At 69.3% G+C, this 113,035-nt stretch carries 101 protein-coding genes, 2 tRNA genes and 1 pseudogene (2 of these 104 running past the window's edge); 72 read left to right on the top strand and 32 right to left on the bottom strand.

The features are described from left to right. The 5 genes from ASC98_RS26405 to ASC98_RS26390 all read right to left on the bottom strand — a co-directional run. Positions 1-525 carry the beginning of a porin gene (locus tag ASC98_RS26405; protein WP_162249355.1) on the bottom strand. Its footprint begins 840 nt before the window's first position, so the window shows 525 of its 1,365 coding nt (coding positions 1-525); it begins with the start codon at positions 523-525; its stop codon lies off the left edge, out of view. Next, on the bottom strand, positions 522-665 hold the full coding sequence (locus tag ASC98_RS31200) for a hypothetical protein (RefSeq protein ID WP_162249356.1): 144 nt from the start codon (positions 663-665) through the stop codon (positions 522-524). Before ASC98_RS31200 ends, ASC98_RS26405 begins: the two co-directional genes overlap by 4 nt. An 84-nt stretch (positions 666-749) precedes the next feature. Then, on the bottom strand, positions 750-1,310 hold the full coding sequence (locus tag ASC98_RS26400; RefSeq protein WP_056808762.1) for a TetR/AcrR family transcriptional regulator: 561 nt from the start codon (positions 1,308-1,310) through the stop codon (positions 750-752). 53 nt (positions 1,311-1,363) lie between these two features. Further along, the gene (locus ASC98_RS26395; RefSeq protein WP_056808763.1) at positions 1,364-4,822 is read right to left on the bottom strand and encodes a YDG domain-containing protein; all 3,459 of its coding nucleotides are present in this window, start codon (positions 4,820-4,822) and stop codon (positions 1,364-1,366) included. Positions 4,823-4,835: 13 nt separating this feature from the next. Beyond that, a complete protein-coding gene (locus ASC98_RS26390; protein ID WP_056808764.1) occupies positions 4,836-6,446 on the bottom strand; it encodes a ShlB/FhaC/HecB family hemolysin secretion/activation protein in 1,611 nt (536 codons plus the stop codon). A 235-nt stretch (positions 6,447-6,681) separates the two neighbouring features. On the opposite strand from ASC98_RS26390, the gene ASC98_RS26385 reads away from it, so the two are divergent. Together ASC98_RS26385 and mgrA are read left to right on the top strand one after the other, a co-directional pair. Continuing rightward, the gene (locus ASC98_RS26385; protein ID WP_082542316.1) at positions 6,682-7,095 is read left to right on the top strand and encodes a cupin domain-containing protein; all 414 of its coding nucleotides are present in this window, start codon (positions 6,682-6,684) and stop codon (positions 7,093-7,095) included. 13 nt (positions 7,096-7,108) lie between these two features. Further along, complete coding sequence (gene mgrA, locus ASC98_RS26380; RefSeq protein WP_056808765.1) at positions 7,109-8,152, top strand: L-glyceraldehyde 3-phosphate reductase; 1,044 nt, start codon at positions 7,109-7,111, stop codon at positions 8,150-8,152. A 14-nt stretch (positions 8,153-8,166) separates the two neighbouring features. Here the strand turns inward: mgrA and ASC98_RS26375 are convergent, their stop codons facing one another. After that, positions 8,167-8,478: a hypothetical protein gene (locus tag ASC98_RS26375; RefSeq protein WP_056808766.1), complete on the bottom strand. Its 312-nt coding sequence runs from the start codon at positions 8,476-8,478 to the stop codon at positions 8,167-8,169. Positions 8,479-8,720: 242 nt separating this feature from the next. Between ASC98_RS26375 and ASC98_RS26370 the strand changes: the two genes are divergently transcribed. The 5 genes from ASC98_RS26370 to ASC98_RS26350 all read left to right on the top strand — a co-directional run bounded on the left by ASC98_RS26370 (position 8,721) and on the right by ASC98_RS26350 (position 16,138). After that, positions 8,721-11,579: a 2-oxoglutarate dehydrogenase E1 component gene (locus ASC98_RS26370; protein ID WP_056808767.1), complete on the top strand. Its 2,859-nt coding sequence runs from the start codon at positions 8,721-8,723 to the stop codon at positions 11,577-11,579. Positions 11,580-11,653: 74 nt separating this feature from the next. Further along, positions 11,654-12,919, top strand: a complete 1,266-nt coding sequence (odhB, locus tag ASC98_RS26365) for a 2-oxoglutarate dehydrogenase complex dihydrolipoyllysine-residue succinyltransferase (protein WP_056808768.1) — start codon at positions 11,654-11,656, stop codon at positions 12,917-12,919. Positions 12,920-12,931: 12 nt separating this feature from the next. Beyond that, a complete protein-coding gene (gene lpdA, locus ASC98_RS26360; RefSeq protein ID WP_056808769.1) occupies positions 12,932-14,359 on the top strand; it encodes a dihydrolipoyl dehydrogenase in 1,428 nt (475 codons plus the stop codon). Positions 14,360-14,378: 19 nt separating this feature from the next. Then, a complete protein-coding gene (zapE, locus tag ASC98_RS26355) occupies positions 14,379-15,479 on the top strand; it encodes a cell division protein ZapE (RefSeq protein WP_056808770.1) in 1,101 nt (366 codons plus the stop codon). Between the two features lie 104 nt (positions 15,480-15,583). Then, positions 15,584-16,138, top strand: coding sequence for a hypothetical protein (locus tag ASC98_RS26350; protein ID WP_056808771.1), 555 nt, complete (start codon positions 15,584-15,586; stop codon positions 16,136-16,138). Between the two features lie 36 nt (positions 16,139-16,174). Here the strand turns inward: ASC98_RS26350 and ASC98_RS26345 are convergent, their stop codons facing one another. Next, complete coding sequence (locus tag ASC98_RS26345; protein WP_056808772.1) at positions 16,175-16,939, bottom strand: PP2C family serine/threonine-protein phosphatase; 765 nt, start codon at positions 16,937-16,939, stop codon at positions 16,175-16,177. 63 nt (positions 16,940-17,002) lie between these two features. Here ASC98_RS26345 and ASC98_RS26340 point away from each other — a divergent pair, with 63 nt between their 5' ends. After that, on the top strand, positions 17,003-17,206 hold the full coding sequence (locus ASC98_RS26340; RefSeq protein ID WP_056808773.1) for a YdcH family protein: 204 nt from the start codon (positions 17,003-17,005) through the stop codon (positions 17,204-17,206). A 100-nt stretch (positions 17,207-17,306) separates the two neighbouring features. Further along, positions 17,307-19,184, top strand: coding sequence for an ATP-dependent DNA helicase (locus tag ASC98_RS26335; RefSeq protein ID WP_082542317.1), 1,878 nt, complete (start codon positions 17,307-17,309; stop codon positions 19,182-19,184). 4 nt (positions 19,185-19,188) lie between these two features. Here ASC98_RS26335 and ASC98_RS26330 read toward each other — a convergent pair whose 3' ends face one another. Further along, on the bottom strand, positions 19,189-19,986 hold the full coding sequence (locus ASC98_RS26330; protein ID WP_056808774.1) for an outer membrane protein assembly factor BamD: 798 nt from the start codon (positions 19,984-19,986) through the stop codon (positions 19,189-19,191). Between the two features lie 107 nt (positions 19,987-20,093). Between ASC98_RS26330 and ASC98_RS26325 the strand changes: the two genes are divergently transcribed. The 20 genes from ASC98_RS26325 (at position 20,094) to ASC98_RS26230 (ending at position 41,472) form a co-directional block, all read left to right on the top strand. Beyond that, positions 20,094-21,080 (top strand): RluA family pseudouridine synthase, encoded by a 987-nt coding sequence (locus tag ASC98_RS26325; RefSeq protein ID WP_369821166.1) that lies wholly within the window; start codon positions 20,094-20,096, stop codon positions 21,078-21,080. 321 nt (positions 21,081-21,401) lie between these two features. Next, complete coding sequence (scpB, locus tag ASC98_RS26320; RefSeq protein ID WP_056820571.1) at positions 21,402-22,319, top strand: SMC-Scp complex subunit ScpB; 918 nt, start codon at positions 21,402-21,404, stop codon at positions 22,317-22,319. Continuing rightward, positions 22,306-24,573, top strand: coding sequence for a pseudouridine synthase (locus ASC98_RS32195; protein ID WP_082542288.1), 2,268 nt, complete (start codon positions 22,306-22,308; stop codon positions 24,571-24,573). The genes scpB and ASC98_RS32195 overlap by 14 nt, the downstream gene beginning before the upstream one ends. A gap of 108 nt (positions 24,574-24,681) precedes the next feature. Then, positions 24,682-25,107 carry a nucleoside-diphosphate kinase gene (ndk, locus tag ASC98_RS26310; RefSeq protein WP_056808777.1) on the top strand — a complete coding sequence of 142 codons (426 nt, stop codon included), beginning with the start codon at positions 24,682-24,684 and terminating at the stop codon, positions 25,105-25,107. A gap of 55 nt (positions 25,108-25,162) precedes the next feature. After that, on the top strand, positions 25,163-26,320 hold the full coding sequence (gene rlmN / locus ASC98_RS26305; RefSeq protein ID WP_056808778.1) for a 23S rRNA (adenine(2503)-C(2))-methyltransferase RlmN: 1,158 nt from the start codon (positions 25,163-25,165) through the stop codon (positions 26,318-26,320). Next, positions 26,317-27,135 (top strand): type IV pilus biogenesis/stability protein PilW, encoded by an 819-nt coding sequence (gene pilW / locus ASC98_RS26300; protein WP_056808779.1) that lies wholly within the window; start codon positions 26,317-26,319, stop codon positions 27,133-27,135. Before rlmN ends, pilW begins: the two co-directional genes overlap by 4 nt. Positions 27,136-27,139: 4 nt before the next feature. Further along, complete coding sequence (locus ASC98_RS32190) at positions 27,140-28,135, top strand: helix-turn-helix domain-containing protein (protein WP_162249357.1); 996 nt, start codon at positions 27,140-27,142, stop codon at positions 28,133-28,135. A 3-nt stretch (positions 28,136-28,138) separates the two neighbouring features. After that, positions 28,139-29,464, top strand: coding sequence for a flavodoxin-dependent (E)-4-hydroxy-3-methylbut-2-enyl-diphosphate synthase (ispG, locus tag ASC98_RS26290; RefSeq protein ID WP_056808781.1), 1,326 nt, complete (start codon positions 28,139-28,141; stop codon positions 29,462-29,464). An 89-nt stretch (positions 29,465-29,553) separates the two neighbouring features. Further along, positions 29,554-30,876 carry a histidine--tRNA ligase gene (gene hisS / locus ASC98_RS26285; RefSeq protein WP_056808782.1) on the top strand — a complete coding sequence of 441 codons (1,323 nt, stop codon included), beginning with the start codon at positions 29,554-29,556 and terminating at the stop codon, positions 30,874-30,876. 33 nt (positions 30,877-30,909) lie between these two features. After that, positions 30,910-31,599, top strand: a complete 690-nt coding sequence (locus ASC98_RS26280) for a tetratricopeptide repeat protein (RefSeq protein ID WP_056808783.1) — start codon at positions 30,910-30,912, stop codon at positions 31,597-31,599. After that, positions 31,596-32,714 (top strand): outer membrane protein assembly factor BamB, encoded by a 1,119-nt coding sequence (gene bamB, locus ASC98_RS26275; RefSeq protein WP_056808784.1) that lies wholly within the window; start codon positions 31,596-31,598, stop codon positions 32,712-32,714. Before ASC98_RS26280 ends, bamB begins: the two co-directional genes overlap by 4 nt. A gap of 16 nt (positions 32,715-32,730) precedes the next feature. Further along, complete coding sequence (gene der / locus ASC98_RS26270; RefSeq protein WP_056808785.1) at positions 32,731-34,062, top strand: ribosome biogenesis GTPase Der; 1,332 nt, start codon at positions 32,731-32,733, stop codon at positions 34,060-34,062. Between the two features lie 83 nt (positions 34,063-34,145). Further along, positions 34,146-34,388: an RNA chaperone Hfq gene (gene hfq / locus ASC98_RS26265; protein WP_047502530.1), complete on the top strand. Its 243-nt coding sequence runs from the start codon at positions 34,146-34,148 to the stop codon at positions 34,386-34,388. 55 nt (positions 34,389-34,443) lie between these two features. Continuing rightward, positions 34,444-35,787 (top strand): GTPase HflX, encoded by a 1,344-nt coding sequence (hflX, locus tag ASC98_RS26260; protein WP_082542289.1) that lies wholly within the window; start codon positions 34,444-34,446, stop codon positions 35,785-35,787. 28 nt (positions 35,788-35,815) lie between these two features. Further along, positions 35,816-37,156 (top strand): FtsH protease activity modulator HflK, encoded by a 1,341-nt coding sequence (hflK, locus tag ASC98_RS26255; protein WP_082542318.1) that lies wholly within the window; start codon positions 35,816-35,818, stop codon positions 37,154-37,156. A 33-nt stretch (positions 37,157-37,189) separates the two neighbouring features. Further along, positions 37,190-38,116, top strand: coding sequence for a protease modulator HflC (gene hflC / locus ASC98_RS26250; RefSeq protein ID WP_056808786.1), 927 nt, complete (start codon positions 37,190-37,192; stop codon positions 38,114-38,116). Between the two features lie 12 nt (positions 38,117-38,128). Further along, positions 38,129-38,317 carry a DUF2065 domain-containing protein gene (locus tag ASC98_RS26245; protein WP_056808787.1) on the top strand — a complete coding sequence of 63 codons (189 nt, stop codon included), beginning with the start codon at positions 38,129-38,131 and terminating at the stop codon, positions 38,315-38,317. A 72-nt stretch (positions 38,318-38,389) separates the two neighbouring features. After that, positions 38,390-39,556, top strand: a complete 1,167-nt coding sequence (locus tag ASC98_RS26240; protein ID WP_056808788.1) for an ATP phosphoribosyltransferase regulatory subunit — start codon at positions 38,390-38,392, stop codon at positions 39,554-39,556. A 45-nt stretch (positions 39,557-39,601) separates the two neighbouring features. Continuing rightward, a complete protein-coding gene (locus ASC98_RS26235; protein WP_056808789.1) occupies positions 39,602-40,933 on the top strand; it encodes an adenylosuccinate synthase in 1,332 nt (443 codons plus the stop codon). Positions 40,934-40,950: 17 nt separating this feature from the next. Next, positions 40,951-41,472, top strand: a complete 522-nt coding sequence (locus tag ASC98_RS26230; protein ID WP_047502856.1) for a phosphoribosyltransferase — start codon at positions 40,951-40,953, stop codon at positions 41,470-41,472. A gap of 177 nt (positions 41,473-41,649) precedes the next feature. Here ASC98_RS26230 and ASC98_RS26225 read toward each other — a convergent pair. Next, positions 41,650-41,734, bottom strand: a tRNA-Leu gene (locus tag ASC98_RS26225). A 135-nt stretch (positions 41,735-41,869) separates the two neighbouring features. Further along, positions 41,870-41,954 (bottom strand) — tRNA-Leu (locus ASC98_RS26220). 25 nt (positions 41,955-41,979) lie between these two features. On the opposite strand from ASC98_RS26220, the gene rnr reads away from it, so the two are divergent. After that, on the top strand, positions 41,980-44,223 hold the full coding sequence (gene rnr, locus ASC98_RS26215) for a ribonuclease R (protein WP_235581411.1): 2,244 nt from the start codon (positions 41,980-41,982) through the stop codon (positions 44,221-44,223). A gap of 8 nt (positions 44,224-44,231) precedes the next feature. Here rnr and ASC98_RS26210 read toward each other — a convergent pair whose 3' ends face one another. Genes ASC98_RS26210 through ASC98_RS26200 form a run of 3 tightly spaced genes read right to left on the bottom strand, consistent with a single transcriptional unit; the run spans position 44,232 to position 48,427 of the window. Further along, positions 44,232-45,728, bottom strand: coding sequence for a bifunctional ADP-dependent NAD(P)H-hydrate dehydratase/NAD(P)H-hydrate epimerase (locus ASC98_RS26210; protein WP_056809227.1), 1,497 nt, complete (start codon positions 45,726-45,728; stop codon positions 44,232-44,234). Between the two features lie 9 nt (positions 45,729-45,737). Next, the gene (locus tag ASC98_RS26205; RefSeq protein WP_056808790.1) at positions 45,738-47,075 is read right to left on the bottom strand and encodes an FAD-dependent oxidoreductase; all 1,338 of its coding nucleotides are present in this window, start codon (positions 47,073-47,075) and stop codon (positions 45,738-45,740) included. After that, positions 47,075-48,427 (bottom strand): amidase, encoded by a 1,353-nt coding sequence (locus ASC98_RS26200; RefSeq protein ID WP_056808791.1) that lies wholly within the window; start codon positions 48,425-48,427, stop codon positions 47,075-47,077. The genes ASC98_RS26205 and ASC98_RS26200 overlap by 1 nt, the downstream gene beginning before the upstream one ends. Positions 48,428-48,621: 194 nt before the next feature. Between ASC98_RS26200 and rpsB the strand changes: the two genes are divergently transcribed. The 16 genes from rpsB to ASC98_RS30865 all read left to right on the top strand — a co-directional run bounded on the left by rpsB (position 48,622) and on the right by ASC98_RS30865 (position 63,808). After that, on the top strand, positions 48,622-49,368 hold the full coding sequence (gene rpsB, locus ASC98_RS26195) for a 30S ribosomal protein S2 (protein WP_056808792.1): 747 nt from the start codon (positions 48,622-48,624) through the stop codon (positions 49,366-49,368). A gap of 123 nt (positions 49,369-49,491) precedes the next feature. Continuing rightward, positions 49,492-50,409 carry a translation elongation factor Ts gene (gene tsf / locus ASC98_RS26190; protein ID WP_056808793.1) on the top strand — a complete coding sequence of 306 codons (918 nt, stop codon included), beginning with the start codon at positions 49,492-49,494 and terminating at the stop codon, positions 50,407-50,409. 99 nt (positions 50,410-50,508) lie between these two features. Continuing rightward, positions 50,509-51,219: a UMP kinase gene (gene pyrH / locus ASC98_RS26185; RefSeq protein WP_047502555.1), complete on the top strand. Its 711-nt coding sequence runs from the start codon at positions 50,509-50,511 to the stop codon at positions 51,217-51,219. An 18-nt stretch (positions 51,220-51,237) separates the two neighbouring features. Continuing rightward, complete coding sequence (gene frr / locus ASC98_RS26180) at positions 51,238-51,798, top strand: ribosome recycling factor (RefSeq protein WP_047502558.1); 561 nt, start codon at positions 51,238-51,240, stop codon at positions 51,796-51,798. A gap of 10 nt (positions 51,799-51,808) precedes the next feature. Beyond that, positions 51,809-52,585 carry a polyprenyl diphosphate synthase gene (uppS, locus tag ASC98_RS26175; RefSeq protein WP_082542291.1) on the top strand — a complete coding sequence of 259 codons (777 nt, stop codon included), beginning with the start codon at positions 51,809-51,811 and terminating at the stop codon, positions 52,583-52,585. Positions 52,586-52,587: 2 nt separating this feature from the next. Then, positions 52,588-53,424 (top strand): phosphatidate cytidylyltransferase, encoded by an 837-nt coding sequence (locus tag ASC98_RS26170; protein WP_056808795.1) that lies wholly within the window; start codon positions 52,588-52,590, stop codon positions 53,422-53,424. Between the two features lie 69 nt (positions 53,425-53,493). Then, positions 53,494-54,696, top strand: a complete 1,203-nt coding sequence (gene ispC, locus ASC98_RS26165) for a 1-deoxy-D-xylulose-5-phosphate reductoisomerase (RefSeq protein WP_056808796.1) — start codon at positions 53,494-53,496, stop codon at positions 54,694-54,696. Beyond that, complete coding sequence (gene rseP, locus ASC98_RS26160) at positions 54,693-56,069, top strand: RIP metalloprotease RseP (protein ID WP_056808797.1); 1,377 nt, start codon at positions 54,693-54,695, stop codon at positions 56,067-56,069. The genes ispC and rseP overlap by 4 nt, the downstream gene beginning before the upstream one ends. Positions 56,070-56,076: 7 nt before the next feature. Continuing rightward, positions 56,077-58,401, top strand: coding sequence for an outer membrane protein assembly factor BamA (gene bamA / locus ASC98_RS26155; RefSeq protein ID WP_082542292.1), 2,325 nt, complete (start codon positions 56,077-56,079; stop codon positions 58,399-58,401). Between the two features lie 14 nt (positions 58,402-58,415). Then, complete coding sequence (locus tag ASC98_RS26150) at positions 58,416-58,928, top strand: OmpH family outer membrane protein (RefSeq protein WP_056808798.1); 513 nt, start codon at positions 58,416-58,418, stop codon at positions 58,926-58,928. A 3-nt stretch (positions 58,929-58,931) separates the two neighbouring features. After that, positions 58,932-59,960: a UDP-3-O-(3-hydroxymyristoyl)glucosamine N-acyltransferase gene (gene lpxD, locus ASC98_RS26145; RefSeq protein WP_056808799.1), complete on the top strand. Its 1,029-nt coding sequence runs from the start codon at positions 58,932-58,934 to the stop codon at positions 59,958-59,960. A 2-nt stretch (positions 59,961-59,962) separates the two neighbouring features. Beyond that, on the top strand, positions 59,963-60,409 hold the full coding sequence (gene fabZ, locus ASC98_RS26140; RefSeq protein WP_369820484.1) for a 3-hydroxyacyl-ACP dehydratase FabZ: 447 nt from the start codon (positions 59,963-59,965) through the stop codon (positions 60,407-60,409). 17 nt (positions 60,410-60,426) lie between these two features. After that, a complete protein-coding gene (gene lpxA / locus ASC98_RS26135; RefSeq protein WP_056809233.1) occupies positions 60,427-61,215 on the top strand; it encodes an acyl-ACP--UDP-N-acetylglucosamine O-acyltransferase in 789 nt (262 codons plus the stop codon). A gap of 7 nt (positions 61,216-61,222) precedes the next feature. Further along, positions 61,223-62,371 (top strand): lipid-A-disaccharide synthase, encoded by a 1,149-nt coding sequence (gene lpxB, locus ASC98_RS26130; protein WP_200953111.1) that lies wholly within the window; start codon positions 61,223-61,225, stop codon positions 62,369-62,371. Then, entirely contained in the window at positions 62,343-63,032 is a 690-nt protein-coding gene (rnhB, locus tag ASC98_RS30870) for a ribonuclease HII (protein ID WP_157598270.1), read from the top strand. Before lpxB ends, rnhB begins: the two co-directional genes overlap by 29 nt. Further along, positions 63,029-63,808 carry a TrmH family RNA methyltransferase gene (locus tag ASC98_RS30865; protein ID WP_369820483.1) on the top strand — a complete coding sequence of 260 codons (780 nt, stop codon included), beginning with the start codon at positions 63,029-63,031 and terminating at the stop codon, positions 63,806-63,808. The genes rnhB and ASC98_RS30865 overlap by 4 nt, the downstream gene beginning before the upstream one ends. Positions 63,809-64,218: 410 nt before the next feature. On the opposite strand, the gene ASC98_RS26115 is transcribed toward ASC98_RS30865, so the two are convergent. Beyond that, entirely contained in the window at positions 64,219-65,040 is an 822-nt protein-coding gene (locus ASC98_RS26115; protein WP_056808800.1) for a pyruvate, water dikinase regulatory protein, read from the bottom strand. 218 nt (positions 65,041-65,258) lie between these two features. On the opposite strand from ASC98_RS26115, the gene ppsA reads away from it, so the two are divergent. From ppsA to dnaB, 8 genes are all read left to right on the top strand, one after another. After that, the gene (gene ppsA / locus ASC98_RS26110; RefSeq protein WP_056808801.1) at positions 65,259-67,667 is read left to right on the top strand and encodes a phosphoenolpyruvate synthase; all 2,409 of its coding nucleotides are present in this window, start codon (positions 65,259-65,261) and stop codon (positions 67,665-67,667) included. Positions 67,668-67,674: 7 nt separating this feature from the next. Beyond that, on the top strand, positions 67,675-67,941 hold the full coding sequence (locus ASC98_RS26105; protein ID WP_056808802.1) for a DUF4212 domain-containing protein: 267 nt from the start codon (positions 67,675-67,677) through the stop codon (positions 67,939-67,941). Beyond that, the gene (locus ASC98_RS26100) at positions 67,934-70,006 is read left to right on the top strand and encodes a cation acetate symporter (protein WP_056808803.1); all 2,073 of its coding nucleotides are present in this window, start codon (positions 67,934-67,936) and stop codon (positions 70,004-70,006) included. The genes ASC98_RS26105 and ASC98_RS26100 overlap by 8 nt, the downstream gene beginning before the upstream one ends. Before the next feature lie 141 nt (positions 70,007-70,147). Further along, entirely contained in the window at positions 70,148-70,510 is a 363-nt protein-coding gene (gene rpsF / locus ASC98_RS26095) for a 30S ribosomal protein S6 (RefSeq protein ID WP_047502595.1), read from the top strand. 37 nt (positions 70,511-70,547) lie between these two features. Next, complete coding sequence (priB, locus tag ASC98_RS26090) at positions 70,548-70,829, top strand: primosomal replication protein N (protein ID WP_056808804.1); 282 nt, start codon at positions 70,548-70,550, stop codon at positions 70,827-70,829. A 48-nt stretch (positions 70,830-70,877) separates the two neighbouring features. Further along, positions 70,878-71,168: a 30S ribosomal protein S18 gene (gene rpsR / locus ASC98_RS26085; protein ID WP_047502601.1), complete on the top strand. Its 291-nt coding sequence runs from the start codon at positions 70,878-70,880 to the stop codon at positions 71,166-71,168. A gap of 11 nt (positions 71,169-71,179) precedes the next feature. Continuing rightward, entirely contained in the window at positions 71,180-71,632 is a 453-nt protein-coding gene (gene rplI, locus ASC98_RS26080) for a 50S ribosomal protein L9 (RefSeq protein ID WP_056808805.1), read from the top strand. A 156-nt stretch (positions 71,633-71,788) separates the two neighbouring features. Next, positions 71,789-74,284 carry a replicative DNA helicase gene (gene dnaB, locus ASC98_RS26075; RefSeq protein ID WP_056808806.1) on the top strand — a complete coding sequence of 832 codons (2,496 nt, stop codon included), beginning with the start codon at positions 71,789-71,791 and terminating at the stop codon, positions 74,282-74,284. Between the two features lie 6 nt (positions 74,285-74,290). Here the strand turns inward: dnaB and metE are convergent, their stop codons facing one another. Beyond that, complete coding sequence (gene metE, locus ASC98_RS26070) at positions 74,291-76,615, bottom strand: 5-methyltetrahydropteroyltriglutamate--homocysteine S-methyltransferase (RefSeq protein ID WP_056808807.1); 2,325 nt, start codon at positions 76,613-76,615, stop codon at positions 74,291-74,293. A 109-nt stretch (positions 76,616-76,724) separates the two neighbouring features. Between metE and ASC98_RS26065 the strand changes: the two genes are divergently transcribed. Next, entirely contained in the window at positions 76,725-77,663 is a 939-nt protein-coding gene (locus tag ASC98_RS26065) for a LysR family transcriptional regulator (protein ID WP_056809240.1), read from the top strand. A 3-nt stretch (positions 77,664-77,666) separates the two neighbouring features. On the opposite strand, the gene ASC98_RS26060 is transcribed toward ASC98_RS26065, so the two are convergent. The 4 genes from ASC98_RS26060 to tehA are packed head-to-tail and all read right to left on the bottom strand — an operon-like array spanning position 77,667 to position 81,620. After that, positions 77,667-78,233: a hypothetical protein gene (locus ASC98_RS26060; protein WP_056808808.1), complete on the bottom strand. Its 567-nt coding sequence runs from the start codon at positions 78,231-78,233 to the stop codon at positions 77,667-77,669. Between the two features lie 5 nt (positions 78,234-78,238). After that, complete coding sequence (locus ASC98_RS26055; protein ID WP_056808809.1) at positions 78,239-79,552, bottom strand: lipase family protein; 1,314 nt, start codon at positions 79,550-79,552, stop codon at positions 78,239-78,241. 42 nt (positions 79,553-79,594) lie between these two features. Continuing rightward, positions 79,595-80,551, bottom strand: a complete 957-nt coding sequence (locus ASC98_RS26050; RefSeq protein WP_157598271.1) for a hypothetical protein — start codon at positions 80,549-80,551, stop codon at positions 79,595-79,597. Between the two features lie 58 nt (positions 80,552-80,609). Continuing rightward, positions 80,610-81,620: a dicarboxylate transporter/tellurite-resistance protein TehA gene (tehA, locus tag ASC98_RS26045; protein ID WP_056809242.1), complete on the bottom strand. Its 1,011-nt coding sequence runs from the start codon at positions 81,618-81,620 to the stop codon at positions 80,610-80,612. A gap of 118 nt (positions 81,621-81,738) precedes the next feature. On the opposite strand from tehA, the gene ASC98_RS26040 reads away from it, so the two are divergent. Continuing rightward, positions 81,739-82,677 carry an AraC family transcriptional regulator gene (locus tag ASC98_RS26040; protein ID WP_056808811.1) on the top strand — a complete coding sequence of 313 codons (939 nt, stop codon included), beginning with the start codon at positions 81,739-81,741 and terminating at the stop codon, positions 82,675-82,677. 96 nt (positions 82,678-82,773) lie between these two features. Beyond that, on the top strand, positions 82,774-83,760 hold the full coding sequence (locus tag ASC98_RS26035; protein ID WP_056808812.1) for a M28 family peptidase: 987 nt from the start codon (positions 82,774-82,776) through the stop codon (positions 83,758-83,760). Between the two features lie 3 nt (positions 83,761-83,763). Here ASC98_RS26035 and ASC98_RS26030 read toward each other — a convergent pair whose 3' ends face one another. Further along, a complete protein-coding gene (locus ASC98_RS26030) occupies positions 83,764-84,741 on the bottom strand; it encodes a DUF3616 domain-containing protein (protein ID WP_082542319.1) in 978 nt (325 codons plus the stop codon). 180 nt (positions 84,742-84,921) lie between these two features. Here ASC98_RS26030 and ASC98_RS31950 point away from each other — a divergent pair. Continuing rightward, a pseudogene (locus tag ASC98_RS31950) lies at positions 84,922-85,029 on the top strand (hypothetical protein); the annotation flags it as partial. Here the strand turns inward: ASC98_RS31950 and ASC98_RS26025 are convergent. Next, positions 85,026-86,066, bottom strand: coding sequence for a DMT family transporter (locus ASC98_RS26025; RefSeq protein WP_082542294.1), 1,041 nt, complete (start codon positions 86,064-86,066; stop codon positions 85,026-85,028). The pseudogene ASC98_RS31950 and the gene ASC98_RS26025 sit on opposite strands and share 4 nt — an antisense overlap. A 135-nt stretch (positions 86,067-86,201) precedes the next feature. On the opposite strand from ASC98_RS26025, the gene ASC98_RS26020 reads away from it, so the two are divergent. After that, positions 86,202-87,083 carry a LysR family transcriptional regulator gene (locus tag ASC98_RS26020; RefSeq protein ID WP_056808815.1) on the top strand — a complete coding sequence of 294 codons (882 nt, stop codon included), beginning with the start codon at positions 86,202-86,204 and terminating at the stop codon, positions 87,081-87,083. Position 87,084: 1 nt separating this feature from the next. Here ASC98_RS26020 and ASC98_RS26015 read toward each other — a convergent pair whose 3' ends face one another. Continuing rightward, a complete protein-coding gene (locus ASC98_RS26015; RefSeq protein ID WP_082542295.1) occupies positions 87,085-87,885 on the bottom strand; it encodes a ChaN family lipoprotein in 801 nt (266 codons plus the stop codon). A gap of 68 nt (positions 87,886-87,953) precedes the next feature. On the opposite strand from ASC98_RS26015, the gene ASC98_RS26010 reads away from it, so the two are divergent. Beyond that, on the top strand, positions 87,954-89,081 hold the full coding sequence (locus tag ASC98_RS26010) for an aminotransferase class V-fold PLP-dependent enzyme (RefSeq protein WP_056808817.1): 1,128 nt from the start codon (positions 87,954-87,956) through the stop codon (positions 89,079-89,081). Between the two features lie 36 nt (positions 89,082-89,117). On the opposite strand, the gene ASC98_RS26005 is transcribed toward ASC98_RS26010, so the two are convergent. The 3 genes from ASC98_RS26005 to ASC98_RS25995 all read right to left on the bottom strand — a co-directional run bounded on the left by ASC98_RS26005 (position 89,118) and on the right by ASC98_RS25995 (position 91,596). After that, positions 89,118-89,705 carry a hypothetical protein gene (locus ASC98_RS26005; RefSeq protein WP_056820567.1) on the bottom strand — a complete coding sequence of 196 codons (588 nt, stop codon included), beginning with the start codon at positions 89,703-89,705 and terminating at the stop codon, positions 89,118-89,120. A gap of 141 nt (positions 89,706-89,846) precedes the next feature. Continuing rightward, complete coding sequence (locus ASC98_RS26000; protein WP_056808819.1) at positions 89,847-90,746, bottom strand: SDR family NAD(P)-dependent oxidoreductase; 900 nt, start codon at positions 90,744-90,746, stop codon at positions 89,847-89,849. Between the two features lie 112 nt (positions 90,747-90,858). Beyond that, positions 90,859-91,596 carry a glucose 1-dehydrogenase gene (locus tag ASC98_RS25995; protein ID WP_082542296.1) on the bottom strand — a complete coding sequence of 246 codons (738 nt, stop codon included), beginning with the start codon at positions 91,594-91,596 and terminating at the stop codon, positions 90,859-90,861. Between the two features lie 117 nt (positions 91,597-91,713). Between ASC98_RS25995 and ASC98_RS25990 the strand changes: the two genes are divergently transcribed. Next, a complete protein-coding gene (locus tag ASC98_RS25990; RefSeq protein ID WP_056808820.1) occupies positions 91,714-92,634 on the top strand; it encodes a LysR family transcriptional regulator in 921 nt (306 codons plus the stop codon). Here the strand turns inward: ASC98_RS25990 and ASC98_RS25985 are convergent. The 3 genes from ASC98_RS25985 to ASC98_RS25975 form a co-directional block, all read right to left on the bottom strand. Then, entirely contained in the window at positions 92,582-92,866 is a 285-nt protein-coding gene (locus ASC98_RS25985; RefSeq protein ID WP_056808821.1) for a hypothetical protein, read from the bottom strand. The two genes, ASC98_RS25990 and ASC98_RS25985, sit on opposite strands and share 53 nt — an antisense overlap. Positions 92,867-92,930: 64 nt before the next feature. Beyond that, on the bottom strand, positions 92,931-93,878 hold the full coding sequence (locus ASC98_RS25980) for a YihY/virulence factor BrkB family protein (RefSeq protein WP_056808822.1): 948 nt from the start codon (positions 93,876-93,878) through the stop codon (positions 92,931-92,933). 86 nt (positions 93,879-93,964) lie between these two features. Next, positions 93,965-96,598 (bottom strand): di-heme oxidoredictase family protein, encoded by a 2,634-nt coding sequence (locus ASC98_RS25975; RefSeq protein ID WP_162249358.1) that lies wholly within the window; start codon positions 96,596-96,598, stop codon positions 93,965-93,967. A 235-nt stretch (positions 96,599-96,833) separates the two neighbouring features. Between ASC98_RS25975 and ASC98_RS25970 the strand changes: the two genes are divergently transcribed. Together ASC98_RS25970 and ligD are read left to right on the top strand one after the other, a co-directional pair. Then, positions 96,834-97,682: a Ku protein gene (locus tag ASC98_RS25970; protein ID WP_056808823.1), complete on the top strand. Its 849-nt coding sequence runs from the start codon at positions 96,834-96,836 to the stop codon at positions 97,680-97,682. 10 nt (positions 97,683-97,692) lie between these two features. Further along, positions 97,693-100,227 carry a DNA ligase D gene (ligD, locus tag ASC98_RS25965; protein ID WP_056808824.1) on the top strand — a complete coding sequence of 845 codons (2,535 nt, stop codon included), beginning with the start codon at positions 97,693-97,695 and terminating at the stop codon, positions 100,225-100,227. A 58-nt stretch (positions 100,228-100,285) separates the two neighbouring features. Here ligD and ASC98_RS25960 read toward each other — a convergent pair whose 3' ends face one another. Beyond that, entirely contained in the window at positions 100,286-102,253 is a 1,968-nt protein-coding gene (locus tag ASC98_RS25960; protein ID WP_056808825.1) for a phosphatase PAP2 family protein, read from the bottom strand. A 204-nt stretch (positions 102,254-102,457) separates the two neighbouring features. On the opposite strand from ASC98_RS25960, the gene ASC98_RS25955 reads away from it, so the two are divergent. Then, positions 102,458-102,865, top strand: coding sequence for a hypothetical protein (locus ASC98_RS25955; RefSeq protein ID WP_056808826.1), 408 nt, complete (start codon positions 102,458-102,460; stop codon positions 102,863-102,865). A 12-nt stretch (positions 102,866-102,877) separates the two neighbouring features. Here the strand turns inward: ASC98_RS25955 and ASC98_RS25950 are convergent, their stop codons facing one another. Beyond that, positions 102,878-103,801: a PEP-CTERM sorting domain-containing protein gene (locus ASC98_RS25950; RefSeq protein WP_056808827.1), complete on the bottom strand. Its 924-nt coding sequence runs from the start codon at positions 103,799-103,801 to the stop codon at positions 102,878-102,880. 120 nt (positions 103,802-103,921) lie between these two features. Next, entirely contained in the window at positions 103,922-104,734 is an 813-nt protein-coding gene (locus ASC98_RS25945; RefSeq protein ID WP_056808828.1) for an IclR family transcriptional regulator, read from the bottom strand. Positions 104,735-104,900: 166 nt separating this feature from the next. Here ASC98_RS25945 and ASC98_RS25940 point away from each other — a divergent pair, with 166 nt between their 5' ends. From ASC98_RS25940 to ASC98_RS25910, 7 genes are read left to right on the top strand one after another with little or no spacing between them, the layout of a single operon-like run. Continuing rightward, on the top strand, positions 104,901-105,992 hold the full coding sequence (locus tag ASC98_RS25940; protein ID WP_056808829.1) for an ABC transporter ATP-binding protein: 1,092 nt from the start codon (positions 104,901-104,903) through the stop codon (positions 105,990-105,992). After that, positions 105,989-106,834: an ABC transporter permease gene (locus ASC98_RS25935; protein WP_056808830.1), complete on the top strand. Its 846-nt coding sequence runs from the start codon at positions 105,989-105,991 to the stop codon at positions 106,832-106,834. Before ASC98_RS25940 ends, ASC98_RS25935 begins: the two co-directional genes overlap by 4 nt. 13 nt (positions 106,835-106,847) lie before the next feature. Then, entirely contained in the window at positions 106,848-107,642 is a 795-nt protein-coding gene (locus ASC98_RS25930) for an ABC transporter permease (protein ID WP_056808831.1), read from the top strand. After that, the gene (locus ASC98_RS25925) at positions 107,642-107,953 is read left to right on the top strand and encodes a (2Fe-2S)-binding protein (protein ID WP_056808832.1); all 312 of its coding nucleotides are present in this window, start codon (positions 107,642-107,644) and stop codon (positions 107,951-107,953) included. Before ASC98_RS25930 ends, ASC98_RS25925 begins: the two co-directional genes overlap by 1 nt. After that, complete coding sequence (locus ASC98_RS25920; protein WP_056808833.1) at positions 107,950-109,368, top strand: FAD/NAD(P)-binding oxidoreductase; 1,419 nt, start codon at positions 107,950-107,952, stop codon at positions 109,366-109,368. Before ASC98_RS25925 ends, ASC98_RS25920 begins: the two co-directional genes overlap by 4 nt. Continuing rightward, entirely contained in the window at positions 109,365-110,606 is a 1,242-nt protein-coding gene (locus ASC98_RS25915) for an FAD-binding oxidoreductase (protein ID WP_056808834.1), read from the top strand. Before ASC98_RS25920 ends, ASC98_RS25915 begins: the two co-directional genes overlap by 4 nt. Positions 110,607-110,617: 11 nt before the next feature. Further along, complete coding sequence (locus ASC98_RS25910; protein ID WP_056808835.1) at positions 110,618-111,685, top strand: ABC transporter substrate-binding protein; 1,068 nt, start codon at positions 110,618-110,620, stop codon at positions 111,683-111,685. An 18-nt stretch (positions 111,686-111,703) separates the two neighbouring features. Here the strand turns inward: ASC98_RS25910 and ASC98_RS25905 are convergent, their stop codons facing one another. Further along, a complete protein-coding gene (locus ASC98_RS25905; protein ID WP_056808836.1) occupies positions 111,704-112,396 on the bottom strand; it encodes a glutathione binding-like protein in 693 nt (230 codons plus the stop codon). 76 nt (positions 112,397-112,472) lie between these two features. On the opposite strand from ASC98_RS25905, the gene ASC98_RS25900 reads away from it, so the two are divergent. Then, positions 112,473-113,035: the 5' portion of a hypothetical protein gene (locus ASC98_RS25900; protein WP_056808837.1), read on the top strand. The gene runs 199 nt beyond the window's last position; only the first 563 of its 762 coding nucleotides appear in the window; it begins with the start codon at positions 112,473-112,475; its stop codon lies beyond the right edge, outside the window.

Below are 113,035 nucleotides of genomic sequence, written 5' to 3'. Positions count from 1 at the left end.
GTCCTGGCGAATCTGCAAGGTGTTGGTGACGAGGCCTGCCGTGAACAAGTCGGTGCCCCCCATGCCGTCCGGCGTATTGGTGGCGAAGGTGAAGAAGATCGGGGCATATTGCCGGCCGAGGCGAAGCTCGCCCATCGGTGTCGTCAGGTCGACGTGGGCCTGTTTCCCGAAGAACCGACCGTCCTGCGACAAGCTGCCGTCATCGCTGCCTGGCTGAGATTCGAGAACGAAGCCGGCGGCGTAACCGCCGCCCAGGTCCTCGCGCCCCTTGAAGCCCAAGGTATTGGTGCGCGACAGGCTTTGCGTCACGCGGATCTTTCTGCCGGCACTCCCGGGCGGGAATATCAGCGCAGCAGACGGGCCCCCTGCAGACCCGGCGCTGCCGGCGCCCTTGTACGAGGCGTCGACGGCCGTGTCGATGTTGCCGTAGATGACGAGTTGCGATGATTGCGCGGTGGCATCGCTGGTACCGCCAGCCAACGCGGCTGCCAGTCCTGCGCAACGGAGAAGCACCTGATTTCTCATGTTGGCTTGCAATTCAATGCCGAATTGCCCAGCTCCGCGCGGATATTCGGTGGATCGCATACCGGCGTGCTCTGGGACAGGTTGGCGCAACCGGTCAGCCCGGACAGCATGGCTGCGAGCAGGTAAATCAAGGTCTTCATGCTCATACTCGTTGTTGGTGGATGGTTTGATGAAGCTACCAACCGTTTGGTAGTCTCGTTGGGCAAAAAAAAGCCCGTGGAAAATCACAGGCTGGCGATCAGGTGATCCATGACGTTCTTGTAAACCTTCGCATCGCTTTTCGTTCGTGCAAGCATCAACGCGCCTTGCACTGCCGATACCAGCATCTGCGCCCGCAGTTCCGAATCGGCGCTGGAAAGCAGGGACCCATCGGCGATGCCTCTCTCGAAAATACGTCGAATACCTTGCAAATGAACCTCAGCCAGGCGTTCGAGACCGGACCTCACGCGGGTTGGCAGCGCCCCCCAGTTCGCTGTCATCGCCAGCCCCGGGCACAGCCGCTCGCCGGCCCCTATCACCGCCCCCATGGATTCGACGTAGGCCACGAGCCGGCCCCGTGCCGTGGGCTCGGCTTGCGAATCGAAGAAATTTCCGATTTCTTCGCAAGTCGCATTGAGGATCTCGACTCCGAATGTTTCCTTGTCCGCGAAGTGGTGATAAATGCTGGCTTTGCGGATACCCACGCGCTCAGCCAGTTCATCGAATGCGAGACCCGCGTACGACTTGCTCTGGACGATTCTCAGCCCTTCGTTCAACAGCTTTTCGCGGGTCGTTCCTGTCTTCATGGCTACCTACTGTATGGTAGGTATTGCGGCGCGGCATCAGGGTTTCCACGGCTTCACTGCCAGGGGGCGAGATCGCCCTCTGCCTGCACCCCCGGCGGAAGGCGCAGGCCGTTGTCGAGGACACGCAGGCGGAGGTCCTGGAACGTTCTCTTGCGGGGGCTGTCGCCAAGGTCCGTCGAGTGGACGGCCTGCAGCGCCGCCTGGAAGGCGGGTGAGTCCATCGGTGCGGGCACCACCGACAAGCGCCCGTCGCGATAGGCGATGTCGTAGTTGCCCAGGCCCGACCCCAGGGCCGCACCGGGTGTGATCGCATAGGTACCCGCCGCGGCTCTCGCCGGGCTGCCGGCGCTGCTCAGCGTGAGGCCGCTGAGACCATCGCCTTCGAGCAGGCCGCTGACGGAGTAGCGGGTCGGCCACAGCGTGGCGTATTGGATCTTCAGCGCGTCGGCCGCCGTGATGGTCAGTTGGGCTGGCGTGATGTCGGCGGTGGTGGTGCCGGTGCTGGAAGCGAGCTGGTAGTTCGCTGCGTCGGTGCCCGACAGCGTGCTGGTGTAGCTCACCGTCTTGCCGGTGCCGACGTTCTTGTCGGCGAAGCTGCCGTGCTGCAAGAGGCTGACGCTCTCGCCGCCGATCACGCCGGAGAGGCTACCGCTCAACGAGACCGCGGTGGTGGCGTCGTAGACCTTGCCGGCTGCGGTGGCGGTGGCGTTCAGCGTGGCCGGCGTGATGTCGGCCGTGGTGCTGCCGGTGCTGGAGACCAGCACGTAGTTGGCCGCGTCGGTGCCGGCGAGCGTGCTGGTGTAGTTGACGGTCTTGCCGGTGCCGACGCTCTTGTCGGTGAAGCTGCCGCCTTGCAGCAGACTCACCTGGGCGCCGGTGATGACACCGCTGAGCGCGCCGTTGAGCACGACGGCGGCAGTGCCATCGTAGGTCTTGCTTGCCGCCGTGGTGGCGACCGTCACGGGGGCCGGATCGATGCGGATGCCGGCATCGGCATAGCTGATGTCGTAGCCGCCCCCGGAGGAGTACAGCGTCGACGAGATCTGCAAGCTGCCATCCGTCGTGCTGTAGCTGCCGGCGTTGGCGCTGGTGCTCGCAAAGCTGAGGCTGCCCTGCAGCGTGGCCGCGGCATTTGACGACGCATAGGCCGTGCCGGTGGCCACGGAGCCATCGTAGGTCTTGACGCTCGGCTGGATCGTGACGGTCAGCGGGACCAGGCCGGTGCGCAGAAGCGGCCCGCTGCCTTCGTAGAAGCGCCACGTGGTGCCGCCGCCGGTGGCGCTGATGCTCCAGCCGGCGTTGGTGAAGGTGGACAGCGTGGCGAATTCTCCGTCGGTCAGCGCTCGGGTCACGCTGTCCCGTGAGCTGCCGGAACCCGTGGCCGCTGCAGGTCCCTGGCTTGCCTTCCAGAAGCTTTTCTTGATGTTGCCGCCTATCTGAAAGCCGACGAGAGCGCCCACCTTGCTCGTGCTCGCACCGCTGACGCTGCCGGCGGCAAAGGATCCCTGGATGGCCCCGCCGTCGGACGCACCCACCAAGCCACCGACGTTCGAACTGGAAGAGCCTGTGATGTTTCCGGTGGCATAGCTGTCGACGACGCTTCCGGACAGGGTGCCCACCAGCCCACCGGCGTTGCCGTTGCCGATCGAGACATTGGCGGTGGCGAAACTGCTGGCGATCTGCAATCCGGTACCCGCTCCGACCAGGCCTCCGGCGTCCTTGCCATTCACGGACACGGAGACGCTGGTCGATGATCGGGAAATCGCCGTGTTGTCGGCCAGGCCTGCCAGGCCACCTGCGGCAGAAACCGATCCGGACATGCTCCCGCTCACGTGCGCGTTGATGATCTTGCTGTCGTACATGTTGCCGGCCAGTCCGCCAAGGACAACGTCGGTCCCCGAACTGGTGATGGTCAGCCGTGACAGCCAGATGTCGCGCAACGTCGCGCCTGAGAATGTGTGGCCGAACAGGCCCACATTCGCGAACCGACCGGAACGATTGATCGTCAGGCCGCTGACGTCATGTCCCAGGCCGGTGAAGGTGCCGGTGAACGCATACACATCGGCGACCGGTGCGGCGGTGTACGGGACCGCACTCGCATCCAGGTCGACCGCCAGCGCGTAGCGGCCACCGAGGCCGGTGGTGTCGATGGCCTCCAGCGCGGCGAGGCTGCGCAGCAGCGTGTAGCCGTTGCCATTGATGCTCAGCGTCGCAGCGTTGCCGCCGAGCGTGATCGGCGCGCGCACGTTGTAGTCGGTGCCGGTGGCGACGGCACCCGTGGTTGCGTAGTTGCCGTGGTTCAGCACCAGCCCGGCGGCGTTGCCCGTTGCGGTGATCGCCGCGTTCACCTGGATGTCGTGGTACGCATTGAGCGTCAGCGTCGTGTCGGCGCTCCAGCTGACGGGCGCATTGACCAGGATGTCGCCCTGGCCCGAGCCGCTGCTGTTGTCGGTGACAAGCGTCACGCTGGAGTTCGCGAGCGCGGCGCCGAGCGTGTCGGCGCCGATGCCGCTGCTTGACTGCGCCGCGCTGCCGGCGCTCACGGTGAAATCGGTCGGGTCGACCCGCCAGGTGCCGGTGCGCCCCTGCGCAGCCCGCGTGGTGATGGCCACGGCATCGGCCACCTGCACCTGCCGGCCGCTGGTCTCGATGGAACCGCCGTCGCCACCGTCGGGCGCCGATGCGTCCAGCGTGCCGGCAACCTGCGCGGTGCCGTTTCCGGCATCGGCCAGCAGGCGGATCGAGCCCGTGCTGTCGTCCAGCGTGCGAGCCTCGATCACGCCGGTGTTGTTGACCACCGCCTGCACCAGCGCATCCGCGGCGCGTGCGGTCAACAGCACCTGGCCGCCGTCGGCCTGGATCAGTTCGCGGTTCTCGGCCAGCGCCCGGATCGCGCCGGCGTTCACGGTGATCCCCAGCAACCTGTCGCCGGCCAGGTCCAACGTGATGTCCGAACCCGCGCCCAGGGCGACCTGGCCCAGTGTGGCGCGGATGCTGCCCTGGTTGCTGACCTGGCCTCCGAGCAGCGCGGCATAGCCGCCGTCGGCGGTGGTGATGCTGCCGCGGTTGACGACGCTGCCGGCCGTGCCGCTGAAGCGGTAGCGCCCCGCGATGAAATCGTGGTTGGCCAGGTCGAGCGTGGACGCCACCAGCCCGCCGACGTTGACCTGCGACCCGGCACCGAACAGCACGCCGTTCGGGTTGACCAGGAACACCTGGCCGTTGGCACGCAGGCTTCCGAAGATGGCCGACGCTTCGCCGCCGGTCACGCGGTTCAACGCGATGGACGACGAAGACGGCTGCACGAAGCTGACGCTTTCGCCGCCGGCGATGCTGAAGCTGCGCCAGTCGATCACCAGCCGGTCGCTCGCCTGCGACACGGTGGTGGCCGTGCCACCGCCGGTGATGCTGCCGCTGCCGCTGACCACCTGCCCGCCGCTCGGTGCAGCCGTGGCCGGCATCGCGCCGAAGGCCGACACCGCGGCGACCGTGAATTTGTAGAGCTTGTTCATGGCAACTCCGGTTTCAGAAGGCTTGGGTGGCTTGCAACCACCAACGCGGGCCGCGCTCGCTGTCGGACTGGTTGGTGTCGCCGGCTCGCACCGCGATGCAGGCGTTCAGGTTCAGGCCCGCCGTGGTCCGATGGCTCAGCAGCGCGCCGACGCCGGACGGGTGCCGCACGTTGCGTGCATCGTTCGGCAGCGCCTGGTGATGCGCGCGGCCGAAGGCGGCATCGAAGAAGCCGCCGAGCTGCCAGGTGGCCGACAGCGGGTGGCGCAGTTCGATCGTCAGCAGCGCCGCCTCGTCGGACGAAGCCTCGCCGGGCCCGTACGCTCGCACGCCGCCGTAGCCGCCGAGGCCCATCTGTTCGGAACTGTCGAGGTTCTCGGTGGCGGCCTGCCCGCTGGCGCGCAACGCCAGCAGCAGGTCCGGATTGAGCGGGCGTTGATGACTCCACTGGCCGGAGAGCTTGTGGTACCGGCCTTGGGTGCGATAGCCCGCCGCATCGATCTCGGCGCTGGCGGCATCGAGCGCGACACGGCCTTCGGTCCAGCTGACGCTCCATTGCGTGATCGATCCGGTGCCCGCGTCGCCGCGGTCGCCCGACAGGCCCAGCGTGGTGGCTGCGACCCGCTTGTCGGCCGACGTGGCCATGCTGCCGACGCTGTCATGCAGCTGCTTGCGGTCGTGCAGCAATTGCAGGTTCAGGTTGGTGTCCCGGCTGCGCTGCAACGGGTGCAGCAGGTAGGCGCTGGCGATGCGGGCCGTGCCGCTGGCTTGCAATGCCAGGAAGTCTCCGCCGAGCCGGTAGCGCATGTCCGACCAGGCGGCCCCCAGCTGCGTGCCGGCGGCACCGACCGGCAGCTGGTACGCGATGCGGCCGTAGCCGAGCCCGCCGTCCGACGTCAGCGCGCGCAGCGACAAGGTATCGCCCAGCCACAGGGGGTTGTTCAATTGCGCGCCCGCGCCGTAGCGCGCTCTGCCGGTCGACGGGTTGCCGAAGTTGTCGGCGCCGAGGTCTGCACCGGCGCGCGCGCCCCGCGTGAGGCGGACATCCAGGTCGGTGGTGCCGACGGAGGCACCGGGCCGCAAGGTCGATTGAACGTCGATGCCCGGCAGGTCGCCCAACAGCAGCAAGGCCCGCTCCAGCGGTGCGCCGCGCAGCGAGTCGCCTTCGGATCCGATGCCCAGCAGCAGGCCGAGCCGTGCTTCGGCGAGTGGCGTGTCGTTCGCCACCTGGCGCCGGCCCAGCCGGCCTTCGAGCACGGCAATCTCGATCCGGCCCTCGTCGATGCGCTGCGCCGGCAGGTAGGCGCGGGCCAGCAGCAGGCCGGCTTCGCGATGGCGGCGCGTCACGCGGGCGGCAAGCTCCTGCAGTTCGGGCAGCGACATCGTCTTGCCGACGGCATCGGCGAGCAAGGCATCGAGCTCGACCGTGGGCACCGCCTGGCTGCCGGTCACGACGATGCGCCTGACGAGCACCCGCGGGCCCGCGTCGAGTGTCAGGGCCGGCCGGTCTTCCGGCGGCTCGGGCAGCGCGGTCGGCTGGGTCCGCTGGGTGGCGGGCGGGTGGATCTCGTTGGACAGCTGCCCGGCATCGGGCGCCGCGAGGGCCCACGACGCTGCGAACCCCATGAAGCATGCCGCGCCGGCATGCTGGAAAGCGGAGCGTCGAACATCTCTTGTCGTCACGTTGCGGCCTGCCGATGGCTTGGGAGGCTGACAATCTGGACGCCGAATTTGCAGTCAATGTGGATTCTTCGCGAGCGGCCCCAAATAAGCCTTGGATGCGCGGCGTCAACCCCGATTGACGCTCCCGGCACCCGCGCGCACAGTGCCGCGGCGCATGTCGCGCGAGGAGACCGACACCATGAAGACTTCCCGGCTGACGCTCACGCTGTCCGGTGCGCTGTTGTTCGCACTCGGCCTCACCACCGGCCTGACGGCGCAGACGCTGACCGATTCACCGCAGCGCGCGGAGCAGAAGCGCGCCGACCTGAGCGGCACGCCCAACATGGAGGTGATCGCGTCGATCGTCGAACTGAAGCCGGGCCAGAGCAGCAACCTGCACGTGCACCATGGCGTCGAAGCCTTCCACGTGCTGCAGGGCGCGATGGTGCAGGCGCCGGGCAAGGACGCGGCGATGATGCCGACCGGCCTGACCGGGCTGAACCTGCGCGACGTGCAGCACGGCAGCTTCAAGGTGGTCGGCGACGTGCCGTTGAAGCTGTTCACCGTGCACGTCGTCGACAAGAATGCCCCGCTGTACGACTTCGTCAAATGACGACCCGGGAACCATGACCTACACCGCCGCGGCCAACCGCTACGAGACCATGACCTACCGCCGCTGCGGCCGCAGCGGCCTGCAGCTGCCGCTGCTGTCGCTCGGCCTGTGGCACAACTTCGGCGATGCCACGCCGCTCACCGAGCAGCGCGCGCTGCTGCGCACCGCCTTCGACCTGGGCATCACCCATTTCGATCTCGCCAACAACTACGGCCCGCCGTATGGCAGCGCCGAGAGCAACTTCGGCCGCGTGCTGCGCGAGGACTTCAAGCCCTATCGAGACGAGCTGGTGATCTCCACCAAGGCCGGCTACGACATGTGGCCGGGCCCGTACGGGCAGGGCGGCGGCTCGCGCAAATACGTGCTCGCGAGCCTCGACCAGAGCCTGCGCCGCATGGGGCTCGATTACGTCGACATCTTCTATTCGCACCGTTTCGATGCCGCGACGCCGCTCGAGGAAACCGCATCGGCGCTCGCCACCGCGGTGCAGTCGGGGCGCGCGCTGTATGTGGGCATCTCGTCGTACTCGGCGGGCAAGACTGCCGAGATGGCCAGGCTGCTGCGCGAGCGCGGCGTGCCGCTGCTGATCCACCAGCCGTCGTACAGCCTGCTGAACCGCTGGATCGAAGGCGAGCTGCTCGCCACGCTCGACAGCGAAGGGGCAGGCTGCATCGCCTTCAGCGCGCTGGCCCAGGGGCTGCTGACCGACAAGTACCTGAACGGCATCCCGGCCGATGCGCGCATCAACAAGCCGGGCGGCGGCTCGATGAAGGCGGAGCACCTGTCGGACGCCAACCTGGAGCGGGTGCGCGGGCTGCGGGCGATCGCGCAGAAGCGCGGGCAGTCGCTCGCGCAGATGGCGCTGGCCTGGGTGCTGCGCGACCCGCGCGTGACGACGGCGCTGATCGGCGCGAGCCGGCCCGAGCAGCTGCGCGAGAACGTCGCGGCGCTGGCGCGGCTCGATTTCAGCGCGCAGGAACTGGCCGAGATCGACCGCCATGCGCAGGACGGCGGGCTGGACCTGTGGGCCCACTCCAGCCGCGACGAGGCGTTCTGACGTCGCGACGCCGATCAGCGGTGCGGTTCGACTTCGTAGTCGCAATCGCAACCCTGGTCGGCGGCGATCAACCGCGCCACCAGCCGGGCGGCCACGCGGCGCAGCCAGGCCGGCCCGCGCAACGCGCGCGCCCGCAGCAGCACGCCGCAGCGGTAACCGCCCTGTTCCTCCCACACCAGCGCCGCACAGGCCCCGTGCCGGCGCCGGCTCATCAGCACGCCGACCGGGCAGGGCTCGCTCGCACAGCACACGCCGCAGCCGTTGCAGGGCTGGCCGAGCGGCGGCTTGGGTGGCGCGGCGGGGTGGATTTCGATGGTGCGGCGCATGTCGGGCGGATGAATCCACCAAAGGAGTCACGCGATTGTCGTCCGCACGAAACACGCCGATCCCACGACGTGGACCGCAGAATTCCAACGGTGTTACAGTCCCGGCCGTGACTTCAGGTCCTTCCCGTCCCCTTGCTGGTTGAGCAGTCAAGGCGGGTCGCAATCCGCCAGTCGGTCTAGCCGTGTCGCGGAAGGTTTGTAACCCACTACAGCGCTGGAAACCAGTGCGAAAGGTGAGCGAAATGATGCAGGAATACAGGTCGAACTCGTACCTGTTCGGGGGCAATGCGCCCTACGTCGAAGAGATGTACGAGGCCTACCTCGACAACCCGGGCTCCGTGCCCGACAACTGGCGCGCCTACTTCGACGCGCTCCAGCACGTTCCTGCCGCCGACGGTTCGTCGGCTGCCGACGTACCGCATGCACCGGTCGTCGAATCATTCGCTCAACGCGCCAAGGCCAACGCCTTCGGCAACAAGGCCAGCAGCGCCGACCTCGCGGTCGCCCGCAAGCAGGTCCATGTCCAGTCGCTGATCGCCGCCTACCGCGTGCTCGGCGCCCGCTGGGCCGACCTCGACCCGCTGAAGCGCGTCGAGCGCCCGAAGATCCCCGAGCTGGAACCGGCGTTCTACGACCTGAGCGAGTCCGACATGGACATCACGTTCAGCGCGACGAACACCTACTTCAGCACGTCCGAGCAGATGACGCTGCGCCAGATCGTGCAGGCGCTGCGCGAAACCTACTGCGGCTCGATCGGCGCCGAGTACATGCACATCACCGACCAGCCTGAAAAGCGCTGGTGGCAGCAACGCCTCGAAGCCATCCGCTCGAAGCCGAACTTCACGGCCGAGCAGAAGAAGCAGATCCTGAACCGCCTGACGGCCTCCGAAGGCCTGGAGCGCTACCTGCACACGAAGTACGTCGGCCAGAAGCGCTTCTCGCTCGAAGGCGGCGAAAGCTTCATCGCGTCGATGGACGAGCTGGTGCAGCGTGCCGGCGAGAAGGGCGTGCAGGAAATCGTGATCGGCATGGCCCACCGCGGCCGCCTGAACGTGCTGGTCAACACGCTGGGCAAGATGCCCAAGGACCTGTTCGCCGAGTTCGACCACACCGCGCCCGAGAACCTGCCTTCGGGCGACGTGAAGTACCACCAGGGCTTCTCGAGCGACGTCACCACCGACGGCGGCCCGGTCCACCTGAGCCTGTCGTTCAACCCGTCGCACCTGGAGATCGTCAACCCGGTCGTCGAAGGCTCGGTCAAGGCCCGCCTCGACCGCCGCGGCGACAAGGAAGGCGACACCGTGCTGCCGGTGCTGGTGCACGGCGACGCGGCCTTCGCCGGCCAGGGCGTCGTGATGGAAACGCTGGCGCTCGCGCAGACGCGCGGCTACTACACCGGCGGCACCGTCCACGTCGTCATCAACAACCAGATCGGCTTCACGACCAGCGACCCGCGTGACACCCGCTCGACGCTGTACTGCACCGACGTGGTCAAGATGATCGAGGCGCCGGTGCTGCACGTGAACGGCGACGACCCCGAAGCGGTCGTGCTGTGCACGCAGCTCGCGCTCGACTACCGCCAGGAGTTCAACAAGGACGTGGTGGTCGACATCGTCTGCTTCCGCAAGCTCGGCCACAACGAGCAGGACACGCCGGCGCTGACGCAGCCGCTGATGTACAAGAAGATCGCGCAGCACCCGGGCACCCGCAAGCTGTACGGCGACAAGCTGGTGGCCCAGGGCGTGCTGCCGGCCGACGGCCCGGACGCGATGGTCAAGGAATTCCGCGCCGCGATGGACGCCGGCAAGCACACCATCGACCCGGTGCTGACCAACTACAAGAGCAAGTATGCGGTCGACTGGTCGCCGTACCTGAACAAGAAGTGGACCGATTCGGCCGACACCGCGCTGCCGCTGGCCGAGGTCAAGCGCCTGGCTGAGCGCATCACGACGGTGCCGGCGAACTTCAAGCCGCACCCGCTGGTCGAGAAGGTGCTGGCCGACCGCGCCGCGATGGGCCGCGGCGACATCAACATGGACTGGGGCATGGGCGAGCACCTCGCCTTCGCATCGCTGGTCGCGAGCGGCTACCCGATCCGCCTGTCCGGCGAAGACAGCGGCCGCGGTACCTTCACGCACCGCCATGCGGTGCTGCACGACCAGAACCGCGAGAAGTGGGACGAAGGCACCTGGACGCCGCTGCAGCACGTGGCCGACAACCAGGCCCCGTTCGTCGTGATCGACTCGCTGCTGTCCGAAGAAGCGGTGCTCGGCTTCGAATACGGCTACGCCAGCGCCGACCCGAACACGCTGACCATCTGGGAAGCGCAGTTCGGCGACTTCGTCAACGGCGCGCAGGTGGTGATCGACCAGTTCATCGCGTCCGGCGAGGTCAAGTGGGGCCGCGCCAACGGCCTGACGCTGATGCTGCCGCACGGCTACGAAGGGCAGGGCCCGGAGCATTCGTCGGCACGCCTGGAGCGCTTCATGCAACTGGCCGCCGACAACAACATGCAGATCGTGCAGCCGACCTCGGCCAGCCAGATCTTCCATGTGCTGCGCCGCCAGATGGTGCGCATGTTCCGCAAGCCGCTGGTGATCATGACGCCGAAGTCGCTGCTGCGGAACAAGGACGCCACGTCGCCGCTCGTCGAGTTCACGAAGGGCGAGTTCAAGACGGTGATCCCCGAGGCGAATGCCGAGATCGCGGCCGACAAGGTCAAGCGCATCGTCGCGTGCTCCGGCAAGGTCTACTACGACCTGGTGAAGGCCCGGGCCGAGAAGAAGGCCACCGACGTGGCGATCATCCGCGTCGAGCAGCTCTACCCGTTCCCGCACAAGGCCTTCGCGGCCGAGGTGAAGAAGTACGCCAACGCGACCGAGATCGTCTGGTGCCAGGACGAGCCGCAGAACCAGGGTGCGTGGTTCTTCGTGCAGCACTACATCCACGAGAACATGGTCGACGGCCAGCGGCTGGGCTATGCGGGTCGCCCGGCATCGGCTTCGCCGGCGGTGGGTTATGCGCACCTGCACCAGGAGCAGCAGAAGGCGCTGCTCGACCAGGCCTTCGCCAAGCTCAAGGGCTTCGTCCTCACCAAATAAGCAAGTCGTGGTGCAGCCTGCCGGCCCGGTGGCCGGCGCGGCTGCAACCGTGCTGAACACCCAGAAAGAACCTCATGGCAATCGTAGAAGTCAAAGTTCCGCAGCTGTCCGAATCGGTGGCCGAAGCCACCCTGCTGCAATGGAAGAAGAAGCCCGGCGAAGCCGTGGCCATCGACGAGATCCTGATCGAGATCGAGACCGACAAGGTCGTGCTCGAAGTGCCGGCGCCGGCCGCCGGCGTGATCGCGCAGATCGTCAAGAACGACGGCGAGAGCTGCACCAGCGATGAAGTCATCGCCCGGATCGACACCGAGGCCGCTGCCCAGGTGAGCCCGCTCGAGATCAAGGCGGTGCCGGCACCTGCGGCCGCGCCTGCTGCCGCCGCGGCGCCCGCGGCTGGTGGCAGCAAGGGCGATGTCGCGATGCCCGCGGCCGCCAAGCTGCTGGCCGACAACAACCTGTCGACCAGCTCGGTGGCCGGCACCGGCAAGGACGGCCGCGTGACCAAGGGCGACGTGCTGGGCGCGATCGCCGCCGGCGCGAAGCCGGCCGTCGCCGCACCGGTGGCAGCGCCCGTCGCCGCATCGGTGGCCAAGCCGCTGCCGTCGGTTGCCGCACCGGTTTCGCAAAACCTGGGCGATCGTCCTGAGCAGCGCGTGCCGATGAGCCGCCTGCGCGCCCGTGTCGCCGAGCGCCTGCTGCAGTCGCAGGCCACCAACGCCATCCTGACCACGTTCAACGAAGTGAACATGGCCCCGGTCATGGAGATGCGCAAGAAGTTCCAGGAGAAGTTCGAGAAGGAGCATGGCGTGAAGCTGGGCTTCATGAGCTTCTTCGTGAAGGCCGCGGTCGCCGCGCTGAAGAAGTACCCGGTGATCAACGCCAGCGTCGACGGCAACGACATCGTCTACCACGGCTACTTCGACATCGGCATCGCGGTCGGTTCGCCGCGCGGCCTGGTGGTGCCGATCATCCGCAATGCCGACCAGCTGAGCTTTGCCGACATCGAGAAGACCATCGCCGGCTTCGGCCAGAAGGCCAAGGACGGCAAGCTGTCGCTCGACGAGCTGACCGGCGGCACCTTCTCGATCTCGAACGGCGGCACCTTCGGCTCGATGCTGTCGACGCCGATCATCAACCCGCCGCAGTCGGCCATCCTCGGCGTTCACGCCACGAAGGACCGCGCGGTGGTCGAGAACGGCCAGATCGTGATCCGCCCGATGAACTACCTCGCGATGTCGTACGACCACCGCATCATCGACGGCCGCGAAGCCGTGCTGGGCCTGGTCGCGATGAAGGACGCGCTGGAAGATCCGGCTCGCCTCCTGTTCGACATCTAAACAGGAACCACGATGAGCAAATCATTTGACGTCGTCGTCATCGGCGGCGGCCCCGGCGGCTACATCGCGGCGATCCGCGCGGCGCAGCTGGGCTTCAACACCGCCTGCATCGACGAGTGGAAGAACGAGAAGGGCGGCCCCGCCCCCGGCGGCACCTGCACCAATGTCGGCTGCATTCCGTCGAAGGCGCTGCTGCAGTCGAGCGAGCACTTCGAGCATGCCGGCCATGCCTTTGCCGACCACGGCATCGGCCTGAAGGACCTCAGCATCGACATCGGCAAGATGCTGGGCCGCAAGAACGCGGTCGTGAAGCAGAACAACGACGGCATCCTGTACCTCTTCAAGAAGAACAAGGTGTCGTTCTTCCACGGTCGCGGCTCGTTCGTGAAGGCGACCGAGGGCGGCTATGAGATCAAGGTCGCCGGCGCCGCTGAAGAATCGATCGTCGCGAAGCACGTGATCGTCGCCACCGGCTCCAACCCGCGTGCGCTGCCCGGTGCGCCGTTCGACGAGGAGCTGATCCTCAGCAACGACGGCGCGCTGCGCATCCCCGCGGTGCCGAAGAAGCTGGGCCTGATCGGCGCCGGCGTGATCGGCCTGGAGATGGGCTCGGTGTGGCGCCGCCTCGGGGCCGAGGTGGTGGTGCTCGAAGCGCTGCCGGCCTTCCTCGGCGCGGTCGACGAGCAGATCGCCAAGGAGGCCCAGAAGGCCTTCAACAAGCAGGGCCTGAAGGTCGAGCTGGGCGTCAAGATCAGCGAAGTCAAGACCGGCAAGAAGGGTGTCACCGTCGCGTACGCCAACGCGAAGGGCGAAGCGCAGACGCTCGAGGTCGAGAAGCTGATCGTCTCGATCGGCCGTGTCGCGAACACCATCGGCCTGAACCCGGAAGCCGTCGGCCTGAAGCTCGACGAGCGCGGCGCGGTGGTGGTCGACGACGACTGCAAGACCAACCTGCCGAACGTCTGGGCGATCGGCGACGTGGTGCGCGGCCCGATGCTGGCGCACAAGGCCGAGGAAGAGGGCGTCGCGGTGGCCGAGCGCATTGCCGGCCAGCACGGGCACGTCAACTTCAACACGATCCCGTGGGTGATCTACACCTCGCCGGAGATCGCGTGGGTCGGCCAGACCGAGCAGCAGCTGAAGGCCGCGGGCCGGGCCTACAAGGCCGGCACCTTCCCGTTCCTCGCGAACGGCCGGGCGCGTGCGCTGGGCGACACGACCGGCATGGTCAAGTTCCTCGCCGACGCGAAGACCGACGAGATCCTCGGCGTGCACATCGTCGGGCCGATGGCGTCGGAGCTGATCTCCGAAGCGGTGGTCGCGATGGAGTTCAAGGCCTCGGCCGAGGACATCGCGCGCATCTGCCATGCGCACCCGTCGCTGAGCGAAGCCACGAAGGAAGCCGCCCTGGCCATCGACAAGCGCACCCTCAACTTCTGATCGGGCGCTGCCGCTGTCGATGGTCTCCGTCACCGAGTTGTACCGGCAGACGCTCGCGGAGCGCGGCTACCAGAGCGACCCGGCGCAACTCGCCGCGGTCGCCGCGTTGCAGCGCTGCCAGGACGAGTGGGAAGCCTACAAGGCGCGGCGCAGCAACGCGATCACGAAGCTGCTGGTGCGCCCGCCGCTGCCGCGCGGTGTCTACATGCACGGCGGGGTGGGGCGCGGCAAGAGCTTCCTGATGGACTGCTTCTTCAACGCCGTGCCGCTGCAGCGCAAGACGCGGCTGCACTTCCACGAGTTCATGCGCGAGGTGCACCGCGAGCTCGCCGAGCTGAAGGGCGTCGTCAACCCGCTCGACGAGCTGGGCGCGCGCATCTCGCGGCGCCACCGGCTGATCTGCTTCGACGAGTTCCACGTCGCCGACGTGACCGACGCGATGATCCTGCACCGGCTGCTCGACAGCCTGTTCGCGAACCGCGTCAGCATCGTCACCACCTCGAACTTCAAGCCCGACGACCTGTACCCGAACGGGCTGCACCGCGACCGCATCCTGCCGGCCATCGAGCTGCTGAAGCAGAAGCTCGAGGTCATCAGCGTCGACAACGGCACCGATTACCGACGCCGCACGCTGGAGCAGGTGACGCTGTACCACACGCCGCTCGGCCCCGAGGCCGATGCCGCGATGGCCGACGCCTTCACGCAATTGGCCGAAGCCAGGGACGAGCCGCCGGTGCTGCACATCGAGCACCGCGAGCTGCATGCGCGGCGCAAGGCCGGCGGCGTGGTGTGGTTCGACTTCAAGACCTTGTGCGGCGGACCGCGTTCGCAGAACGACTACCTGGAACTCGCGACGCAGTTCCACACCGTGCTGCTGTCGGATGTGCCGCAGATGCCGCCACGGCTGGCGTCGGAGGCGCGGCGTTTCACCTGGCTGGTCGACGTGCTGTACGACCGCCGTGTGAAGCTGATCCTGTCGGCCGCGGTGCCGCCGGAAGAGCTGTACAAGGACGGCCCGCTGGCGCACGAGTTCCCGCGCACGGTGTCGCGGCTCAACGAGATGCAGTCGAAGGAATTCCTGTCGCTCGAACGCCGGGACGTGGATACTCGGCTGACATGATGGACCCACCCCCGAAGGCGCTTCGCGCCTCCCCCTCAAGGGGGCGCCGCCAGCGGCCCGGCAGAGCCGGCTCCGCGGCGTCCGCTGGATCGTTCTGGTCTGGCGTGCTGGCTTCTTGTCTGGCTGCATTCGCGGCAGTGGGCGCCTGTGCCGCGGAGCCGTCCAGCCAGGCCGAGCGCGAGCGCATCGCGAAGCAGCGCCAAGCGGCCGAGGTGCAGTACGCGCAGCGCGAGGCCGAGTGCAAGCGCCGCTTCGTCGTGACCTCGTGCATCGACCAGGCGCGTGCCGACCGGCGCCAGTCGCTCGACAACCTGCACCAGCAGGAGATCGCGCTCGACGAGGTGGAGCGCCAGCAGCGCAGTGCCGAGCACCGCCGCCGGCGCGAGGCGAAGGCCTGGGACGAGATCAACAAGCCGCCGCCGGAGCCGCGTGCGCCGCGCGTGCCGAAGCAGCGCGAGGCGAAGCCGCTGCTGCCGCCATCGGCCGCGTCGCGGCCGGCACCGGTCGACCGCAGCGCCGACGAGCAGCAGGCGCGCGAGCGCTTCGAGGCTCGCCAGCGCGAGGCGCAGGCCCACAAGGAAGAGATCGAGAAGCGCAACCGCGACAGGGCGGCGAAGCGCAAGCCGGCACTGCCGATGCCCGCCGCGTCGTCCCCGTGAATGCCATGTCGCCCGGATGCCGATCCGGGGAGCGCGTCAGCCCAGCGCGTCGATCCGGATGAGAGCCAGCGACAGGTTGTCCCCCGTCCCCCGAGCCCGCTGGCGTGCCTTCGTCACCAGCATCTCGCTCGCCTCGCGCGGCGGCAGCGTGTGCACGATCGCGCCGAGCTCCTTCGGGGTGAAGTAATGCCACAGCCCGTCGCTGCACGACAGCACCGAATCGCCGACCTGCAACTGGTCGATGTGGTGCAGCGTCAGTGGCGGGTCCTGGTAGGTGCCGAGGCAGCCGGTCAGCAGGTTCGACTGCGGGTGGGTGTTGGCCTCGTCCTCGCTGATCTGGCCTTCGTCGACCAGGCGCTGCACGAATGAATGGTCGATGGTGCGGCGGACCATGTCGGGCCCACGGAAGTGGTAGCAGCGCGAATCGCCGGCGTGGATCATGTCGCACTCGCGCGACGGGCTGATCAGGAAGGCCACCGCGGTGCTGTGCGGTTCTTCCTCGGCGGTGATCGCGGTCAGCTTGATCATCAGGTGGGCTTCGAGCACCAGCTGCTTCAGCAGCTCCGACGGATCGTCCTGGTTCGGGCTGTAGCGCTCGAACAGCTGGCGCGCGGTGAGCACCACCTGGTCGGCGGCCTTGCGCCCGCCGCTCTTGCCGCCCATGCCGTCGGCCAGCACTGCGAGGGCACACCCGGGAACCCGGTGGTGGGGCAGGATCTCGACCTGGTCCTGCTGGTAGGCTCGGTCGCCACGGTGCATGCCGGTGGCGGCATTCAGCCGATATCCTGGGGGTGTGCTCATGGGCGAAAACTATAATCGCTTTGCCCTCACATTCACTTGCAATACTCCGCGACGTTCTCCTCGATGGACGACAACCTGCACTCGCCGCAGCGCCGCCTCATCGAGCTCCGGATGGAACACGCCGACCTCGACAGCCTGATCGACCTGGCCGGCGACGACGCTCCGCGCGACGAACTGATGATGCGCCGCCTGAAGAAGCGGCGCCTGGCCCTGCGGGACCAGATCTCGAAACTGGAAGCCCAGCTTGACCCTCCCGAACCCGCCTGATCTGACACCGCTCGAAGAGGCCGTGGCCGAAGCCTTTGCGCAGGGCGGCGCGCTGTCGCAGGCCGACGAGCGCTATGTCGAGCGCGAGGTGCAACAGCGCATGGCGCAGCAGGTGGCGCAGGCGATCGACGGGCGGCATGCGCTGGTCGCCGAGGCCGGTACCGGCGTCGGCAAGACCTTCGCGTACCTGGTGCCGACGCTGCTGTCGGGCGCGCGGGCGTTGATCAGCACCGCGACCAAGAGCCTGCAGGACCAGCTCTTCCTGCGCGACCTGCCGCGGCTGCGCGATGCGCTCGGGCTGCCGGTGACGATCGCGCTGCTGAAGGGCCGCGCCAGCTACCTGTGCACGCACCGCATGAACCAGGCGCGCCAGTCGGCCCAGCTGCCCGACCGCTGGGCGGTGCGCACGCTGGCCAAGATCGAGACCTGGTCGCGCTCGACCGCCAGCGGCGACCTGGCCGAGCTCGACGGGCTGGACGAACGCTCCAGCGTGATCCCGCTGGTCACCTCCACCCGCGACAACTGCCTCGGCAGCGAGTGCCCCGACTACCGCCAGTGCCATGTGATGAAGGCCCGGCGCGACGCGATGGCGGCCGACCTGGTCGTCGTCAACCACCACCTGTTCTTCGCCGACATGGCGCTGCGCGATTCGGGCGTGGCCGAGCTGCTGCCGAGCGTCGAGGTGGCGGTCTTCGACGAGGCGCACCAGCTGGCCGAGGCCGGCGTCGCCTTCCTCGGCACGATGCTCGGCACCGGGCAGGTGATCGATTTCGCGCGCGACATGCTCGGCGCCGGCCTGCAGCTGGCGCGCGGCCTCGCGCCGTGGCAGGACCTGGCCGCCGCCTGCGACAAGGCCGCGCGCGAGCTGCGCATGGCCGCGGCCGGGCCGATGCGCGAGGTGCGCGGCAGCCTGAAGCTGCGCTGGGACGAACGCGCCGGGCGTGCCGATTTCGGCGCCGCGCTGCAGGGCGTCGCGCAGGCGTGCGAAGCGGCCCAGCTGGGGCTGGACACCGTCAGCGAGATCGCCCCGGACTTTTCGAAGTTGATGGAGCGGGCGCAGAACTTCCGCCGCATGGCCGCGCAGTTCGAGCAGGAGGCGGCACCGGGCAAGGTGCGCTGGATCGACCTGTCGCCGCACCAGGCGCGGCTGGTCGAGTCGCCGCTCGACATCCGCGACGCGTTGCGCGAGCAGATGGACGCGGCGCCGCGCGCGTGGATCTTCACGTCGGCGACGCTCGGCGACGACGAGCGGCTGTCGTGGTTCACCGAATCGGCGGGGCTCGACGACGCGCTGACGCTGCGCGTCGGCAGCCCGTTCGACTACCAGGCGCATGCGCGGCTGTACATCCCGGCCGCGTTCCCGAAACCGAACGAGCCGGCGCATCCGCCGGCGGTGGCTGCGCTGGCCGCGCGCTGCGCGCGGGCGCTGGGCGGGCGCACCTTCGTGCTGACCACCACGCTGCGGGCGCTGCAGACGGTCGGCGACCGCCTGCGCGACACCTTCGAGACCGAGGGCGACAACATCCAGGTGCTGATGCAGGGCTCGATGCCGAAGCGGCAGCTGCTGCAGCAGTTCCTCGCGCAGCCGCGCTCGGTGCTGGTCGGCTCGCAGAGCTTCTGGGAAGGCATCGACGTCCCCGGCGATGCGCTGCAGTGCGTGATGATCGACAAGCTGCCGTTCCCGCCGCCCACCGATCCGCTGGTCGAGGCGCGGGTCAAGCGGCTGGAGAGCGAGGGTCGCAATCCGTTCGCCGAGTATTTCATCGCCGAGGCGGCGGTGTCGCTGAAGCAGGGCGCGGGGCGGCTGATCCGCAGCGAGACCGACCGCGGGCTGCTGGTGATCTGCGACCCGCGCATGGCCGGCATGAACTACGGCAAGCGGCTGCGCGATGCCTTGCCGCCGATGACGCGGGTGATGGCCGAGTCGGACGCCCTCGAATGGCTCGAAGGCCTGCAGGCGCAGGCGCTGCCGTTCTAGCGTTCTACTGCGCCGTCGCCGGCACGGGTTCGGACGCGATGAACTCGCTGTTCGGGTAGTTCTGGCGCAGCACCCGGCCCGCGTCGTCGCGCAGCTGGACCAAGCCGAGCTTGTCGTAGCTCATCACCATCAGGTGCAGCGCTTCTTCGGTCGCCGGGCTCTGCTGGAATTCCTGCACCGTCTGCTGCGCCCGGTTCGCGGCGGCCACGTAGGCCCCGCGGCGGTAGTAGTAGCGGGCCACGTGCACCTCGTACGACGCCAGCGAGTTGACGATGTAGCGCATGCGCGCCTGTGCGTCGGGCGTGTACTTCGACTGCGGGAACTGGTCGACCAGTTGCTTGAACGACTGGAACGAGTCCTTCGACGCCTGCTGGTCGCGCTCGGACAGGTCTTGCCGCGCGATGCTGCTGAACAGGCCGAGGTTGTCGTTGAAGTTGACGACGCCCTGCAGGTACAGCGCGTAGTCGAAGGCGGGGCTGGTCGGGTGCAGCTTCAGGAAGCGCTCGAGGATCGACAGCGCGGTCGCCTTCTCGCCGGTCTTGTAGTTCAGGTAGGCTCGCTCCAGCGTCGCCTGCTGCCCGAGCGGCGTGCCGGCGGCACGGCCTTCGAGGCGTTCGTAGAGCTTCAGCGCACGTTCGTAACTGCCGGCATCGGCTTCGGACTTCGCCTCTGCATACAATTTCTCGACGGTCATCCCGGCCGTTTCGTCTTTCGGGGTCGAGCCACAGGCCGTGAGCAGCGCGGCCAGCACGGCCACCGATGCCAGGGCCGACCACCGGCCAACCAAGCGAATCACATTCATGAGCCTCGTGGCGCCACCGCTGCGGCGCTTCCTGTCGAAAGAAGAGCGGCGATTATATGGTTCACCCCTCCAGCGACCTGTCGCTCCCCCCTGAGTCCGTGCAGGGCATCGACGCCACCGAGGCGGGCGACGAAGCGCTGGAGGCCGGCGTTGCCGATGCGCCCGAGCGCCGCGTCGCGCTGATCGACCGCAGCCTGCACGGCGTGCGGCTCGACAAGGCGCTGGTCGCGATGGCCGGCGAGTTCTCGCGCAACCACCTGCAGACGCTGATCGAAGGCGGCCATGTGTGGGTCGACGAGCGGCCGATGACGCAGGCCTCGCGCAAGGTGTCGGCCGGCCAGCAGCTGGTGGTCGAACTGGTGCCGACGCCCGAGAGCCGCGCGTTCCGCCCTGAAGCGATGGCGCTGCCGATCGTGTTCGAGGACGAGTCGCTGATCATCATCGACAAGGCGCCGGGCATGGTGGTTCACCCGGCGGCCGGCAACTGGTCGGGCACGCTGCTGAACGGGCTGCTGGCGCACCACCCGGCCGCGGCGACGCTGCCGCGCGCCGGCATCGTGCACCGGCTCGACAAGGACACCTCGGGGCTGCTGGTGGTCGGCAAGACGCTGCAGTCGGTGACGGCGCTGGTGCGGGCGATCGCCGCCCGCGAGGTGCAGCGCGAGTACCAGGCGCTGGTGCACGGGCGGGTGCCGTCGCAGCCGTTCCGCATCGACGCGCCGCTCGCGCGCGATCCGCAGTCGCGGGTCAAGATGGCCGTGGTGGGCAGCGGCAAGCCGGCGCAGACCGATGTCAGCCGCGTCGCGCTGGCGGAGTTCGACGAGGGCGCGGTGAGTGCGGTGCGTTGCAAGCTGCACACCGGGCGCACCCACCAGATCCGCGTGCACCTGGCGACACGCGGCCACGCGCTGCTGTCGGACGCGCTGTACGGCGGGCGCCCGGGGCTGGGCCTGACGCGCCAGGCGCTGCATGCGGCGCGGCTCGGTTTCGCGCACCCGGCGAGCGGGCAGCCGATGCAGTTCGAGGCCGCGCCGCCGGCCGACCTGGCCCGCGCCTGGCAGCAGGTCGTCGAGGCCTCGGAGAAAGCCCTGTAGAACCCAGGTGACAGGCTTGCCGGAGGGCCTATACAATGGCGCACAATCGCTCCCACCCCAGGAAGCGACGGCGCCAACGTGAATGGCGCGCAGCACGGATTGCTGCACAGAGGTCGTCCATGGATGCTGTCAAGGCGGACGCCTCGAATCCGACGCTCCAAGCGCTCGACAGCCTTCGCCAATGACGTCCAGACGCCCCGATGCCCAGCCCTCCAGCTGCTTCACCGGTGCGCCGCGGGATTCGAGCGAAGGCTGATGCGAACGGAGCCAGCCCCCTGAATGCCTGCCGGCTGAGCCGGCCGAGGATGTGATCGAACGTCAATGAATACACAGGATGCAAAGCGCGTCCTTGAGACCGCGCTCATCTGCGCCCAGCAGCCGATGCCCTTGCGGGACATGCGTGCGCTGTTTGCCGACGAACTCGGCCCCGACACCCTGCGCGCGCTGCTCGACGAGCTGATGCGCGACTGGGACGAGCGCGGGGTCGAGCTGGTGGCGCTGGCCCACGGCTGGCGCTTCCAGAGCCGGCCGGAGATGCGCGAGTACCTCGACCGCCTGAACCCCGAGAAGCCGCCGAAGTATTCGCGCGCCGTGATGGAGACCCTCGCGATCATCGCGTACCGCCAGCCGGTCACGCGGGGCGACATCGAGGACATCCGCGGCGTCACCGTCAGCAGCCAGATCGTCAAGCAGCTCGAAGACCGCGGCTGGATCGACGCGATCGGCTACCGCGAGGCCCCCGGCCGCCCGGCGCTGTACGCGACGACCCGGCAGTTCCTCGACGACCTCGGGCTCGCCAGCCTGGAGCAGCTGCCGATGCTGGAAAGCTCGGCGTTGAATCCCGGTGCGATGGCCGAGGCGCTGGCCGGTCAGCCGTCGCTGCTCGAGCCGGAGCAGGGCGCACTGGCGCTCGACGGCGAACTGGCCATCGAGGTGTCGTTGCCGGCCGATGCCGAAGCGGCGCCCATGGCCGAAGCCCTCGCCGAAACCGTCGCCGATACCGCGGCCGACACCGCGGCCGACACCGCGGCCGACACCGCGGCCGAACCGGCAGCCGACGCCGACGCCGCGCTTGACCCGGTGGCCGATCCCACCAGCGACTCCGCTGGTGACCCCGCGCCGGAACCTGCCATGGAACCCGGCGCCGACAGCGTCGCCGATCCAACCCCCCCTTCTTCTTCCCATTCCGAGCCAGCGGCCGATGCCGCCTCCGAGGACACACCGCATGAACCAAGCTGACGACTCTTCGACGACCCTGCCTGCCGACGCCCCTGGCGACGAGGCTTCGGCCGCGAAGCCCAAGCGTCGACGCGCTCCCAAGGCTGCGGCCACCGAAGCCCCCGAGGCAGCGGCCGAAGCCGGACCGGCTGACGCTGCAGCAGCCGACGCGGCCGAGCCCGCGGCCAAGCCGGCCCGCAAGCGCAAGTCGGCGGTGAAGGTCGAAGCCGAAGCCGGTGAGGGGGCTGCCACGGCTGCTGTCCCATCGGCCGAGCCGATGATCCAGGTCGAGACGAAGCGGCCGCGCAAGCCCGTCGAGGCGGCTGCCGACGCGGCGCCGGCCCAGGCCGCCGCTGAACCATCGCAGGCGGCGGCCGCGGCTGCAGGTGCCGATGCACCGGCGGTCTTCACGGTCGTCACCGAGCCCGGTGCCGAGCTGCCGCCCGACTGGGATCCGCCCGGCCTCGAGCGCGAGGTCGACGAGAACGGCCAGCCGACGCGGGCGTCGCGCAACCGCCGCCGCGGCGGCCGCAAGGACCGTCGCCGCGAAGACGCGGTGCTCGGCGTTGCCGAGGCGCACCTGTCCGCGCCGGCGATGCCCGACGCGGGCGATCTGTTCGCGACCGTCGTGTCCGGCGATTTCGATGCCGAAGTCCCGGAGCCCGAGGGCCTGCCGAACGACGAGCCGGCCGAGCCATCGCGCGCTGCCGACGGCGCCGACGAAGGCGACGATGCCGATGACGGCGAAGAGGCGGCCGGCGATGAGGCAGCTGCGGAGATCACCCCCGAGGAAGCTGCCGAGCGCAAGCGCGTGCTGCAGGCCGACCCCGACGCGCCGAAGCTGCACAAGGTGCTGGCCCAGGCCGGCGTCGGCTCGCGCCGCGACATGGAAGACATGATCGCCGACGGCCGCGTCACCGTGAACGACCAGCCGGCCCACACCGGCCAGCGCATCTCGTTCGGCGACCGCATCAAGGTCGACGGCAAGCCGGTGCGCGTGCGCATCGTGCCGCCGGCGCCGCGCATCATCGCGTACCACAAGCCGGTCGGCGAGGTCGTCACGCACGACGACCCGCAACACCGCCCCACCGTGTTCCGCCGCCTGCCGCGCCTGCAGCAGGGCAAGTGGCAATCGGTCGGCCGGCTCGACCTGAACACCGAAGGCCTGCTGCTGTTCACCAACTCCGGCGAACTGGCCAACCAGCTGATGCACCCGCGCTTCGGCGTCGAGCGCGAGTACGCGGTGCGCGTGCTCGGCACGCTGGAAGAGGGCGACAAGGCCAAGCTGCTGGCAGGCGTGATGGTCGAGGGCCAGGTCGCGGGCTTCAAGTCGATCGTCGACGGCGGCGGCGAGGGCGCGAACCACTGGTACCGCGTCGTCATCACCGAAGGCCGCAACCGCGAGGTGCGCAAGCTGTTCGACACCGTCGGCCTCACCGTGAGCCGGCTGATCCGCATCCGCTACGGCACCGTGGTGCTGCCGCGCGGGCTGAAGCGCGGCGTCTGGGTCGACCTCGAAGACAGCGACGTGCGCACGATCCGCCGCCTTGCCGGAGGCGGCGACGGCCAGCGGCGCGACGGCAACCCGCCGCAGGGGCGCCAGGACAACCGTGGCGAGAGCCGTGGCGAGAACCGCGGCGACAGCCGCGGCAATGAAGGTCGCGGCAACGACAACCGCGGCAACGACAACCGCGGCAACGACCGAGGCCGTGGCAACAACAACGCCGGCCAGAACCGGCCGCGCAACGACCGCGACGCCCAGCGTCCGAACGATCGCCAGGACCGGGGGCCGCGCGGCAACCGCAACGCGCCGGGCCAAGGGCATTCGCAACCGCAGCCGCAGCAGATGCCGGCGCAGGCGCGCGAGCGCCAGCCCGACGACTTCGACCGCGACGACGAAGGCCTGGATTTCGACCCGTCGAAGATCCCGAATCCGCTCGAGCAGACCTTCGACAAGCGCTTCGTGCAGAAGCCGCGCACGCCCGCGGGCGGTGCCGGTTTCGGCCGCGGCGGCGGCGGCTTCGGCCCGGGCGGCAGTGCGCCGCCGCGGCCGAACGCGCCGAAGAAGGGGGGTGGCCCGCGTGAGCCGGATCCGCTGCAGACCTCGATGGGCTACCTCGGAGCCGATGCCTTCCACCGCCGTGGCGGCAAGGGCGGCGGCGGCGGCCGGGGCGGCAATCGCGGTGGTGGTGGCGGCGGCGGTGGTGGCTACGGGGGCGGCGGTGGTGGAGGTTATGGCGGCGGCGGTGGCGGTGGTCGCCGCGGCGGCCGCTGAGTCCACGGCGCGACAAGACCGTTCCAGGCACCGGGCGGCAGTCGCCGCCGGTGCTTCAAGCGATACAATCCGAAGCTTTGCCAAGTGCTTGATTCAGGAGAAAAAATCATGGCGATCGAACGTACTCTTTCCATCATCAAACCCGACGCCGTCGCGAAGAACGTGATCGGCCAGATCTACAGCCGCTTCGAAGGCGCGGGCCTGAAGGTCGTGGCTGCGCGCATGGCCCACCTGTCGCGCGGCGAAGCCGAAGCGTTCTACGCGGTGCACAAGGCCCGTCCGTTCTTCAAGGACCTGGTCGATTTCATGATCTCCGGCCCGGTGATGATCCAGGCGCTGGAAGGCGAAGGCGCCATCGGCAAGAACCGCGACCTGATGGGCGCCACCGACCCGAAGAAGGCCGAGAAGGGCACGATCCGCGCCGACTTCGCCGACAGCATCGACGCCAATGCCGTGCACGGCTCGGACGCCCCGGAAACGGCGGCTGTCGAGATCGCGTTCTTCTTCCCCGGCATGAACGTCTACTCGCGATAAGCGGGCGACTGAGCCAACAGCGGCGCGAGCGACGTCCTTGACGATGGAGGCTGGCATGAGTCTCACCAACCTCCTCGAATTCGACCTCGACGGGCTCGCTGCCTACTGCGAGCGGCTCGGCGAGAAGCGGTTTCGCGCGACCCAGCTGTTTCGCTGGATCCACCAGAAGGGCGCGTCGGACTTCAATGCGATGTCCGACCTCGCGAAGTCGCTGCGCGACAAGCTGGCCGGCGTCGCCTGCGTCACCCCGCTGGCGGTCGTCAGCGAGCAGGCGTCCTCCGACGGCACCATCAAGTGGCTGTTCGACGTCGGCGGCGGCAATGCCGTCGAGACGGTGTTCATCCCCGAAGACGACCGCGGCACGCTGTGCATCTCGTCGCAGGCTGGCTGCGCGGTCGGTTGCCGCTTCTGCTCCACCGGCCACCAGGGCTTCAGCCGCAACCTCACCGCCGGCGAGATCGTCGCCCAGCTGTGGTTCGCCGAACACCACCTGCGCCGCCGCCTGAACCTGGCCGCCGGCGACCGCGCCATCACCAACGTCGTGATGATGGGCATGGGCGAGCCGCTGCAGAACTATTCGGCGCTGGTGCCGGCACTGCGCGTGATGCTCGACGACCACGGCTACGGCCTGTCGCGCCGCCGCGTCACGGTGTCGACCTCGGGCGTCGTGCCGATGATCGACCGCCTGCGCGACGACTGTCCGGTGGCGCTGGCGGTGTCGCTGCACGCGCCCGACGACGCGCTGCGCGACGACCTGGTGCCGCTGAACCGCAAATACCCGATCGCCGAACTGCTCGAGGCCTGCAACCGCTACCTCGACAAGGCGCCGCGCGACTTCATCACCTTCGAGTACTGCATGCTCGACGGCGTCAACGACACCCCGGAGCATGCCCGTGCGCTGGTGCGCATCAGCCAGGCGGTGTCGTGCAAGTTCAACCTGATTCCGTTCAACCCGTTCCCGCAGTCCGGCCTGAAGCGTTCGCCGCGCGAGCGCGTGACGGCCTTTGCGCAGGTGCTGCAGGACGCCGGTGTCGTGACGACGGTGCGCAAGACGCGCGGCGACGACATCGACGCCGCCTGCGGCCAGCTCGCCGGCGAGGTGCAGGACCGCACCCAGGCCCACAAGCGCATGACCCGTGCACCGATCCGCGTGCACCGGCCTGCCTCCGAATCTGCAGACATCACATCACGCTCGAAGGAGGGCCGTTCATGACCTGGGGACGTCGTTGCTTGTCGATCACGCTGGCCGTTGCGGCCTTGTCCGCGTTGATCGGGGGCTGTACCACCACCACCACCGTGAACGGTGTCGAGCAGTCGAGCCGGGACCGGACGACGTCGTCCGACGAGACCGAGGCCGGCAAGCGCGCCCGCGTGCGCATGGAGCTCGCGAGCGCGTATTTCGCGCGCGGCCAGCTGACCACCGCGCTCGACGAAGTGAAGCTCGCGCTGCAGGCGCAGCCCGACATGGTCGAGGGCTACAACCTGCGGGGCCTGATCTATGCCGGCCTGAACGACGACGTGCTGGCCCAGGAAAGCTTCCGCCGCGCGCTGCAGTTGAGCCCGCGCGACGGCGACACGCTGCACAACTACGGCTGGTACCTGTGCCAGCAGAAGCGCTACGACGAGGCCTTCCCGCTGTTCGAGCAGGCGATGACGGCACCGCAGTACACCGGCAGCGTCCGCTCGATCCTGGCCAAGGGCGTGTGCCAGGCACGCGCCGGCCAGTGGCCCGAGGCCGAGGCGACGCTGCTGCGCGCCTACGAGCTCGACCCGGCCAACCCGGCCACCGGCGTCAACCTGGCCGAGGTGCTGCTGCGCCGCGGCGACTTCGAGCGCGCCCGCTTCTACATCCGCCGCGTCAATGCGGTGGCCGACCAGTCGAGCGCGCAGACGCTGTGGCTCGCCGCACGCATCGAGAACAAGCTCGGCAACCGCCAGGGCGTGGTCGACCTCGGGCGCCAGTTGCGCGACCGCTTCCCGCAATCGCGCGAATCGTCGGCGTTCGAGCGGGGGCAGTTCGATGAGTGATCCGGTGCCGGCTGAACCCGACCCCGAAGGCGCCGCGCCCGCTGACGCGACGCCGGCGGTGGAACCCGCAGCGGCGCCGGCCCCGGCCGCCGAAACGGTGACCGCCGGCATGCTGCTGCGCCAGGCCCGCCAGGCGCGCGGCCTGCACATCGCCGCGCTGGCGACCTCGATCAAGGTCGCGCCGCGCAAGCTCGAGATGCTCGAGGCCGACCGTTTCGACGAGCTGCCCGATGCCACGTTCACCCGCGCGCTGGCGCAGACCGTCTGCCGCACGCTGAAGATCGATGCGGCGCCGGTGCTCGCGCTGCTGCCGCAGCCGCAGGCGCACCGGCTGGACCACCTGAGCCAGGGCCTGAATGCGCCGTTCCGCGACAAGCCGCTGGGTGGCGTGCCGACCGACCTGAGCTTCCTGAAGAACCCGGGCGTCATCGGCGCGGTGCTGCTGGCGCTGGCCGCCGCGGCGGTCTACCTGCTGCCGAGCGGCTGGATCGCGTCCAACCTGCCGCGCGTCTCCGAGGCGGTGTCGTCGCCGTCGCCGGCACCGGCCGATGCCGGCGCGTCCGAGCCGTCGGCGCTGATGCCGCCGACGCTGCCGCCGAACACGGTGGTCGAGACGGTGACGCTGCCGGTCGTTTCGGCGCCCGCCGGGTCGTCGCCGGTGACGCCGGCCGTGCCACCTGCCGCGCTGCCCGTGCCCGCGCCGGCGCCCGTGCAGTCGACTCCGACGGCGCCCGTGGCGGCCTCGGCGCCCGCGCCGCGCACCACCTCCGGCGCGCTGCTGCTGAAGGCCAGCGCCGAGTCCTGGGTCGAGGTGATCGACGGCCGCGGCACCGTGCTGGTGTCGCGCTTGCTGCAGCCCGGAGAGTCCTTGGGACTGGACGGGGCTTCCCCGCTTCACGTCAGAATCGGCAATGTCTCCGCCACCAGCGTGACCTACCGCGGTCGCGCGGTGTCGATGACGCCCACGCGTGACAACATCGCCAAGTTCGATCTCGAGTAAGCCATGACCGCCATCTCTTCCTCGTCGGCTTCGTTGTCGGCTTCGCTGCTGGACGACGAGTTCATCGAGCCGGCCCGTCCGGTGCAGCGCGCCACCGTGCAGGCGCAGGTGCGCTGGGGTGCGCGCACCGTGACGATCGGTGGCGGCGCGCCGGTGCGCGTGCAGTCGATGACCAACACCGACACGGTGCAGGTCATCGAGACCGCGATCCAGGTGAAGGAGCTGGCGGTGGCCGGCTCCGAGATGGTCCGCATCACCGTCAACACGCCCGAAGCGGCAGCCGCGGTGCCGCACATCCGCGACCAGCTCGACCGCATGGGCATCGACGTGCCGCTGATCGGCGATTTCCACTACAACGGCCACAAGCTGCTCACCGAGCACCCGGCCTGCGCCGAGGCGCTGTCGAAGTACCGCATCAACCCCGGCAACGTCGGCAAGGGCGACAAGCGCGACCGGCAGTTCGCGCAGATGATCGAGGCCGCCGCGCGCCACGACAAGGTGGTGCGCATCGGCGTCAACTGGGGCAGCCTCGACCAGGAACTGCTCGCGCAGATGATGGACGAGAACGGCCGCCGCGCCGAGCCGTTCGAGCCGCAGCAGATCATGTACCGCGCGATCATCACGTCGGCGATCGAATCCGCGAAGCGCGCCGAAGAGATCGGCCTGCGGCGCGAGCAGATCGTGCTGTCGTGCAAGATGTCCGGCGTGCAGGACCTCGTCAGCGTCTACCAGGCGCTCGCGAAGCGCTGCGACTACCCGCTGCACCTGGGCCTCACCGAGGCCGGCATGAGCACCAAGGGCACCGTCGCGTCGACCGCGGCGCTGTCGCTGCTGCTGCAGCAGGGCATCGGCGACACGATCCGCGTGTCGCTGACGCCCCAGCCCGGCGAAGCCCGCACGCAAGAGGTGGTGGTCGCGCTCGAGATCCTGCAGTCGCTCGGCCTGCGCGCGTTCAACCCGAGCGTCACCGCCTGCCCCGGCTGCGGCCGCACCACCAGCACCACCTTCCAGGAACTGGCCAAGCAGATCGACGACTACCTGCGCGAGCAGATGCCGGTGTGGCGCGCGCGCTACCCGGGCGTCGAGAAGATGAAGGTCGCGGTGATGGGCTGCATCGTCAACGGCCCGGGCGAGAGCAAGCATGCCGACATCGGCATCAGCCTGCCGGGCAACGGCGAGGCGCCGGCCGCGCCGGTCTTCATCGACGGCGAGAAGGCGCTGACGCTGCGCGGCGAGCGCATCGCGCAGGAGTTCCAGACGCTGGTCGAGGACTACATCGAGAAGCGCTTCGGCTCGGCCACCGCCCAGCATTCGACCGCGACCGCCTGACCGCGCCCCTGCGCGCGTCGCCGGTCGCCGCCACCGCGTTGCCGCAGCTGCCCTCGGGCGGCTCTTCCATCCATCGATCCAAGGTTTCCATGGCTGACACCAAGCAAGCCGCCCTCCAGGCCGTGAAGGGCATGAACGACATCCTGCCGGCGAGCGTGCCGCGCACCGAGAAGCTGCCCGACGCCGGGCTGTGGCTGTGGTTCGAGACCACGGTGCGCTCGGTGCTGGCGCGCCACGGCTACCAGTACCTGCTGACGCCGATCGTCGAGCCCACCGCGCTGTTCGTGCGCGGCCTGGGCGAGGTGACCGACATCGTCGAGAAGGAGATGTACTCGTTCACCGATTCGATGAACGGCGACCGCCTGACGCTGCGCCCGGAGGCCACGGCCGGCATCGTGCGCGCGATGGTCGAGCACAACGCGCTGTACAACGGCCCGCTGCGCATCTGGACGCTGGGCCCGATGTTCCGCCACGAGAAGCCGCAGAAGGGCCGCTACCGACAGTTCTACCAATTGGACGTCGAGGCGCTCGGTTTCGCCGGCCCCGATGTCGACGCCGAGCTGATCCTGATGACGCGCCTGCTGTGGCGCGAGCTCGGCCTGGTCGAGGGCGAGCATGTGCGGCTCGAACTGAACAGCCTCGGCCAGCCCGACGAGCGGCGCGCGCACCGCGACGCGCTGGTCGCGTACTTCGAGCAGCATGCCGACGCGCTCGACGACGACTCGAAGCGCCGCCTGCACAGCAACCCGCTGCGCATCCTCGACAGCAAGAACCCGGCGCTGCAGGCGCTGATCGAAGCGGCCCCGAAGCTGATGGACTTCCTCGGCGAGGCGTCGCTGGCGCACTTCGACACGGTGCGCGGGATCCTCGACGCGGCCGGGCTGCCGTACCGCGTCAACCCGCGCCTGGTGCGCGGCATGGACTACTACAACCTCACCGTCTTCGAATGGGTCACCGACCTGCTCGGCTCGCAGGGCACGGTGTGCGGCGGCGGCCGCTACGACGGGCTGATCGAGCAGCTCGGCGGCAAGCCGGCGCCGGCGGTCGGTTTCGGCCTCGGCATCGAACGGCTGCTGCTGCTGATCCAGGAGCTGAAGCTGCCGGTGCCGTCGGCGGCACCGCGCGCCTATGCGGTGCTGATGTCGCCCGCGGTGCTGCCGCAGGCGATGAGCACGCTGCAGGCGCTGCGCGCGGCCGGCGTTTCGGTGCAGATGCACGCCGGCGGCGGCAACATGAAGGCGCAGTTCAAGAAGGCCGACCAGAGCGGCGCCACCTGGGCGCTGATCTTCGGTGAATCGGAACTGGCGGCCGGCGAGGTGGCGCTGAAGTCATTGCGTGACCCGGCTGTCACACAACGCAACTTGCCGCTCTCCGGCGTGTCCGAATGGGCGGCTGAACTGCGCAACGCATAATCCCGGCTTCGTCCGAAATTTCCAACGATCCCCATGGCCACCCACCTCGACCTCGAAGAACAAGAACAGATCGACCAGCTGAAGGCGTTCTGGAACCAGTACGGCAACCTGATCACCTGGGTGCTGATCCTGGCGCTGGGCGGCTTCGCTGCCTGGAACGGCTGGACCTACTGGCAGCGCGAGCAGTCGGCCAAGGCCGGCATGCTGTTCGACGAGCTCGACAAGGCCGTGAGCGCCGGCAACACCGACCAGGCCGGCCGGGTCTTCGGCGAGATGAAGGAGCGCTTCCCGCGCACCGCGTTCGCGCAGCAGGCCGCGCTGCTGACCGCCAAGCTGCAGTTCGAGAAGGGCCAGGCCGACGCCGCCCGCGCCAGCCTGACCTGGGCCAGCGAGAACGCGAGCGAGGCCGAGTACCAGACCATCGCCCGCCTGCGGCTGGCCGGCCTGCTGCTCGACCAGAAGAAGTACGACGAAGCGCTGAAGGCCCTCGACGCCGCCACCACGCCCGGCTTCGAAGGCCTGGTGGCCGACCGCCGCGGCGACGTGCTGCTGGCGCAGGGCAAGGCCGACGAAGCGAAGGCCGCCTACAACCAGGCCTGGAAGTCGTTCGACAGCGCGGTCGACTACCGCCAGCTGGTCGAGGCCAAGCTGACGGCGCTCGGCGCCGCTCCTGCGGCCAGTGCGGCCGCGGATGCCGCGGCCGTCAAGAAGGTCGGCCCATGAGGGGACTGACCCGTCTCGCGCTGGGCATGGCGGTCGCGGTGCTGGCCGCCTGCGCGAGCAAGTCGACCCGCCCCGACCCGACGGTGCTCGAGGAGCTGACGCCGTCGATCGCCGGCCGCCAGGTCTGGACGCAATCGATCGGCACGCTGAAGTTCCCGATGGCCGTCGTCGCGGCCGGCGGCAACTTCATCGTGGCCGGCGATGACGGCACGGTCTACGCCTACCGGGCCGACAACGGCCAGGAAGCCTGGCGCGGCACGGCCGACGGCCGGCTCAGCGCCGGTGTCGGCAGCGACGGCCGCTACGCCAGCGTCGTGACCCGCGACAACCAGCTGGTCACGCTGGATGCCGGCAAGGAAATCTGGCGCAAGCAGCTGCCGGCACGTGTCAGCAGCGCACCGCTGGTGGCCGGCGAGCGCGTCTTCGTGATGAGCGTCGACCGCGTCGTGCAGGCCTTCGACGTGCTCGACGGCCGCAAGCTCTGGACCTTCCAGCGCCCGGGCGACGCGCTGACGCTGTCGCAGCCGGGCGTCGTGATGGCCTTCAAGGACACCTTGCTGGTCGGGCAGGGCGCCAAGCTCGCCGGGCTCGACCCGCTGCGCGGCACCGTGCGCTGGGAGGTGTCGCTCGCATCGCCGCGCGGCACCAACGAGATCGAGCGGCTGGCCGACCTGGTCGCGCCGGCCGCCCGCGTCGGCGACAACGTCTGCGCGCGCGCCTTCCAGGCCGCGGTGGCCTGCGTCAACGCCGAGCGCGGCAGCCTCGCATGGACCCGCAACATCGGCGGCCTGCAAGGCGTCGCCGCCGACGAGGACGTGACCGTCGCGGCCGATGCCAGCGACCGCGTCACCGCGTGGCGTACCGCCAGCGGCGAGGTGGCCTGGAGCATCGAGAAGCTGCTGTACCGCGGCCTGTCGTCGCCGATCGTCGTCAACAAGATGGCCGTGTTCGGCGATGTCGAGGGCTACGTGCACTGGATCTCGACCGCCGACGGCAGCTTCAAGCTGCGCCTGCCGACCGATGGCAGCCCGGTGGTCGGCAAGCCGGTGCTGAGCGGCACCACGCTGCTGGTGACCACGCGCAACGGCGGCCTGTTCGCCTTCCGCCCCGAGTGAGATTGAGAGACTTTCGATGAAACCTGTGATCGCGGTTGTCGGCCGCCCCAACGTGGGCAAGTCGACCCTGTTCAACAGGATGACCAAGAGCCGCGACGCGATCGTCGCGGACTTCGCCGGCCTGACGCGTGATCGCCACTACGGCGACGGCCGACTGGGCGACCGCGAGTTCATCGTCGTCGACACCGGCGGCTTCGAACCCGACAGCACCACCGGCATCGTCAAGGAGATGGCCAAGCAGACGCGACAGGCGGTTGCCGAAGCCGATGCGGTGATCTTCGTCGTCGACGTGCGCGCCGGCGTGTCGGCGCACGACCACGACATCGCCCGCTACCTGCGCTCGGTCAACAAGAAGGTGCTGCTGGCCGTCAACAAGGCCGAAGGCATGGTCGATTCGCCGCTGCTCGGCGAGTTCTACGAGCTCGGCATGGGCGAGCCGCACCCGATCTCGTCGGCGCACGGCCAGGGCATCCGCAGCCTGACCGAGGCCGCGCTCGAAGACTTCGTGTTCGACGACGAGCCTGAAGAACCGGAAGAGGGCGCCCCGATCCGCCTGGCCGTCGCCGGCCGGCCGAACGTCGGCAAGTCGACGCTGATCAACACCTGGCTCGGCGAAGAGCGCCTGGTGGCCTTCGACCAGCCGGGCACCACGCGCGACGCGATCACCGTGCCGTTCGAACGCCATGGCCAGAAGTTCGAGCTGATCGACACCGCCGGACTGCGCCGCAAGGGCAAGGTGTTCGAGGCGATCGAGAAGTTCTCGGTCGTCAAGACGCTGCAGGCGATCGCCGATGCGAACGTCGTGCTGCTGCTGCTCGACGCGACCCAGGGCGTGACCGACCAGGACGCGCACATCGCCGGCTACATCCTCGAGAGCGGCCGCGCGGTGGTGGTGGCGATCAACAAGTGGGATGCGGTCGACGACTACCAGAAGCAGACGCTCGAGCGCTCGATCGAGCAGCGCCTCGCGTTCCTGAAGTTCGCGCCGGTGCTGCTGATCTCGGCGATCAAGCGCCAGGGGCTCGGCCCGGTGTGGAAGGGCATTGCCGATGCGCATGCGTCGGCCACCCGCAAGATGACGACGCCGGTGCTGACCCGCCTGCTGCACGAGGCGGTGGAGCTCCAGACGCCGAAGCGCGCCGGTGCGTTCCGCCCGAAGCTGCGCTATGCCCACCAGGGCGGCATGAACCCGCCGCTGATCGTGATCCACGGCAATTCGCTCGAGCACGTGACCGACGTCTACAAGCGCTTCCTCGAAGGGCGCTTCCGCGAACACTACAAGCTGGTCGGCACGCCGCTGCGCATCGAGATGCGATCGTCGAGCAATCCGTTCGCCGACAAAGATTGAGTCATTTGGCGACCTGCGCTGCGATGCAGCACGGCGCTGTGTTAACGTGACGACCTCCATCACTTTCCATCACGGAGCATATCGTGAGCAATAAAGGGCAGCTTCTACAAGACCCATTTCTGAACCTGCTCCGCAAAGAGCATGTTCCGGTGTCGATCTACCTGGTGAACGGCATCAAATTGCAGGGCCACATCGAATCCTTCGATCAATACGTCGTCCTGCTGCGCAACACCGTGACGCAGATGGTCTACAAGCACGCGATCTCGACCGTCGTGCCCGGCCGCGCGGTGAATTTCCACGCCGCCGAGGCGCCGGAGCAGACCTGAGACCGCTGAGGCCGTCCGGGTGGGTGCGCCACCAACTCCCGAGGCGGAGCCCCGCATGACGGCCGCCGGCTCCAGTGCCGCCACGCAGTCGGACTTGCCGCGCGCGATCCTGGTCGGCGTCGACTTCGGCGGTGGCTCGCACGGCGGTGGCTCGCATTTCGATGCGAGCCTCGACGAGCTCGCGCTGCTGGCCGAATCGGCCGGCGATGTGCCGGTGGCCCGGATCACGGCACGGCGCAAGTCGCCCGACCCGGCGCTGTTCGTCGGCTCGGGCAAGGCCGACGAGATCAAGGCCCTGGTGCTCGGCCATCAGGCCGAAGCGGTGCTGTTCGACCAGGCCTTGTCGCCCGCGCAGCAGCGCAACCTCGAACGCCACCTGGGCGTGGCGGTCGCCGACCGCACGATGCTGATCCTCGAGATCTTCGCCGCCCGCGCGCAGAGTCACGAGGGCAAGCTGCAGGTCGAGCTGGCCCGGCTGCAATACCTGTCGACCCGCCTGGTGCGCCGCTGGAGCCACCTGGAGCGCCAGCGCGGCGGCATCGGCAATCGCGGCGGCCCCGGCGAGGCGCAGATCGAACTCGACCGCCGGATGATCGGCGAGCGCATTAAGTCCGTGAAGGAACGGCTGGTGCGCGTCAAGAAGCAGCGCAACACGCAGCGCAAGTCGCGCGAGCGCAGCGGCACCTTCCGCATCTCGCTGGTCGGCTACACCAATGCCGGCAAGTCGACGCTGTTCAATGCACTGGTCAATGCGAAGAGCTATTCGGCCGACCAGCTGTTCGCGACCCTCGACACCACCACGCGCCAGCTCTACCTCGAAGGCGCCAGCCGCTCGGCCGCGCTCTCGGACACCGTCGGCTTCATCCGCGACCTGCCGCACAAGCTGGTCGAGGCCTTCGAGGCGACGCTGCAGGAGGCGGCCGATGCCGACCTGCTGCTGCACGTGATCGATGCCGCGAGCCCGGTGCAGGCCGAGCAGATGGCCGAGGTGCAGCGCGTGCTGGGCGACATCGGCGCGGCCGACATCCAGCAGGTGCTGGTCTGCAACAAGCTCGACAGGCTCGAGTTCGCACACCTTCCGCGCCATCACGCCGATGTGCTGGAACTTGATGGCGGCGTGCGTGTCCCACGCGTCTTCGTCAGCGCGCTCGACGGCCGCGGCCTGCCGGAGTTGCGTCGCATCCTGTCGGCTGCGGCGTCCGGCACGCTGCAGGACGACTTGAACGCGATGCATTCGTCCTCAACTCTGCCGCTGGGCTACCAACCGGTGCCGGCCGATCCGGCGACCGATGATCCCGATCCACTCGATCAATTCGATGAGCCCGACGCTTCCGATGAGCCCGACTCCTCCGAATTGCCCGACGCCGCGGCCTGGGCCCCGCCGAGCCCCGAGTACTGAGCCAGATTCTTCTGCACACCACATGACCATGAGCCCCATCCCCCATCTGCCTGCTGCCGGCCCCGCCTCGCAGGTTCGTGACGTGGTCCAGGCAGTCAAGGCCCTGCTGTCCGGCCTGGGCCGCGCCGCCTTTGCGCACCTGCCGGGCGTGCGCTCCGGCATCCAGGCGCCGGTGCTGAACAGCGGCGGCGGCCGTGGCGACGGCCCGCCCGACCTCGACGAACTGTGGCGCGACTTCAACCGCAAGCTGAGCGGCCTGTTCGGCGGCAAGGGCGGTTCGCGGTCGAACGGTTCGGGCGGCGGTGGCAACGGCGGCAACGGGGGCGGCCCCGACATGCGCAGCGCCGGCATCGGCGTCGGCCTGATCGCCGGCGTGGTCGTGCTGATCTGGGCCTTCAGCGGCTTCTTCATCGTGCAGGAAGGCCAGCAGGCGGTCGTCACGTCGTTCGGCAAGTACAGCCACACCGTCGACGCCGGCTTCACCTGGCGCTTCCCGTACCCGTTCCAGGCGCACGAGACGGTGCCGGTCACGCAGCTGCGCACCAAGGAGATCGGCCGCAGCAACGTGGTGCAGGCCACCGGGCTACGCGATTCGTCGATGCTGACGCAGGACGAGAACATCATCGACATCCGCTTCAGCGTGCAGTACCGGCTGAAGGACGCGCGCTCGTACCTGTTCGAGAACCGCAACCCCGACGACATCGTCGTCGAGCAGGCGGCCGAATCGGCGGTGCGCGAGATCGTCGGCAAGTCGAACATGGACTCGGTGCTGTACGAGCAGCGCGACGCGATCGCGATCGAGCTCGTCAAGTCGATCCAGACCCAGCTCGACCGGCTGCGCACCGGCATCCTGGTCGTCAACGTCAACGTGCAGAGCGTGCAGGCGCCCGAGCAGGTGCAGACCGCGTTCGACGACGCGTTCCGCGCCGGTGCCGACCGCGAGCGCGCGAAGAACGAGGCGCAGGCCTATGCGAACGACGTGATCCCGAAGGCGCAAGGCACGGCCGCGCGGCTGCGCGAAGAGGCCGAAGCCTACAAGGCCCGCGTCGTCGCCACCGCCGACGGCGACGCGCAGCGCTTCAACCAGGTCTTCGCCGAGTACCAGAAGGCGCCTGGCGTCACCCGCGACCGCATGTACATCGACACGATGCGGCAGGTCTATTCGAGTGTCAGCAAGGTGATGGTCGACACCCGCGAGAACTCCAACCTGCTGTACCTGCCGCTCGACAAGCTGATGCAGCAGGTGGGCGGTGCCGTGCCAGCCACGGTGGCGCCGGCCGCGCCGGCAGAAGCGCCCGGCAGCTCAACCGGCAGCGTCGACATCCGCTCGCGAGAAGGCCAACGCACCCGCGATCGCGACGGCCGCTGATCCGACGGCGAAGAGAACCGCAGAAAGCTCACCATGAATCGAATCGCCATGCTTGTCGCCGGTGCCCTGGTGGCACTGATGCTGCTGTCTTCCGTCCTGTTCATCGTCGACCAGCGCCAGTTCGCGGTCATCTATGCGCTGGGCGAGATCAAGGAGGTCATCTCCGAACCGGGCCTGAAGGCGAAGCTGCCGCCGCCGTTGCAGAACGTCGTCTTCCTCGACCGCCGCGTGCAGACCCTCGACAGCCCCGAGACGCGCCCGATCTTCACGGCCGAGAAGAAGAGCCTCGTCATCGACTGGCTGGTCAAGTGGCGCGTGATCGATCCGAAGCAGTTCATCCGCAACAACGGCACCGACATGCGCAATGTCGAGAACCGGCTGAGCCCGATCGTGCAGGCCGCCTTCAACGAAGAGGTGACCAAGCGCACGGTGCAGGCGATGCTCGCGACTGACCGCGACCGCGTGATGCAGGGTGTGCGGGTGCGCTTGACCGATGAAGCGAAGGCCTTCGGCATCGAGATCATCGACGTGCGCATCAAGCGTGTCGATTTCTCGGCCAACGTGACCAGCTCGGTCTACAGCCGCATGGAATCGGAGCGCAAGCGCGTGGCCAACGAGCTGCGCTCGACCGGTGCGGCCGAAGGCGAGCAGATCCGCGCCGACGCCGACCGCCAGCGCGAGGTGATCGTCGCCGAGGCCTACCGCAATGCCCAGAAGGTGCAGGGCGATGGCGATGCGAAGGCGTCGGCGATCTACGCCGAATCGTTCGGCCGCGATCCGCAGTTCGCCCAGTTCTACCGCAGCCTCGAGGCCTACCGCGCGACCTTCCGCAGCAAGTCCGACGTGATGGTGATCGACCCGTCGGGCGAATTCTTCAAGGCGATGCGCGGCCCGGGTCGCGAATCGGCCTCGGCGCCGGCCCGCACCAAGAAGCACGCCGCGTCTGCCGCTGCCGAGTGATCCCCGCGCGTCATGTGGGACACCCTGCTGGCGGCGCTGGCGCTGATGCTCGTGCTCGAAGGCGTGCTGCCGTTCCTGAGCCCCGGCGCGTGGCGCCGCGTGTTCGAACGGGCGACGCAGCTGTCTGACGGGCAGATCCGCTTCCTCGGGTTGAGCAGCATGCTGGCCGGCCTGCTGACGCTGCTGATCTTCTGGACCTGAGGCGGTCACCGGGCGTCGGTGGCAGCTTCTGCCGCCGGTACAATCCTGGTTTTAATACCCCCGGTGATTCACATGTCGTCTGCTTGGCTCCTGCCCGAGCACATTGCCGACGTCCTGCCTGCGCAGGCGCGGCGCATCGAGGATCTGCGTCGAGACCTGCTCGACGGGGCTCGCAGCTATGGTTTCGAGCTGGTGATGCCGCCGCTGCTGGAGCACATCGAGTCGCTGCTGTCGGGCACCGGTCGCGAGCTCGACCTGAAGACCTTCAAGCTGATCGACCAGCTCAGCGGCCGCACGATCGGCGTGCGCGCCGACACCACGCCGCAGGTGGCTCGCATCGATGCGCACCTGCTGAATCGCCAGGGCGTGGCCCGGCTGTGCTATTGCGGCCCGGTGCTGCACACCCGCCCGGCCGGGCTGCACGTGACGCGCGAACCGCTGCAATTCGGTGCCGAGATCTACGGGCACCGCGGCCTCGAGGCCGACCTCGAAGTGCAGGAACTCGCGCTCGACCTGCTGCAGCGGGCCGGTGCAAGCCAGCTGACGCTCGACATGGGCGATGCACGCATCGTGCGGGCGCTGCTGGCCGGCAGCGGGTTGCCGGAAGCGGCGGTCGCCGCGCTCTACGCGGCACTCGCCGCGAAGGACCAGCCCGGCGTGGCCGAGCTCACGTCGACGCTGCCCGAGCCGTCGCGCAACGGCCTGCTGGCCTTGCTGCGCCTGTATGGCGGCGACGAGGTGCTGGCCGCGGCGCGCGCGCAGTTGCCGGCGTTGCCGATGCTCACCGCGGCGCTCGACGACCTGCAGTGGCTCACGCAGCACCTGCGGCAGGCACACCCGGGCGTGCGCATCGGCTTCGACCTGGCCGACCTGGGCGGCTACGACTACTACAGCGGCGCACGCTTCGCGGTGTACGCCGCCGGCTCCAGCGATGCGGTGGCCCGCGGTGGCCGCTACGACGAGGTCGGCGCGGTGTTCGGCCGCACGCGTCCGGCGGTCGGCTTCAGCCTGATCGACCTGAAGGAGCTGGTGCTGATCGCGCCGCCGCGTGCGATGCGCCCGGCAATCCGCGCGCCGTGGGGCGAAGACGCGTCGCTGCGCGCGGCGATCCGGCAGCTGAGGGAGCAGGGCGAGTCGGTCGTCTGCATCCTGCCGGGCCACGAACACGAAGGCCAGGAATTCGACTGCGACCGCGAACTGGTCGCGCAGGCCGGCCAGTGGCAGGTGCGAGCGCTCTGACGCCGCCCGCCGATCCCCCCATTCGAGACATTGGACAGGACAGACATGGAACAGACACGCGGCGGCCACAACGTGGTCGTGGTCGGCACCCAGTGGGGTGACGAAGGCAAGGGCAAGGTCGTGGACTGGCTGACCGACCACGCGCAGGCGGTGGTGCGCTTCCAGGGCGGCCACAACGCCGGCCACACGCTGGTGATCAAGGGCGTGAAGACGGCGTTGCAGCTGATTCCGTCGGGCATCATGCGCGAGGGCGTCGCCTGCTACATCGGCAACGGCGTGGTGGTCGATCCGGTGCACCTGCTCGGCGAGATCGAGCGGCTCGAAGCCATCGGGCTCGAGGTGCGTTCGCGGCTGTTCATCAGCGAATCGTGCCCGCTGATCCTGCCGTTCCACGTTGAGGTCGACAAGGCGCGCGAGGCGCTGCGCGAGACCAGCGGTGCCGGCAAGATCGGCACCACCGGCAAGGGGATCGGCCCGGCCTACGAAGACAAGGTGGCCCGCCGCGCGCTGCGCGTGCAGGACCTGAAGCACCCGGAGCGCTTCGCGAAGAAGCTGCGCGAGCTGCTGGAGCTGCACAACGTGGCGCTGGGCGGCTACCTGAAGTCGAAGCCGCTGGAATTCCAGCCGATCTACGACCTGGCGATGAAGGTTGCCGAGCAGCTCAAGCCGATGCTGGCCGACGTCGGCTACACGCTGTTCACGAAGCACCGCGACGGCGCCAACATCCTGTTCGAGGGCGCGCAGGGCACGCTGCTCGACATCGACCACGGCACCTACCCGTACGTGACGTCCAGCAACTGCGTGGCCGGCAACGCCGCGGCGGGCGCCGGCGTCGGGCCGGACCTGCTGCACTACATCCTCGGCATCACGAAGGCCTACACCACGCGCGTCGGCAGCGGTCCGTTCCCGACCGAGCTCGACATGGATGTGCCCGGCACGGTCGGCCACCACCTGTCGACCGTCGGCCAGGAGCGCGGCACCGTCACCGGCCGCCCGCGCCGCTGCGGCTGGCTCGATGCCGCGCTGCTGAAGCGCTCGATGATCATCAACGGCATCTCGGGCCTGTGCATCACCAAGCTCGACGTGCTCGACGGCCTGCCGGAGATCAAGGTCTGCGTCGGCTACGAACTGGATGGCAAGCGCATCGACATCCTGCCGCTGGATGCCGACGACATCGCCGCCTGCAAGCCGGTCTACGACACCTTCCCGGGCTGGACCGAGCGCACCGCCGGCATCACGCAATGGGATGCGCTGCCGCTGAACGCGCGGCGCTACCTGGAGCGTGTGCAGGAGTTCATCGGCCGCCCGATCGACATGGTGTCGACCGGCCCCGACCGCGAGCACACGATCCTGCTGCGCCACCCGTATCAAGCCTGACGCCTGGAGCCTTGAACATGCTGACCGACGACGGCAAACACCTTTACGTGTCCTGGGACGAGTACCACATGCTGATCGAGCGCCTCGCGCTCAAGGTGCATGCCTCGGGCTGGGAGTTCGACCAGATCCTGTGCCTGGCGCGCGGCGGCATGCGGCCGGGCGACGTGCTGTCGCGCGTGTTCGACAAGCCGCTGGGCATCATGTCGACGAGCTCGTACCGGGCCGAGGCCGGCACCATCCAGGGCCGGCTCGACATGGCGAAGTACATCACGCTGCCGAAGGGCGAGCTGGCGGGGCGCGTGCTGCTGGTCGACGACCTGGCGGATTCGGGCGTCACGCTGCGCGCGGTGGTCGACCGGCTGCGCGGCATGCCGGCGATCGCCGAGCTGCGCTCGGCGGTGATCTGGACCAAGGGCGTGTCGAGCTACACGCCGGATTACTACGTCGAGCTGCTGCCGACGAGCCCGTGGATCCACCAGCCGTTCGAGGAGTACGACGAACTCCGCCCGGACGGCCTCGCAAAGAAATTCGCGATTTGATGGCCCACCCCCGAGGCGCTGCGCGCCTCCCCCTCGAGGGGGCGCCGCCAGCGGCCCGGCAAAGCCGGTTCCGCGGCGGCCGCTTGATCGGCGCTTGCGGTACGGGTTTCTTCATCGCCAGAAAAGCAAAAAGCCAGCAGGTCGTGCTGGCTTTGCTTGAATCCATTCTTCCGTTGATGGTGCCCAGGAGAGGACTCGAACCTCCACGGAGTTACCCGCTAGTACCTGAAACTAGTGCGTCTACCAATTCCGCCACCTGGGCATCTCAGGAAGCCTGCGACTATAGCATGAGCTTTGGGGCTCATTCGATTCGCAAACTTCATCTCTCTCTACAAAAGCAAAAGGCCAACACCTTCGTGCTGGCCTTGCTTCAAATCTTCTATTTATTGATTATTCTTGGTGCCCAGGAGAGGACTCGAACCTCCACGGAGTTACCCGCTAGTACCTGAAACTAGTGCGTCTACCAATTCCGCCACCTGGGCATTTCAGGAAGTCTTGGACTATATCATCAAAAACAACAACTTCTCAAACGCAACGCAAGTCGGCAACGAACTGATGAGCGAAGTCGAGGGCACGGTGCAAGGGCACCGCGACGGCCACGGATTCCTGGTCCGCGACGACCGACAGCCCGATCTCTACCTCTCGCCGCAGGAAATGCGCGCGGTGCTGCACCGCGACCGCGTGAAGGCGCGCGTGATCCGCTACGACCGCAAGGGCCGGCCCGAAGGCCGCGTGCTCGAGATCATCGAGCGCAAGAAGGCGCCGATCATCGGCCGCCTGCTGCACGAGAGCGGCATCTGGCTGGTCGCCCCCGAAGACAAGCGCTACGGCCAGGACATCATGGTGCCGAAGAACGCGATCGCGAACGCGAGCGCGGGCCAGGTGGTCGCGATCGAGCTGACCGAGCCGCCGTCGCTGTACTCGCAGCCGATGGGCCGCGTCACCGAGGTGCTCGGCGAGATCGACGACCCCGGCATGGAGATCGAGATCGCGGTGCGCAAGTACGAGGTGCCGCACCGCTTCTCGCCCGAGACGCTGGCGCAGGCCGCTGGCCTGCCGGACAAGATCCGCGCGGTCGACCGCAAGGACCGCATCGACCTCACCGACGTCGCGCTGGTGACGATCGACGGCGAGGACGCACGCGACTTCGACGACGCGGTGTACTGCGAGCCGGTCAAGCTCGGCCGCGGCAAGACCGCGTTCGACGGCTGGCGACTGGTCGTCGCGATCGCCGACGTGAGCCACTACGTGAAGCCGAACGAGCCGATCGACGAGGATGCGTACGAACGCGCCACGTCGGTCTACTTCCCGCGGCGCGTGATCCCGATGCTGCCGGAGAAGCTGTCGAACGGCCTGTGCTCGCTGAACCCGAACGAGGACCGCCTCGCGATGGTGTGCGACATGCTGATCACCGCCGGCGGCGAGATCCACGCCTACCAGTTCTTCCCGGCGGTGATCTGCTCGCACGCGCGCTTCACCTACAACGAGGTGGCCGCGATCCTCGGCAACACGCGCGGCCCCGAGGCGGCGCGCCGCAGCGAACTGGTGCCGCACCTGCTGCACCTGCACGAGGTCTACCGTGCGCTGCTGAAGGAGCGCGCGAAGCGCGGCGCGGTCGATTTCGAGACCACCGAGACGCAGATCATCTGCGACGACAACGGCCGCATCGAGAAGATCGTGCCGCGCACGCGCACCGAGGCGCACAAGCTGATCGAGGAGGCGATGCTAGCCGCCAACGTCTGCTCGGCCGATTTCATCGCGCAGCACAAGCACCCGTCGCTGTACCGGGTGCACGAAGGTCCGACGCCCGAGAAGAAGACGCTGCTGCAGAACTACCTGAAGGCGCTGGGCCTGGGGCTGAGCGTCAGCGACGACCCGAAGCCGGGCGAGTTCCAGGCGATCGCCGCGGCCACCAAGGACCGGCCGGATGCGATGCAGATCCACACGATGCTGCTGCGCTCGATGCAGCAGGCGATCTACACGCCGATCAACAGCGGCCACTTCGGCCTGGCATACGAGGCCTACACGCACTTCACGAGCCCGATCCGCCGCTACCCCGACCTGCTGGTGCACCGCGTGATCAAGGCGCTGCTGCACGGCAAGCGCTACAACATCGTGACCGGTGCGATCGAGCCGGCATCGAAGGCCAGGCGCAGCGCACACACCGAGGACGAAACCTGGGAGGTCGTGGGCGCGCATTGCAGCGCCAACGAACGCCGCGCCGACGAGGCCTCGCGCGATGTCGAGGCCTGGCTCAAGTGCCGCTTCATGCGCGAGCACCTCGGCGAGGAATACGGCGGCACCGTCACGGCGGTTACCAGCTTCGGCTTGTTCGTCACGCTCGATGGGCTGTATGTCGAAGGCCTGATCCACATCACCGAACTGGGCGGCGAGTATTTCAAGTTCGACGAGGCGCGCCAGGAATTGCGCGGCGAGCGCTCTGGGGTTCGCTACACCGTCGGTGCGCGCGTGCGGGTGCAGGTCAGCCGTGTCGACCTCGATGGCCGCAAGATCGATTTCCGCATGGTGCACGAGGGGGCCGACGACGGCATTCCGGCACGGCCACGCAAGGTGGTCGACAAGACCAGCGGCGCGGCTGCCGAGTTGGCGTCGGTGAAGGGCGCGGACCGCGCGGCCAAGGCCGGCACGAAGGCGGCGAAGGGCAGGGCGGCGCATCCGGTGCGGGCGGCCAAGACCGCGGCGCGCAAGGGCGGCGGCAAGACGGCTGCGAAGACGGCGCGCCGGCGCTGAAAGGCGCGTCAGCCGCGTCGCAGCTGGGCGTGCAGCGCGGCGATCAGGTCCGACGCCCGCAGCGGCGTCGTTGGTGACAGGTCGGCTGCCCGGCCATGTTGCCAGGCGGCGGCGCTGGCGGTCTGCAGCACGTCGGCGATCGACGAGGCGTCCGCGGCCGACCAGCGCCCGCCGATCCAGCCCGCGAGCACATCGCCGGTGCCGGCGGTGGCCAACGCGGCATTGCCGGTCGGGTTGATCTGCGGCGTGCAGCCCGGTGCCGCGATCACGCTGCCGGATCCCTTCAGCAGCACGATCGCTTTCAGCCCGTCGGCCAGCGTCTGCGCGGCGCGCAGGCGATCGGCTTGCACGCCGGCGGTGTCGCTGCCGAGCAGCCGTGCGGCTTCCAGCGGGTGCGGCGTCAGCACCGCCGGCCGGCCGTTGTCGCCGCGTGCGACCAGCAACTGCCGCAGCGTGGTGTCGGTGGCGATCGCGTTCAGCGCATCGGCGTCCAGCACGAGGCGGCCGGCCTGGCCGATCACCCGCGGCAGCACGCCGCGGACCGCGTCGCCACCCCCGCAACCGCAGACCACGGTGGCCTCGCGCAGCAGGTCGTCCTTCCACAGCGCGCGCCGGATCATCAGCTCGGGGTGCTCGCCGTCGAGCGCGGGGCCGGCGTCGTCGAGAAAACTCAGGTAGGTGCGACCGGCGCCGGCGGCATGCCCGGCGCGGGCGGCCAGCAAGGCCGCGCCCGCCATGCCCGGAGCGCCGCCGATCACGACCAGGTCGCCGAAGCTGCCCTTGTGCTGCGCGTGTGCGCGCTGCCAGCCGGTGGCCGACGGTGACGCACCGAGCCAGGCATCGGCCGGCCCGGCGTCGACGGCCAGGCCATCGAGCCAGACCTCGCCGCAGCAGTCGCGCCCGTGGCCGGTGAACAGGCCGGGCTTCAGCGTCAGCAGCGACAGCGTGTGCGTTGCGGTCACACAGGCCTCGCCATGCGGCTGGCCGGTGTCCGCACCGAGGCCCGACGGCATGTCGATCGCGAGCACCGGGCAGGCGAGGGCGTTCAACGCGTCGATCAGCACCGCGAGCCGGCCTGCGGGGGCGCGGCTCGCGCCGATGCCCAGCAGCGCGTCGAGCGCGAGGTCGCCGGCGCGGCCGAAGCCGTCGGGCGGCTGGTCGACCCAGTGCAGGTCTTCGCCGAGCGCCAGCGCATGGGCCTGCTGCGCATCGCCACGCAGCTGCGCGGCATCGCCCGACAGCGTCACGAAGGTCTCGATGCCGGCCCGGCGCAGCGCGATGGCGGCGACCAGTCCGTCACCGCCGTTGTTGCCAGGGCCTGCTGCCACCCAGGCGCGCCGCGTGTGCGGCGCCATGGCGCGGGCGAGGCGCGCCGCGGCATCGCCCGCTCGCTGCATCAGCGTGAACGGCGGCACCGATTGCAGCGCCGCGGCCTCGATCTCCCGCGTGCGTGCCAGTCCGTGCAGCGGCCGCGGCCCGGTGATGGCATCGATGCGCTGCAGCATCACGACCACTCAGCGCCGCAGGCGCTCGATGCCCAGCCCGTCGACGTCGATCGCCGGTGCGCGTTGCGCGACCTGGTCGGCCAGCACGCGGGCCGAGCCGCAGGCCAGCGCCCAGCCGCTGGAGCCGTGGCCGAGGTTCAGCCAGATGCCGGCGAGCCCGCTGGCGCCCAGCACCGGCGGCCCGTCGGGCAGCATCGGCCGCGCGCCTTTCCAGCGCTGCGCCTGGCTCATGCGCGCCGCGCCCGGGAACCAGTCGTTCAGCACCTTGTACAAGGTGTCGAGCGAGCCCTTGTTCCAGGCCTGCGGCGAGCCGCCCAACTCGGCGCTGCCGGCCACCCGCACGCGGGCACCCATGCGCGTCACGGCGACCTTGAAGCGCTCGTCCATCAAGGCCGAGCGCGGACCGACATCGGGGTGCGCTTCATGGTGGCGCAGCGGCGCCGTCACCGAGTAGCCGTAGACCGGCGCGAGCGGCAGGCGCAGGCCGTGCGGCGACAGCAGCTGCGGCGCGCCCATCGCGGCACACACGACGATCGCGTCGAAGGTCTGCGTCTGCGGTTCGGCGATGGCCGGCGGCGCGCTGCGGCGGCCGCTGTCGCTGTTCGGCGTCGCGAGCGTCGATTCGTCGGCCGACAGCTGCAGGTGCGTGAGCTGCGGCCGCAGCCCCGGCTCGATGCGGCTGACGGTGGAATGGAAGTTGAAGCGCGCGCCCAGCCGTTGCGCTTCGGCACGCATCAGCCCGGCGAACTGGCGGCAGTTGCCGACTTCGTCCTGCGGCAGGTACAGCCCGCCGTGCAGCGGCGTGTCGGGGTTCAGGCCGGGCTCGACGCGGCGGCATTGCGCGGCATCGAGCGTCTCGAAGCGGATGCCCAGGTCGTGCAGCATCGCGATGCCGGCCTGCGCGTGGGCTGCGTCGCGCGCGCCGCGCCACAGCACCAGGCAGCCGTCGGTGCGCTCGTACTCGAGCTGCAGCGTGGCCGTCAGCTTGTGCAGCCGGTCGCGGCTGAACAACGCCAGCCGCTGCATGCGCGCGCGGTTGGCGCGAAAGCTGTGCAGGCTGCTGGCACGCCACCAGCGCCAGATCCAGCCGAGCGTCGCGAGGTCGAGCGCCGGGTTCACGCGCACCGGCGAATGCGCGCTGAACAGGTGGCGCAACACCTTGCCCGGCATGCCCGGTGCGGCCCACGGCGTCACGTAGCCGGGCGCGATCACGCCGGCATTCGCGAAGCTGGTTTCCGCGGCCACGCTGCCGCGGCGTTCGAACACCGTCACGTCGTGGCCGTCGGCGGCCAGTTCGTAGGCGGACGTGACACCGACGATGCCGGCGCCGATCACGGCGACGCGCATCAGGCGGCCTCCGCGTCTTGCAGTGCGCGCTCGATCGCGAGCGAGGCGTCGAGCACCGTGTCGTCGCGCAACGCGCTGCTCCACACCATCAGGCCGACCGGCATCTCGCCGGCGCGCTGGCAGGGCAGCGACAGCGCGCAGCCGTCGAGCATGTTGACCACCGACGGGTTGCGCAGCAGGCGCGCGTTGGTCGCGAAGAAGGCGTCGTCGCCGGCCAGGTCGGCCACCGGGGGCGCGAGCATCGGCACGGTGGGGCTCAGCAGCGCGTCGAATGGCGCGAGGCGCGGCGTCATGCGGGCGATCCAGCCGGCACGGGCGTTCAGCACGGCGATGTAGTCCGCGGCGCTCATGCGTTCGCCGCGGCGGATGCGCAGCGCGACGCGTGGGTCGTAGTCGGCCTCGCGGGTGGCCAGCAGCGACCGGTGCCAGGCCCAGCTCTCGGCAGCGGGCAGGCCGCCGGCGGCGTTGATCGCGGCCAGTTCGTCGACCTCGGGCAGCGCGATCTCGTGCAGGCGGGCACCGGCGCGGCTCAGGACGGCCAGGCTGCGCTCGAAGGCCGATGCGACCGCGGTGTCGAGGCCGTCGAGGAAGGCGCCACCGGGCACCGCGAGCGTCAGCGCGGAGACCGGCCGCTGCGCCAGCACGACGCGGCGTGCCGACAGGATCTCGTGCAGCAGCACCGCATCGCGCACCGAGCGGGTGATCGCACTGGCGGTGTCGAGCGAGGTCGACAGCGGGATCGCGCCGTCGAGTGGCGTCAGCCGCGCGGTGTTCTTGAAGCCGACCAGCCCTTGCAGTGCGGCCGGGATGCGGATCGAGCCGCCGGTGTCGGAGCCGAGCGCGGCCCACGCGGCGCCGCTCGCGACCGAGGTCGCGCCACCGGAGGTCGAGCCGCCGGGAATGCGCGGCTGCGCATCGAGCGCGACGGTGGCGGCATTCAGCGGCGTGCCGTGGTGCGGGTTGATGCCAACGCCGGAGAACGCGAACTCGGTCAGGTTGGTGTGGCCGACCAGCGCGGCGCCGGCGGCGCGCAAGCGCGATACGGCGGTGCAATCGCGCGTGGCGGGTTGTGCCTCGGCCAGCGCGCGCGAGCCGCCGGTTGTCGGATGGCCAGCGACATCGAACAAGTCCTTGACGCTGACGGCCAGGCCCGCGAGCGGCGGCAGCGGCAGGCCGGCAGCGGCCTGCGCGTCGATGCCGGCCGCCACGGCCTGCGCGCCGGCGAAACGTCGGATGAAGGTGTGCCGGTTGACGGGCAGGTCGGCCGCGGCCTGGCTGAGCGCGAGGGCGCCGACGGCGGTCGAGCGACGCTGCTGGATGTCGCTGACGGCAGCGGAGAGGTCAGGAGGCATGGGGAGGGGAGGAGGCCGTGCTACACTCTACGGGTTTATCTGAATGCACTCTTGATCTCTTTGAAAGAGCAAAAGGGTGCAGCAGAAAACAAATCGCGAATCCGGCTGTTGAAAGGTGTTGCGAAGGCTGTTGTCACAGAGTGACGGGACCTTGCAATTCGAGTCGGATTCTAGAACCAACCTTTGGAGTTCACATGACCATCACCATGCGTGAGATGCTGGAAGCCGGCGTCCATTTCGGCCACCAAACCCGCTTCTGGAACCCGAAGATGGCACCGTACATCTACGGCCATCGCAACAAGATCCACATCATCAACCTCGAGAAGACGCAGCCGCTCTTCAACGACGCGATGAAGTTCATCCGCCAGCTGGCAGCACGCCGCGGCACCATCCTGATGATCGGCACCAAGCGCCAGGCCCGCGAAGTCATCGCGATGGAAGCCCGCCGCGCCGGCATGCCCTATGTCGACCAGCGCTGGCTGGGCGGCATGATGACCAACTTCAAGACGGTCAAGGGCTCGCTGAAGAAGCTGAAGGACATGCAGGCCCAGATCGAGGCCGGCACCGAAATCCGCATCAAGAAGGAAGCGCTGATGTTCCAGCGCGACCTGGCCAAGCTCGAGAAGGACATCGGCGGCATCCAGGACATGAACGCGCTGCCCGATGCGATGTTCGTGATCGACGTCGGCTACCACAAGATCGCCGTTGCCGAAGCCAAGAAGCTCGGCATCCCGGTCATCGGCATCGTCGACTCGAACCACTCGCCCGAAGGCATCGACTACGTGATCCCGGGCAACGACGACTCGTCGAAGGCCGTGGCGCTGTACGCCAAGGCGGTGGCCGACGCCATCCTCGACGGCAAGGCCAATGCCACCAATGAGGTGGTGCAAGCCGTGTCGGCCGAAGGCGACGAGTTCGTGGAAGTCAGCGAAAACGCCTGATCGCGACGCCCCCGCCCGCTGAAAGGCGAGCACACAAAGGGGCTTCGCAGCCCCTTTTTTTCCACCCGAGATGATTCAGGCGCCCGGCCTTCGGCGGGGCGTCCCAGCAAACGGAGATTCAAGATGGCTGCAATCACTGCAAGCATGGTCGGCGAACTGCGCGCGAAGACCGACGCCCCGATGATGGAATGCAAGAAGGCGCTGACCGAAGCCGGCGGCGACATGGAAAAGGCCGAAGAACTGCTGCGCGTCAAGCTGGGCAGCAAGGCCGGCAAGGCCGCTTCGCGCATCACCGCCGAAGGCGTGGTCACCGCGGCCGTCGTCGGCAGCGCCGGTGCGCTGGTCGAAGTCAACTGCGAAACCGACTTCACCTCGAAGAACGACATGTTCCTGAACTTCGCGAAGGCCTGCTCGCAGCTGGCCGCCGAGAAGAACCCGGCCGACCTGGCCGCGCTGGCGGCGCTGCCGTACGCGCAGGACGGCTACGGCCCGACGCTCGACGACGTCCGCAAGGGCCTGATCGGCACCATCGGCGAGAACATGACGATCCGCCGCTTCAAGCGCTATGAAGGCGCCAAGCTCGCAAGCTACCTGCACGGCACCCGCATCGGCGTGCTGGTCGAGTTCGAAGGCGACGAGACCGCCGCCAAGGACGTCGCGATGCACATCGCCGCAATGAAGCCGGTGTCGCTGGCGTCGTCGGAAGTGCCCGCCGAGCTGATCGAGAAGGAACGCGCCGTGGCCGCCGGCAAGGCTGCCGAAGACGCGAAGGCCGCTGAAGCCGCCGGCAAGCCGGTGCAGTCGGCCGAGATCGTCGCGAAGCGCATCGAAGGCTCGGTGCAGAAGTTCCTGAAGGAAGTCAGCCTGCTGAACCAGACCTTCGTCAAGAACGACAAGCAGACCGTCGAGCAGATGCTCAAGGGCGCGAACACCGCGGTCAAGGGCTTCACGCTGTACGTCGTCGGCGAAGGCATCGAGAAGAAGGTCGACGACTTTGCGGCCGAAGTGGCGGCGCAGGTCGCTGCTGCCAAGGGCGGCTGAACGCCTGGTGCATGACGCGGCAGGGGGCTCACGAGGCCTCCCGCCGCGGTGGTTAGACTTCAGCGCCGCAAGGCCTGGGCAACACGGGGAGAAAATCGCATGCCGGCGTACAAGCGCATCCTGCTCAAGCTCTCGGGCGAGGCCCTGATGGGCGACGACGCCTACGGGATCAACCGGGCCACCATCGTCCGCATGGTGCGCGAGGTGCAAGAGGTGACGCAGCTCGGCTGCGAGGTCGCCGTCGTGATCGGCGGTGGCAACATCTTCCGCGGCGTGGCCGGCGGCTCGGTCGGCATGGACCGAGCGACCGCCGACTACATGGGCATGCTGGCCACCGTGATGAACTCGCTGGCGCTGGCCGACACGATGCGCCAGGAAGGCATGACCGCCCGCGTGATGTCGGCCATCAGCATCGAGCAGGTCGTCGAGCCGTACGTGCGGCCGAAGGCGCTGCAGTACCTCGAGGAAGGCAAGGTCGTGATCTTCGCGGCCGGCACCGGCAACCCGTTCTTCACGACCGACACGGCCGCTGCGCTGCGCGGTGCCGAGATGGGCGCCGAGATCGTGCTGAAGGCGACCAAGGTCGATGGCGTCTACAGTGCCGACCCCAAGAAGGACCCGAGCGCAACGCGCTACAGTCAGATCAGTTTCGATGAGGCCATCACCCGCAACCTGCAGGTGCTGGATGCCACGGCCTTCGCGCTGTGCCGCGACCAGAAGTTGCCGATCAAGGTGTTCAGCATCTTCAAGGCCGGCGCGCTGAAGCGGGTGGTGATGGGTGAGGACGAGGGCACCCTCGTCCACGTGTGAGCGTGTGAGGAAACCGACATGAGCATCGCCGACATCAAGAAGACGGCCGAGCAGAAGATGGGCCGGACGATCGAATCGTTCAAGGGCGAACTGCAGAAGATCCGCACCGGCCGGGCCCACCCCGGCCTGCTCGACCAGGTGCAGGTCGACTACTACGGTTCGATGCTGCCGATCAGCCAGGTCGCCAACGTGACCCTGCTCGACGCGCGCACGATCACCGTGCAGCCCTGGGAAAAGGGCATGGGCGCGAAGATCGAGAAGGCCATCCGCGAGTCCGACCTGGGGCTGAACCCGTCGTCGCAGGGCGACCTGCTGCGCGTGCCGATGCCCGCGCTGACCGAAGAGCGCCGTCGCGACCTGACCAAGGTCGTGCGCAACGCCGGCGAGGACGCGAAGATCGCGACCCGCAACCTGCGCCGCGATGCCAACGAGCACGCGAAGAAGCTGCTGAAGGACAAGGAGATCACCGAAGACGACGAGCGCCGCTCGCTCGACGAGGTGCAGAAGCTGACCGACCGCACGATCGCCGAGATCGATCGGCTGATCGCCGGCAAAGAAGCGGAGATCATGGCCGTCTGACGACGTGGCCATGAACACCAGCATCGTTTCTTCGCTTTTCTCCAGAGCGCCTGCCGTGGAAGCCGCTCCCCGCGTCCCGCGCCACGTCGCGATCGTGATGGACGGCAACGGCCGCTGGGCCAAGAAGCGGCTGATGCCGCGCTTCTTCGGCCACAAGCAGGGCGTCGATGCGCTGGTGCGCACCGTCGAGGCCTGCGCCGACCGCGGCATCGAGTACCTCACCGTGTTCGCGTTCTCGTCCGAGAACTGGAAGCGCCCGACCGAAGAGGTGTCGGGGCTGATGAGCCTGGTGCTGGTCGCGGTGTCGAAGTACCTGGCCAAGCTGGCCGGCGAGGGCGTGCGCATCCGCATCGTCGGCGACCGCTCGCAGGTGTCCGACAAGGTGCGTGCCGCCTGGGACGAGGCCGAGCGCACCACCGCCGACAACCGGCGCATCACGCTGTCGGTCGCGTTCAACTATGGCGGCCGCTGGGACATCGTGCAGGCCTGCCAGCAGGCCATCGCGGCCGGCGTGCCGGCGCACGAGCTCGACGAGGCGAAGCTCGGCAGCTACATGGCGATGAATTTCGCGCCCGATCCCGACCTGTTCATCCGCACCGGCGGCGAGGTGCGCATCAGCAACTTCCTGCTGTGGCAGGTGGCGTATTCCGAGCTGGTGTTCAGCGACTGCCTGTGGCCGGAATTCGGCGTCGCGCAGCTCGATGCCGCGCTGGCCGACTACGCGAGCCGCGACCGCCGTTTCGGCCGCGTGAACAGTGCCGACGTGGCGGCCGAGGCCGGGGCCTGAACGTGCTGAAGCAACGCGTCATCACGGCCGTCGTGCTGTTGATCATCCTGCTGCCGGCGATGTTCGCGCCGATGGCCTGGCCGTTCGCGTTGATCACGCTGCTGATGATCGGTGCGGCCGGCTGGGAATGGGCGCGCCTGAATGCGGCCGGGTCGGCGCTCGCGATCGGCTTCGGCGTGCTGCTGGCCGCCGCCTGTGCCGGTGCGATGGCGGCCGGCTGGGTGCACCCGGGCGCGAGCCCGGCCTGGTGGCTGGCATTCGCGGTGTGGGTGCTGGGCGGCGCGCTGGCGCTGCGGGTCGGACCGTCGGCCTGGCCGCAACTGCCGACCGTGGCCCGCTGGGTCCTGGGCTTCGCCGCGCTGTGGACGGCGTGGCTCGCACTCGCGAGCGCCAAGACCATCGGCGTCAACTACCTGCTGTCGGTGCTGTGCCTGGTGTGGGCCGCCGACATCGCCGCCTATTTCGGGGGCAAGGCCTTCGGCCGCCGAAAGCTCGCTCTGGCCATCAGCCCCGGCAAGAGCTGGGAAGGCGTCTGGAGCGGCATGCTCGGCGTGCTGGTGCTGGCCGGCGCGTGGATTGCGCTCGACCGCTCGATCCAGCCCGATTCGGCCAGCCTCTACACGCTGTTGTTGCAGCGCTTCGGGGTCATCGGCCTGGTGTTGTCGCTGGTGTTCCTGTCGGCGATGAGCGTGGTCGGCGATCTGGTCGAGTCGCTGGTCAAGCGCGCGGCCGGCGCGAAGGACAGCAGCGGCCTGTTGCCGGGCCATGGCGGCGTGCTCGACCGCGTCGACGCGCTGTTGCCGGTGTTCCCGATCGCGATGGCGCTCAGCTCGCTGTAGCTGTCCGCACCAGCAGCCCGCCCCGGCCGCACCCCCGGCGCCACGTCACCTTTCCAGCCAGGCCCACCGATGTCAGAAGTCTCGTCTCCCCGCCAACGGGTGTGCATCCTTGGCTCCACCGGCAGCATCGGCACCAGCACGCTCGACGTGCTGGCGCGCCACCCCGGTCGCTTCGAGGTGTTCGCGCTGTCGGCACACAGCCGCAGCGACGAGCTGCTCGCGCAGTGCCTGCAATGGAAGCCGCGCTTCGCGGTGATGACCGACGCCGCGCACGCGAAGCGCCTGCGCGCCGCGCTGCGCGAGGCCGGCGCCGCCACCGAGGTGCTCGAGGGCGCGGCCGCGCTGGACGAGGTCGCCGCCCACCCCGAGGTCGACAGCGTGATGGCGGCGATCGTCGGTGCCGCCGGGCTGCCGTCGTGCCTGGCTGCGGCGCGCGCCGGCAAGCGGCTGCTGCTGGCCAACAAGGAGGCGCTGGTCGTCGGCGGGGCGTTCTTCATGGACGCCGTGCGGGCCGGCGGCGCCACGCTGCTGCCGGTCGACAGCGAGCATTCGGCGATCTTCCAGTGCCTGCCCGAAGACCGCAGCACCTGGCCGGCCCGCATCGACCACCTGCTGCTCACCGCCTCGGGCGGCCCGTTCCGCACCCGCGACCCGGCCACGCTGCGCGACGTCACGCCCGACCAGGCCTGCGCGCACCCCAACTGGGTGATGGGCCGCAAGATCTCGGTCGACTCGGCGACGATGATGAACAAGGCGCTCGAGGTCATCGAGGCGCGCTGGCTGTTCGACCTCGCGCCGCAGCAGATCCGCGTCGTGCTGCACCCGCAGAGCGTCATCCATTCGATGGTGGTGCTGCGCGACAACTCGGTGCTGGCCCAGCTCGGCACGCCCGACATGCGGGTGCCGATCGCCTACAGCCTGTCGTTCCCCGAGCGCGTCGAGTCGGGCGCGTCGCAGCTCGATTTCCTGAAGATGTCGGCGCTCAGTTTCGAAGAAGCCGATTTCGTGCGCTACCCTGGCCTGAAACTCGCATGGGACACGCTGCGCGGGCCCGAGGGCAGCACCGCGATCCTCAACGCGGCCAACGAGATCGGTGTCGCATCGTTTCTGGCAGGAACCATCCGCTTCGATCAGATTCACAGCGTCAATGTCAGCACCCTCGACGCCATGAGCCCTGAACACGATGCCTGCCGCTCGCTCGACGGATTGATCGCGCTCGACGCCGAGGCGCGACGCGTCGCCCGCGCCGCCGTGGCGAGGATGAGCGCATGAGCCTCGCCGCCTCGCAGGTCATCGGTTTCGTCGTGACGCTCGGGATCCTGATCGTCATCCACGAGTACGGCCACTACCGCGTGGCACGCGCCTGCGGCGTCAAGGTGCTGCGCTTCTCGGTCGGCTTCGGCCGGGTGCTGTGGCGCCGCCAGGCGACGCCCGACAGCACCGAGTTCGTGCTGTCGATGCTGCCGCTGGGCGGCTACGTGAAGATGCTCGACGAGCGCGAAGGCCCGGTGGCGCCGGGCGAGCTGTCCCAGGCCTTCAACCGCAAGCCGCTGTGGCAGCGCGCCGCGGTGGTCGCGGCGGGGCCGATCGCCAACCTGCTGCTCGCGGTGGTGTTCTATTCGGCGGCCCACTGGGTCGGCGTCGAGGAACCCCGCGCCGTGCTCGCGACGCCGCCGGCCGGCAGCCTGGCTGAACGCGCCGGGCTGCGCGCCGGCGACACCGTGTCGGCGATCTCCCGGGACGGCAACGACTGGGACGACGTGCAGTCGATGAACGACCTGAACTGGCAGCTCACGCAGGCCTTGCTGCGCACCGAGAAGCTGCAGTTGCGGGTGGCCGATTCGCGCGGGCACGGCGCGCATGCAGTGACGCTCGATGTCGACACGCTCGACACCTACGACGTGACGCCCGAGACGATGGCGCGCATCGGCGTCGCGCCGCTCAGCGCCGCGGTGCTCGGGAAGATGACGCCGGGCGGTGCCGGGGACCGCGCCGGGCTGCGCAGCGGCGACCGCGTGCTCGCGATCGACGGCGAGCCGGTGCCCGACGCGAACCGCATGCTGCTGATGATCCGCGCGAATGGCGCCGACGGCGAATCGGTGGCGGTGCCGTGGCGGGTGCAGCGCGGCAGCCAGGTGCTCGACCTCACGGTGCGCCCGGCCGTCGAGATGGACGGCGGCCAGCGCGTCGGCCGCATCGGTGCCGGCATCGCGGCGTCCTACGAGATGGTGACGGTCCGCTACGGTGTGTGGGGCGGCATGACGCAGGCCGTGCAGCGCACCTGGGACTCGTCGGTGCTGACCTTGAAGATGCTCGGCCGCATGCTGATCGGCCAGGCCTCGATCAAGAACCTGAGCGGCCCCATCACGATCGCCGACTACGCCGGCAAGTCGATGCTGCTCGGCCCGGCTTATTTCCTCGCGTTCATCGCGGCCGTCAGCGTGAGCCTCGGCGTGCTGAACCTGCTGCCGCTACCGATCCTCGACGGGGGGCACCTGATGTATTATCTTTTCGAAGCGGTGACGGGGCGGCCTCTCTCGGACGTGTGGCTTGAGCGGCTGCAGCGGGGCGGGGTGGCGATCATGCTCTTGATGATGTCGCTCGCTCTCTACAACGATGTGGCCCGGCAACTGGGCCTGCACTGATCACCGCATGCGCAATCCCCTCGTTCTGCAGTTCCCTCCCGTCCACCCCCGTTTCCTGCGTCCCACTGTCCTCAGCATCGCGCTGGCGGCGGCATTGCATGCAGGATCGGCCTGGGCGGTGACCCCCTTCGAGCTGAAGGACATCCGCGTCGAGGGCCTGCAACGGTCGGACGCCGGCACGGTGTTCGCATCGCTGCCGTTCCGCATCGGCGACACCTACAACGACGAGAAGGGCGCGGCCGCACTGCGCGCGCTGTTCGCCACCGGCCTGTTCAAGGACGTGCGCATCGAGATCGACGGCAGCGTCGTCGTCGTGATCGTCGAAGAACGCTCGGTCATCGCGAACATCGACTTCGTCGGCCTGAAGGAGTTCGACAAGGACACGCTGACCAAGTCGCTGAAGGACTTCGGCATCGGCGAGGGCCTGCCGTTCGACAAGGCACTGGCCGACCGCGCCGAGCAGGAACTCAAGCGCCAGTACCTGACGCGCAGCCTGTATGGTGCCGAGGTCGTGACGACCGTGACCCCGCAGGAGCGCAACCGCGTCAACGTGACCTTCACGGTCACCGAAGGCTCGGCCGCGCGCATCAGCGAGATCCGCATCCTGGGCAGCCAGGCCTTTTCCGAAAGCACCTTGCTCGGGCTGTTCGACCTGAACGACGGCGGCTGGCTGAGCTGGTACACCAAGGCCGACCGCTACTCGCGCGCCAAGCTGACGGCCGACCTCGAGACGCTGCGCTCGTACTACCTGAACCGCGGCTACCTGGAGTTCCAGGTCGAGTCGACGCAGGTCGCGATCTCGGCCGACAAGCAGGACATCACGATCACCGTCAACATCAAGGAAGGCCAGCCCTACACCGTGACGGCGGTCAAGCTCGAGGGCGAGTACCTCGGCAAGGAAGAAGACTTCAAGACGCTCGTCAAGGTGAAGCCGGGCGAGCCGTACCGCGCCGAAGCGGTCGCCGAGACGACGAAGGCCTTCACCGATCGCTTCGGCAGCTTTGGCTACGCGTTCGCGCGGGTCGAGCCGCGCACCGACATCGACCGCGCCACCGGCCAGGTCGTGCTGACGCTGGTCGGCGATCCGCAGCGCCGCGTGTACGTGCGCCGCGTCAACGTCGCCGGCAACAGCCGCACCCGCGACGAGGTGGTGCGCCGCGAGTTCCGCCAGTTCGAATCGTCGTGGTACGACGGCCGCCGCATCAAGCTGTCGCGCGACCGGGTCGACCGCCTGGGCTACTTCAGCGAGGTCAATGTCGAGACCAACGAAGTGCCGGGTTCGCAGGACCAGGTCGACCTGCTGCTGACCGTGAAGGAAAAGCCGACCGGCAACCTGATCGTCGGCGCGGGCTTCTCGAGTGCCGACAAGCTGGCGCTGAACGCGTCGATCCGCCAGGACAACGTGTTCGGCTCGGGCAACTACCTCGGCATCGAGCTGAACACCAGCCGCTCGAGCCGCACGCTCGACGTCAGTGCGGTCGACCCGTACTTCACGATCGACGGCATCTCGCGCGCGCTCGACGTGTACTACCGCACCGTCAAGCCGCTGAACAGCCAGGGCGAGGAATACCAGCTGGTGACGCCGGGCGCGTCGGTGCGTTTCGGCGTGCCGTTCAGCGAGTACGACACGGTGTTCTTCGGCATCGGCATCGAGCGCACCGAGATCCGTGGCGCGAGCGCATTGCCGAACAACTACTTCCTGTACCGGCTGCGCTATGGCGACGCGAGCACCTCGGTGCCGCTGACCATCGGCTGGTCGCGCGACCAGCGCGACAGTGCGCTGGTGCCCAACGAAGGCAGCTTCAAGCGCATCAACGTCGAGTGGGGCGCGGCCGGTGACACCCGCTACGTCCGCACCAACACGCAGTACCAGCTGTACATCCCGCTGACCAAGAAGTACACCTTCGCGTTCAACTCCGAGCTGGGCTGGGGCAAGGGCCTGAACGGCCAGCGCTACCCGATCTTCAAGAACTTCTATGGCGGCGGCCTGGGCACGGTGCGGGCGTTCGACCAGGGCTCGCTCGGCCCGGTCGACGTGGTCGGCTCGTACAGCGGCGGCTCCAAGCGCGTGAACATCAACAGCGAGCTGTACCTGCCGGTGCCGGGCTCGGGCAACGACCGCACGCTGCGCATCTTCGGCTATGTCGACGCCGGCAACGTGTGGGGCGAGAACGAGACGCCGACCTGGGACAGCATGCGGGCCTCGGCCGGCATCGGGCTGAGCTGGGTGTCGCCGGTGGGTCCGCTGAAGCTCAGCTACGGCGAGCCCATCCGCTACAAGTCAACAGATAGAATTCAACGTTTGCAATTCCAGATCGGGACCGCGTTCTAATGAATAGCTCCACCTTGAAGTCTCTGCGCCTCCTGCTGGCTGCCGCATCCCTGGCGTCCGCTGCGCTGGGCGTGCAAGCACAGGAATTGAAGATCGGCTATGTCAGCACCGACAAGGTGCTGCGCGACGCGTTGCCGGCCAAGGCGGCGCAGACCAAGCTGGAAGCCGAGTTCTCGAAACGCGAGAAAGACCTGAACGAGATCGGCAACCGCCTGAAGGCGGCCGGCGACAAGTTCGAGAAAGACCAGCCGACGCTGGCCGAATCCGAGAAGAGCCGTCGCCAGCGCGACCTGCTCGACCAGGACCGCGAATTCCAGCGCAAGCGCCGCGAATTCCAGGAAGACCTGAACCAGCGCAAGAACGAGGAGCTGGCCGCGGTGGTCGAGCGCGCCAACAAGGTCATCAAGCAGATCTTCGAGACCGAGAAATACGACATCATCCTGCAGGATGTCGTCTTCGCCAGCCCGCGCATCGACATCACCGACAAGGTGATCAAGGCGCTGAACGCCCAGCAAGGCGGCAAGTGATCCGTGGATGAGGTTCCACTCGGTGACATCGCCGCGCAGCTCGGCGGCGAACTGATCGGCAACGCGTCGCTGCGCATCGACCGCATCGGCCCGCTCGAGGGCGCCACGCCCGGCACGATCTCCTTCCTCTCGAATCCCCGCTACGCCTCGCAGCTGGCGGCCTCCGCCGCCGGTTGCGTGATCGTCTCGCCGGCGATGCGCGACGCGGCAGTCGCCCGCGGTGCCACGCTGGTCTGCGACGACCCCTACCTCGCCTTCGCGAAGCTCACGCAGTGGTGGGCGGCGCGCACGCGCCCGCCGGTGCCGGCCGGCATCCACCCGAGCGCGGTCGTCGACCCGGGCGCGGCGGTCGACCCCAGCGCCAGCATCGGGCCGTTCGTGCTGGTCGAGGCCGGTGCCCGCATCGGACCGGGCGTGGTGATCGGGGCGCATTGCGTGATCGGCCGCGGGGCCAGCCTTGGGGCCGGCACCCGCCTCGCACCGCGCGTCACGCTGATGGGCGACTGCCACATCGGCGCGCGCGGCATCGTGCACAGCGGCGCGGTGATCGGCGCCGACGGCTTCGGCTTCGCGCCGACGCAGGGCCGCTACGAGAAGATCGAGCAGCTCGGCGGGGTGCGCATCGGCGACGACGTCGAGATCGGCGCCAACACCTGCATCGACCGCGGCGCGTTGGCCGACACGGTCATCGAAGACGGGGCCAAGCTCGACAACCAGATCCAGATCGGCCACAACGTGCGCATCGGTCGCAACACCGCGATCGCCGGATGCGTCGGCATTGCCGGCAGCACGACGATCGGCGCCAACTGCACCATCGGCGGTGCCGGCATGATCCTCGGCCACCTGAAGCTGGGCGACCGCGTCAACATCTCGGCCGCGAGCGTCGTCACGCGCTCGATCCTGCAGCCCGGCACCTACAGCGGCGTGTTCCCCATCGACGACAATGCGTCCTGGGAAAAGAACGCCGCGACACTGCGCAACCTGCACGGCCTGCGTGAACGTCTGCGTGCCCTTGAAAAGAAGATTGCATGACCATGGACACGATGGATATCCACCAGATCCTCAAGAAGCTGCCGCACCGCTACCCGATCCTGCTGGTCGACCGCGTGCTGGAGATGGAAAAGGGCGTGCGCATCAAGGCGCTGAAGAACGTCACGATCAACGAACCGTTCTTCACCGGCCACTTCCCGCACCGCCCGGTGATGCCGGGCGTGCTGATGCTCGAGGCGCTGGCCCAGGCGGCGGCGCTGCTGTCGTTCGAGACCATCGGCGAATCGCCGGACAGCGACACCGTCTACTACTTCGTCGGCATCGACGGCGCGCGCTTCAAGCGGCCGGTGGAGCCGGGCGACCAGCTGATCCTCGACGTCGCGGTCGACCGTGTGAAGGCCGGCATCTACAAGTACAAGGCGCGCGCCTCGGTCGGCGGCGAGCTCGCCGTCGAGGCCGAGCTGATGTGCACGATGCGCAAGGTCAGCTGAAGCCGGGGAGCAACGCGATGGCCACCATCCACCCCACCGCCGTGATCGCGCCGGGCGCCCAGCTGGGTGCCACGGTCAGCGTCGGCCCGTACGCGGTGATCGGCGCGCATGTGCGCATCGACGAAGGCACGACGATCGGCCCGCACGCGGTGATCGAAGGCCACACGACGATCGGGCGCGACAACCGGATCTTCCAGTTCGTGTCGCTCGGCGCGGTGCCGCAGGACAAGAAGTACGCCGGCGAACCGACGCAGCTGCACATCGGCGACCGCAACGTGGTGCGCGAGTTCTGTACCTTCAACACCGGCACCGCGCAGGACGTCGGCATCACGCGCGTCGGCAACGACAACTGGATCATGGCCTACGTGCACCTGGCGCACGACGTGCAGCTGGGCAACCACACGGTGCTGGCCAACAACGCGACGCTGGCGGGCCATGTGCAGGTCGGCGACTGGGTGACGATCGGCGGGCTGTCGGGCGTGCACCAGTTCGTGAAGATCGGCGCCTATGCCTTCGTCGGTTTCTCCAGCGCGATCTCGCAGGACGTGCCGCCGTACATGATGGTCGACGGCAACCCGCTCGCGGTGCGCGGCTTCAACATCGAAGGCCTGCGCCGCCGCGGCTTCAGCGCGGAGCGCATCGCGGCGGTCAAGCAGATGCACCGCAGCCTGTACCGCAGCGGCCGCACGCTGCAGGAAGCGCGCGACGAGATCGCGGCGCTGGCCGATTCGGTGCCCGAGGCCGCCGGCGACGTGGCGATGATGAACGACTTCCTTGCCGCCGTGACCCGCGGCATCGCGAGATAAACAGCCGATGACGAATCCCGGTTCGCCAAGGCTGGCCCTGGTGGCCGGCGAAGCTTCCGGCGACCTGCTCGCCGGCCTGTTGCTCGGTGGCCTGAAGGCGCGCTGGCCGCACTTGCAGGCAGCGGGCATTGGCGGGCCGAAGATGGCCGCCCAGGGCTTCGAGGCCTGGTGGCCGCACGACAAGCTCGCGGTGCGCGGGTACGTCGAAGTGCTGCGCCACTACCGCGAGATCTCCGGCATTCGCGAGCAGCTCGCCGAGCGCCTGCTGCGCGAGCCGCCGGACGCGTTCATCGGTGTCGACGCGCCCGATTTCAACCTCGGCCTCGAGACGCGGCTGAAACAGCGCGGCATCAAGAGCATCCATTTCGTCAGCCCGTCGATCTGGGCCTGGCGCGGCGGGCGCATCGAGAAGATCGGCGCTGCGGTCGACCACGTGCTGTGCATCTTCCCGTTCGAGCCGGCGCTGTACGAGCGGCATGGCATCGCCGCCACCTACGTCGGCCATCCGCTGGCCGATGCGATCCCGATCGAGGTGCCGCGCGACGCCGCCCGCCGCGCGCTGAACATCGGCCCCGACGAGACCGTCGTCGCATTGCTGCCCGGCAGCCGGCGCTCCGAGATCCAGTACATCGCGCCGCGGCTGCTGGCCGCGGCCGCGCTGATGAAGCGGCAGCGCCCCGGGCTGCGCTTCCTGCTGCCGGTGGTGCCGGGGCTGCAGTCGCTGGTCGCGCCGATGGTGGCCGAGCACGCGGCCGGCGTCGGCGTCGAGCTGCTCGACGGCCGGTCGCACGAGGCGCTGGCGGCCTGCGACGTGACGCTGATCGCCAGCGGCACCGCGACGCTCGAGGCAGCGCTCTTCAAGCGGCCGATGGTCATCACCTACGCGATGAACTGGCTGAGCTGGCAGATGATGAAACGCATGGGGTACCAGCCGTGGGTCGGGCTGCCCAACATCCTGCTCGGCGAATTTGCGGTGCCCGAGCTCTTGCAGAACGACGCGACGCCGCAGAAACTCGCGGCTGCGGGGTTCGCGTGGCTGGACAAGCCGGCCGAATCCGCTGCCATCGCCCGGCGTTTCACCGAACTGCACCACCGACTGCGCTGCAACACTGCCCAGGCTGCCACCGATGCGATCGAGAAAGTCCTCCACCCCTGAGCAACTCGGCCTGCGCTTCGAGGCGATCGGCCTGGTGGCGGGTGTCGACGAAGCTGGCCGCGGCCCGCTGGCCGGCCCGGTGGTCGCCGCGGCGGTGATCCTCGACGACCTGCGCCCGATCAAGGGCCTGGACGATTCGAAGAAGCTGACGGCCGCGGTGCGTGCGCGCCTGTACGACGAGATCCGCGCGAAGGCCTTGTGCTGTGCGGTGGCCGAGGCCACGGTGGAAGAGATCGACACGCTGAACATCCTGCAGGCGACGATGCTCGCGATGCGCCGTGCGGTCGAGGGGCTGCGGCTGAAGCCGGCCAAGGTGCTGGTCGACGGCAACCGCTTGCCGGTGCTGAAGATCGCGGCCGAGGCGATCGTGCAGGGCGATGCGCTGGTGCAGTCGATCTCGGCGGCGTCGATCCTCGCGAAGGTGCACCGCGACCGTTTGTGCCTCGTGCTGCACGAGCAGCATCCGCAGTACGGCTTCGACGAGCACAAGGGTTATGGCACGCCGATGCACCTGGCCGCGCTGAAGCAGCATGGCGCCTGCGTGCACCACCGTCGCTCGTTCGCGCCGGTGCGCGAGGTGCTGGTGCCGCCGCTCGTGCCGCTGAACCCGCTGGAACTGCTTGGCGTGCCGGCGACCGTCGCTGCGGTGTGTGCCGAGTGACGGGCGCCGCGGTCAAGGCGATCAGTTCGCGCGACAACCCGCTGCTGGTGCGGCTGCGCAAGCTGGCGGCCGATCCGGGCGGCTACCGCAAGCATGGCGAGGTGCTGCTCGAAGGCGATCACCTCGGTTCGGCGCTGCTGCAGCGTGGCGGCCAGCCGTCGCATGCCGTGATCACCGAGGCGGGCTGGCAGCAGCCGGCGTTGCGCGCACTGGCCGAACAGGCGCCGCAGGTCGCGGTGATCCCTGGCGCACTGATGGCGGGGCTCAGCACGCTGGAGTCGCCGCCGCCGCTGGTGTTCGTGCTGCCATGGCTGGGCGGCGGCACGCTGCAACCGGGCGCGCCCAGCGTCGTGCTGGATCGCCTGCAGGACGCGGGCAACGTGGGTGCCGTGCTGCGCAGCGCGGCGGCCTTCGGCTTCACGCAGGTGATCGCGATCAAGGGCACGGCGGCACTGTGGTCGCCGAAGGTGCTGCGCGCCGGCATGGGGGCGCATTTCGCGCTGCACCTGGTGGAAGGCCTCGACGCCGATGCGCTGCAGGCGTTGACGGTGCCGTTGCTGGCCACCAGCTCGCACACGCCGCACGAGATCCATCGCGCGAAGCTGCCCTGGCCGTGCGCCTGGGTGCTGGGCCACGAAGGGCAGGGCGTGTCGGCGGCGCTGATGGCGCGCTGCGCGCAATCGCTGCGCATTCCGCAGCCGGGCGGCGAGGAATCGTTGAACGTCGCCGCGGCTGCGGCGGTGTGCCTCTACGAATCTGCGCGGCAGAGGGCCTGACTCTATTGGCGCTTGCAAAGGCGCGGGTGGGGAGGCTGTGGAGCGCCAATAAGGAGGGGGCGCCGGAGCTGGCTGGCTTCGTGGCCCGCGTGCGCAGCACGCTTCGTGGACTGACTGTCGCCGACTGTTTGACCACAACGAACGAAGTGAGTGGAGGGAGTTTCGGCGACGGGCCATGAANGGCCCGCGTGCGCAGCACGCTTCGTGGACTGACTGTCGCCGACTGTTTGACCACAACGAACGAAGTGAGTGGAGGGAGTTTCGGCGACGGGCCATGAAACCAGCCAGCGGAGGGAAGTCCTCGGCCCCCAGGGGCCGAGGACCGCCCCCGACGGCGCGCCACAGCCTCCCCACCCGCGCCTTTGCCGGCCCAGCCCCCCAGCCGCCACCTGCGCGCAAGCACGCAACGCTCAATACATCAATCGATCCGGCCGGATGTCGCGCAGGATCGTCGTCGCGATCTCCTCGATCGACTTGTGCGTCGACGACAGCCACGCGATGCCTTCGCGCCGCATCATCGCCTCGGCCTCCGACACCTCGTGCCGGCAATTCTCGAGGCTCGAATACGGGCTGTTCGGCCGGCGCTCATGGCGGATCTCGGCCAGCCGCTCCGGCGCGATCGTCAGCCCGAAGCACTTGCGCCGGTGCGGCGCCAGGCCCACCGGCAGCACCATGCGGTCGAAGTCTTCCGGGATCAGCGGGTAGTTGGCGGCCTTGATGCCATGCTGCATCGCCAGGTACAGCGAGGTCGGCGTCTTGCCGCTGCGGCTCACGCCGACCAGGATCACGTCGGCCTCGGCCAGGTTCTTCGACGATTGGCCGTCGTCGTGCGCCAGCGAGAAGTTGATCGCCTCGATGCGGTCGGTGTACTCCTGGCTCTTCGAGATGTCCGGGAAACGGCCCACCCGGTGGTTCGAGGTCATCTCGAACTCGGCCTCCAGCGGCTCGATGAAGGTGTTGAACATGTCCAGCACCATGCCGCGGCTGTTCGCCTTCAGGATGTTCAGGATCTCGCGGTTGACCAGCGTCACGAACACGATCGGCCGCCGGCCCTCGATGTCGAACGAATGGTTGATCTCGCGCACCACCTGGTGCACCTTGTCCTCGGAGTCGATGAACGGCCGCCGCACGTGCCGCGGCTTGATCGCGAACTGGGCCAGGATCGAGTTGCCGAAGGTCTCGGCCGTGATCCCGGTGCCGTCGGAGACGAAGTAGACAGTGCGATTGGCCATGTGAACAGGGGGGCGTTGAGGCATCGATGATAGGCAGGAAGGCCCTTAAAATCGCCCCCAACCTTCCAAATCGCCCCCAAACGCCCCCCAAGGTCCATGCCACCACTCGAACACCTCAAGCGCTGGACCGCGCGTCGCCTGCTGGAGCCCTCGGAGCATTGCTCGGGTTCGCGGTCAGGGCGGGAAGCACCGGTTTCTCAACATCACGGAGCTTTCCCATGTCACTTCCGAACCTGGCGACCGCCCTGGTCGCACCGTTTGAACATCTGAGAATGACCGACGTCGAGGCGGTCGGCGGCAAGAACGCCTCCCTCGGCGAAATGATCAGCCAGCTGGCGGCCACCGGCGTGCGGGTGCCCGGCGGTTTTGCCACCACGGCGCATGCGTTCCGACAGTTTCTCGCGCACAACGGCCTGGCCGCGCGCATCCAGGATCGACTTTCCACCCTCAACACCGATGACGTGAAGGCGCTGGCCGAGGCCGGCGCGCAGATCCGCGCCTGGATCGAGGCCACGCCGTTCCCGCCCGAGCTGGAAGCCGCCATCCGCGCCGAATTCGCACGGCTGACGGCCGACCACCCGGGCGCGTCGTTCGCCGTGCGCTCGTCGGCCACCGCCGAAGACCTGCCCGACGCCAGCTTCGCTGGCCAGCAGGAGACCTTCCTCAACGTGATCGGCATCGAGGAGGTGCTGCACAAGATGAAAGAGGTGTTCGCGAGCCTCTACAACGACCGCGCGATCAGCTACCGCGTGCACAAGGGCTTCGCGCATGCCGACGTCGCGCTGTCGGCCGGCGTGCAGCGCATGGTGCGCTCCGACCTCGGGGCCGCCGGCGTGATGTTCACGATCGACACCGAAAGCGGTTTCCCCGACGTGGTCTTCATCACCTCCAGCTATGGCCTCGGCGAGACGGTGGTGCAGGGCGCTGTGAACCCCGACGAGTTCTACGTGCACAAGCCGGCACTTCAGCGCGGCAAGCAGGCCATCATCCGCCGCAACCTCGGCTCCAAGCTGATCAAGATGGAGTTCTCGACGCCGGCCGAGAAGGCCGCATCCGGCAAGCTGGTGAAGACGACCGATACCGCCACCGAGCTGCGCAACCGCTATTCGCTGATCGACGCCGACGTGGCCGAGCTGGCGCGCTACGCACTGATCATCGAGCAGCACTACGGCCGGCCGATGGACATCGAATGGGGCAAGGACGGCGCCGACGGCAAGCTCTACATCCTGCAGGCCCGCCCGGAGACGGTGAAGAGCCAGGCCAAGGGCAAGGCGGAGCAGCGCTACCGGCTGAAAGGCAGCGGCACCGTGCTCGCCGAAGGCCGCGCGATCGGCCAGAAGATCGGCACCGGCCCGGTGCGCATCGTGCACAGCCTGGCCGACATGGACACCGTGCAGGCCGGCGACGTGCTCGTCACCGACATGACCGACCCGAACTGGGAGCCGGTGATGAAGCGCGCGAGCGCGATCGTCACCAACCGCGGCGGGCGCACCTGCCACGCCGCGATCATCGCGCGCGAGCTGGGCATCCCGGCGGTGGTCGGCTGCGGCGACGCGACCGAGACGCTGAAGGACGGCGCGCTCGTCACGGTGGCCTGTTCCGAAGGCGACACCGGCTACATCTACGAAGGCCTGCTCGACACCGAGGTCAGCGAGGTGCAGCGCGGCGAGCTGCCGTACTGCCCGGTCAAGATCATGATGAACGTCGGCAACCCGCAGCTGGCCTTCGATTTCGCGCAGATGCCCAACAGCGGCGTCGGCCTCGCGCGGCTCGAGTTCATCATCAACAACAACATCGGCGTGCACCCGAAGGCGATCCTCGACTACCCGAACATCGACCTCGACCTGAAGAAGGCGGTCGAGTCGGTGGCGCGCGGCCATGCGTCGCCGCGCGCGTTCTACGTCGACAAGCTGGTCGAGGGCGTGGCCACCATCGCGGCGGCGTTCTGGCCCAAGCCGGTGATCGTGCGGCTGAGCGATTTCAAGAGCAACGAATACCGCAAGCTGATCGGCGGCTCGCGCTACGAGCCGGAAGAAGAGAACCCGATGCTCGGCTTCCGCGGCGCGTCGCGCTACGTCAGCGAGAGCTTCGGCGAGGCCTTCGCGATGGAGTGCGAGGCGCTCAAGCGCGTGCGCAACGACATGGGGCTCGACAACGTCGAGATCATGGTGCCCTTCGTGCGCACCGTCGGGCAGGCGAAGCGGGTCGTCGAGATGCTGGCCGAGCACGGGCTGAAGCGGGCCTCGGCCGGCGGGACGGACGGTCTGCGCATCATCATGATGTGCGAGGTGCCGAGCAACGCGGTGCTCGCCGACCAGTTCCTCGAGCACTTCGACGGCATGTCGATCGGCTCGAACGACCTGACGCAGCTGACGCTGGGCCTGGACCGCGACTCGGGCATGGAGCTGCTGGCGCGCGATTTCGACGAACGCGACCCGGCCGTGAAGGCGCTGATCTCGCGCGCGATCGTGGCCTGCCGCGCGGTCGGCAAGTACATCGGCATCTGCGGCCAGGGGCCGAGCGACCACCCCGACTTCGCCGACTGGCTGGCGCAGGAAGGCATCGTGTCGATCTCGCTGAACCCCGACACCGTGGTCGACACCTGGCAACGCCTCTCCAAACGTTGAGCTGCATGTGACGCCGGCCGAGCCGACCACCGCCTACTGGCGTCGCAACCGGCGCATCGTCGCCGGCTTGCTGCTGGTGTGGTTCGCGGTCGGCTTCGGCGTCGCGTGGTTCGCGCGCGACCTGGGCTTCGTCTTCTTCGGCTGGCCGTTCAGCTTCTGGGTCGGCGCGCAGGGCGCCTTGCTGGTGTTCCTCGCGATCATCGGCGTCTACGCGTGGGTGATGGACCGGATGGACGCGGCGCAGCCGGACGGCGACCATCCCGGCCATGAGTGACCCCGGCGAGCAGCGCCGTTTCCTTCGCCGGCTCAACAAGGTCTACGGGCTCTACACCGTGGGCCTGCTCGCGTTCATCGCGGCGCTGGCCGCGGCCGAGCAGGCCGGCCTGCCCAAGCGCTGGATCGGCGTGATCTTCCTGCTGGCCACCGTCGCGCTGTATGCCGGCATCGGCATCGTCAGCCGCACCACCGATGCGCTCGAGTACTACGTGGCCGGCCGGCGCGTGCCGGCGGTCTACAACGGCATGGCGACCGCGGCGGACTGGATGTCGGCCGCCTCCTTCATCAGCCTGGCCGGCACGATGTACCTGCAGGGCTACGGCGGGCTGGCCTTCATCATGGGATGGACCGGCGGCTTCTGCCTGGTGGCCTTGCTGCTGGCGCCGTACCTGCGCAAGTTCGGCGAGTTCACGATCTCCGATTTCCTCGGCGCGCGCTACGGCGGCCATGCGCCGCGGCTGATCGGCGCGGCGGCCGCCATCCTGTGCTCGTTCACCTACGTGGTGGCGCAGATCTACGGCGTCGGGCTGATCACCACGCGGCTGACCGGCGTGGCCTTCGAGGTCGGCATCTTCCTCGGGCTGGGCGGCGTGCTGGTGTGCTCGTTCCTCGGCGGCATGCGCGCGATCACGTGGACGCAGGTCGCGCAGTACATCGTGCTGCTGGTGGCCTACCTGGTGCCGGTGGTCTGGCTGTCGGTCAAGCAGACCGGCGTGCCGGTGCCGCAGGCGATCTACGGCGCACAGCTGCAGAAGCTGACCGAGCGCGAGAAGGCGCTCGCGCAAGACCCGCGCGAGCTGCAGGTGATCGCGCTGTACAAGGCGCGCGCCGAAGCCGATGCGGCGCGCCTGCGCGACGTGGCCGGCTCGCTCGCCGCGGAGCGTGCCGATGCGCGGCGCCAGCTGGCCGAGCTGCGCCAGGCCGGTGCTTCGCTGGCCGAGCTGCAGGCCGCCGAGAAGCGGCTGCTGGCGCTGCCGGCCGACGAAGCCGCGGCGCGCATCGCATGGACCCAATCGCAGGCGGCCAACGAGGCGCGGGCGCATCCGCTCGGCGGCATGCCGCCGCACGGCACGCCGTTCGCGGGCGACCCCGACGGCACGCCGGTCGAGCGGGCGGCCTTCGACGACTCGCGCCGCAACTTCATCGCGCTGGTATTCTGCCTGATGATCGGCACCGCCGCGCTGCCGCACATCCTGGTGCGCTGCTACACGACGCCGTCGGTGCGGCAGGCGCGGCAGTCGGTCACCTGGTCGCTGTTCTTCATCCTGCTGCTGTACCTGTCGGCGCCGGCGCTCGCGGTGCTGGTGAAGTACGAGCTGTTCACGTCGCTGGTGGGCACGCCGTTCGAGCAGCTGCCGGCCTGGATCTCGAACTGGGCGAAGGTGGATCCCACACTGCTGTCGGTCGCCGACCTCAACCGCGACGGCGTGCTGCAGCTGGGCGAGATCCGCATCGGCGCCGACATCGTCGTGCTGGCCACGCCGGAGATTGCCGGGCTGCCGTATGTCGTTTCCGGCATGGTGGCGGCCGGCGGGTTGGCGGCCGCGCTGTCGACGGCCGACGGGCTGCTGCTGACGATCTCCAGCGCGCTGTCGCACGACGTCTACTACCGCACGCTCGATCCGAAAGCCCCTGGCGGGCTGCGGGTGATGCTGTCGAAGGTGATGCTGCTGGTGGTCGCGCTGGCAGCGGCAGCGCTTGCGACGCAGAAGCCGGCCGACATCGTGTTCCTGGTGTCGGCGGCGTTCTCGTTCGCGGCCTCGGCCTTCTTCCCGGCGCTGGTGCTGGGCGTGTTCTGGCAGCGCGCGAACCGCCAGGGCGCGGTGGCCGGCATGCTGGTCGGGCTGTCGGTGACGCTGTACTACATGGCGCGCAACGAGCCCTGGATGCGCGGGTTGCTCGGCGTGCAGGCGCCCGGGCAGCTGTGGTTCGGCATCCAGTCGATCTCGGCCGGCGTGTTCGGCGTGCCGGCGGGCTTTGCCGCGACGGTGATCGTCAGCTTGTTGACCCCGGCGCCGGGGCCGCAGACGCGGGAGTTCCTCGATCGCTTGCGTTCTCCCTGAAGAGCCCTGGCAGAAAAATGTCCACTCACCATTTTTCTGAGTAGAATCCCGGGTTCGCCTTGCCACACCCAGACGACGCTTGGGGTGGCTTCCGTGTCCAAAGCCGATCAGGCCGCGGATGCAAACCCAAAAGGAGCTTCAATGCGTCACTACGAAATCATCTTGCTCATCCATCCGGATCAGAGCGAACAGGTTCCGGCCATGCTGGAACGCTACAAGGGTGTGATCACCGCCGGCGGCGGCAAGGTCCACCGTGTGGAAGATTGGGGCCGTCGCCAGATGGCTTACCTGATCCAGAAGCTGGCCAAGGCCCATTACCTCTGCATCAACATCGAATGCAGCAAGGAAGTCCTCGGCGAGCTGGAAACGGGCTTCCGCTTCAATGACGCCGTGCTGCGTCACCTGACCGTCGTCCGGCCGCAAGCCGACACCGGTCCGTCGGTGATGATGAAGGCCGTCGAGAAGGAAGAGTCCCGCAAGGCACCGCAGGAAGCTGCAGCCTGAGAACAGTGAAGTCCCGCGGCTGTCACCCGGGCGTTGCATGAACCGACTGGTTCTGGCAGCGCAAGTGGTGGAGCGGGGCGCCATGAGGTACACACCGGCCGGGCTGCCGGCCTTCGATTTGAGCCTCAAGCACGAATCGCAGGTCAGCGAATCCGGTCAGGTCCGCCGAGTCTCCCTGGAGATCCGGGCCGTGGCCATCGGTGACATCACACGGCGCCTGCAGGCATTGCCGATCGGAAGCACAGGCACCTTCGCCGGCTTTCTTTCAGCCATGCGCAGCGGTCGCGGCACGCTGTTCCATGTGACCGAATTCGAATGAGCTTCGTGCTCAACCTGTTTGTCCGGATATTCAAGAGTGAGGTGAAACATGCCCCCGCCACGTGGTAAAGGTCGGTTCTCGAAGGACCGCAAGCCCAAGCGCAACCAACAATCCCTGCTGTTCCGCCGCAAGCGCTTCTGCCGCTTCACGGTGACCGGCGTCAAGGAAATCGACTACAAGGACATCGACACCTTGCGCGATTTCATCGGTGAGAACGGCAAGATCACGCCCGCACGCCTGACCGGCACGCGCGCGTTCTTCCAGCGTCAGCTGACCACCGCCATCAAGCGCGCGCGCTTCCTGGCGATGCTGCCGTACAGCGACCAGCACAAGGTCTGAGGAGCAACAGCATGCAAGTGATCCTGCTCGAAAAAGTGGGCAACCTCGGAAACCTGGGCGACGTCGTCAAGGTCAAGGACGGTTATGCACGCAACTTCCTGATCCCGACCAAGTCCGCACGCCGTGCGACGCCGGTGGCGATCAAGGAATTCGAAGCCAAGCGCGCCGAGCTCGAAAAGGCCGCCGCCGAGAAGCTCGCCACCGCGCAAGCGCTGGGCGAGAAGATGAGCGGCCGCACCGTTCACATCACGCAAAAGGCGGGTGTGGACGGCCGGTTGTTCGGCTCGGTGACCAACAACGACATCGCCGAAGCGCTGACGCGCATCGACTTCAAGGTCGCCAAGGCGCAGGTTCGCCTGCCCAACGGTCCGCTGAAGACCGTCGGCGAGCACGTCGTCTCGGTGGCGCCGCACACCGATGTCGTCGTCGATGTCAAGGTTGTGGTGGTTGGCGAAACCGACTGAAGTCGCTTCGCTCCCCGATTGAAAGGCCGGCATCGCCGGCCTTTTTCATTTTCCGGCACCTCACGTCGGCACCCTTACATCTTTTCCGCAGCTTCCTCACCGGAAGTCCACAGGCTTACCCACAGGCTGTCGCGCACCAGCGCTTAGGATCGACTGATGTCCACCGTATTCAATCTTCCACCGCAGTTCGGGTCGGATGCCCACGGCAGCAGCGGTGATGACGAGGTGGCGCGCCTGCGCGTGCCACCGCATTCGATCGAGGCGGAGCAGAGCGTCATTGGGGGCCTGCTGCTCGACAACAGCGCCTGGGACCGCTGCGGCGACCTGCTGCAGGACACCGACTTCTACCGCTACGAGCACAAGCTGATCTATGCCGCGATCGGCGGGCTGATCAACGGCTCGAAGCCGGCCGACGTGATCACCGTGTTCGAGCAGCTGCAAGGGCTGGGCAAGGCCGCCGACTGCGGCGGGCTGACCTACCTGAACGCGCTCGCGCAGAGCGTGCCGAGCGCGGCCAACCTGCGCCGCTATGCCGAGATCGTCCGCGAGCGCGCGGTGCTGCGCAAACTGGTGGCCGTCAGCGACGAGATCGCGACGGCGGCGTTCAACCCGCAGGGCCGGCCGGTCTCGCAGATCCTCGACGAATCCGAAAGCAAGATCTTCAAGATCGGCGAAGAAGGCTCGCGCTCGCGCCAGGGCTTCATCAGCATGGACCAGCTGGTGGTGCAGCTGATCGACCGCGTCAACGAGCTGCACGAGAACGGCGCCGAGGAAGTGACCGGCGTTCGCACCGGCTTCTTCGACATGGACCGCATGACCGCCGGGCTGCAGCCGGGCGACCTGATCGTGCTGGCGGCCAGACCGTCGATGGGCAAGGCACAGCCGCTCGACGCGCGGGTGCGCACGCTGTCCGGCTGGAAGCGCATGGGCGAGCTCGAAGTCGGCGACGCGGTCGCATCGGTCGACGGCCGGCCGTCGATCGTCACCGGCGTCTACCCGCAGGGCGAGAAAGAGGTCTGGCGCGTTCGTTTCTCGGACGGGCGCTCTGCCGAATGCTGTGACGAACACCTGTGGCGCGTGCATTTCCGCGGCTGGAAAGAGCCGCGCGTGCTGAGCACCGCTGACCTGCAGGCGATGCTGCAGAAGGCACGCTACCAGGGCCGGCTCTGGATCGACTGCGCGACCGGCGATTTCGGTCACCTCGATGCGCTGCCGGTGGACCCGTGGCTGCTGGGTGCGCTGATTGGCGACGGCAACCTGACCGGCACCGGCACGGTCCGCTTCTCGACCGGCGATGCCGAGATGGTCGAGCGCGTCTCAGCCCGCGCCGGTGACGGCATGGAGCTCACGCACGCGGGGCGCTACGACTACCGCATCGTCCGCACCGACCGTGGCCGCGTGCCGGGCCTGATGGGCTCGCAGCCGAACCCGTTGCGCGTGGCGCTCGAAGCGCTCGGCCTGTCGGGCCTGTCGAGCGACCAGAAGTTCATCCCCGAGTCCTACCTCACCGCCAGCCGCGAGCGCCGGCTCGACCTGTTGCGTGGCCTGCTCGACACCGATGGCTGGGTCGAGCGCTGGGGCAGTGTCCGCTTCAGCACCTCGAGCCGCCGCCTGGCGGACGATGTCGCCGCGCTGGTGCGCTCGCTCGGTGGCTGGTGCTCGATCAGCGAGAAGGCCCCGCACTTCACCAACGTCGCCGGGATGCGCGTTGCGGGCCTGCCGGCCCATGTCTGCCACATCTCGCACCCCGAACCGCGCTCGCTGTTCCTGCTGTCGCAGAAGCAGGCGCGTGCGCCGGAGCGCTGGCAGCGCCAGAAGCGGCTGACGATCAGCGCGATCGAGCCGTCGCGCCGCGCGCCGTGCCAGTGCATCTCGGTGTCGCACCCGCAGCGGCTGTACGTCACCGACGACGACGTCGTCACGCACAACACCGCGTTTGCACTCAACATCGCCGAAAACGTCGCAGTGCACGAAGGCCTGCCGGTCGTCGTGTTCTCGATGGAAATGGGCGCCGCGCAGCTCGCCTTGCGGATGGTCGGCTCGCTGGGCCGCATCGACCAGAGCAACCTGCGCACCGGCAAGCTGCGCGACGACGAATGGGGCCGCCTGTCGGAGGCGGTCGAGAAGCTCGGCAAGGCCGCCGTCTTCATCGACGAAGGCTCGGCACTGTCGCCGAGCGAACTGCGCGCCCGGGCCCGCCGCCAGGCGCGCCAATGCGGCCAGCTCGGCCTGATCGTCGTCGACTACCTGCAGCTGATGAGCGGCAGCGGCGGGGCCAGCGAAGAAAACCGCGCCACCGTGATCGGCGAGATCTCGCGCGGATTGAAGTCGCTGGCCAAGGAACTGAAGTGCCCGGTGATCGCGCTGTCGCAGCTGAACCGAAGCGTCGAAACCCGCACCGACAAGCGGCCGATGATGAGCGACCTTCGCGAATCGGGCGCCATCGAGCAGGACGCGGACGTCATCATGTTCATCTACCGCGACGACTACTACACCAAGGACGAGAGCAAGGACCCCGGTGTCGCCGAGATCATCATCGGCAAGCAGCGTAACGGCCCGACCGGCACGGTGCGCCTCGCGTTCCTGAAGCCGCTGACGAAGTTCGAGAACCTCGCCCCCGGCAGCGGAGGCGGCGGGGGCGACATGTATTGACGCGGGTCAGCGGGCGCCGGCGACTCTCAACTCGCGAGCGGCCTGCACCATGTGTCGCAGCGCTGCTTCGGTCTCCGGCCAGCCGCGCGTCTTCAGCCCGCAGTCGGGGTTGACCCACAGGTTCTCCGGCGGGATCACGGTGGCGGCCTTGGCCAGCAGCCGCGCCATCTCCGCCTGCGACGGCACGCGCGGCGAGTGGATGTCATACACGCCCGGGCCGATCTCGTTCGGGTAGCTGAACTCGCCGAAGCCGCGCAGCAGCTCCATGTCGGAGCGGCTGGTCTCGATGGTGATCACGTCGGCATCCATCGCGGCGATCTCCGGCAGGATGTCGTTGAACTCCGAATAGCACATGTGGGTGTGGATCTGCGTGCTGTCGGCCACGCCGCTGGCCGACACGCGGAAGGCGCGCGCCGCCCACTGCAGGTAGTCGCGCCACTGCGCGCGGCGCAGCGGCAGGCCTTCGCGGATCGCCGGCTCGTCGATCTGGATGATGCCGATGCCGGCTTGCTCCAGGTCGAGCACCTCGTCGCGGATCGCGAGCGCGATCTGCAGCGCGGTGTCGGCACGCGGCTGGTCGTCGCGCACGAACGACCACTGCAGGATCGTGATCGGGCCGGTCAGCATGCCCTTCATCGGCAGCTTCGTCAGCGACTGCGCATGCACCGTCCAGTCGACCGTCATCGCGTTCCGGCGCGACACGTCGCCGAAAAGCACCGGCGGCTTCACGCAGCGCGAGCCGTACGACTGCACCCAGCCGTTGGCGGTGAACGCGAAGCCCTCCAGCTGCTCGCCGAAGTACTCGACCATGTCGTTGCGCTCGGCCTCGCCGTGCACCAGCACGTCCAGCCCCAGTGCTTCCTGCTTGCGCACGGCCAGCAGGATCTCGCGCTGCATCGTGTCGCGGTAGGCCTGCTCGCTCAGCGCGCCCTTGCGGAAGGCCGCGCGCGCGCCGCGGATCTCGGCGGTCTGCGGAAACGAGCCGATCGTGGTGGTCGGGAAGGCCGGCAGCCTGAAGCGCTCGCGCTGCAGCGCCTGGCGGGCCGGGAAGGGCTGGCCGCGCCGGTCGGCATCGGCGGGCAGTGCGGCGACGCGGCTCGCCACCGCGGCGTTCTTCACGCGCGGGCTGGCAGCGCGGGCGGCCACCGCGGCGCGCGCCGCGAAGATCTCGCCGCGCACCGCGGCTTCGCCTTCGGTCAGCATGCGTTTCAGCAGGTTCAGCTCGTCGAGCTTCTCGGTCGCACCGGCCAGCCAGCTGCGCAGCTCGGCATCGAGCGCGGCGTCGTCGCGCAGCGTCAGCGGCACGTGCAGCAGCGAGCATGACGGCGCGATCCACAGCCGGTCGCCGCGCTTGTCCAGCGCGCGCTGCAGGCGGGCCAGCGCACGGTCGAGGTCGGTGCGCCAGATGTTGCGGCCGTCGACGATGCCGATCGACAGCACGCGCTGCGGCGGCAGCCAGTCGAGCACCGCCTGCAGTTCATGGCCGGCGCGCACCGCGTCGATGTGCAGCCCGGCCACCGGCAGCTTGCAGGCGAGGCTCAGGTGGTCTTCGAGCGGTGCGAAGTAGGTGGCCAGCAGGATCGACACCTTCGCCGCCTGCAGCGCGTGGTAGGCCCGCTCGAAGGCCAGCGTCCAGTCGCCCGGCAGGTCGAGGCCGAGGATCGGTTCGTCGACCTGCACCCACGCGATGCCGCGCGCCGCCAGTTGGGACAGCAGTTCGACATACACCGGCAGCAGCGCGTCGAGCAGGTCGAGGCGGTTGAAGCCGGCGGTCTTCTCCTTGCCGAGCCACAGGAAGCTCAGCGGCCCGAGCAGCACCGGCTTCACCGTGTGGCCGAGCGCCTGTGCTTCGGCCACCTCGTCGAGCAAGCGGCGAGACGCCAGCCTGAAGCTCGTCTGCGCGGTGAACTCCGGCACCAGGTAGTGATAGTTGGCGTCGAACCACTTGGTCATCTCCAGCGCGAACGTGCCGTCGTCGTGCGCGTGCTGGCAGTCGTCCGCGTGCACGTGCCGGTGTTCGTCGGCGACGCCGCGCGCCATCGTGAAGTAGCGCGCCAGCTCGGGCTCGTCGCCGCTGAAGCCGAAGCGTGCCGGCTCGCAGCCGAACAGCTGGATGTGGTTGGCGACATGGTCGTAGTACGCGAAGTCGCCGACGGTCACCATGTCGAGCCCCGCCTGGCGCTGCAGCGCCCAGTGGCGTGCCCGCAGGTCGCGGCCCGCCTGTTCCAGCGCGGCGAGCGGCAGGTCATCGCGCCAGTGGCGCTCGAGCGCCAGCTTCAGCTCGCGGTGCGCGCCCATGCGCGGAAAGCCGAGGGTATGAGTACGAATCATGGAGTCGATGCATGTTGATGAATTCAGCTTGCAATGATCGGCACACCGCTTCTATGATTCAAACGAAACTTTTTCCAAATCATCCTGAGCTGCATTCATGCAGACCGCCATGCCGACCACGCCGCTGGAACTGCGCCACCTGAAGACCCTGCAGGCGCTGCGCGAGACCGGCAACCTGTCGCGCGCCGCGCAGCTGCTCAACCTGACGCAGTCGGCGCTGTCGTACCAGCTGCGCGCGCTGGAGGAGCACTACGCCACGCCGCTGTTCGAGCGCAAATCGAACCCGGTGAGTTTCTTCGTCGCCGGCCAGCGGCTACTGCGGCTGGCCGATGCGGTGCTGCCGCTGATCGACGAGGCCGAGCGCGACGTGAGCCGGCTGGTCAGCGGGGCGGCGGGCGCGTTGCGCATCGCGGTCGAGTGCCACACCTGCTTCGACTGGCTGATGCCGGCGATGGATGCGTTGCGCGAGCGCTGGCCCGAGGTCGAACTCGACATCGTCTCCGGCTTCCAGGCCGATCCGGTGGGCCTGCTGCACCAGGACCGCGCCGACCTCGCCATCGTGTCCGACGTCGATGACGACGAAGCCGGCGTGGTGGTGCACCCGCTGTTCGAGTTCGAGATGGTCGCGCTGCTGCCCAAGGGAGATGCGCTGCTGGCCAAGCCGTGGCTGGAGGCCGCGGATTTCGCCGACCGCACGCTGATCACCTACCCGGTGCCCGACGAGATGCTCGACCTGGTGCGGCGCGTGCTGCAGCCGGCCGGCATCGCGCCGGCGCGGCGCACCACCGAGCTGACGGTCGCGATGCTGCAGCTGGTGGCCAGCGGGCGCGGGCTGGCGGCGCTGCCTCTGTGGGCGGTGGCCGGCTACCTGGAGCGCGGCTATGTCGCGAGCCAGCGCATCGGGCCGCAGGGGCTCACCGGCCGGCTGTATGCCGCGGTGCCGCAGCGGCTGGGCGTTCGGCCCTATGTGGCCGACTTCGTGCGCGTGATGCGCGAGACCTCGCTGCGCACGCTGCCCGGTGTTCGGCTGATGCCGGCGCAGGCCTAGGGTTCAGAACGGCTCGAGCCGCCGGATCTGTTGCACCAGCGCATCCAGCGCCGGGTGGCGTTGCTCGTAGAGCGCGAGCCAGGGCGCGAGCTCGTCGGCGCTCAGCGGACGGGTCAGCGGCACGGGGCCGGGCGGCAGCGCGGCCAGCGCGTCGTCGAGCGCCTGCTGGTCCACCGCGGCCCATGAATGCGCAATGCGCCCGGCGAGCAGCGTTCGCGCCGCCTGCGCGCGCGCCAGGTACGTCGCGAGCTCGGGCAGCGCGTCGCCGCCGACCTCGTCGTCGATCGCCAGCGCTTCGGTGAAGGTCGGGCCGTCGTAGCTCGCCGCCGGTGCCGCATCGAGCGCATCGGCGTCGGCGCCGAACGCGTCCACCCCCTCCAGCGCCGACCAGTCGAAGCTGGCCGCGTCGAGGTTCAGCATCTGCTGCGCATCGGCCTCGTTGGCCGCACGCTGCTCCGGTGCGAGCGCAGCGATGTCGGTGGTCGCGAGGCCCGCCATCGCCCGCATGAAGCCGAACTCGGCCAGCGTGTGGGCGTGCAGGTACAGGTGCTCGAAGGCGTCGCGGTCCATCGGGGTCAACCGATCAGAGCGCCGGCCAGCGCGCTCGCGCCGCCGAGCAGCAGCGGCAGCGGCGCGCCCGAGCGTCCGACGGTCTGCAGCGCGTTCACCGCGATCGGCCGCAGCACGCTGAACATCGCGTTCAGGATCGCGCGGATCACGGTGGCGGTCAGCTGCGCCGCGTTCGACACCACGACGCGCGCCCAGCGGGCGGCCTGCAGGATGCAGTCCATCAGCTGCGAATTCATCTCGGCGATCTTCGTCATGTTCGACGCCAGCACCACGCAGAACAGGTCGATGCCGGTGAGGCCCGAGATCGTCACGAAGCCGAGCTGGCGCAGCAGGTGCGAGAAGGCCTTCATCAGGTAGCTCAGGCCTTGCGCGGCGGTCTGCGTGAGCCAGCCGGGGTTGTCGGAGCTGCGCAGCAGCCAGCGCGCCAGCACCGCGTTGTCGCGCTCGACCGCGCCGCCGAGCGCACGCACCGCCTGCCAGTTCATTTCAAGGCCGCCGACGCTGCGCACGTACTCGGTCATGTCGTGGTTGGCCACGCTCAGCAGCTTGCCGGTCGGCGACACCAGCATCATGTTGTTCGCATCCTCCGGCTGGCCGTTCAGGTGGCCGTAGGGGTAGGGGCCGACCATCGTCACCGGGTCGAGGTCGTGCGAGACGCGGAAGATGTTGTGCTTGCCGAGCGACTGCTCCATCGCCCCCTGCGCCCCGAGCGCACCGACGCGCGGGCAGCCGAAGGTGTAGAGCTTCACCGCCTTGCCGCGCGACGAGAAATGCGCCGCCACCAGCGTCGCGACCGCACCGCCCAGGCTGTGGCCGACGCAGTGCACCACGTCGGCATCCATGATCCGCGTGTCGTCGCGCGCGAGGCAGGTCTTCACGCTGTCGAAGGTGTTGCGAAAGCCCTGGTGCACGAGCCCGAAATCGCCGAAGCCGGTCATCGACGCGCGCAGGTCGGTCAGCAGGTCGGCCTTCGAATGCTCGGCCCGCGTGCCGCGTGTCGCGATGACGACCTGCTTGCTGCCGGCCCGGTTGAAGCTCAGCACGTAGCCGAAGCCGGTGGTGACGCCGGCCGTCGATCCGGCGAACACCCGGTCGAGCTTCGCGCCGCCGAGCTCGGTGGTCTTCAGCGAGGTGTTGGCGCCGCCAGCCTGCGCCGCGGCGCCGAGCCCGTCGCCGGTGACCATCTTGCGCACGTTGGCGCGTGTCTCCATGCCGATGGTCGGCTGGCCGCTGATCCAGTCCTTCAGCGTGAAGTACGAGTTGTGCGCGATGTACGACGCCTCTTGCGGCGTCAGGTATTCATTGATCGGTGTCGACATGGGGGTTCGCGGTGTGCGTATGAAGGGCGTGTCACTGAAACGTCAGAGCGCGCGGGCGAGGTCCAGCGACCAGACGAATTCGCGCGGCGGCGACGCCCGCTCGTCGACGGTCTGCAACCAGAGCTTGCTGCCCGACAGGCCCCAGCGGCGGACGCTGCCGTCGTCGAGGCCGAGCTTCACCAGTTCGAGGCCGTCGCGGTGGCGCGGCGAGAACAGCACCAGGTGCTCGAAGTGGTTCACGTAGCGCTGCGGGCCGAGCCGTTCCTTGTCGGTCTGGTAGCGCACCAGCACGGCATCGGGACGCAGCTGCAGGCTGTCGACGAACCTGAACGGCAGGCCGCGCGACCAGTCGGGTTCGACGTTGCCGAAGCTTCGGATGCGGTTGGCCTCGGCGTCGTAGACGAACAGGCCGTCGGCCGCCTGCGGCTTGTGGTATTTCAGCTGGATCAGCAGTTGCCTGCCGGGCAGCGCGAGCACCGATTCGGCGCTGTACATCAGCCACTTCGCCTGCGCCGCATCGAAGGTGGCGCTGCGCTGCTTGTCGAAGCGGCGCGCGTCGCGGGCGTCGAGCTGCCACAGCTGCGTGCGGCGCTCCGGGTCGTAGGTGTTGACGACGGCCAGCGCAGGCTGGCCCGCCGCCGCGTCGATGACGAAGGCCTCGGCGGCCGGGTGCTCGGTGCGCGTCGCGGCCAGCGTGCCGGCCGGCGGCAGGCCGCCGTCGATGCTGACGTTGCGGATCGGCGGGTACGACGCTGCCGGCGGCGCCGGCATCGATGCGGGCCAGGCCGCTTCGCGCACCAGCGAAGCGCCGACCTGCGGACCGATACTCGTCGTGAACTTGCTCTTGAACAGGCCGAAGATCATGCCGTTGCCGCCGTCGTTGGAGTGGGCCGGCCCGCAACCGGCGAACAGGCCCGCCAGCACCAGCAGGCCGACGCCGACCCGGGGGGCGGCAGTCGATCGTCGTGGCGGGCGGGCGTGATCTCGTCGTGCGGGCATCGGGCCATTATTGCGGCCGGACCCTGCCGCGCCGCTCGACCAAAGTCACCCCAAGGCGTCAGACGGGCAGGGACACCCCCGGATGGGTGGGGGCGGCCGGTGCGGCCGTCGACGGCATGGCCGGGACCAGGCGGCCGGCCGCCCACAGGCGCAGCGTGCCGACCGCGAGCGCGACGACGATCGCATTGGCCAGTGCGAACGCGATCGGCGCGAGCCAGTGCACCGCGCTGTCGTGCGTGCCCTGCGCGGCCAGGCGCATCGCGAGCGTCGGCAACGCCGCCACGCCGAAGCTGAAGCCCCAGTACGAGGTCGTGAAACCTTGTTCGCGGATCCACGGCAGCAGCCGGGCCAGCAACAGTGCTTGATACAGCCCGTAACCGAGCAGGGCCTGGCCGACCCAGTCGGGCGACTCGTGACCGAGCGCCATCCATGCGACGCCGCCGACCACCGGCGGTGCGAGCTGGATGCCCAGCAGCGGCCGCATCGCGGCCGGCAGCGGGCCGCGCGTGCCGAGCCGGTTCAGGATGGTCGACTCGATCGCGAGCCAGCCCAGCAGGCCGGCGCCGAAGAACCACAGGCCCACCTGCATCCAGCCGAAGCTGGCGGATGCGAGCGCGGCGACGAAGCTCTGCGCGACCACCGGCAGGTAGATCGCCGGCGTGACGAGCTCCGGCGTCAGCCCGCCTTGCCAGACGCGGCCGTACAGCCACGCGCCGATGGCCAGCGACGCCAGCAGCGCGACGATGAACACCGCGAACGCCAGCGGTCGCGACAGCGGCTGCAGCGCAACGGCAGCGAGCAGGCTGGACACCGGCACCAGCGCGAGGAAGGCCGACTGCAGCGGATGCTGCAGCTCGGCGCGCGCCGCCTCGCGGTGCCGCAGCCACTTCAGCGCGTACAGCACCAGCAACGCGAGCCACGCGACGAGGCCTGCGGCGGTGACGGCCGAGGCCAGCCAGGCCGGCAAGGCCCACAGCCCGACGGCAACGCGCCAGGCCGCGCCCAGCGCGAGCAGGCCGACCGCGATGCTGAAGAACGAGACGGGGATGGTGGAGCGTGGGGAGTTCATGGCGGGGTCCATCACGGCGACGGTGTGTCGATGACCCGACTGTAGGCACGCCCGATGCGATGGTGAATGCCGGCGGGTCTCCGATAATTGCTCCATCGTCTCAACCGGGAACCTGCCGATGGATGCCTTGAGCCAGCTGGTCGCCACGCTCGAGCTGCGCGGTCGCATGGACCTGCGATGCCTGTTCGGCCCCGGCTTCTCGGTGCCGCACGCCGCGATCGGGCCGTGGCGGGCGCCGTTCCACGTGGTGCTGGCGGGCGAGTGCGAGGTGTGGCTGCCGGCGCAGCGGCGCGCGATCGCGTTGCGGCAGGGCAGCCTGCTGGTGCTGCCGCATGGCGACGCGCATGTGGTGCGCGGCGTGTCGGCCCGGCGCGGTCCGGCGATCCGCACCGACGACGGCCCGGTGCTGCCGTTGAAGACCAACCTCGCGTCGCCGCAGGCGGCCGCACTCGACCTGTTGTGCGGCGAGTTCGAGTTCGCCGGGCGGCGCCGCAGCAGCGTGCTCGATGCGCTGCCGGCGCACATCGTCGCGCCCTTCGAGGCGGCGCCGGGCGCGGCCTGGCTGCGCGGGCTGGTCGGCATGATGGCGCACGAGATCGAACAGCAGCAGCCGGGCGCGGCCGCGATCGTCGCCGGGCTGTGCGGCGCCCTGTTCACGCTGGCGCTGCGCGCGCACCTGGCGCAGCAGCCGCAGCAGCGCGGCGTGCTCGGCCTGATGGTGCGCGAGCGCCTCGCGCCGGCGCTGCAGGCGATGCTGTCCGAGCCGCAGCGGCCATGGACGGTCGACGAGATGGCGCGCCGCTGCCACCTGTCGCGCGCGACCTTCGCGCGCCAGTTCCAGCAAGCGGCGGGCTGCGGCCCGATCGAGCTGCTGACGACGCTGCGGATGGAGCTTGCGTCGCGGCTGCTCGCGCAAGGCAACCACGACAGCGCGTCGGTCGGCGAGGCGGTGGGTTACCGCTCCGAGGCGGCGTTCAATCGCGCGTTCGCGCGGCATGCGGGCGTGACGCCGGGGCGCTTCCGCCGCGCGGCCGGCGGCCGGATCGCGACCGGCTGAGTTTCGCGGCCTCGAACCGGTCGATCGTCGGATGCCGCCCCACGGGGTCGCGCGCCGTGGGCACGATGCGACGATCGAATCGTCGAGGGATCGCGCATGACAAGAGGGTTTCGCATCGCCTGGGTCGGCCTGCTCGCGGCCGTGCTCGCGGTCTTGATCGCGGCCTGGATCACCGTCGCGCAGCCGTGGGTGGTGCCACTCGTGGCGCACCCGCCCGAAGTCGACGCCGAGCGGTTGAAGGCGCATGTGTGGCGGCTGTCGGTCGACCTGCATCCGCGCGTGGCCGGCCCATCCGGGCGGCTCGAGGCGGCGGCCGACTACGTGGCCGGCGTGCTGCGCGAATCCGGCGGCGCGGTGAGCACGCAGGAGGTCGGCGCCGGCGAGGTCCGTCATCGCAACCTGGTCGCGCGCTTCGGGCCGGCGGACGGTGCGCCGCTGGTGATCGGCGCGCATTACGACGCGCATGGCGGCGACCCCGGCGATGCGACCCCGGGTGCCGACGACAACGCGAGCGGTGTCGCCGGGCTGCTGGAACTGGCGCGGCTGCTCGGCCGCGATCCGTCGCCACGGCCGGTCGAGCTCGTCGCCTACACGCTGGAGGAGCCGCCGTACTTCCGCACGGCCGGGATGGGCAGCGCGGTGCATGCGCAGTCGCTGCGCGCCAGCGGCCGCGAGCCGCGCCTGATGCTGGCGCTGGAGATGATCGGCACCTTCTCCGACCAGCCGGGCTCGCAGCGCTACCCGGTGTCGGGCCTGTCGGCGCTGTATGGCGACCGCGGCGATTTCATCGCGGTCGTCGGCCGCCTCGAACGCTTCGGCCTCACGCGCCGGGTGAAGGCGGTGATGGCGGGTGCCACCGACCTGCGCGTGCAGACGATCAATGCGCCGACCGCGCTCGACGGCATCGACTTCTCCGACCACCTGAGCTACTGGGCGCTCGGCATGCCCGCGCTGATGGTCACCGACACCGCCTTCCTGCGCAACGACCACTACCACCAGCCGGGCGACCGCTGGGAGACGCTGGACTACCGCCGCATGGCGCAGGTGGTGCAGGGCGTCTGGGCGTTGACGCGGGCGCTGTGAGCGTCACGGCTTGACGACGAGGCTGCGGAACGCACGCTGCGCCGCCGGCAGCGCCTTGCATTCGACGCCGGCGGTGCGCACGCCGCCGTCATCGCTGAGCACCTGCACCTCGCCGGTTCCCGGCCATGCGAAGAGCGCCTCCGGCCGCAGGCTGCCGAACGCGACCGCCGTCACCGGCACCGGCGCGTCGCCGGCGTTGCCGGACCAGCGGTACAGCGCGAAGCTGCCGTCATCGGCCGGCGGCCCGGCGACGACGAGGTAGCCGCTGCCGACGCGTTCGAGGCTGCGGATGCCGCGGCCGCCGAGCGCCAGCTCGGTCACGCTGCCGATCGTCGCGCGCTGGCCGCGCACGACCTGCGCCGGGTTGTCGATCGCGACGACCAGCGCCCGCCCGCGCGGCAACGGGTTGCGCAGCCCGACCAGCAGCGCGCCGCCGGGCGTCGCGGCCAGGCCTTCGATGTTCAGGCCGCCCTCTGCCTCGGGCGGCCGCTTCGACGCGTCTTTCAGCCGGTAGTTTTTCAGCTGCGGCGCATCGAGCAGGTCGTCGAGCAGGCGGGTGTAGGGCTGGCCGACCGGGCGCAGCGAAGGCGGCACCGCCCCGGGGACGCGCTCGGTCGCGAACAGCCGGTGCCGCTCGTCGCGCTTCTTGCCGGCGCTGCTGCGGCCGTGCGAGGCGATCCAGTAGATGACGCCGCCGGTCTCGGCCGCGCCTTCGAGGTCGGATTCGCGGCCACCCGCGGTGCCGAGGAAGTCGTCGAGGTCGATTCGTCCGACGGCGTCCGGCGCATCGCGGCGAAACACCTGCAGCGTGTTGTGTTCGTCGTCGGCGACGACGAAATGCCGGGCATCGAGCGCGATGGCGGCCGATGCATCGCACAGCCCGCGGTACGCATCGGGGGCCTGAGCCCGGGCTGCCGCATGGGCGCTGGCGAGCAACGTGAACAGCAGGCCGGCCAGGCAGCGGCATCGCAGCGTCTTCATCGGGTCCTCCGGCCGCACGGGCGAAGCGATCATTTTCGTGGCCCCCGATTCACAGGGGGTCAGCGGTTTCCGTCACAGACAGGACATGCGTCAGGGTTTACACTAGGTACTAGGTGTTAACCCGCACGACGGGCACACCGACTGAGAAAAAACCGACCACAAGACGGACCGAGATAGAACATGAACTTCATCAATGCCATCGCCAGCGCCATGCGCAACGCATTCGCCGGCGGCACCCAGCCCCGCGGCTACGACGAGGCCTGGCTGGCCGAATCCCACGACATCTACGAACTCGAGCGCCGCATGCGCGCGATCGACAACAGCCGCAGCGGACGGGGCGACCTGCACACCAGCGCGTTCCTGTCGATGTCGCCGGCCGGCACCGGCCGCTGAGCGTCCTTCCCGCTTTGCTTGCGAGAGGCCGCACGCTGCGACAGCGTGTGGACCAGCAAGCCCGACACCACCAGCATCACCCCGGCCAGCTCATGCAGCGCCGGGCGTGAGCCCATCGCGGCCCCGATCAGCAGCACCGACACCGGAACGACGTTCAGGAACGCGGTGCTGGTCACGACGCCCAGCGTCCTGACGCCGAAGTTGTACGCCAACACCCCGAACACCGTCGGCACGAGGCCGATGTAGACCAGCGCCGGCCCCGCGTTCCACGCGGCCTCGGCGGTGGGGACCGGCGCCAGCCCGAAGGCGGTCAGCGCGAGCGTGGCGATGAGCAGCAGCGGCCACGAGGCGAGGGCGCTCAACGCGCTGAAGCCGATCACGTCGAGCGCCGGAAAGCGCGCCGCGCCGCGGGTGTAGGCGATCCAGCCGAGCGTGCCGGCCAGTGCCGTCAGGTCGCCGACCAGCGTCGAGGCTTGCGCGGACGTCGCCTGCGTCACCGCACCCGACACCATCGCCACGCCGACCAGCGCCAGCAGCGTGCTGAAGATCGCGCTGCGGGTCGGCCGCTGGCCGTCGAGCGCCCAGCGCACCAGCTGCGTCGTGATCGGCATCGTCGCCATGATCACCGCGCCGTGCGACGGCAGCGAATGCGCGAGGCCCACCAGCACCATCGCGCTGAACACGCCATAGCCGATGAAGCCGAGCCCCGCCAGCCGCGCGCCGTGCTGCCGCAGCGCGATCCACGGCACCGGCCCGCGCAGGCGCAGCACCGCCATGAAGCCCAGCGTCGCGATGCTGTAGCGCAGCAGCGTGAACCACACCGGGTCGACGTGCGGCAGCACCGGCTTGCTGGCAAGGAACAGGCTGCCCCAGGCGGTGGTCGCGAGCAGCAGCCCGGCGATGCCGACGGCTGGAGAACGGGGAAGGGTCATGGCGGGCTCCACGGAAACGGATGCGATGGCGCCAGTCTCGGCAGCGCAGGCCTGCAAGGCCATTCGCGAATTCGGACCGGGGCCTCAGGAAATCCGAACTGACAGCCCGGCACCCCATGGCCACAATCCGCTGCCATGGAGCTGTATCAACTGAAGACCTTCGTCGCGGTCGCCCAGGAGGGCCACCTGACGCGTGCCGCCGAGCGCGTGTTCACCAGCCCGCCGGCCGTCAGCGCGCAGGTCAAGGCGCTGGAGGACGAACTCGGCGTGCGGCTGTTCGACCGCACGCCGCGCGGCATGGTGCTGACCGAAGAGGGCCGCCGGCTGCTCGACGACGCCGAGCGCACGCTGGCCTCGGCCGGGCGGCTTCGTTCGGCGGCGGCGCAGCTGCGCGGCGCGGCGCAGGGCGTGGTGCGCTTCGGCACCGTCAGCGACCCGATCGCGCTGCGGCTCGGCGATGCGCTGCTGCGGCTCGCGCAGCGCAACCCGCAGGTCACGCTGCAGCTGCAGCAGGGCTTGTCGTCCGAGATGCTGCTGATGCTTCAGCGCGGCGAGCTGGACTGCGCCTACGTGATGACCGACCACGAGGACGTGCCGGGCTTGCAGCTGCAGCGGCTCGCGACGGTCGACCTGGTGGTCGCGCTGCCGACCGCGTTCGCCGAGGCTCATCCCGACCCGTCGCTGGTCGACCTGATGACGCAGCCGTGGATCGGCACGCCGGCCGGCTGCGTGCTGCGCACCCACATCGATGCGCTGTTCGCTGCCGGTGGCCGCGAGTACCGCGAAGAGGGCGCCTCGGCCAGCACCGAGGGCGTGGTGCGCAGCATGGTGGCCAGCGGCATGGGCGTCGGCGTCGTGCGGCTGGACCAGGCCGAGCAGGCCGAGCGCCACGGCGAGCTGCGCATCTGGAAGCACTGGCGGGCGCACACCTGGATCTGCTTCGCATCGCCGCCGGAGAACCGGTTGTCGCCGGCGACGCTGGCGGTGCGCGCGGCGGTGCAGGAGGCGTGGGGCTGACTCAGGGCGAACGGGGCGCCGGGGGCTGGCGCATCGCCGCGCACGGGTCCTCGCGCGGCTGCGCCGGCGTGACGACGACGCGGTCGTAGGCGCCCGGCGGGGGCACGTCGTTGCCTTCCAGGTAGCCGACGCTGCGGCTGCGCGCGCGGGTGCGCTCGGCCAGCCAGCGCGGCACGCCGACATCGCGCCGCACATGGCCGTTGCCGGCCAGCAGCACCACGCCGCGGTAGGCATGCACCTCGATGCTGCGGGCCATGAACTGGTCGCGCGCGACCTGCGCGCCGGCCATGCGGCGGGCAGTGGCGGCGTTGATCATCCCGCAGTGGCTGGCCTCGATGTCGCCGGCCTGGGCCGACCAGATCGCCTCCGGCACGTCGGCCGAGAAGCCGGTGTTGGCCAGGCCCTTGCCGATCACCTGGCGGCTCTCGGCGCGCGACACGTTGACCGCGACGATCGGCAGGCCATGGTCGAGCGCCAGCTGCACGAAGGGCGTGTAGAAACGCCAGTTCCAGCCGGAATCGCTTCCAGCCACCGCGGCGACCAGGGCCTCGGCCGTCGGGGGCGGCGTCGCGGCGCGCAACCGGTCGATCTCGGGCTGGCGATCGCGGTCGAACTGCTCCATCAGCAAGGCCGGGCGCGCGCCGGCGTCGAGCAGCGTCCTGAACTCGGCGAGCCGCAGCGCGTGCTGCGCGGAGTTGTCATGCACCTCGCCGAGCAGCACGACCGGGGCAAGCGTGGGGGAATGCACGCAACCCGCCAGCAGCACGGCGGCGGCACAACACAGGCCGAGGTGGAATCGCATGCGCGCGATGATGGCAGGGATCCGACCGGTGCTACGCTGCGCCCCACAACACCTTGACGGAGACTCCCATGCCCGGACTGCTTCCCCAGGTCGATCCCGACGGCCTGCTCGAGTTCTCGGTCGTCTACACCGACCGCGCGCTGAACCACATGTCGAAGAAGTTCCAGGGCGTGCTGCGCGGGATCACCGACACGCTGAAGCGCACCTACCACGCGCCGACGGCGATCGTGATGCCCGGCAGCGGGACCTTCGGCATGGAGGCGGTGGCCCGGCAGTTCGCGACCGGCCAGCGCGTGCTGGTGATCCGCAACGGCTGGTTCAGCTACCGCTGGACGCAGATCTTCGAGATGGGCTCGATCCCGTCGGCCGCCACCGTGCTGAAGGCACGCCCCACCGGCTCGGGCTACCAGGCGCCGTACGCGCCGCCACCGATCGACGAGGTGGTGCAGACGATCCAGCGCGAATCGCCGGCGCTGGTGTTCGCGGCGCACGTCGAGACCGCGTCCGGGATCATCCTGCCCGACAACTACCTGAAGGCGGTGGCCGATGCGGTGCATGCGGTCGGCGGGCTGTTCGTGCTCGACTGCATCGCGTCGGGTGCGATGTGGGTCGACATGCAGGCCACCGGCGTCGACATCCTGATCAGCGCGCCGCAGAAGGGCTGGAGCGGCTCGCCGGGCAGCGCCTTCGTGATGCTGAGCGCGGCCGCGCGCGACCGCATGGCGCAGACGCAGAGCACCAGCTTCGCGTGCGACCTGCGCAAGTGGCTGCAGATCGCCGAGACCTACGAGGCCGGCGCGTTCGGCTACCACACGACGATGCCGACCGATGCACTGACGAAGACCTGGGAGGTCATGCAGGAAACGAACCGCTTCGGCTTCGACGCGGCGCGCAACGCGCAGCAGCTTCTCGGCACCAAGGTGCGCACGCTGCTGGCGCAGAAGGGCTTCAAGAGCGTCGCGGCGACCGGCTTCGAGGCACCGGGCGTGGTGGTCAGCTACACCGACGACCCCGAGATCCAGTCGGCCCGCAAGTTCGCCGGGCTCGGCCTGCAGACCGCCGCCGGCGTGCCGCTGCAATGCGACGAGCCGGCGGATTTCCGCAGCTGGCGCATCGGCCTGTTCGGGCTCGACAAGCTGGGGCGTGTCGACCGCACGGTGCAGCAGCTGGCGAACGCGCTGGAGCGCTTGCGCTGAGCTGACGCGACGCCTCGAACCGCGTCGGTCGGCCGGTCAGCGTGCCAGCGGGCGGCGCAGCACCTGCCGCTCGTGCCGCCATGCGTGCATCAGCCCCTCGTGCAGCGGCGGGATCACCAGGCGCAGGATCTCCAGCGTCTGCGAGGGGCTGATGTCTTCGTTCAGGTGGCAGAAGCTGAAGCAGCTGCCGACGATGCCGCCGAGGTCGATGCGGCCGTGCAGCGCGAGCCGGCGGATGCCCAGCGCATCGATTTCGCGGCGCTCCAGCGCCGACACCCGCTCGGCATCGCAGGGCATCTTCAGCATCTGCGGCTCGCGGGTGTCGAGCCAGCGTTTCAGTGCCGGCCGGTCGTCCAGGTCGAGCTGCCGCGGCAGCTTCGCCATCGCGGCGGCCGGGTGGTCGACGCCGATCGCATGCACCAGCCGAAGCTGCTGCGGCCCGATGCGCACGATCGCTGCGACCAGCGAGCCGTGCGGCAGCACCGGCTGCAGCTGCTGCCGCACCATCGCGGCGAACTGCGCGTCGTCGCTGCACAGCGCGCAGGCGTCTCGCAGCGCGAGCAGCAGCTGCGCCGGCGGTGCCTGCGACGCGTCATGTTCTTCGTTCGATCCCTTCGTCGTCATGCCTGTGTCCGTGGTTGCCGTCCACCGGTGGATCCGGTGGAACCCCGGCCATTGGCTGCCGCGAATGTGCAGCGAATGCGGAGGTCGCCATCGCAAATGAAGATGGTGACGGCGGCCTGCGAGATGGCCCTGCACGACGGTTCAAGCGACCGTCGGCACGACCTTCAGCAGGTCCGACAGCCCGGCGCGTTCGAACAACTGCACGCGCATCCGGTCGGCCACCGCGCTGACGATCCCCGAGCCGTCGTCGCTCGGATCGACGTGCAAGCGGTACGGCCGCTGGCCGTACGGCGCGTCGACGGCGGCGACGATCGCCCGTGCGACATCGGCCACGTCGGCATCGGCCGGTTCCAGTTTCGCGAGCGCCTCGCCGACCTGCTCGGGCAACCCGGCGTACAGCGCGTCGTAGGCCTGGGCCACGTCGGCGTCGGCCGCGTGCGTGGCGTGCGCGAAGTGGTTGGTGCCCGACGTGAAGGCGCCGGGCACGACGATGCTGGTCTCGACGCCGAAGCGCGCCAGTTCGCCGGCGTAGCTGACTGCCAGGGCATCCATCGCCGCCTTGGCCGCGAAGTACGGCCCGAGGAAGGGCGGCGTGCCGCCCTTGACGCTGGAGCTCGACACCCACACGACCAGCCCGTGCCGCTGGCGGCGCAGCTGCGGCAGCGCGGCGCGGTTCAGGCGCTGCGTCCCCAGCGTGTTGACGTCGAAGACCTGGGCGATCTGCTCCGGCGTGAAGGCCTCGGCCGGGCCGGTCACCAGGTGGCCGGCGTTGTGCACGATGACGTCGAGCCGCTGGTGGGTGTCGACGATGCGGGCCACCGCCGCATCGACCGACGCCTGCGAGCCGACGTCGAGCTCGATGCTGCGCAGGTCGACGCGGCGCTCCGTCGCGTAGCGTGCGGCGTCCTGTGCCGCCTTCGCATTGCGCGTCGCGATGGCCCGCATGCCGGCGTAGACGGTGTGGCCGGCGTCGGCCAGCGCACGCGCGGAGAGGGCGCCGAAACCGCTCGACGCACCGGTGATGACGATGATCTTTTTCATGAAAGCTCTCCGAGTTGGAAGGAAGTGATCAAGCGGACGCCGTGGAACCGGCTTCGCCGGGCCACTGGCGGCGCCCCCTTGAGGGGGAGGCGCGCAGCGCCTCGGGGGTGGGTCACACCACCCCGCCGTTGGCGCGCAGGGTCTGGCCGTTGACCCACGCGCTGTCGGGACCGGCGAGGAAGGCCACGACGCCCGCGATGTCCTGCGGCGTGCCCAGCCGCTCCAGCGGCGCGGCCTGGGCCAGGCGCTCGATCACCTCGGGGCTCTTGCCGTTCAGGAACAGGTCGGTCGCGGTCGGTCCCGGCGCGACGGCGTTGACGGTGATCTGGCGACCCCGCAGCTCCTTCGCGAGGATGTGGGTCATCGTCTCGATCGCCGACTTGCCGGCCGCATAGGCCGCGTAGCCCGGCGTCGCGAGCCCGACCACGCTGCTCGAGAAGTTGACGATGCGCCCGCCCGCCTGCAGGCGCTTCACGGCTTCGCGCATCGTGTTGAAGCTGCCCTTGACGTTGATGTGGAACAGGCGGTCGAAGGTCGCGTCGTCGGTGTCGACGAGCGCCGGCATGTTCGTCGGCATCACGCCGGCGTTGTTGACGAGCACGTCGACGCGGCCGTAGGCGCGCACCGCCTCGTCGAACAGCGTGCGGGCGGCGGCCGGGTCGGCCACGTCGGCCTGCACCGCGGTGGCCTGGCCGCCGGCCGCGGCGATTTCAGCGACCACCTCGGCGGCCGCAGCGGCGTTGCCGGCGTAGTTGACGATGACGGCGAAGCCGTCGGCCGCGAGGCGGCGGGCGACCGTGGCGCCGATGCCGCGGGATGCGCCGGTGACGATGGCGACTGGCTGGGTCATGGTGAGCTCCTGGGAGTGAGTTGCGATGGACGGAAGTCTGGTTGCTCGATGGAAATCAATAAATGGGCAAGAATTGCCATCACTGTTCAACCAAAAACAACAACCAGGGAACACCGGATGGACCGTTTCCAGACCATGCAGCTGTTCGTGCGCATCGTCGAGCTGGGCAGCTTCACGAAGGGCGCCGAAGACCTCGAACTGCCGCGCGCGACCGCGACGCATGCGATCCAGGCGCTGGAGAAGCGCCTGGGCACCCGGCTGCTGCAGCGCACGACCCGCCAGGTGAAGCCGACGCCCGACGGCGAGGCCTACCACCAGCGCTGCGTGCGGCTGCTGGCCGACCTGGACGAGACCGAGTCGGCCTTCGGCCAGTCGCTGGCCAGCCCGAAGGGCAAGCTGCGCGTCGACCTGCAGGAAACGCTCGCGCGCCACTTCCTGTTGCCGCACCTCGGCGAGTTCTGCACCCGCTACCCCGACATCGAACTGGAGGTCGGCATGGGCGACCGGCTGGTCGACCTGGTGCGCGAGGGTGTGGATTGCGTGCTGCGCGCCGGCAGCCCGCGCGATTCGTCGATGGTGCAGCGGCATGTGGCCGACAACCCGCAGCTCACCTGCGCGAGCCCGGCCTACCTCGCGAAGCACGGCGTGCCGGACTCGCTGGCGGACCTGCCGCAGCATCGGGCGGTGAACTTCGTGTCGAGTGCGACCGGCCGGCGCGTCCCGTTCGATTTCATCGTCGACGGCCAGCCGCAAGCGGTGTCGATGAAGGGCAGCGTGTCAGTGCGCCATGCCGATGCCTATCTGGCCTGCTGCCTGGCCGGCCAGGGCCTGGTCCAGGTGCCGCGCTACCGCGTGCAGGCCGAACTGGCCGACGGGCGTTTGCAGGAGGTGCTGGCGGCGTGGTGTCCGGCGCCGATGCCGGTGTCCTTGCTGTACCCGCACAGCCGGCAGCTGTCGCCGCGGGTGCGAGTGTTCGTCGACTGGGTCATCGCCCGGATGGCGACTCCAGCGACGGCCCGAGGCCCCGCGCCCGGCTGACCTCGCGCTTGATGACCGGCACCGCGCTCGCCGCTGCCGCCGGCACCGCGGCCGCCATCAGCAGGATGTCGGCGGCGAACGCATTGCGGTCGGCCCGCTCGGTCACCGGCAGGCCGATCGCCAGCGCCGCGAGCGCCACCGCCACCGGCACGGCCACGCCGACGCCGGGGAGCAGCTTGCGGGCCACCGGCAACGAGCGGTGCGACAGGTCGGCGAGGTGCAGCGAACGCATGGTGTTTTCTCCCTGGCGATGGAGAGACTGTAAGGACGAGCCGATCTCCCTGGTGTAGGTGCGCTCAAGAACCCGCTGTAGGAATTCCACTCGCGGTGCCCGAGGTCGTCGGCGCGGGCGGGGCCGGCAGCTGCCGCATCGAGCCGAAGCTGCGCGCATAGACCCAGGTCAGCTCGGCCCCCATCAGGAAGATCTGCGCCGAGTAGTAGACCCACACGAAGATCACGATCAGCGAGCCGGCGGCGCCGAAGCCCGAGGCCACGCCGCTGCGGCCGATGTAGGCGCCGATCAGGTAGCGGCCGACGGTGAACAGCACGGCCGTCAGCAGCGCGCCCAGCCACACGTCGTGCCAGCGCACGTCCACCCGCGGCATCAGCTTGTAGATCATCGCGAACACGCCGGTCGTCATCAGCAGGCCGACCGCCAGGTTCACCCCCTGCGCGAGCGTGGCCCAGTTGCCGAACGCGCCGCCCCACCATTTGCCGAGCGCCGAGATCGCGGCGCTGAGCACCAGCGAGATCATCAGCAGGAACGCGATGCCGAGGATCATGCCGAACGACAGCAGCCGCGCGCGCAGCAGGTTCCACCAGCCGCTCGCGCGCACGCGGGCCGGCGCCCGCCAGATGCGGTCGAGCGCATCCTGCAGCTCGCCGAACACCGAGGTGGCGCCGACCAGCAGCACGACGACGCCGAGCACCGCCGACGCGGTGCCCTCGGCCGGCTTGTGCAGGCTGGCCAGCACCGCTTCGACCGCCTGCGCCGACTCGGTGCCGAGCAGCCCGCGGATCTGGCCGAACACCTCGCCGCGCGCGGCGTCCTCGCCGAACACCAGCCCGGCGATCGCGATCACGATCAGCAGCAGCGGCGCCAGCGAGAACATGCTGTAGTAGGACAGCGCCGCGCCCATGCTGGGCGCGTAGTCGTCGATCCACGCATTGCCGGCCTGCTTCACGAGCGACCACCAGGCGCGCAGGCCTGGCCAGCGGGAGGGGAGCGGGGCGGCGGTGTCCATCGCCGTCGAGCGTACCCAGGCGCCGCGCCGGTGCCATCGTCCACCGGCGCGACCGCCTGTAGGAGGCTTCGCACAGCCCCGGGCCGCTACAGCGTGGCGAGGAAGGCCAGCACCGCCGCCCGGTCGTCCTTCGACAAGGCCTCGAAGCGCTGGCGGCTGTTGTCGGCCTCTCCGCCGTGCCAACCGATCGCCTCCATCAGCGTTCGGGCCCGGCCGTCGTGCAGGTAGCGCACGTTCTGCGCCGCGCCTTGCACGAACGGCAGCGAGCCGATGCCCCACAGCGGCGCGGTGCGCCACATCGACGGCTGCGCCTTGCCTTCGGCCACCGTGTCCGCCAGCCCGGCGCCCATGTCGTGCAGCAGCAGGTTGGTGTACGGGTGGATGGTCTGGTCGCGCAGCTCCGCGAACGGGTGGGTCGTGCCGGTCTTCAGCGTCGCCGTGTGGCAGCCGACGCAGTTGACCTGCGTGAACAGCTGCGCGCCGCGCGCCACCTGGGCCGGATTCACCTCGTGCTCCGGCGACACCCGCACGCCCGCCGGGAAGGCGCTGCGCAGGCTGCGCTGGGCCGGCACCGCCAGCAGCTCCAGGTACTGCACGACGCGCTGCAGCTCCTGCTCGTTGACGCCGCTGCCCTGCGGGTTGCTGCGGCAGTCGGTGGCCGCGCGCTGGCAGCTGCGCGACGGGTACACCGGCGACACCACGCCCATGTCGTTGACCAGCGCCTCGGCGGCCTGGTGGCGCACGCTGGCCTTCGCGGCCTTCCACCCGAAGCGGCCGAGCCGCGTTTGCCCGGTTTCCGGATCGATCACCAGGTTGGCGACGCCACGGATGCCGTCGCCATTCGCATCGCCCGGGTCGGCCAGCGCCAGCACGGTGCTCTCGGGCAAGGCCTCCAGCAGCCCGACGCCGATCACCTGCGGCGCCTGGCGCGCCGAGAACTGCGCCGGCACCGGGCCCTTGAACGCATACACCGGTTTCTGCAGCTCGACCTTTTCGCCGTCGGCCAGCGTGCGCACCGTCGTCGTGTAGGCCTGAACGTTGACGCCGTAGTCCGCCGCGCCGGCGGCGCCGGCCTTCTGCAGCACGTTCAGCCCGTAGGTCGCATCGGGCACGCGCTTGCCGTCGCTGCCTGCGCTGCCGGTCAGCACCGTGCCGGCGAACGGCGTGCCGGCGGCCGGGGCCGTCGTGCGCCCGTTCATCGCATGGCAGGCGATGCAGCTGACCTGGTTGTAGCGTGGCCCCAGCTGCCCGGCATGCGCGCTGAACACCGGGTTGCTCTCCGGATGCTCCGAATGCCGGCCGTCGACGAACGAGGTGTGGAACAGGCGCCGCCCTTCGACGAAGCGCCTGGTGTTCTGGATGCCGATGTTGTTGGCCATCTGCTGGAAGACGCGCATCGGCTCTTCGGAATAGTTGTACGACAGGCTGGTCTGCCCGCCGGACAGCGTGTCGGCGGGCAGCGCGGCGGAGTCGAGGTTCGGCGCGATGCCGTACCACGGCCGCAGCCCGACGCCCGCCACGTACAGCTGCTCGAACGAGTAGTAGCGCGCGCCGCCGCCGTCGATCACCGCGCTGCCGTCGGCGTTGTACTTCAGCCGCGGGGCCGGTGCGAGCTCGACCGGGTCGCCGACCTTCAGCGTGCTGTGCGGGTCGGTGCGCCAGTTGGTGTCGACCGAGAACTGGCAGTCGGCATCCGGCTGCCCGGCGATGCAGATCGGCAGCGGGTAGTGGTCCTGGTTCAGGAACTTCGGGTTGCCGAAGCCGTAGTTCAGCGCCCAGCCGTAGTCGCGCACGTTCGGGTCGCTGGCGTTGCGGAACAGGCTGAAGGTGGTGCCGTCGAAGGTGCCGTCGTTGACGCGCAGCGTGAAGGTGATCTTCGAGCGGCCGGCCGGCACCTCGTCGCGGATCACCAGCCCGAAGCTGCGGTTCTGGAAGTAGAACGACGGAAAGGTCAGGTAGCGGCCCGGGCCCTGGTCGGGCGCGTCCCAGGCCTCGCCGCGTTCGCGCGCGTGGCGCTCGGTCGGCCGCATGCCCATGTAGGTGACCAGCGTGCCGTCGGCCTCGACGGTCTGGATCGGCTCGGTGATCGGCGTGCCCTGCGGGAACAGCGGCACCAGGCCGACCGGGTCGGGCGGGTTCGCGTTGCCGCCGACCAGCTTGAACTGCTGCGGCGCGCTGCCGGCGGCGCAGGCGTACTGGCGCACGGTGGCCGCATCGGCCGCCTGCACGCACTTGCCGCTGTTGACGTTGACCAGCGCGACGACGCCGGCGCCGGGCTCGGTCAGCTGGAAGCGCTGCGCATTGGTGCCGTTGTCGGTCCACTGCTGCAGCGGCGCGCCGTCGCTGGCGGACGCGTTCTGCACGTCGACTGCGAGGCCGCTCGCCGCGACCGTCAGCTTGTAGACGCCGGTCGTCACCTGCGCCAGGTCGAACTGCTGGGTCGCAACGCTGCTGCAGGCCTGCAGTTGCAGCGCCGTGCCGCTGGCGTTGCCGCCGCCATTGATGCCGATGCACTGACCGGTCGACACGCTCTGCAACGCGTACCGACCGGCCGCGACCGCCATCGACTGCTCCTTGAAGGCGCTGCCGCTGGTGTCGGAAGAAGGGGCGGAAGCGTCGTTGCCGCCGCAGCCTGCGAGCAGCAGGGCCGGCAAGCACGCCGCCCCCCCGATGCGCGAAGCCAAGGCGCGGCCCGACCCGCGTGATGGGACCTGTTTCATGTCGTCTCCTCGTGTGGATGGCAGAAACGGTCCCTGGGTACTGCGGTCATTGGAACCGGTTCCAAGTACTGCGACGCCATTGAACTCCCGAAGCGCACGGGTCGTCCAGTCGGATAGAAAACTTTTGCAAGCCGGCGTCTTCCTACACCCGCGTGCGCCATCCGCCGGTGGCGAGGCGGTTGAGGCCGACCCTAGGCTTGGGACCGTCGTCGAATGCCGTTCAAGGAGTTTCGCCATGCCCCACGCCATCTGGAAAGGCGCCATCAGCTTCGGCCTGGTGCACGTGCCGGTCGCGCTGTATCCGGCGGCGTCGGAATCGGGCGTCGATTTCGACTGGCTCGACAAGCGCTCGATGGACCCGGTCGGCTACAAGCGCGTCAACAAGCGCACCGGCCGCGAGATCGACAAGTCGCACATCGTGAAGGGCGTGAAGGTCGAGGGCGGCGACTACGTCGTGCTGAGCGACGACGAGATCAAGGCCGCGTACCCGAAGACGACCCAGACGATCGAGATCGAATCGTTCGCGCATGCCGACGAGATCCCGTTCACGCTGCTCGACCGGCCGTATTACCTGGAGCCGCTGGCCAAGGGCGAGAAGGTGTATGCGCTGCTGCGCGAGGCGATGCTCGCCGCAGGCGTGATCGGCATTGCGCGCGTCGTGATGCACACCAAGGAGCACCTGGCGGCGCTGATCCCGGGCGGCCCCGCGCTGATGCTGAACACGCTGCGCTGGGCCGCCGACATCCGGCCGTGGGCCGACATCAACCTGCCGCCCGAAGGCAGGAAGGGCGTGAACCTGAAGGAGGCCGAATTGAAGATGGCGCAGCAGCTGATCGGCGACATGACCGAACCGTGGAAACCCGAGGCGTATTCCGACCGCTTCACCGAAGCGATCCACGCGCTGGTGGCCCGGCGCGTCGAGCGCGGCGAGACCGAGCAGGTCGAGCCGATGGAAGAGAGCGGCTCGACCGGGCCGAGCAACGTGGTCGACCTGACCGAGCTGCTCGCGAAGAGCCTGAAGGGCAAGGCGGCTGCAGCGGCCAAGCCGGCGGCGCGCAAGTCGCCTGCCCGCAAGCGAGCCTGAGCGCACGGCCATGGCGCACAGCTCGCATGCCGCACACGGCTCGACGGCAGCCGATCCGTTGCACACCTACTGGAGCAAGCGCGATTTCAGCCAGACGCCGGAGCCGCGCGGCGAGCAGGCCTCGGCCGGCGACGCGCTGGCGTTCGTCGTGCAGAAGCACGATGCGACGCGGCTGCACTACGACTTCCGGCTCGAGCTGGACGGTGTGATGCTGTCGTGGGCGGTGCCGAAGGGGCCGAGCTTCGACCCGTCGGAAAAGCGGCTCGCGGTGCGCACCGAAGACCATCCGGTGTCGTACAACAGCTTCGAGGGCCGCATCCCCGAAGGCCACTACGGCGCCGGCGACGTGATCATCTGGGACCGCGGCACCTGGCAGCCCGTGGGCGACGCGAAGAAGGGCCTGGCCGCCGGCAAGATCGCGTTCACGCTCGACGGCGAGAAGCTGCACGGCACCTGGGAGCTGGTGCGCATGCGCGGCGCCGGCAGCGACAAGCAGCCGCCGTGGCTGCTGCTGAAGAAGAAGGACGGCTTCGCCCGGCCGCATGCGGAGTACGACGTCGTCAGCGCGCTGCCGGACAGCGTGGGTCCGGGGGACGGCAAGGCCAGGCCGGAGCCCGCGCAGCACGACCGCTCCGCGAAGGCCGTGAAGGCACCGCTGCCGGCGACGATGACCCCGCAGCTCGCGACGCTTGCGAGCGGCGTGCCGGCCGACGGCGACTGGGGCTTCGAGATCAAGTTCGACGGCTACCGGATCATGACGCGCATCCAGCGCGGCAAGCCGGTGCTGATCACGCGCGGCGGGCACGACTGGAGCGACCGGCTGCCGACGCTGGTGGCCGCCTTGCGCAAGCTCGACGTGACGTCGGCCTGGCTCGACGGCGAGATCGTCGTGCTCGGCGACGACGGCCTGCCGGCGTTCAACCGACTGCAGAACGCATTCGACGGCGGCAACACCGCGCAGGTGGCGTATTTCCTGTTCGACCTGCCGTACCTCGAAGGGCACGACCTGCGCGAGCTGCCGCTGCGCGAACGCCGCCGGCTGCTGAAGCAGCTGCTCGAGGCGAAGGGCAGCGGGCCGCTGCGCTTCAGCGAAGACTTTCCGGCCGATGCGGCCAGCGTGCTGCAGTCGGCCTGCCGGCTGAAGCTCGAAGGCGTGATCGCGAAGCGGCAGGATGCGCCTTACGTGTCGCGCCGCACCGAGGACTGGCTGAAGCTGAAGTGCCAGCAGCGCCAGGAGTTCGTGATCGGCGGCTACACCGACCGGCGCGGCGAGCGCGATGGCGCGCACATCGGCAGCCTGCTGCTGGGTGTGCACGACGACGACGGCACGCTGCGCTCGGTCGGCAGCGTCGGCACCGGCTGGGATTCGGCGATGGCCGCCGAGCTGAAGACGAAGCTGGTGAAGCTGCAGGCCGAGGCATCGCCGTTCGTCAGGGCACCGAAGCCCGGGCGCGGGCCGCGCGGTGCCGAGGGCGAGCGCCGCTGGGTCAAGCCGACCTTGATGGCCGAGGTCAGCTTCGGCGAATGGACGCCCGACGGGCAGATCCGCCATGCGTCGTTCGAAGGCCTGCGCACCGACAAGCCGGCGAAGCGGATCACGCGCGAGCGTGCCGTCGAGGTGAAGGAAAAATCCGTGGCCAAGTCCGCATCAACAACCAAGGTGACGCACCCCGAACGCGTGATCGACAAGAGCACCGGGCTGACCAAGCTCGACCTGGTGCGCTACTACGAGGGCGTGGCCGAGCGGATGCTGCCGCACCTGAAGGGCAGGCCGTGCGCGCTGGTGCGCGCGCCGGAAGGCGTCGGCGGCGAGCAGTTCTTCCAGAAGCACGCCGGCAAGATGCGATTCCCCGGCATGCGCGAGCTCGACCCGGCGCTGTGGCCCGAACACGAGCCGCTGCTCGAGGTGCCGAGCGCGGCCGCGCTGGCCGGCGCGGCGCAGATGAACGTGATCGAGTTCCACACCTGGAATGCACTCGCGCGCCGCATCGACAAGCCCGACCGGATGGTGTTCGACCTGGACCCGGGAGAAGGCGTCGAGTGGGCGAAGGTGCGCGAGGCGGCGGCGCTGGTGCGCTCGCTGCTGCAGGCGCTGGGCCTGGAGAGCTGGCTGAAGACCAGCGGCGGCAAGGGCCTGCACGTGGTGGTGCCGCTGAAGCCGCAGCACGGCTGGGATGCGGTGAAGGGCTTCTCGCAGGCGATCGTGCAGCACATGGCGCAGGTGGTGCCGGAGCGTTTCGTCGCGAAAAGCGGGCCCACCAATCGCGTCGGCAAGATCTTCGTCGACTACCTGCGCAACGGCCACAACGCGACGACCGCGGCCGCGTTCTCGGCGCGCGCGCGGCCGGGGCTGGGCGTCTCGATGCCGGTGCCGTGGGAGGCGCTGGACGAACTGAAGGGCGGCAACCAGTGGACCATCAGGACCGCGCTCGATCACCTGTCGTTCGAACGCGAAGACCCGTGGAAGGACTACTGGACGACGAAGCAGGCGATCGGCAAGGCGATGCAGCGGCTGGGGTTCAAGCCGGTGAAGGAGACGAAGTGATCGAGGAAACGCCCCGTGGCCGAGGCGCTCTCGATGACGACGGTTTTTCGACGCGTGCTCAGGCGTCGATGTGCAGCGACAAGCCGGTGTCGGTGTAGGTCGGCGTCACCGTGTGACCCGGGAGCGTGATCGTCGTGAAGCGGCCGCGCAGCTTCGACGCGCTGATGACCCGGATCGTGTCGCCCACCACCGGCGCGAAGCCGCTGCGGAACTGCAGCGTCAGCGTGCCGCCATCCAGCGTCACCGTGCCGTCGACGACCAGTCGCCCCGCATCGGCGGCGCCCAGGTTCAGCTGCAGCGTGCCGCCGCCCAGCTGGGTGTAGGCGCCGAGCAGATGGAGTGCCGTGCCGCCATTGCTGACCAGGCTGCCTCCGCTCACATGCACGTCGCCGCTGCCGAGCGCCAGCGCGCTGTCGGCGCGCAAGGCCCCGGCTTGCACCGCGGTGCCGCCGCTGTAGCGGTTGCTGCCGGTCAGGGCCAGCGTGCCGGTGCCCGACTTGCTGAGCTTGCCGGCGCCGCCGATGGTGTTGTTCCAGCTGTCCGACGCGTTGAAGCCGCCAAGGCTGGCATCCATCACGATGCTGACGTCGCCGTTGAAGGCGCCGTAGCCATCGGCCGCATCGAACAGGTTCAGGCGGCCCCAGCCTTCGGCATCGTCCAGCACCGGGTAGCCGGACTGCAGCGCGGTGGTCTTCAGCACCACGCGGCGCTGCTCGGCGCTCAGGTAGGGCAGGCGGGTCTCCAGCAGCACCTCGGCGCCCTTGGGCACGACGGCCGCCCTGGTCTTGTCGCCGTTCTGCGCGAAGCCGTACGTCAGGCGCCGCAGGTAGTCGGCCTTCGCGGCAGCCCGGTCGGCGAAGCGGTCGCTGCTGCTGCCCTGCGCATGCGCGAACGCGTTGAGCTCGGCCGCGCTGCTCGCGCCCGCCGCGGCCATCAGCGCCGCCTGCGCCTGCGTGTAGGCCGCCGCACGGATCTTCGAGTTGGCGCCGGTGGCGATGGCCGCGGCCGCAACGGCCTGGCCGTGCACGCGCCCGCCGATCACGTCCAGCGGCGAGTGCATGCCGGCGAGGATGCGGTTCTCGCCAAGCTCCGCGCCGCGCGCGAGCATCTCCTGGAAGCGCTGCGGCACCACGTAGGCCATCGCGACGGCGTCGCGCGTCGCCTCGGCCGAGTGGCCGCTGATGAAGCCGCCGTCGGTGGTGGGCGTCGTGCTCTTGGCCGGCTCCAGCGCCGGCACCACCTTCACGCTGGAACTCCAGCGCCACGGGCGTGCGTACTTGAAGAAGCGCTTGGCCGGCTCGGTGGAGCCGTTCTCGCCGATGCCGTTGACGAAGTCGACGACGACGCCGAAGTTCGTGTTGCCCGCGGCACTGGCCACGCCGGTGTTGTTGCCGCTGTCGTTGTACAGCACCGTGGTGGCGTCGCCCGCGATGGCCGTGATCGAGGTCACCTGCTGGGCGGCGCTGCGCCATGCCGCGGTGAGCGGGCCCATGCCGTCGCTGACGCTGTAGGCCTTGCCGCGGCGGTCGTCCAGGTAGGCGGCCAGTTCCTGCGCGGCCGTGCGCCGGGTGGTCGCATCGATCACGTACTGGATGTTGGCACCGTGCACCGTGGCGTCGAGCACCGTGCCGTCGGTGGCGTCGCCCGGGATGCCGCTCCAGGTCGACGCGGCCACGGCCGGGAAGCTGCCGTTGGCCGCGGCCGTCACGCCGGCATCGACGACGGCGGTCGTCGGTTTCCACAGGGCCAGGAAGCCGCCGACCACGCGCACGCCGGCATTGGTCGAGAGCGTCGCATAGCGCGCATCGCCGCGCTGGTTGGTGAAGGCGTTGTCGACGAACGGCAGCACCGTGCTTTCGTCGGCCACCGGTGCGGTGTCCGTCTTGCCGAGCCCGGTCGGGGCAACGGGGACGGTGTAGCCCGGGGCGGTGTCGTCACCGCCGCTGTCCCCGCCGCCGCAGGCGCTCAGCAGCAAGGTGGTGGACAGGGCGAGGCAGAGCGGGCGCAGGGCGAAGCGAGACATCATGGTCGAGGGAGTGACAGCCGATTTTGGAAGCTGCGACTCTAGGGACGCGATGTGTCCCGCTCATGACGCCGGTCGCTCGTCCGTCGGTTTGAGGACGTGCTTTCCCGAAGATCAGGCTCGGCAGGCTGCAGTGCGCGGTGCTGGTGCTCATCGATGTGGCCCGTGGCAGGGACACGATCAATTCAAGATTTCTCATCGACCGACATGGCACACCTGGGCATCAAGCAAGCCTTCGCGATCTACGGCGCCGCGCTGCGCAACGTGCAGTGGTCTGTCTCGGCTTGGACGCCGGACGGATCCCTTGTGGTCAGCCTCTGGGCACATCACTGCCGAAAAGGACCGGATGGCACGGTCGACTATGTCGACTCGCTGGCACGGTGGGGCGGGCCGGGCAACACCGAGTTTCGTCGCAACATCGCAGAAGCTTTCGCACAGCGGAGCCAGGTCCGCCTGGTGGTCGCGAGCACCGTCGAAACCTTGCATGTGCAAAGCGGTGCAGATGCCAGCAAGGTCAAGAAAGACTTCGATGCAAGAACGAGTCTTGTCGGCGAGGTGATGGAACTCGACGGCGACCGCTACGTGATTCGCTTCTCTCGAAGCTCGTCCGTGTAGGCCGTCGACGCCTCACGTCGAAGGGATGGCACGTGCTCGCGTGCTGCCGATGTGACCCGCTCCGCTGCGCCGCTTCGCCGCGCCCATCCCGGCCAACCCCAGCACCATCAACGCCCAGGTCGCCGGCTCGGGCACCGGCGCGGTGTTGTTCCAGCTGTATGCGAACAGCTCGAAGCTGCCGAACAGCAGCTGGTTCGAGTGGTTGTGCACCGTCAGCGACAGATTGCCGAGCGGGTCGGCGCTGTAGGTGAAGTCGTCGAAGCTCGGCAGCCGCTGTTGCACCGCGCCCCCGGGTGCCGTCGGGTTCTCGTTGAAGATGTTCGCGATCAGGTTCACGCCGTTGCTCGCGAAGGCCTCGTCGCGGAAGATCAGCGCCGCCTGGTGCACATACGAATCGGGCCGGGTGCTGTCTTCGGTGAAGCGTGGCAGCGGCGTCGACCCCATCGAATTCGTCAGCATCGCGATGCCGGAGAAGGTCACCGACGCGAACGGGTTCAGCACGAACGGGCGCTGCCAGTTGATCGTTGCGCTGGCTTCGTCGTCGTGCCGATCGACATGAAAGCCGGTCGACACGCTGCCGTGCCCGATCGAGGCCTGGGCCGACAGCGTCTCGCTCGGCGGTTTCGGCAAGTCGATGGCCGCCTCGCCGAACGGTGTGCCGGCGCGTGCGGACGCATCGAGCAGGCGCGACTTGATGTTCAACGACTGCACGTCGTTCGGCCCCGGCACCTCGTGTGCCGTGACCAGCGAGGCCTGGAAGCCGTTGTCCGCCAGCCAGTGGCCCGGCTCGCCGGTGTCGAGCCCGGTCGGCGTGCCGAGCGTGAAGGTCGCCGAGGCCGAACCCGGCGACGAGCCCGGTGTCGAATCCCCTCCCGCCTGCGCCGCACCGCACACGCTCAGCGCACAGGCCGAAGCGATCATCCACGCCATCTTCATCTGGGTTCTCCCTGCCGGATCCACTTCCGGAAATCGCCCATTGAAGAACGCGCCGCCGCGAGCCGCAACCCCCAATTGGTTGCCGCCCGTGTATCCGACGGACGGTCCTCCTACACGGAATCAGCGCGACGCCAGGCTCTGCGCCGGCCGCCGCAGGCTCGGGTCGAACGGATGGATACGCGGACCGATCGCTGCCGCCTCGCGCTTGAGCAACTCGACCACCGTCGGCATGCGATCGGCGTTCAGGCGATCCGAGATCGTGCCCACCGACAGCGCGGCCACCGCGCGCCCTTCGCGGTCGAGCACCGGCACCGCGACGCCTGCCATGCCTTCCAGCAGGCCGGTGTTGCGCCCCGCGAAGCCGGTCTGCCGCACGCGATCGATCTCGGTGCGCAGGTAGACCTCGTCGTACACGCCGTACTCGCGCACCCGCGACAGGTTGAAGCGGATCACCTCCTCGCGCTCGGCCTCGGGCAGGAATGCGAGGATCGCGAGCGCCCCTTGCCCGACCCCCAGCGCGACACGCCCGCCGACGTCGCCGGTGAACGAGCGGATCGGGAACGGCCCTTCGCTGCGGTCCAGGCACACCGCGTCGAAGCCGCTGCGCGCCAGCAGGAAGATGCTGTCGCCCAGGCTCGCGCACAGGCGCAGCAGCGCCGGCCGGCACAGCGTGCGCAGGTCGGCCGGGTTGCCGGCCGTCGCGGCCAGCGCGAAGAACTCGATGCCCAGCCGGTAGAGCTTGCTGCGCGCGTCCTGCTCGACCATGCCCTCGGCGACCAGCGACTGCAGCAGGCGGTGCGTCGTCGCCTGCGTCAGGCCCACGCTGCGAGCGATCTGCGTGACCCGCCCCCCATCGGCGGGCCCCTGCGCCAGCGCACGGATCACGGCAAACAAGCGGCTGGCCGCCGCGGTGGAGGGGCTGTCATCGCTCATGCTCGATCCTGTGGAATCCGGCGTGTCACGCAAGCCTTCAGTATTCCATCAAACGAAATAGGGAAATGGAGTATTTGATTCATTGGAATTCTCGGGTCAAGATGGCCCGCAAATTGCGAGCCGCCGGAAGCATCCTTCCAGCGGATTCGGCAAGCCAGGGCCATCGATGTCTTTCCTGCAATTGACCGGCGTGACCAAGTTCTATGGCGACACCTGCGCGGTCGCCGACCTGAGCCTGTCGGTCGAGAAGGGCGAGTTCGTCTCGCTGCTCGGGCCGTCGGGTTGCGGCAAGACGACCACGCTGCAGATGGTGGCCGGCTTCGAGCCGGTGACGCGCGGCCGCATCGAGCTCGACGGCCGCGACATCACGCAGGCCAAGGCCAACACCCGCGGGCTGGGCATCGTGTTCCAGACCTATGCGCTGTTCCCGCACATGACGGTCAGCGCGAACGTGGCCTTCGGGCTCGAGATGCGCAGGATGCCGCGCGCCGAGCGGCTCGAGCGCGTGCGCGCCGCGCTGGCGCTGGTGCACCTGGAAGCGCATGCCGGCAAGTACCCGCGCGAGCTGTCCGGCGGGCAGCGCCAGCGCGTGGCGCTGGCACGCGCGCTGGTGATCGAGCCGCCGGTGCTGCTGCTCGACGAGCCGCTGTCCAACCTCGACGCCCAACTGCGCGAGGAGATGCAGTTCGAGCTGCGCCGCATCCAGCGCCAGGTCGGCACCACCACGGTGATGGTCACGCACGACCAGGGCGAGGCGATGTCGATCAGCGACCGCGTCGTCGTGATGGAGCAGGGCCGCGCAACGCAGGTCGACCGGCCGCAGCGCCTCTACGACCACCCGCGCACGCGCTTCATCTCGACCTTCGTCGGCAAGGCCAACCTGCTGGAGGGCCGCGTCAACGGCGAAGGCGCGGTGGATGTCGGCCCGCTGCGCGTGGTGGTCGACGACACCGGCTTGCGTCCCGGCGCCGCGGTGCTGCTGAGCGTGCGGCCGGAGAAGCTGCAGTTCGTGCCGCCCGGCAGCGGCCGGCTCGACGGCGAGGTCGCCGAGCGCTTCTTCCTCGGCAGCCAGTGGCTGTACCGCGTCGACACCGCGGTCGGCGCGCTGGCGGTGCTGTGTCCGAACGACGGCCGCAGCGCGCTCGAGACCGGGCAGCGTGCAGGCGTCGACTGGCCGGTGCATTGCAGCCGGCTGCTGCCGGTCGATCAGGGCGCCGCAGCCCCGGCCACCGCGGCTGCGGTCGAGGCTGCGCCTTGAAGCTCGCCCCGTGGTGGCTCGGCGGCCCGGCGCTGCTGCTCTTCACCGGCCTGCTGCTGGTGCCGCTCGCGCTGACCGCGGTGCTGTCGTTCAACGTCTACGACCCGGCCACCGGCGCGCGTGCCGGCGAGTTCACGCTGGCGCACTACGCGATGGTGTTCGGCGACCCGTACTACCACGGCATCTTCTGGCGCACCTTCCGCATCTCGGCGCTGGTGGCGCTGATCTGCGTGCTGGTCGGCGCGCCCGAGGCCTGGGTGCTGAGCCGCATGCGCAACCCGTGGCGCTCGGCGATGCTGCTGGTGGTGCTGGCGCCGCTGCTGGTGTCGGTGGTGGTGCGGGCCTTCGGCTGGAGCATGCTGCTCGGCCCCGAGGGCCTGGTCAACGCGGCGCTCGGCGTGCTCGGCCTCGGGCCGTTCAAGCTGCTGTACACCGAGACGGCGGTCGTGATCGCGCTGGTGCACGTGATGCTGCCCTTCATGGTGATCCCGGTCTGGACCTCGCTGCAGAAGCTCGACCCCGGCATCGCGGACGCCGCGCTGTCGCTGAAGGCCTCGCCGTTCACCACGCTGCGCCGCATCGTGCTGCCGCAGGTGATGCCGGGCATCCTGTCGGGCAGCCTGATCGTGTTCGGCCTCGCCGCCAGCTCGTTCGCGATCCCCGGATTGCTCGGCGGGCGGCGGCTGAAGATGGTCGCGACCGTGGTCTACGACGAGTACCTGCACGAGCTGAACTGGCCGCTCGGCGCCGCGGTGGCACTGACGCTGCTGGCCGCCAATCTCGCGGTGATGCTGGGCTGGAACCGGCTGGTCGAAGGCCGCTACCGGCGCGCGCTGGGCTGAGGGGGCGCCGTCGATGAACCGCAACGGCCCGCTCGCGCTCGCGTTCAACGCGCTGGTGATCGCCTTCATGCTGGCGCCGCTGGTCGTCGTGTGCCTGGTCGCGTTCACGCCCGAGAACACGCTGACGCTGCCGACCACCCACTTCTCGCTGCGCTGGTTCCGCGCGGTGTTCGAGCACCCGGATTTCATGCAGTCGTTCTGGAACAGCCTGTGGCTGGCGCTCGGTTCGGCCACGCTCGCGACGCTGCTGGCGGTGCCGGCCGGCCTCGCGATCACGCGCCACCAATTTGCCGGGCGGGAGTTCCTGAACGGGCTGTTCCTGTCGCCGCTGATCATTCCGCACCTGGTGCTCGGCGTCGCGCTGCTGCGGCTGTTCGCGCTGGTCGGCGGCAGCGGCAGCTTCGGCTTCCTGGTGTTCGCGCATGCGCTGATCGTCACGCCGTACACGTTGCGCCTGGTGGTGGCGGCGCTGGTCGGCTTCGACCGCAGCGCCGAGCAGGCGGCGGCCTCGCTCGGTGCCGGCCATTTCACCGTGTTCCGGCGCATCACGCTGCCGATGATCCTGCCCGGCGTCACCGGCGGCTGGATGCTGGCCTTCATCAACAGCTTCGACGAGGTGACGATGTCGATCTTCGTGACCGCGCCGAGCACGGTGACGCTGCCGGTGCGCATGTACATGTATGCGACCGAATCGATCGACCCGCTGATGGCCGCGGTGTCGGCGCTGATGGTCGGCGTGACGGCCCTCGCGATGGTGCTGCTCGACCGCGTCTACGGGCTCGACCGCGTGCTGGTGGGACGACGCTGATGACCGATGCACCGACACCGCGCCGACCGCTGCTGGTGCGCCTGGCCGAGACCGGTCGCGCGCGCGTGGCCTTCACGCTCGACGGCGCGCCGGCTGCCGCGCTCGAAGGCGACACCGTGCTGACCGCGGTGCTGACGCAGCACGACCGCCTGCGCCGCAACGAGTTCAGCGGCGCGCCGCGCGCCGGCTTCTGCCTGATGGGCGCCTGCCAGGACTGCTGGATCGCGACCGCCGGCGGCGAGCGGCTGCGCGCCTGCTCGACCTTCATCGCGCCGGGCATGGCCTTGCTGAGCGGGGAGGGCGCGGCATGACGCCGCCGGTGATCGTCGGCGCCGGCCCGGCCGGCGTGCGCGCCGCGCAGGCGCTCGCGGCGCACGGCCTGCGGCCGGTGCTGGTCGACGAGGCGCCGCGCGCCGGCGGCCAGATCTACCGTCGCCCGCCGGCGCATTTCCGCCGCTCGCCGGCCGAGCTGTACGGCAGCGAGGCGGCGCGCGCGGTCGCACTGCATGCCGCGGCCGACGCGCTCGCCGACCGCATCGACCACCGGCCCGACAGCCTGGTGTGGAACGCGCAGGACGGCGTGCTCGACGTGCTGCACCGCGGCCGCATCGAACGCCTGCCGTACGACGGGCTGATCGTCGCGACCGGCGCCACCGACCGCGTGCTGCCGGTGCCGGGCTGGACGCTGCCCGGCGTCACCACGCTCGGCGGCGCGCAGGTGGCGCTGAAGTTCCAGGGCTGTGCGATCGGCGAGTGCGTGGTGCTGATGGGCAGCGGGCCGCTGCTGTACCTGGTCGCGTACCAGTATGCGAAGGCCGGGGCGCGCGTCGTCGCGGTGCTCGACAGCGCGCGGCTGGCCGACCAGGTCGCGGCGCTGCCGCTGATGCTGACGCGGCCGTCGATCCTGATGAAGGGCGCGTGGTACGTCGCGTGGCTGCGGGCGCACGGCGTGCCCGTCGTGCGCGGTGCGCGACCGCTGCGGATCCTCGGCGGCGAGCGGGTCGAGGGCGTGGCGTTCGAACAGGGCGCACACGGCGACGGGCAGGGCACGCGGACGATCGAATGCGACGCCGTCGGCATCGGCCATGCGCTGCGCCCGGAAACCCAGCTGGCCGACCTGCTCGGCTGCCGCTTTGCCTTCGACGATCTGCAGCGCGCGCACCTGCCGCTGCGCGACGCGGCAGGGCGCAGCAGCGTGCCGGGCTTGTACCTGGCCGGCGACGGCGCCGGCATCCTCGGGGCCGATGCGGCCGAGTGGGCCGGCGAGCGCGCGGCGCTGGCGCTGCTCGAAGACCGCGGCCTGCCGGTCGACGCCGCGCGGGCGCGCGCACTGGAGCAACGCCTGGCCGGCATCCGGCCGTTCCGGCGCGGCCTCGAACGGGCGTTCCCGTTCCCGACCGACTGGGCGGCGCGCGCCGACGACGAGCTCATCGTGTGCCGCTGCGAGCACCTCAGCGCCGGGCAACTGCGCCGCACCGTGCGCGAGACCGGCGCCGACGACATCAACCGGCTGAAGGCGCTGTCGCGCGTCGGCATGGGGCGCTGCCAGGGCCGCATGTGCGGCGTCGCGGCGACCGAGATCCTGGCGCAGGCCTGCGGCCGGCCAGTCGGCGAGGTGGGCCGGCTGCGCGGACAGGCGCCGATCAAGCCGGTGCCCTTGTCCGCGTTGTCATCCGCGTTGTCGTCCGCGCCGTCGGCCGTGCCCGAGCCGGAGGCCAGCGCATGACGGCCCGGCGCTGCGTCGCCGATGTCGCGATCGTCGGCGGCGGCATCGTCGGCAGCTCGGCCGCGCTCGCGTTGCGCCGCATGGGGCTGAAGGTGGTGCTGCTCGAACGCGACCTGTGCGGCTCGCGCTCCAGCGGCGTCAACTACGGCGGCGTGCGGCGGCAGGGCCGGCCCTTGTCGCAACTGCCGCTCGCGCAACGCGCGCACGAACTGTGGGGCCGGCTGCCCGAGCTGATCGGCACCGACGGCGAGTACGAGCGCAGCGGCCATTTCAAGATCGCGCGCAGTGCGGCCGACATGGCCTCGCTGGAACGCTACCGCGCGCTGAGCGAGGGCTTCGACCTCGACCTGGAGCTGATCTCCGGCGAGCGCCTGCGTGAGCGCTGCCCATGGCTGGGCGCGAAGGCGGTCGGCGGTTCGCTGTGCCCCGCGGATGGCCAGGCCAATCCGCGGCTGGTGTCGCCGGCGTTCGCGCGTGCCGCCGAGCGCGCCGGCGCGCTGGTGTTCGAACGCACGCCGGTCGAAGAGGTGATCGGCGACCGCGCCGGTTTCACGCTGCGCTGCCGGGACACGTCGGGCAGCGCGCTGGAGGTGCGCGCGCCGCTGCTGCTGAACTGCGCCGGGGCGTGGGCCGGCCGGCTGGCGGCGCAGTTCGGCGAGCCGGTGCCGATGCATTCCGGCCACCCGGCGATGGCGGTCACCGAGCCGATGCCGCATTTCATGGACTGGAGCCTGGGCGTCGAGGGCGGCGGCATCTACTGCCGGCAGGTTGCGCGCGGCAACCTGGTGCTGGGCGGCGGCTCCGGCGTGGCGCTCGACGCCGACCGCGCGCGCTCGGACCGGCAGGCGATCTCGGTGCTGGCGCGCCAGGCCGTCGAGCTGATCCCTGCGCTGCGCGATGCGCAGCTGATCCGCACCTGGAGCGGCACCGAAGGCTACCTGCCCGACCGCGAGCCGGTGCTCGGCTGCAGCCGCACGATGCCGGGGCTGATCCACGGCTTCGGCTTCGCCGGCGCCGGGTTCCAGATCGGGCCGGCCGTCGGCGAGGTGCTGGCCGAGCTGGCCCGCGACGGCCGCAGCAGCACGCCGATCGGCGCGTTCGGCATCGAGCGCTTCGCGGCCCAGGCCGGCGCAGCGCAGGCGCCGGCCGCATCGGCAGCGCCCGTGGCTGCCGCGATGCTTCCCGATTCACTCCCCGCTTCAGCTCCCACTTCGCTTCCCGTGTTGTCCCACCGTTGAAAGGATCGACCATGCCAAGCACCTTCCCGCTCCGCACGCACCGTCACTGGCTGGGGGCCGTGGCCGCCGCGGCCGCGCTGCTGTCCGCCGGCACCGCACAGGCGCAGGCCAAGACGATCTACATCGGCATGAACGGCGGCACGATGGAGAAGGCGTACACGCAGTACGTGTTCCCGGCCTTCGAGAAGCTGTACGGGGCCAAGGTCGTCGTGGTGCCGGGCACCTCGTCGGACATTCTCGCGAAGGCGCAGGCCAACAAGGACAAGCCGCAGATGCACGTGATGTTCCTCGACGACGGCATCATGGTGCGCGCGATCGGCATGGGACTGTGCGAGAAGCAGCGGCCGAGCCCGGCACTGAACGAGATCTACCCCGCGGCGCGCTTCAAGGGCGACATGGCCAGCGGCGTCAGCCTGGGCATGACCGGCATCGCCTACAACAAGAAGATGTTCACCGAGAAGGGCTGGGCCGCGCCGACCTCGTGGATGGATTTCGCCGACCCGAAGTTCAAGGGCAAGGTGGTGTTCCAGTCGGTCTCGTCATCGTCGTTCGGACTGCACGGCTTCCTGATGTTCAACCGCATCCAGGGCGGCAACGACAAGAACGTCGAACCCGGCTTCAAGGCCTGGCCGGAGAAGATCGGGCCGAACGTGCTCGAGTACATCCCGAGTTCGGCCAAGCTGTCCGAGATGGTGCAGACCGGCGAGGCGGCGCTGTTCCCGCTGACGCCGACCGCGGTGGCCGCGCTGAAGGTCAAGGGCATCCCGGTGGAGTACGCGCAGCCGAAGGAAGGCTCGGTGGTGCTGATGGTCGGCCAGTGCGTGATCGCGAACAACAGCGAACCCGAGCTGGCGCAGAAACTCGCCGAGTTCCTGCTGAGCCCGCTGGCGCAGGCCAACGTGCTGCAGTACGGCAGCCAGATCCCGACCAACCCGAAAGCACCCGCGGTGGGCGAGGGCGCCGCCCAGGTCGCGCAGATCTCTCAGTGGATGAAGAACGCGGTGACGCTCGACTGGGAGAGCATCAACGCGAACCGGCCGGCCTGGAACGCACGCTGGAACAAGACCATCGAGAAATGACTGCGTCAGATAGAGTGCTCAGCGTCGCTCGTACTGCTGCTTGCCGAAGAGCGCGTTGCGGGCCTTCTCGTCGTTGAGCGGCTTGCGGTGCTCGGCCAGCACGGCGACGCCGCGCTGCACCGCCGGGCGGGCGGCGATCTCGTCGAACCAGCCTTTCAGGTGCGGGTAGTCGGCCCAGTCGATGCCCTGGTTCTTCCACGAACGCAGCCACGGGAAGATCGCGATGTCGGCGATGCTGTACTCCGGCCCGGCGACGTACTTCGACTTCGCGAGCCGCTTGTCGAGCACGCCGTACAGGCGCTTCGCCTCGTTGGTGTAGCGGTTGATCGCGTACTCGATCTTCTCGGGCGCGTAGATGCGGAAGTGATGCGCCTGGCCGAGCATCGGGCCGATGCCGCCCATCTGGAACATCAGCCACTCCAGCACCTCGTAGCGCGCGGCGGTGCCGGTGGGCAGCAGGCGGCCGGTCTTGCCGGCGAGGTACATCAGGATGGCGCCCGATTCGAACAGGGAGATCGGTTGACCGTCCGGCCCGTCGGGGTCGACGATCGCGGGGATCTTGTTGTTCGGGCTGATCGCGAGGAACTCGGGTTTGAACTGATCGCCGGCCCCGATGTCCACCGCCGTCACCCGGTACGGCAGCCCGCACTCTTCGAGCATGATGTGAACTTTGTGGCCATTGGGCGTGGCCCACGAATACACTTCGATCATCTTGTTTTCCTCTGGTCGTCTTTCTGCAGCACGGGCGTGCTGTGTGGATTGCGACTCTAGTTCAAGCACGGCCTTCATGCTCGACGCGCTCAAACGACTGATCTCAGGCAGGCCCGACGGCCCGGACTGGCGGGCGGTGTCGGAATGGGCGCGCGACAGCAAGATGGCCTTCAAGCGCGTGCGCGAAGAAGAAGGCTTCGTCATCGACGGCGGCATGGACAGCAAGCCGTGGCGCCTCGAATGGGGCGCGCCGCAGCGCTTCTACATCGAAGGCCATGAGCTGCGTCTGCGCATGGAACTCGGCCTGCCGCCGAACCTGCAGGTGCTGCTGTTGTCGCAACCGTTGCGCGAGACGCTCGAGCGCCAGACCTTCGAGCGCTTCACCGAAAGCACCCAGACGGTGATCGACGGCGCCACGCCCGAAGAGATGCGCTGGCTCGCGATGTTCGCGAAGGTCACGTTCGCTGCGTCGAAAGCGGTGCGCATGCGTTTCGGGCTGGTCGGCAACACGCCGCAGGCGGCGGCGTCGTGGGTCGAAGGTGCGCTGGCGCGGCAACTCGAAGAGGCGGCCGGCAATCTGCTGGCGCACGAACCGCCGTTCGTGCTGATGCTGTTGCGCGGGCGGGTCTACCTGCGGCT

Source organism: Rhizobacter sp. Root1238 (assembly GCF_001425825.1).
Taxonomy (GTDB): Bacteria; Pseudomonadota; Gammaproteobacteria; order Burkholderiales; family Burkholderiaceae_C; genus Rhizobacter.
Note: the sequence above shows the minus strand (reverse complement) of the source record. Positions and strands in the feature narration are given on the sequence as shown.

Excerpts from the sequence above, each read along its gene's own strand:
- ASC98_RS25990 (WP_056808820.1), top strand. The coding sequence starts at position 91,714 with ATGGACCGTTTCCAGACCATGCAGCTGTTCGTGCGCATCGTCGAGCTG.
- ASC98_RS26030 (WP_082542319.1), bottom strand. The coding sequence starts at position 84,741 with ATGAAGACGCTGCGATGCCGCTGCCTGGCCGGCCTGCTGTTCACGTTG.
- ASC98_RS26395 (WP_056808763.1), bottom strand. The coding sequence starts at position 4,822 with ATGAACAAGCTCTACAAATTCACGGTCGCCGCGGTGTCGGCCTTCGGC.
- mgrA (WP_056808765.1), top strand. The coding sequence starts at position 7,109 with ATGACCTACACCGCCGCGGCCAACCGCTACGAGACCATGACCTACCGC.
- ASC98_RS25985 (WP_056808821.1), bottom strand. The coding sequence starts at position 92,866 with ATGCGTTCGCTGCACCTCGCCGACCTGTCGCACCGCTCGTTGCCGGTG.
- rpsF (WP_047502595.1), top strand. The coding sequence starts at position 70,148 with ATGCGTCACTACGAAATCATCTTGCTCATCCATCCGGATCAGAGCGAA.
- ASC98_RS26050 (WP_157598271.1), bottom strand. The coding sequence starts at position 80,551 with ATGCCCGCACGACGAGATCACGCCCGCCCGCCACGACGATCGACTGCC.
- tsf (WP_056808793.1), top strand. The coding sequence starts at position 49,492 with ATGGCTGCAATCACTGCAAGCATGGTCGGCGAACTGCGCGCGAAGACC.
- tehA (WP_056809242.1), bottom strand. The coding sequence starts at position 81,620 with ATGAACTCCCCACGCTCCACCATCCCCGTCTCGTTCTTCAGCATCGCG.
- hisS (WP_056808782.1), top strand. The coding sequence starts at position 29,554 with ATGGCTGACACCAAGCAAGCCGCCCTCCAGGCCGTGAAGGGCATGAAC.
- ASC98_RS26240 (WP_056808788.1), top strand. The coding sequence starts at position 38,390 with ATGTCGTCTGCTTGGCTCCTGCCCGAGCACATTGCCGACGTCCTGCCT.
- rseP (WP_056808797.1), top strand. The coding sequence starts at position 54,693 with ATGAGCCTCGCCGCCTCGCAGGTCATCGGTTTCGTCGTGACGCTCGGG.
- ASC98_RS25975 (WP_162249358.1), bottom strand. The coding sequence starts at position 96,598 with ATGAAACAGGTCCCATCACGCGGGTCGGGCCGCGCCTTGGCTTCGCGC.
- ASC98_RS26040 (WP_056808811.1), top strand. The coding sequence starts at position 81,739 with ATGGATGCCTTGAGCCAGCTGGTCGCCACGCTCGAGCTGCGCGGTCGC.
- dnaB (WP_056808806.1), top strand. The coding sequence starts at position 71,789 with ATGTCCACCGTATTCAATCTTCCACCGCAGTTCGGGTCGGATGCCCAC.
- ASC98_RS26280 (WP_056808783.1), top strand. The coding sequence starts at position 30,910 with ATGGCCACCCACCTCGACCTCGAAGAACAAGAACAGATCGACCAGCTG.
- ASC98_RS25915 (WP_056808834.1), top strand. The coding sequence starts at position 109,365 with ATGACGGCCCGGCGCTGCGTCGCCGATGTCGCGATCGTCGGCGGCGGC.
- frr (WP_047502558.1), top strand. The coding sequence starts at position 51,238 with ATGAGCATCGCCGACATCAAGAAGACGGCCGAGCAGAAGATGGGCCGG.
- lpdA (WP_056808769.1), top strand. The coding sequence starts at position 12,932 with ATGAGCAAATCATTTGACGTCGTCGTCATCGGCGGCGGCCCCGGCGGC.
- ASC98_RS26005 (WP_056820567.1), bottom strand. The coding sequence starts at position 89,705 with ATGACGACGAAGGGATCGAACGAAGAACATGACGCGTCGCAGGCACCG.
- ispC (WP_056808796.1), top strand. The coding sequence starts at position 53,494 with ATGTCAGAAGTCTCGTCTCCCCGCCAACGGGTGTGCATCCTTGGCTCC.
- rlmN (WP_056808778.1), top strand. The coding sequence starts at position 25,163 with ATGAGTCTCACCAACCTCCTCGAATTCGACCTCGACGGGCTCGCTGCC.
- ASC98_RS25925 (WP_056808832.1), top strand. The coding sequence starts at position 107,642 with ATGACCGATGCACCGACACCGCGCCGACCGCTGCTGGTGCGCCTGGCC.
- ASC98_RS25995 (WP_082542296.1), bottom strand. The coding sequence starts at position 91,596 with ATGACCCAGCCAGTCGCCATCGTCACCGGCGCATCCCGCGGCATCGGC.
- ispG (WP_056808781.1), top strand. The coding sequence starts at position 28,139 with ATGACCGCCATCTCTTCCTCGTCGGCTTCGTTGTCGGCTTCGCTGCTG.
- priB (WP_056808804.1), top strand. The coding sequence starts at position 70,548 with ATGAACCGACTGGTTCTGGCAGCGCAAGTGGTGGAGCGGGGCGCCATG.
- ASC98_RS25980 (WP_056808822.1), bottom strand. The coding sequence starts at position 93,878 with ATGGACACCGCCGCCCCGCTCCCCTCCCGCTGGCCAGGCCTGCGCGCC.
- ASC98_RS26340 (WP_056808773.1), top strand. The coding sequence starts at position 17,003 with ATGGACGACAACCTGCACTCGCCGCAGCGCCGCCTCATCGAGCTCCGG.
- ASC98_RS26010 (WP_056808817.1), top strand. The coding sequence starts at position 87,954 with ATGCCCGGACTGCTTCCCCAGGTCGATCCCGACGGCCTGCTCGAGTTC.
- metE (WP_056808807.1), bottom strand. The coding sequence starts at position 76,615 with ATGATTCGTACTCATACCCTCGGCTTTCCGCGCATGGGCGCGCACCGC.
- hflX (WP_082542289.1), top strand. The coding sequence starts at position 34,444 with ATGACGGCCGCCGGCTCCAGTGCCGCCACGCAGTCGGACTTGCCGCGC.
- ASC98_RS25905 (WP_056808836.1), bottom strand. The coding sequence starts at position 112,396 with ATGATCGAAGTGTATTCGTGGGCCACGCCCAATGGCCACAAAGTTCAC.
- ligD (WP_056808824.1), top strand. The coding sequence starts at position 97,693 with ATGGCGCACAGCTCGCATGCCGCACACGGCTCGACGGCAGCCGATCCG.
- ASC98_RS25970 (WP_056808823.1), top strand. The coding sequence starts at position 96,834 with ATGCCCCACGCCATCTGGAAAGGCGCCATCAGCTTCGGCCTGGTGCAC.
- hflK (WP_082542318.1), top strand. The coding sequence starts at position 35,816 with ATGAGCCCCATCCCCCATCTGCCTGCTGCCGGCCCCGCCTCGCAGGTT.
- pyrH (WP_047502555.1), top strand. The coding sequence starts at position 50,509 with ATGCCGGCGTACAAGCGCATCCTGCTCAAGCTCTCGGGCGAGGCCCTG.
- rpsB (WP_056808792.1), top strand. The coding sequence starts at position 48,622 with ATGACCATCACCATGCGTGAGATGCTGGAAGCCGGCGTCCATTTCGGC.
- ASC98_RS26245 (WP_056808787.1), top strand. The coding sequence starts at position 38,129 with ATGTGGGACACCCTGCTGGCGGCGCTGGCGCTGATGCTCGTGCTCGAA.
- ASC98_RS26235 (WP_056808789.1), top strand. The coding sequence starts at position 39,602 with ATGGAACAGACACGCGGCGGCCACAACGTGGTCGTGGTCGGCACCCAG.
- ASC98_RS26385 (WP_082542316.1), top strand. The coding sequence starts at position 6,682 with ATGAAGACTTCCCGGCTGACGCTCACGCTGTCCGGTGCGCTGTTGTTC.
- ASC98_RS31200 (WP_162249356.1), bottom strand. The coding sequence starts at position 665 with ATGAAGACCTTGATTTACCTGCTCGCAGCCATGCTGTCCGGGCTGACC.
- ASC98_RS26025 (WP_082542294.1), bottom strand. The coding sequence starts at position 86,066 with ATGACCCTTCCCCGTTCTCCAGCCGTCGGCATCGCCGGGCTGCTGCTC.
- fabZ (WP_369820484.1), top strand. The coding sequence starts at position 59,963 with ATGGACACGATGGATATCCACCAGATCCTCAAGAAGCTGCCGCACCGC.
- ASC98_RS26335 (WP_082542317.1), top strand. The coding sequence starts at position 17,307 with ATGGCGCAGCAGGTGGCGCAGGCGATCGACGGGCGGCATGCGCTGGTC.
- ASC98_RS26345 (WP_056808772.1), bottom strand. The coding sequence starts at position 16,939 with ATGAGCACACCCCCAGGATATCGGCTGAATGCCGCCACCGGCATGCAC.
- ASC98_RS26015 (WP_082542295.1), bottom strand. The coding sequence starts at position 87,885 with ATGCGATTCCACCTCGGCCTGTGTTGTGCCGCCGCCGTGCTGCTGGCG.
- ASC98_RS26330 (WP_056808774.1), bottom strand. The coding sequence starts at position 19,986 with ATGAATGTGATTCGCTTGGTTGGCCGGTGGTCGGCCCTGGCATCGGTG.
- ASC98_RS26205 (WP_056808790.1), bottom strand. The coding sequence starts at position 47,075 with ATGCGCGTCGCCGTGATCGGCGCCGGCATCGTCGGTGTCACGTCCGCC.
- ASC98_RS26035 (WP_056808812.1), top strand. The coding sequence starts at position 82,774 with ATGACAAGAGGGTTTCGCATCGCCTGGGTCGGCCTGCTCGCGGCCGTG.
- ASC98_RS26115 (WP_056808800.1), bottom strand. The coding sequence starts at position 65,040 with ATGGCCAATCGCACTGTCTACTTCGTCTCCGACGGCACCGGGATCACG.
- scpB (WP_056820571.1), top strand. The coding sequence starts at position 21,402 with ATGAATACACAGGATGCAAAGCGCGTCCTTGAGACCGCGCTCATCTGC.
- ASC98_RS32195 (WP_082542288.1), top strand. The coding sequence starts at position 22,306 with ATGAACCAAGCTGACGACTCTTCGACGACCCTGCCTGCCGACGCCCCT.
- ndk (WP_056808777.1), top strand. The coding sequence starts at position 24,682 with ATGGCGATCGAACGTACTCTTTCCATCATCAAACCCGACGCCGTCGCG.
- ASC98_RS26000 (WP_056808819.1), bottom strand. The coding sequence starts at position 90,746 with ATGAAAAAGATCATCGTCATCACCGGTGCGTCGAGCGGTTTCGGCGCC.
- ASC98_RS25945 (WP_056808828.1), bottom strand. The coding sequence starts at position 104,734 with ATGAGCGATGACAGCCCCTCCACCGCGGCGGCCAGCCGCTTGTTTGCC.
- rnhB (WP_157598270.1), top strand. The coding sequence starts at position 62,343 with ATGCGATCGAGAAAGTCCTCCACCCCTGAGCAACTCGGCCTGCGCTTC.
- ASC98_RS25950 (WP_056808827.1), bottom strand. The coding sequence starts at position 103,801 with ATGAAGATGGCGTGGATGATCGCTTCGGCCTGTGCGCTGAGCGTGTGC.
- ASC98_RS25940 (WP_056808829.1), top strand. The coding sequence starts at position 104,901 with ATGTCTTTCCTGCAATTGACCGGCGTGACCAAGTTCTATGGCGACACC.
- ASC98_RS25920 (WP_056808833.1), top strand. The coding sequence starts at position 107,950 with ATGACGCCGCCGGTGATCGTCGGCGCCGGCCCGGCCGGCGTGCGCGCC.
- bamB (WP_056808784.1), top strand. The coding sequence starts at position 31,596 with ATGAGGGGACTGACCCGTCTCGCGCTGGGCATGGCGGTCGCGGTGCTG.
- bamA (WP_082542292.1), top strand. The coding sequence starts at position 56,077 with ATGCGCAATCCCCTCGTTCTGCAGTTCCCTCCCGTCCACCCCCGTTTC.
- ASC98_RS26055 (WP_056808809.1), bottom strand. The coding sequence starts at position 79,552 with ATGTCGACACCGATCAATGAATACCTGACGCCGCAAGAGGCGTCGTAC.
- pilW (WP_056808779.1), top strand. The coding sequence starts at position 26,317 with ATGACCTGGGGACGTCGTTGCTTGTCGATCACGCTGGCCGTTGCGGCC.
- ASC98_RS26375 (WP_056808766.1), bottom strand. The coding sequence starts at position 8,478 with ATGCGCCGCACCATCGAAATCCACCCCGCCGCGCCACCCAAGCCGCCG.
- ASC98_RS26210 (WP_056809227.1), bottom strand. The coding sequence starts at position 45,728 with ATGCTGCAGCGCATCGATGCCATCACCGGGCCGCGGCCGCTGCACGGA.
- uppS (WP_082542291.1), top strand. The coding sequence starts at position 51,809 with ATGAACACCAGCATCGTTTCTTCGCTTTTCTCCAGAGCGCCTGCCGTG.
- ASC98_RS26020 (WP_056808815.1), top strand. The coding sequence starts at position 86,202 with ATGGAGCTGTATCAACTGAAGACCTTCGTCGCGGTCGCCCAGGAGGGC.
- lpxA (WP_056809233.1), top strand. The coding sequence starts at position 60,427 with ATGGCCACCATCCACCCCACCGCCGTGATCGCGCCGGGCGCCCAGCTG.
- rplI (WP_056808805.1), top strand. The coding sequence starts at position 71,180 with ATGCAAGTGATCCTGCTCGAAAAAGTGGGCAACCTCGGAAACCTGGGC.
- ASC98_RS26060 (WP_056808808.1), bottom strand. The coding sequence starts at position 78,233 with ATGGACCGCGACGCCTTCGAGCACCTGTACCTGCACGCCCACACGCTG.
- ASC98_RS26370 (WP_056808767.1), top strand. The coding sequence starts at position 8,721 with ATGATGCAGGAATACAGGTCGAACTCGTACCTGTTCGGGGGCAATGCG.
- ppsA (WP_056808801.1), top strand. The coding sequence starts at position 65,259 with ATGTCACTTCCGAACCTGGCGACCGCCCTGGTCGCACCGTTTGAACAT.
- lpxB (WP_200953111.1), top strand. The coding sequence starts at position 61,223 with ATGACGAATCCCGGTTCGCCAAGGCTGGCCCTGGTGGCCGGCGAAGCT.
- rpsR (WP_047502601.1), top strand. The coding sequence starts at position 70,878 with ATGCCCCCGCCACGTGGTAAAGGTCGGTTCTCGAAGGACCGCAAGCCC.
- ASC98_RS26230 (WP_047502856.1), top strand. The coding sequence starts at position 40,951 with ATGCTGACCGACGACGGCAAACACCTTTACGTGTCCTGGGACGAGTAC.
- ASC98_RS26400 (WP_056808762.1), bottom strand. The coding sequence starts at position 1,310 with ATGAAGACAGGAACGACCCGCGAAAAGCTGTTGAACGAAGGGCTGAGA.
- ASC98_RS25930 (WP_056808831.1), top strand. The coding sequence starts at position 106,848 with ATGAACCGCAACGGCCCGCTCGCGCTCGCGTTCAACGCGCTGGTGATC.
- ASC98_RS25910 (WP_056808835.1), top strand. The coding sequence starts at position 110,618 with ATGCCAAGCACCTTCCCGCTCCGCACGCACCGTCACTGGCTGGGGGCC.
- ASC98_RS25955 (WP_056808826.1), top strand. The coding sequence starts at position 102,458 with ATGGCACACCTGGGCATCAAGCAAGCCTTCGCGATCTACGGCGCCGCG.
- zapE (WP_056808770.1), top strand. The coding sequence starts at position 14,379 with ATGGTCTCCGTCACCGAGTTGTACCGGCAGACGCTCGCGGAGCGCGGC.
- odhB (WP_056808768.1), top strand. The coding sequence starts at position 11,654 with ATGGCAATCGTAGAAGTCAAAGTTCCGCAGCTGTCCGAATCGGTGGCC.
- ASC98_RS26100 (WP_056808803.1), top strand. The coding sequence starts at position 67,934 with ATGAGTGACCCCGGCGAGCAGCGCCGTTTCCTTCGCCGGCTCAACAAG.
- ASC98_RS26065 (WP_056809240.1), top strand. The coding sequence starts at position 76,725 with ATGCCGACCACGCCGCTGGAACTGCGCCACCTGAAGACCCTGCAGGCG.
- der (WP_056808785.1), top strand. The coding sequence starts at position 32,731 with ATGAAACCTGTGATCGCGGTTGTCGGCCGCCCCAACGTGGGCAAGTCG.
- ASC98_RS26200 (WP_056808791.1), bottom strand. The coding sequence starts at position 48,427 with ATGCCTCCTGACCTCTCCGCTGCCGTCAGCGACATCCAGCAGCGTCGC.
- hflC (WP_056808786.1), top strand. The coding sequence starts at position 37,190 with ATGAATCGAATCGCCATGCTTGTCGCCGGTGCCCTGGTGGCACTGATG.
- ASC98_RS25960 (WP_056808825.1), bottom strand. The coding sequence starts at position 102,253 with ATGATGTCTCGCTTCGCCCTGCGCCCGCTCTGCCTCGCCCTGTCCACC.
- ASC98_RS26390 (WP_056808764.1), bottom strand. The coding sequence starts at position 6,446 with ATGGGGTTCGCAGCGTCGTGGGCCCTCGCGGCGCCCGATGCCGGGCAG.